Here is a 115,343-nt window from a genome sequence, read left to right as displayed (position 1 = left end):
ACCAGTTTCTTTTAAAGCGGTTGTGAATATGCTGTATTTTGGATTTTGCTCCAGGGTTTTTGCAAGTGTAAGCTCGGCCGGGAACAAAACATTATCAACAACATGAATAAGGCCGTTACCGGTTTTGATATTACCGGTTACAAAATTAGCCTGTTTATTGATCACAACTGAAGTTACACCGTTTACACTGCGTGTACCGGTAATAATGTACTGTCCTGATTGTGTTGGGGTACGCAGCTTTCCGTCTTTAAAAAAGCTTGAGTTCAACGTATCGGCCAGCATACTTACAGCAATTATTTTCTTGGCGGTTGCTTCGTCAAGTGCATCAACACTTGTTTTGTTGTTTGCTTTAAGGTAAGCGTTTACACCAGCGTTGTTTGATACAAACAAGGTGTATGCACCATAAGCATCAAGGTAACCTGCGTAACCTGCCTTATCAATTATTTGCTTAAAAAGTGAATAGTCGGGGTTTTGACCAATGTACGTGTACATATTTACAGTACTGGTTGTAGTGTAGGTAAGCGCTTCGCGTTTACAACTATTTAAACCAATAATCGTCATGAAGCCCAATACCAACAGTATTGCAGGCATTCCATCAAATATTCTTCTCATATCTGCTTTCATTTTTTTAAGTGCAAAAACTATTTATAGAAAGGGTTTTGGATTAGATTAGGATTGGTTTGTAACTCGTACTGGTTAATTGGCAGGTAATGGTTGTTTTTATCACGCAGCTTATTTAACGCAGCCTGCTGAGCGTCAGGAGGTATTACTTTAACAACAGCGCTAAGTAGTACGTCTATGCGGGCGTAGTTGTTACGCTTGGCGTGGCGCAGCAGGTCGTACCAGCGTTTACCTTCGTAGGCAAGCTCCAGGGCACGCTCCTGTAACACATAATCATTAAGGCCGTTAACGTCAGTAGCCGACGGTACTAAAGGAGACGATTTAGTTAAAGCCCGGCCGCGGGTGCGTATCTGGCTAACAATGTCCAGTGTTTCCTGGCCGCGGTTGCTGTTGGCGCACGCTTCTGCTTTCATCAGCAATACATCAGCATAGCGATAAAAAATCCAGTGGGCAAATGAGTTATCAAGTGAACGAACGGTGCTAGGTGAAAGACCTATGTACTTATAGATATACTGGTCGCTCTGGCGTACCGATGCATCAATCCCTCTTACATCTTTAATATTGATTGGGTCCACATCATCCTGTCCCCAAAAGTTCTCAATAATATCCTGCGGTGCTCTAAAACGCAACGGAATATTAAACATAGTGTAAAAAGGATTAAGGAACTGGTTATCAAACTGCAGTTCAAAAATACTCTCGGTTGAGTTACCAGCAACAAACAGGTTGTTGAACCAGGCAACGTCAGGTACCAGCGCAAAGCGGCCTGAGGTAATGATTTTGTCGCAGGCGGTTATACAATCAGCATAACGCTCCATCCACAAATACACATCGGCCTGCAGCGCATTAATGCTGAATTTAGTAACACGGCCTTTGTCAGAAGCCACAACACCATAGCTCGATACGGCGTAGCCTTCGGCGGTTTGCAAATCGGCTACAACACGGTTAAGTACTTCGGCCTGTGTATTTTTAGGCACCTGGGCGATATCGCTGTCAGATGCAGTTGCGCTTAACTTCAGCGGAACATCACCAAAAGTACGGGCCAGATAAAAATACATGATAGAGCGTATGGTAAGCGCCTCGGCCAGGTATGAGTTCAACTGCTCGCGGGTAAGGGTATTATCACGCTCTATAACGGCGGGTGCAAAATCAAGCACCGTATTACACAAGTTAATAACCTGGTAAAACGCAGCCCAGCTGGTTATGCGGTTTGTGGCCAGTATATTGTTGTTTACAACGTTAATATCATCCTGCAAGGAGTTTAAACCCGGTATAACCATATCGGCGCGCAGCTCTCCCCAAATAAAGAAGTTTGCTGTTGTACCGCCCATGCTGGTGTACAAGGCTACCACTGCCGATGAAAGCTGCTCCTTGGTTTGCCAGAACTTATCACGCGTTACCCCATCCTGCGGCCTCAGCTCCAGGAATTTGTTGCAGGAAGTAGTTGTTGCCAACACCACCATTGAGGTAAGTATAATTGCTTTATAAAATGTTTTTTTAAACATCACGGTATAGTTTATAATTAAAATGATGCGGTTAAACCCAAGGTGTATAGTTTAAGTGGCGGCGTAGCACTGTTATCAGTAGCTAACTGGAATATGCCTGTACCCTTCATTGATACTTCCGGATCCTGACCGGTGTAACGGGTGAATGTCAACAGGTTTTCAGCAGTTACATAAGCACTCAGGTTTTTAGCTTTAAGGCGGCTTGCAACCTTTTTGTTAAAGGTGTAGCGCGCAGTAATTGACCTAAAACGCAGGAATGTTCCACTTTCAACATAGCGTGATGAGCCAAGCCAGTTGTAACCGTTATTGTAAAGCGCGCGCGGCATATCGGTTTCATCACCGGCTGTACGCCATCTTCTTAGCGTGGCTGTGCTTTGGTTATTAAATGAGTACATGTTTGTTGTAATCATTTTTGTACCGTTTATAACCTGGCCGCCCGTACGGAACGAGAAGAAAGCATTTAATTTCAAGTTACCTTTAAAAGTTATGCTCGGGCCAAAGCCACCTGTAAACTTAGGATTGCCGTTACCCAGGTATACTACGTCCTGGTAGTTTATGTTACCGTCGTGGTTAACATCTTCATACATGGCATCACCCGGTTGGAAAAGGTAATCGGTTGCAGGATAGTTGAAGCGCATTTGAACCGGCGTGCCCGAAGGGCTTACAATTTGGTTTCCGTTAGCATCGCGGGCAATGGTTGCATCTTTATCTTTATAAACACCGGCAAATTTGTAGCCATAGAATGAACCCAGCGGGTTGTTAACCTGTAACAGCTGCAGGTACTGACCGTTTAATGAAACGTTACCCGAAGATGTTTGGTAGTATGGCGATATAGCCTTAACTGTGTTTAAGTTTTGCGCAATGTTGAAGTTGAATTCAACCATCCAGTTTTTGGTTTTAAGCGGCGTGGCAAATATGCTTAGCTCATAACCTTTGTTTTCAAGCGTTCCAACGTTAAGCAGTACCCTGCTGTAACCGTTAACAGTTGAAATATCAATACCCGGTTGTGCAAGCAAATCGCGGGTGGTGTTTTGATAAAAGCCCAGGTCAATATTTAAACGGTTTTTAAACAAAATGATGTTTAAGCCACCGTCAATACCGGTTAGCTGTTCCCAGCGCAAGTTATCAAGCTGTATGTTGCTCGGAAATAAACCAGCCTGGCCAAGGTAGCTGCTGCCGGTGTTAACGTAAGTGTTGTAAAACAAGTAATCATACCTTGGTACACCACCGCTGCGGCCAATACCCCCCCTAAAGCTCAACTCATCCAAAAAAGTATCAAACTTCTTCATGAATTTTTCGCCAGATAAGCGGTAACGGAACGAGGCCGAAGGAAACAGGCCATACCGTTTGCTTTCGCCAAACCTTGAGTTACCCTCGCCGCGCAGGGCAACGTTAACAATGTATCTATCCAAAAACTTGTACTGTCCGTTAACCAGTGCTGCCACCCAGCGGGTTTGGTTAATACCGGCATCAACACCTAAACCGGCGTTGGTTATACGCCCCGGTACAGAGGGGTCTTGTAAAAAAGGTGAAGCTGTACCTGCAATGGTTTGCGATTGTGTTACCGATTTCTGATCACTGGTTTGAACGGAAAGTAAACCGGTGAAAGAATGCTTTTCGTTAATACGCGGGGTATAAATAAGGTTGGTTTTTGAAACTACCGAATAAGTATCATAATCAGAACTGGCTGCACGGTTAACCGAAGTTTCGGTGAACGGACGCCCTGTTGCTATTTGTGGCAAAAAGCGATCCTGCTTACCGTTGCTTATGTCAAATACAATGTCGCCGTTAAGGTTCAGAACCTCAGGAATAATATTGTAAGTAAGATTAAAGTGCGGGATAATACGATCAGTTACCAGCCTGTTTTTTGCCGATAGTGCCATTGCCAGCGGATTGTAAATTGGCACACCTGCCGCCGGGTTATAAGCGCCCTGAATATTGGCAGCCGGCGAAAAATAGTTTGGTGTTAACACGCCGGCATCATTATACTCATAAATGCTCATGTTAGGCATTTTTATCATGGCTACGTTACGTACACCATCAGCTTCGTTACCATTGTTATCAACAGAGAATGAATAATCGGTAACGTTGTGCGCATAAGATATAAAAGTGGTGAACCTTATTTTACTCGATACTACATAATCAAGGTTTAAGCGGGTATTTAAACGGCTGAAGCCGGTACCTACCGTGGTACCTGTTTGCCCGTTGTAGCCTACCGAGGCAAAGTAACGGGCTTTATCGCCACCGCCCGAAATTGAAAGGTTGTTATCAGTTAAATAACCTGTGCGGGTTATAGCTTTCACCCAATCCGTGTTCTGGCTGTAGTTATTGTAGTAGTAAGGATCAAATGAATCATTGGCAAATTCCTTGATGCTTGACGGCAGCGGTACGCCCGATACGTTCATGTACATTTCGGGAATAAAGGTGGAGTACTGATCACCGGTAAGTAACGGAATAGTTGATGGCTGCTGTGATAGTGTACCTTTAAAGGTATAGCTAATGCTTGGCGCACCTTTTTGACCGCGCTTGGTGTTAATAATTAACACACCGTTGGCAGCCTGCGCACCCCAAACGGCAGTTGCCGCTGCATCTTTTAATATTGATATATCTTTAATGTCTGACGGGGCAATACTTAACAGGTCGGCGTATTGGTTTTGGTCGGCCGTACTAAAGTTAAAGTTGGTTGGCACTGATGTTTGAAAAGGCACGTTATCAACCACAATAAGCGGATTAGTATTACCGTTAAGCGTTGCCGTACCACGAATTCTGATAGACATGCCTGCGCCCGGGTCGCCCGAATTTGATACGATATCTACTCCCGGTAAGCGGCCTTGTATAGCCTGGTCAATACTGGTTGCCTGTAGTTCCTCTACGTCTTTAGCGTTAAGGGTAACTGTTGACGTGGTTTGGTCGCGCTTATCAATAAGCAAACCTGTACCGTTATTAACCGGCGGGCGCGCTGTAACCACAACATCGGTTAAAGCTCGTGCGTTTGACTCAAGCTGAACTACAAAGCTGCGACGTGCACCAATTTCAAGTGTGCGGCTTTTATAGCCAATGGTTGATATTACAATTTTGTGTGTTACATCAGTAACCTTTAATGCAAAGTTACCATCAATATCTGTAGCCTGGCCGCTAATGGTACGGCCATCCTTGTCCTGCTCAACAACGGTTGCACCAATAACCGGCAGCTTATCGCGCAAGTCGGTAACCCGTCCCTTTATTAATATCCTTTCGGCTGTTTGCGCATGTACATTTACAAAAGCAAATACGCATAAGGCAAAAACCGTATAAAAAACAGTAGTATAAATTCTTCTCATGAGTAAGGCCGGTGATTAATAGATATATTTTAGGTAATTATTAATTTGATGGAACAGGGTGCGTGTACCCAGGTAGTTACTTGTTGCCGGAAAGTAACTGCTGTTGTTTGGCGGTAAAACCGTTGCTGTTCTTCCGTAGCTATCCTGCACCCTTAAATTGTTAGGCTGATTGAAAATGTTAATGTTAACTACATCACCGTTGGCGTTTTTAAGCAGTGTTGGCTGTGCCGTTCCGTTTGGCGATTTTTTACCATCAGGCGCAATGGTAATACCCGTTAAAAAGTGATAGTAAATAAACCTGGCCACATTATCTTTTTCAACTGTTGAGGCTGGTGTAAAATTAGGCACACCGGTTGCCACGTTGCCCGGCAATACGCCATCTTTTACAGCCTGCACAATAGCCTCATTAGTTGGTATAAATACGGTATAGTTGGCGCCTAGCGTAAGGCCAGTTAAATCTTGCGTGTTGGCATTGTAAATTGATGAATTTACCAGGTAACGATAAAAATTATAGTATGGAGAAGTAGCAGTTGCAGCATTCACCGCAATTTGCTGAGGCAACGTTTTTTGCGGATAAGTAATAATGCCGTTATTACCTAAATAGTAAACCTTGCCGTTAACATAGTTTTTAGAACCAACAACGTTTAATATGGTATTGCTTTCAACCGTACCACCCGATGATACTGTGTTGTTATTCCAACGAATGTACTCACCGTTGTAAGTTTCAATAATACCACTACCTGATAAGTCATTCAGCTCATTATTAGGCGTTGGCACAACGCTCAGCAATAGTATCCTGGTTAACATTTCACGTACACCAGTGGTTGTGGTGGTACCGTTTACGGTATAAGTAAAGGTGTTGGTAGTTGAATTGTAAGCATAACCTGCTGCGTTAAGGGCCGCATCAGGCATCATAAATATGGTGTATTTGAGGCCCGGGTTAGTGATGGCAATGCGTAGGCTTTGGTTAAGCAGCAACGTCATGATCGAATAATTTTTCGGATCGAGGTATGCCCTTGCATATACGGTACTAAATACGTTTGTTGCCTGTACTTTATTAGTACCGTAAAACACACCATTGCTGCAAAACTGCTTTTGTATAATATCGCCTGTTGAACTGAACCTGGCAGGCTCGTTTAAATAGTTGTTGGTTGATGCAAATTTTGATGGCCAAACGGTAGTTTGAAACATGTGTGCATTCAGCAAATCAGAAATAATCCCAGGCGGAAGCGTGTTTACCAATGCATCAATTTGCGCATCGCTCAATGGAGCATCAGGCGATGATTTGAAATACTCCAATACAACATCATTTAAGTATTTGTAAAGCGAGGTATTATTAGGCGCAAATAAACTGTAACCATCGCTTTGCGCATCATTATCCTGAATTTTGAGGAAGTTCTCGTTATTAGGCGAGTAGGCTAACAGGCTATTATAAAACTTAACAAAAACGCTGTCGGGTTTACCGGTTAATAACCTGTAGCGTGCGTTTAAATCAGTGTTGCTTACATAAGCAACCATAAAACGTTCAAGTATACGTTTGAATAAGCTGTACTGCGTGTTGCTTGCAAGCTGATTTTCAAGACTTGGAAGAGGTAATACAACGCGGTCAATTTCATGAATAACGCCGTTTTCGGCAAGTATGTTACGGTTAACAACCTGTGCATCAACAACGTTAAACCCATTATAGGTTGCATTAGGGAAGAAGTACTTGTAATCGGCTTCGGTTATACCACGTGCAGCCATGTAGGTTGAATAAAAATAAGGTATGTGCTTATTATTATTATCACCAAATACATAAGCGGCGTTACGGTTGCTGCTTACCTGTACCCTTTTACCACCGTTTGGCAGCGTTTCGGTATAAAAACCGTCATAATATGCTGTACGGCGCTTATAAGCCGAATTAGGAACCCAGCCCTGCGGCTGTGAACTTGACTGATAATCAGCAATATGATCAGTTTGGTAAGCGTTGTAAACCAAGCAGTAGGTTACAATTTTTCGCGCTGTAACAGAGTCAATCCTGTCAAGGGATGTATTATTCTCGGTAAAGTATTTTTGAAAGGCAGCATCATTAGGTGCAAAAAACGTCCAGTAGCCTGATGCACTGAGCGTTTTCTTATAGCCCGATATGTCTATTACTGCCAGTAAGCTCTTAAAGTTACCCTTACTTTCGAGGGTTTGATAAATAGGTGGGCCAAGGTTTTCGGGACGGCCGTAATAATTGTCAAGAGCTTCCTTACGGCAGCTTGTAAACAACCCTATTACGCATAAAAAAACGAATAATTTGTTCAATAGCTTATACATCACACTTATATATAAATATGTCAGGTTTAAAAAACGAGAAAACAGTTAAACGCCGCAAAGCTGCCTGAAAAGCAGCTACTTAATTATTAAGTGTCAATTTGACTAAATAAAGTTTGGGGTGCAGAAACCCAAAGGGGGTTAAAATGTAAAAGTTTACTCATACGTTGGTTTTAATTGGTTATTTCTTTATAAAAGGAAGTATACAATATTAGCGGACATGTATACTATTTTATCAGGTAACTAAATTATTGACTTATTATAATCTAACCATCCTGCACTATCCTTATTTATAAATTTTTATTAATTCATATAATAATAAATGCCATAAATTGCAATATCAATAACCAATTAACGGCTTCGTTAACATAAACCAAAACCCTGAGTGAAAACATTAATCCTTGTTGTTGTATGCGCATTTTTGTGCATCACCATCCTGCCTGCGCATGCACAAACGGCACCGGCACAAAAGCCAATCAAATTATTTTTTGAGAAGGTGTATTTGCATACCGACAGGCAAGTTTATACCCAGGGTGACGATGTATGGTTTAAAGCCTATTTGGTTAATGCGCAGGATAATCATCTTATATCAACCAGTAAAAGTCTTTACACCGAATTAATATCCCCCACGGGCAATAAGGTAAACCAGGAAATGGTGTTGATGAAAGATGGACTTGGCATTGCCGATTTCAACCTGTCAGCCAGCCTTGAAGCGGGCACCTACCGCTTACGGGCCTACACCAACTGGATGCGCAACTTTGGTGATAACTTCATCTTTGAAAAGAAACTTACCATTGTTAGTTCGCAGGCGGCCACCGTCTTATCAAAACCTATACCTCCCGCTGTAATCAGGTTTTTTCCTGAAGGCGGTTCATTAGTTACCGGCGTAACCTCAGTAATTGCCGTTAAAGCCGAAACAGCTACAGGCGATGGCGTTGCTGCTAGAGGGGCCGTTTACTCGGCCTCGGGCGATACAGTTGCTCATTACACTACCGATAGTTTGGGTATGGGTATGTTTACGTTACTGCCCGTAGCGGGTCAAACATACCAATCAAAAACAGCATTGAGTGGTGCGCAGCTAGTAACGGCACTGCCACAACCGTTAAATAATGGCCTTAGCCTAAAAATATACCGCCAGGATACATCTGTATATGCCGTAGTTGCATGCAATGATCAATTGGTGAGCCAATTGGCCGGTCAGAACTTATCACTTAAAATCCGCAGTTTTGGCCGGGTTACTTATCAGCAAACGTTTCAACTCAAAAGCAACACGGCTGCGGTGCAAATACCTGTGAGCCAGTTGCCGGGTGGTATTGCTGCCGTAACCTTATATGATGTTACGCAAAAACCAAATTGTGAGAGGCTTTTATACATAGAACCACGCGACAAAACATCTATAGCCATCAGCCTTGATAAAGCTTCATTTGCTCCGCGCGAAAAGGTTACCCTAAATATTTCAGTTACCGGCAATAATGGTCAGCCGGTTAAAGGCAACTTTTCGGTAAGCGCGGTTGACGCCAATCTGTCTCCTGCTGATGACAGCAACATCATGTCATACCTCACGCTGCAATCTGAGTTAAAAGGCAACATCAAAAATGCAGCGAGATATTTTGATAGCAGCAACCCGCAACGTGCAAAGCAGTTGGATTTGCTGTTACTAACGCAGGGCTGGCGTGATTTTATATGGAAGCGCCTGGCCGATACGACCCTGCGTATTGCATACATTCCCGAACAAGGTATTAGCCTTACCGGGTTGGTTAGTGACAGCAAACACGCGCCTATACCCAACGCCAACGTAACCCTAATAGCCAACGCTGCCAACGGCCGGCTTTTTGGAGCACAAACTGATGCAAAGGGCAGGTACTTTTTTGACAATTTACTGCTTACCGGCCGGCAAAGACTAAATCTTACATCAAAAAACTTAAAGGGCAAGGCAACAGGAACGTTAAGTCTTGATTCATTGACTAACAATTACGCACCGGTATCACCAAGTGTACCATATGTTTATGTAACTAAACCGCAATTTAACGAATTAAACACAGCATCGCTTGTAAAGCAGGTTGCAATGGCCAGGCAACGCAGCCTTTCTGATACGCTTATCAGGCTTAAGGATGTGGAGGTGCGCACGCCAGCACGCCGGCAATTTACCGATCGCACGGTAACAACGTTTGGTTATAAAGATGAGGTACTTGACGTAACCCCTGCCGACAGTACTTACAATTCACTAAAGAATTACATCTTAGCCAAATCCAACCAGGCCCGTACCTCAGCAGATGGAAACGGTATTGCATTTGTGTCTGACGGTCGCCTTACTCCTCCACGCATTGTGGTTGATAACCGCGATATTGTTTTTAGTGATAATGATGCCAGCGATGTAATCAATCAAATGTCAAACCATTACTTTGAAATGCCTATGTCGGCCGTTAAGAGGGTTGTGATCAAAAAACTGGTTGGTGGCCCATCATTACTTGTACAAAACAACGAGGGGTTTGCAGCTACAAGCGCTGCCGCCAGCGCCTCAGGCAGGGCGTCGCAATCGCGCAGTGATATGCCTATTATGTATGCCATATACTTAACGCTGAACCCAGACGGCATAAACAAACTTAAGGTTGGTGCTACACAGGCAGAAGTTAATGGGTATTACGAAGCCCGTACGTTTTACAGCCCCTCTTACGAAAAGCCACAACCTGCCGATAAGACCGATGCCCGCCCAACCCTTTACTGGCTGGCCGACGGAAAGACAGACGCTGCCGGGAGATCTACAGTGAGCTATTATAACAGCGATATTAAAACAAAAGTTCGTATTGTAATACAGGGCATTAGTAATAATGGCTTTCCTTTATTTTACACTAAAACTTATAACACAAAGTAAATATTTGTAACAAATTATCAGAATAATTGTAATTTATTATCAATATGACAATTATTTGCAGCCTCGCATGCAAATATTACATGAATGCCTTATACTTGTATAACAATTTAAATTGTTGATTTTTAACGTACATACCTTAAAAACAGCATAAACAACTCTTCCTATGATCATTGATTCAAGGGCCTACGCACGTGCAGGCCTGCTTGGTAACCCAAGCGACGGTTACTTTGGCAAAACCATCAGCGTAAGTATTAAAAACTTCGGCGCACATATCCTATTATTTCAATCGCCCGAGTTGGTTATTGAGCCACAGGAAGCTGATGCCAATTCATTCCGTAACATCTATCACCTGCGCGATACCGTTGCCCTTATAGGTTACAACGGCGGTATTCCAATTATAAAAGCAGCTATTAAAAAGTTTTGTGATTATTGCACGCTTAACGGCATACGCCTGGCTAATAAAAACTTTACTATACGCTATCGCTCAACCATACCAAGGCAGGTGGGCATGGCAGGATCAAGTGCTATTATCATTGCTACCTTAAAGGCTTTGATGCAATTTTACCAGGTTGAGGTTGAACCACATGTTTTACCTAACATTGCCCTCGAAGCTGAAACCCAGGAGATGGGCATTAATGCGGGTTTGCAGGACAGGGTAATACAATGCTATGAAGGCTGTGTGCACATGGACTTTAACAAACAGCAAATGGCACAATATGGCTATGGCGTTTACACACCGCTTGACCCTAATAAACTGCCAAAACTATATCTTGCTTACAAAACCCAGTTAGGCAAAGTATCGGGTAAGGTACTTAACGAAATACGCGCCAAATATGATAAAGGCGATGAATTTACCATTAATACTCTGAATACGATTGCCAGCCTGGCCGATGAAGGTATGAAAGCCATTGAAGCGCAGGACTACGGCCTGCTTGGCGAACTCATTAATGCCAACTTTGACAATCGCTGTAAAATCATGACCATCAGCGATAGCAATATGGAGCTCATTAATACGGCACGTGCCTGCGGAGCATCAGCATCGTTCACCGGGTCGGGTGGTGCAATTATAGGTATTTATCATGATGATGAAATGCTTAAAAAGCTGGTATACAATCTAAAGAAAATCAACGCACGAGTTATAAAACCTTATATTTTATAGAAATTTACAATGGTAAAAAAAGCAGTAATACCGGCAGCTGGGTTAGGCACCCGTTTCTTGCCGGCAACTAAGGCATCACCTAAAGAAATGCTGCCCATAATTGATACGCCAACCATACAATATGTAGTTCAGGAGGCAGTTGATTCGGGTATTGAAGATATTTTAATTATTTCGGGTAAAGGCAAACGTTCAATTGAAGATCATTTTGACCGTCACCCTGAACTGGAAGAACGCTTACTTGAAAAAGAAGACAAGATGTATGATGAGATCATGCACCTGTCAGATATGGCTAACATCCACTTCATCCGCCAAAAAGAAATCAGTGGCTTGGGCGATGCCATTTACTATGCTCGTCATCATACAGGTAATGAGCCGTTTGCAGTTTTATTGGGCGATACCATTATCAACTCGGTAATACCTGTTACCCAGCAGCTTATTGACATTTACGAGCAGTACCAAAGCACCGTAATTGCGGTTGAAACTGTTCCTCATGATAAAGTATCACGTTACGGCATTGTAGGTGGTAGCATGATGTCTGACACGTTGATGAACCTTGATCAGCTGATTGAGAAACCATCAATGGAAAGTGCACCATCAAACCTGGCCATTGCCGGCCGTTACGTTTTAACTCCAGAAATTTATACCGCATTAGAAAAAACCCCTCCGGGCAAAAATAATGAGGTACAATTGACCGATGCTATGGTGAACCTTTTAAAAAGTGAAAGCATGTATGCACACACTATTGAAGGAAAACGCTATGACATAGGCAACAAACTCGATTTCCTTAAAACTAACGTAGAGTTTGCTTTACGTCGTAAAGAATTTGCCGCACCGTTTTACAACTTTCTTAAAGAGATTGTAGAGTCGCATAAGGATCAGTTTTAAAATAAACTATTCTAAATACACTAAAGGCCGCTGTGATGAATAGCGGCCTTTTTTTGTATTAACGCTTAAAAAAAACGAAGTCGTACATCTTCTTAATACTTGGTTACGCAAAGCTTGCAAGCCTGTCGCTTTCCGCTCATTCGCCGCGGGGGCTGTTACTTTGTCATAGCCACAAAGTAACCAAAAGGCCTATTCATCGCAATCCCTCCCCTCACACGGGCCAACTCCGGCCGGGTGCACTGAATGCCCCGCGCTCTTTTAAAAAAATGAACGTTTAATTTTGTAAATCCGAATTCAGACAATCCCCGTCACCTCCCAGCTTTGGGGCGGAAGTGGGGCGGCACTGATGGCCTGTGCGAAGGCAAGGGTCTCTTAGAATTTGCTGAAGCGTACGGACGTGAGAACGAAGTGGTGCAAAAGATAAAAAACCTGTGGTGCTGCCCGGCTTTGCAGCGCGGGGTTTGTGCGACAACGAAGCATTGGAGTTGACTTGATTTTTGGTTCTTTTTATCAAGAAAAAGAACAAAGAGCCTCCGCGGCTCAGAAGCGATAAGTAAGTGATAAGCTCACGAAGATTCATCTTCCCAAACTACTTAACCTTAAATCACCCTTCCATCCTACCCCATCCTGCTCTTAAACAATTAATTTTGATTTAACTGCAAGTTTCGTCACCTTAGCGGCAACCAGTTAAAAATGAATTCGTGGTTATTACATTTATAAAGTAATAACTATACATGTTTTCTTTTGTGATACTTAATAAACAGCTACAACAAACGCTGGCACTAATGCTTGCAACGGGCAGTTTAATCTGTCAGTTTACGCAGGTTAAGTCGCAAACCAGTGCAAAGCCGTGGCATAATATTGAGCGTACCATAAGGTACCAACCCAGCGGACAAGACTTCGTCATAAAAAACGGAACCCGCCGCTTTAACCGCGCCATATACGGCACTAATACTGCCTTTAGGGTAGAGGCCGGAGACTTACCCGAATTTGCTTTGTACCTTCCCGGCATGGGCGGCAACCTCAAATTTGGACTCATTAAAGGCAACGAAAGCAAATGGCTCATCAACGCGCAATACATTGAGGCAAGGTACCGTCCGGGTTCCATGCTTTATACTATCAATGATCCCATGTTGGGCGCAGGCACCATCAACATACAGGTGCTGGCCGGAGCCGATAGCGAAACCCTCATTGTAAAAGCCGAGGTAAAAAACGCAGGTAATGTGCAGCTTTTTTGGGCTTATGGCGGGGCTACCGGCAAAAAATTCTCACGCGATGGCGATATTGGTGCCGACCCGGAATCCTCCTTTTATCTTAAACCCGAATATTGCGTTAATAACCGCTATCAGCTTAAATCAGGAAGCTTTGTGCTTGATTTCACCGCTAAAGCAACCACCGAGGCATCACGCTACGAAAACGAGCAAAGCCCTATTAAGAAAAACAAAGCCGAAGTTTCAAAAAACATCATTACAGGCGTATACCCTGCATCGATAGCTGTAAAGCAAGCGGATGCCGATAAGCAAGCCACGCCTTTAAACTTGTATAACTCCACTGCCACCGGCAAGCCATTAGTATGCGGCTTAATTAAAGAAACTGCCAAACCTTTATATTGGATGATAGGCCGCGGCAGCATTGATAAACCCTACGCCCAACTTGCTATCGAAGCCGATAAAGCCGAAGCTGCGCGTAAAGAGCTAACCTCGCGCGTACAGCTTCATACACCAGATCCATACATTAATACCTTGGGCGGAGCCCTTGCCGTTGCTGCCGATGCCATATGGGAATCACCATCGTACATGCACGGTGCAGTGGCCTGGCGCATGCGTTTACCAGCCTGGCGCGGCGCTTATGTAGCCGATCCGCTGGGTTGGCATGACCGGGCCTCGCAGCATTTCAGCAGCTATGCCCTGTCGCAAATTATTGACCCTGAAAACGGCCCTGTGATTGCCGATACCGCCTTGCACCTGGCACGCCAGCAGGAAAAACTGGGCAACTCCATGTTCAGTAGCGGGTACATATCGCGCAACCCGGGCGGAGATATTCGCCCGCACCATTATGATATGAACCTCGTGTTCATCGACCAGATGCTCACCCACTTTTACTGGACGGGCAACATGGCCAGTGTAAAAAAACTCTGGCCAACCATCAAGAGGCATTTGGTTTGGGAAAAACGAAATTACGACCATGATGGCGATGGCCTTTACGATTCCTATTGCTGTATTTGGGCCAGCGATGCCCTGCAATACAGCGGCGGCGGCGTAACGCATTCCTCAGCCTATAATTACCGTGCTAACCTTGTTGCCGCCCAACTGTCGCAAATAGTGGGCGACGATGCCACACCTTACAAACAAGAAGCCGAAAAGATAAAAACCGCCATTGCTAAAAACCTATGGATGCCGGGCAAAGGCACGTATGCCGAGTTTAAAGACTTGCTGGGCAACAAACTACTGCACTCATCGCCGGGCTTGTGGACTATTTACCATGCCATTGATGAAGGTATACCCGATGCCATGCAAGCCTACCAGAGCTTGCGGTATGTAGATACCGGGATACCGCACATACCCATTATGGCCAAAGGCTTAACCGGCAACAATTACCTGCTGGCTACTACCAACTGGCTGCCGTACACGTGGTCGCTCAATAATGTAGCCATGGCCGAAAACATGCACACCACCCTAGCTTATTGGCAGGGCGGCCGCGCCGAAGAAGCCTATAAGCTATGGAAAAGTACTTTGCTGGAGAGTATGTACTTAGGTGCAAGTCCGGGTAACTTTCAGCAGCTATCATTTTACGATGCCATACGCGGCGAGCTGTACCGAGATTTTGCCGATCCGGTGGGCATAAGCGCCCGCACATTGGTGGAAGGCCTGTTTGGAATCAAACCCGATATGCTTAACAACCGCCTCACCATTAAACCTGGCTTACCCGCCGAATGGGCATATGCATCACTCAAGGTGCCTGATATGAGCTTTAATTTTAGGCGTAGCGGCACTACCGATAGCTACACTATTACCTCATCGTTACCTAAAGCGGTACCATTGAATCTTGAACTGAACGCACGTTCGGCACAGGTGAAACAGGTTACGGTAAATGGCAAGCCGGCTAAATGGACGTGCCAAACATCGGCAGTGGGTAACCCGGTGATACAAATTGCAGCAGGTACACAAAAGCAATATGTTATTAAAATATTTTGGGGTAACGAGGCAATTGTTAATGCAACTGTAGAAACCGAAGGTACAGCCGGGCAGCCTTACAACCAGTCGTTTGATAAAGCAAGTATTTTAAAAGTTAACGACCCGCAGGGTATTTTAAGTAAGCCATTAATTAAAGGCAATCAGCTTAGTTATATGCTCAAGCCGGTAGTTGGTAACCATACCGCGTTTGTTCAACTTAAACAAGGTGCGTTAACCTGGTGGCAACCGCTCAACGTATTGGTTCATGCTTTGCCTGTTGAGCTGAAGTTTGATGTGGAACAAGCTGCTGAGCAAATCAAATTTGCGGTAGTAAATCATGCTGCTAAAGGCGCGGTACAGGTTCAGGTAAATCCTGAATTAAAGTCCGCCTATACACAAACTTTGCACGTTGATGGCAAAAGCCAATCTGCCGAAATAATTGTACCAGCACAGCATTTAATACCAGGTAGTAATCATGTACGGCTGCAATATGGAAGCAAGGTGATTGATACTGCTATCTTGAACTGGCGTGTGAACATTAGCCAAGCTATGCAGCCGGTTGATCTGTCGACACACTTTAATGATGAAGTGACACATATATTCACTAATCAGTACCTTTCGCCACGGCCACAAAGTGTAACGCTTCAACTACCTACGCAGGGCATTGGTAACTGGTGTTACCCGCTCACTAAAGCAGATATTGATGATAGCGGACTGCGTAAAGCAGCAGGCAGTAAAAATATGCTTGAACTTCCGCAGCACATCAACTTTGCCACACCGGGTAGCACAGGTAAAAATATTGCCTTTACCTCAAAATGGGACAATTATCCGCGTAGCGTGAGCATTCCGTTAAACGGTTCGGCATCGCATGCTTATTTGCTCATGGCCGGTTCTACCAACCCTATGCAAACCCGCATGGTAAACGGCACGGTGACCATCACCTATGAAGATGGCAGCACTCAGCTACTCGAATTAAAGAACCCCGAAAACTGGTGGACCATTGAGCAGGATAACGATAACGATGGCTTTGCGTTTAACCCGGGAGCAGCTAAGCCTTTACGCGTTTACCTCAAAACCGGAACAGCTTCGTTAGATTTTAAAGACTTTACATCCATAAAAGGTTTTAGTAATAAAGGTATTGATGGCGGTGCCGCCACGGTACTGGATATGTGGCTCGACCCATCGAAAAAGTTAAAGAGTTTGGAACTGAAAACTATTACCAATGATGTAGTGATTGGCTTGATGGGGATTAGTTTGGTGAGGTAGTAATCACCCATCACGCCGAAGTTTGCGTTAGGGATAGAAGCGTAAAGCCCACAGTGCAGCGGAGCGAAACGAGGACTTGCAGCGGATAGCCCGGGCCGGAGGTAACGCCCAAGTTTTAATGAGTGAATGCGTGATGGACTGAATGAGTGAATATGCACGTGGGATGCTGAAACAAGTTCAGCACGACAGTTAAAATAGAATAAAACAAACACCTGCTCAAAAATGAGCAGCCCAATGAATAAAACCAATATGAAGAACCTAAAAAACATATTACTCACCCTAAGCTGTATAGCGGCGGCCGCATCTACACAGGCGCAGCGTATTAACCGCGAGCAGCTGGTGAAGCGCCATAATGTGGTGGTGAAGGCCATCGACTCGTTGTCGTCGCTATCGGTAGGTAACGGCAAATTTGCGTACACGGTTGATGCTACGGGCATGCAAACATTTCCGCTAAAGTATGAGAGGGGCGTGCCGCTGGGTACACAATCAGAATGGGGCTGGCATAGCTTTAAGGATACGATGAACTTGAAGCCCGAGGAATCGTTAAAGGATTACATGCTTAACGGTCGCAAGGTGAGTTATATGGTTCAACTTAAAACCCCTGAGCGTGCTAAGCTGGCAACAGAATGGTTCAGGCAAAATGTGCACCGTTTGCAGCTAGGTAATTTGGGTTTGCTGCTCACCAAAAAAGATGGCAGTGAAGCTAAACCATCCGACATAAAAAACATAAATCAAACCCTTAATTTATGGACGGGCGAAATTACCAGCTCGTTTACGTTTGATGGCGTGCCGGTTAAGGTAACCACAGTTTCGCACCAGCAGCAGGATTTACTGGCATTTAATATACAGTCGGACCTGGTTAAGCAAGGGCGGCTAAAGGTGCGTTTGCGCTTTCCGTTCCCTACTAATGAATGGGCCGATGTGGCAACTAACTACAAAAACGCAGGTAAGCATACATCATCATTGGTTAAAAATGGCGGGCAAATGGCGGTGATCAAGCACCAGTTAGATACCAATGCTTATTACGCCGAGCTGGCCTGGACCGGCGCGGCAACGGTTAAAAACGTAGCGGCTCATGATTTTGTTTTAACCTCTAAAGGTGGCAACACATTACAGTTTAGCTGTTTGTTCAGCAAAACACAACAAGCTACCCTGCCAGCCTTTGCAGCGGTTGATGCCAACAGCATACAAAACTGGAAAGCCTTTTGGATGAGCGGCGGTGCGGTAGATTTTGCCGGCAGCACTGATAAGCGCGCCAAGGAACTGGAGCGCCGTGTGATACTCTCCCAATATCTTACCAAAATACAGTGTGCAGGGTCGCAACCTCCGCAGGAAACAGGCCTTACCTACAACAGCTGGTACGGCAAACCGCACCTCGAAATGCACTGGTGGCACGGCATTCACTTTGCTCTTTGGGGACGCGAGCAACTGTTGGAAAAAGGCATGAAATGGTACGACCATGTGTACGAGAACGCTGTTAAAATTGCCAAACGCCAGGGTTACGAAGGTGCCCGCTGGCAAAAAATGACCGACCCCGATGGCAACGAAAGTCCATCATCGGTAGGCGCGCTACTAATTTGGCAGCAGCCGCACTATATTTACTTTGCCGAACTGGCGTACCGCGCTCACCCCGATGCCAAAACGCTTGCCACTTATAAAAAGAATGTGTTGGCCACTGCAGATTTCATGGCATCGTTCCCATATTACGAAAAGGATAAAGACCGCTATATTTTAGGCAAAGGCGTTATACCGGCACAGGAGCGTTATAATGCCGAAGATACATTTAACCCAACTTACGAACTGCAATACTGGTACTGGGCGCTCCAAACAGCCCAGCAATGGCGCAAACGCCTGGGTATGCAACCCAATAAAAAGTATGATGCCGTAATGCAAAAATTATCGGCCCTGCCGCAGGCTGATGGCGTTTACCTGGCCACCGAAAGCGCTCCCGACTCGTACACCAACCCTAAATACAAAACCGACCATCCCTCGGTACTGGGTTCACTTGGCATGGTGCCCTACAACAAACGTCTTGACCTGGGCGTAATGAACAAAACCTTCGACCTGGTTTGGAACACTTGGGACTGGCAAGACACCTGGGGCTGGGACTTCCCGATGGTAGCCATGACGGCTGGCCGTTTAGGAAAACCTGATAAAGCGGTTGATGCTTTGTTTATGAATATCCACACTAATATATACCTTGTTAACGGCCACAACTACCAGGACGACCGCCTGCGCCTGTATCTGCCCGGTAACGGTGGGTTATTAACCGCTGTAGCCATGATGTGTGCTGGTTGGGATGGTAGTAAGGGTGAAAATCCGGGGTTCCCTAAGGATGGGAGTTGGAAGGTGAAATGGGAAGGGTTGAAGAAGATGCCGTAATTATCGCGGCGGCGTGATGGTTAGTAAAGTTGGCGAGCCCGTCGCTTTCCGCTCATTCGCCGCGGAGGCTTTGTTCTTTTGTCATAGCCACAAAAGAACCAAAAGGCCTATCCACCACGAACCCTCCCTACGCACAGGCAGCTCCCGGCCGGGCGTTGTGGAAGCCCCGCGCTCCTTTTAAACAGTACAAAGGCCCGAAGTTGCGTCGCAACTTTGGGCCTTTTCTTACGCTTTTCTCTCCCGTGACCTTTCGCCTTTAGCCCTTCTACATTCCTCCCTCTTCGTCACCTACCAGCTTCGGGCCGAAAGCGGGGCAGCACAAGATGGGCTGTGCGGTTGGATAGGGCCTCTTAGATTTTGCTGAAGCGCATGCCTAAGAGCGAGCGAAGCAGGGCAAAAGATAAAAAGCCCGTGGTGCCGCCCCGCTTTGCAGCATGGGGCAGTGCGACAAACGAAGCATCGCAGAGGTGACTTGATTTTTTGTTCTTTTTATCAAGAAAAAGAACAAAGAGCCCCCGCGGCTCAGAAGCGGTAGATGCCATGCTTAACCGCTTTATAATCTACTTCACCTCCATCCCCATATTCACAAACATAAACGCCCACTTATCCGTCTCCTGCCCTATTATTTGTGCTGTTGACCTGCCCGCACCGTGACCGGCATTCGTCTCAATACGAATTAGCGTTGGGGCCGGGCCTTTCTGCATTTCCTGAAGGCGGGCGGCAAATTTGAAGGAGTGTGCGGGTACCACGCGGTCGTCATGATCGGCGGTGGTTACCATGGTTGCCGGGTAGCTGGCCGGTTTAAGTGCGTGGTAGGGCGAATATTGGTACAAGTATTTAAACATGGCTTCGCTTTCCTCAGCTGTGCCGTAATCGTAAGCCCAGCCTGCACCGGCCGTAAATTTATTGTAGCGCAGCATATCCATCACACCAACTGCCGGGAAAGCAACCTGGCATAACTCGGGGCGCTGGGTTATGGTGGCACCTACCAGCAAACCACCGTTCGAGCCGCCAGCAACGGCGAGGTATTCTTTACTGGTGTATTTATGGGCTACCAGGTACTCGGCAGCAGCAATAAAATCGTCGAACACGTTTTGCTTACGCATTTTAGTGCCGGCTTTGTGCCAGGTTTCGCCGTATTCGCCGCCGCCGCGCAGGTTGGGTACGGCGTATATGCCGCCCTGCTCCAGCAGTACAATGTTTGATGTGCTGAACGATGGCGTTAAATTCACTCCAAAACCACCGTAGGCATACAGCAGTGTAGGATTTTTACCGTTCAACACCACCCCTTTTTTGTAGGTAATAATCATGGGCACCTTCGTACCATCCTTCGATTTATAAAACACCTGCTTGCTTTCGTACAACTCGGGGCTAAACTGCACGCCCGACTTTTTATACACGTCCGATTTCCCGGTTTGCACATTGTACTTAAAAATGGTGCTTGGGTACACGTACGAGGTAAACGTGTAATAAATATCCTTATCCTCCTTTTTGGCGCTAAAGCCCGACGCAGTGCCCACACCCGGCAAAGTTACTGCATGTTCCAGCTTGCCATCCATGTTGTATTGCTGAATAAGCGTTGTAGCATCTTTTAAATAATGCGCAAACAGTTTGCCGCCCGCCGTGCTAACCTCCAATACGTTGGCCCCTTTGGCAATCAGGTTTTTCCACTTCCCACTCTGCGGATCGGCCGCATCTACCGTTACCAGTCGGTAGGTTGGCGCGTACAGGTTGGTATGAATGTACAGCTTGCTGCCTACGTTATCAACCACGTAATGCACATTGTCCATATTGTTAACCACGTTTACAATGGCGCTGCCGGGTTTGCTCAGGTCTTGTATGTAAAGCTCGTTGCCGGTGGTAGAGTTGGCCGCCGTAATTACCAAAAAGCGTTCATCCTCGGTTAAGTAGGCGCTAATGTAACGGCGCGGCGTTTCGGCACCGCCAAATATGAGCTTGTCTTGCGCTTGCGGGGTGCCCAGTTTGTGCCAGTAAAGTTTATGCTGGTCGGTCATGCCCGATAGCTGGCTGCCCTCCTTCGGCTTATCGTAAGTGCTGTAGTAAAAGCCCTCGTTACCGCGCCAGGCAATGCCCGAAAACTTCACATCTTTCAGCGTATCGCCTATTACCTGTTTGTTTTGCGCGTTAATCACTACGGCGTTGGTCCAGTCGCTGCCCCCGCCCGATAGCTGGTAGCCCGCCAAACTACCGTCTTTACTAAACGATATTCCGGCCAGCGAGGTAGTGCCATCCTTACTGAATTTATTCGGGTCTAAAAACACTTCGGGCTCACCACCCTCGGTTTGCCTGTACAGCACCGCCTGGGCCTGCAGGCCATCATTTTTGTAAAAATACGTATAAGCACCCTCCTTAAACGGCGCGCTGTACTTGGCGTAGTTCCACAGCGTTTCCAGGCGCTTGCGTATGGTTTCGCGGAAAGGAATTTGACCCAGGTAAGCCTGCGTAACCTTGTTTTGTTCCTGCACCCAGGCCTTGGTATCGTCGGCGCGGTCGTCTTCCAGCCAGCGGTAAGGGTCGGGCACGGTGGTATCAAAATAGGTATCGGTAACGTTTCCCTTTTTGGTTTGCGGGTATGGGGCAGGTTTAATGTTCATGCGTTGAGCGTAGGTGTGGCCGCAAAACAAGGCAGCCGTAAGTAATAAACAATAGTTTTTAACCATAACAACGGGTTTTTGTTGATGTACAGATTAAGGCAGGCAGCTAAATAAATGATTTTGAGGGAAGAAAGCAAATGAGCCACCGGTTGTGTGTGTGTGTGTGTGTGTGTGTGTTAGTGTGAGGCCGGAGGTGTGTAGCAGGTGATCGGATGCCGGGTGCCGTTTCAGGGAGGCGGGGATTGTATGGAACCGGATTTTTAAGTATTTATAGAATGGGCAGAATAATTTGCCTTTGAATTTTTATCCCCATATGTCATTTTCGAACGATAAAGAGAAATCTTGTTCATCATGCAAAGTTAGCAGGGCATGCAAAGGTGCTCGGAGTACCGTCATGCGGAACTTGTTTAGGCAGCCCACAGGCAAGGTTTCTACCCTGTTACCTTATTACGCTTGCCATTTCGACAACGGGAAATCTTTTCAAAGCGTTCAGACTGTCAGTTCAAAAAGATTTCTCTCTACCGTTCGAAATGACGGCAAGCAATAGTAGCACATAACTTCATCAACAATTCATCACAAACCAAGTTGGGCGTTTCCCTCCGGATCGGGCTATCCGCTGCAAGTCCTCGTTTCGCGATGCTACACTGTGGCTTTCCGCTGCTATCCCTAACGCGGGTTGTAAAATTTAACGCATAAGAGCGTCATAATTGTAAAATTATACGGCAATATTTATTTACTATATTTCAATAATATTAATTACTATTGAAATAAACTTATCACGCATTAATGAATAAATTATCGTTTAATCCCATTCAGGAGGTTTTGGATGACGGCCTTGAAATCCCAGAAGTTGGCGAGTGGGGAATCGAAAAATATAAATGCCTTGGTTACTATGCTGAGATTTTTACAAAATCGATGTCTAAAAAATGGAATAATTTAGTTTACATCGATTTGTTTGCATCGAGTGGCTACTGTAAAATAAAAAAGACTAACAGAATTATTAAATCAGGAGCCCTTATTTCATTATCAGTCACCATACCATTTAAAAGATATATCTTTTGTGAAGAAGATGAAAATTTATTAAATTCATTACAGCAACGTGTAAAAAGGGACTACCCGAATGTAGATGCACATTTCATCAGTGGAGATTGTAATCTAAAAATATTAGATATTATAAACTTAATACCAAAATATTCATCGAACAATACTGTTTTAAGTTTTGCTTTTATAGATCCATTTCGTTTAAATATCAATTTCAGAACTGTTCAAATGCTTTGTGCATATAGAATGGATATACTTATGCTCATAGCAACAGGAATGGCAGCTACAAGGAATGCAAAGAGATACCAAAATCCAACAAATGAGACTATAGCTAAATTCTTAGATGATAACAACTGGCGATCAAGCTATCAAGGAGAAGCTGACTTAAATGATCAATCATTCACACAATTTTTAGCAGCCACATATAAAGCCAACTTAGAGAAATTAGGATATACAAAAGCATCGGATTTCCACGCTGTAAGGTATCGACAGAATAATATGAATGTTCTTTTATATCACTTAGCCTTTTTCTCTAAAGACAAACTTGGCAATACATTTTGGGATATTGTTAGAACACAATACTCTGGAGAGCAAACATCAATGTTCTAACTAATAATTTTAGTATCTTTGTATATGGCACAATCTTCAATTGAATGGACAGAATTGACTTGGAATCCTGTGACTGGATGCAAAAAAATTAGCCCAGGATGTAAATTTTGCTATGCAGAAGTAATGTCAAGACGGCTTAAAGCGATGGGACAAGAAAAGTATAGAGATGGATTTAAAATACGTATTCACCCCGAGACGCTAAACATCCCATACACTTGGAAAAAGCCTAAGATTGTGTTTGTAAACTCAATGAGTGACTTATTCCATGATGAAATTCCTTTAGAATTTATCAAAGCCGTATTTGCGGTCATGAATGATACTCCGCAACATATATATCAAGTACTTACAAAACGTTCGGATAGACTTTTTGAGATTGCAGATCAACTAAACTGGACTCCCAATATATGGATGGGCGTGTCAGTAGAAAATGAAAAATATTCCTTTCGAATCAATGATTTAAGCCAAATAAAGGCGAAAACGAAATTTCTTTCAATTGAACCTCTAATTGGCCCTGTTAATAATCTACAATTAAATAATATTGATTGGGTAATTGTTGGTGGTGAGTCAGGACATGGGGCAAGACCAATTAAATATGAGTGGATTGAGAGTATTCGTAAGGAATGTTTGATACACGGTGTACCTTTCTTCTTCAAACAATGGGGTAAACCTAAGTATAACAATAACCCATTAGACCCGACTATTGATAAAGAGCATCCACAACATGCCAAAGGAGGATGTGAACTAAATGGGCAAATTTATAGAGAGCTTCCAACTTTTGCACCTTTTGTTGCTTAAGTAATTCTGTTGGCACATATGTGCTACTAACATTTCTATCAAACATCAAATCCGACCCACAACCACCACCTGTCCCACAAACAACCTCACCGCCTCCAACACATCATCACCCAATCCCCCCACCATCAACCCAAAATTGAGCTACTAACATCACTGTGGAAATATTTAGCTTTAATATTGTCAGTCTAATGCCGTCCCGAGTGTAATATTGCTATCAAATATATTTCGGCAATGCATTTTTTTATCTGTATATTTAATTGTCAATCAGTTCAAAATAAGCAGATGGTATATAGTTATTTTGAATATGTAACTCTCACGATATTGCTAAGCTTACAGTAGCTCAATAATTTCTATATTTAAACAATGAAAGCCTTTCTAACTTTATTTTTAATAGCCAGTTCTTATATAGCTTGTGGTCAAATGAAAGTGAATAAGGATGCGCAAAGCAAACTTAAGGCATTTATAAAAAAGTCAAAATTTGATGCCGAACCAGCAACTTCTTTCAATGGCTTATCTCATGCCAATCTTAAACCCCAATTTAATTCTTTGCTAAATGCCGCCGCAAAAGACTTTTTAGTTACAGCAGCCCATCAGCCCACAGAAGAAAAATTTCAACAAGATATAGGTAAAGGATTATCAAGGTTTAATCCTTTTAACTTGCAGCTTGATTCAGAAGATCAGGATAGAATATGCGGGTATTTTGAAGAGTTAATGGATTGTGTAGGCTTACAAAGCTCCAATGGAAAACTTAATGAATGGCGCTATGGTTTTAATCCACCAAAAAAGCAATAATATCCAACACGTTTGCTAACATCCCCCCTTCTTATAATCTTTTAACATCCCATAGCGTTATTAGCATAACATATGCTGTTCGCCCAAAAAAATAAATATTTCAACTTCCTGTTTGCCACCACACTTTGCCTGCTTACCGCGTGCAAACTGCTACCCTCGTTAGGCAGAAACCCCGAGGGCGAGGCGCTTACCCGGGTGCAGCAGCAGCCCAACTACAAAAACGGGGCGTTTAAAAACCTGCCCTACCCCGATGATACCGTGCAAACGCGCATTAAGGGCGGCAACATGATGAAACTGTTTTTCGGCAAGCCCGATTCGGTGGTGCCGCCGCGGCAACTGCCCTGGGTAAAAACCAACCTTAAAACCCTTTCCAGCGATAAGCCTGTGGTGGTGTGGTTCGGGCATTCGTCGGTACTCATTAAGCACCAGGGCACCAATATATTAATCGACCCGGTTTTTAGCGGCAATGCCGGCCCGGTGCCGGGCATGGTCAAAGCCTTTAAAGGCGCCACGCACTACGGCCTGGATGATATGCCACCTATTGACGTGGTCATCATATCGCACGATCATTATGACCACCTCGATTACCGCACGCTCAAAAAACTGCGCCATCAGGTTAAAAAGGTAATTGTGCCGGTGGGCGCGGGTTCGCACCTGCGATACTGGGGCTACAAACCCGCCCAAATCACAGAACTCAACTGGCATCAAAGCCATACCCTCTCCGGCGGCATCAGCGTTACGGCCACCCCGGCCCGGCACCGCTCAAACCGTACACTGGAGGGTAATAAAACGCTGTGGGCATCGTACGTCATAAAAACCGGCAACTACAAGCTCTTTTTCAGTGGCGACGGTGGTTACGGCCACCATTTTAAAACCATAGGCACGCAATACGGTCCGTTTGATTTGGCTTTGATAGAATGCGGGCAATACAGCCCCAACTGGCCGCACAGCCACATGCACCCTACCCAAACCGCCCAGGCCGCGCACGATTTGCAGGCCCGCACCATGCAACCCGTACACTGGGCTAAATTTGCCGAAAGCTCCCACGTTTGGAACGACCCGGTACGCCAGCTCCTCCCCGCCGCCGCAAAGCTTGGCGTTGAGGTTAGCGTGCCCCGCCTTGGCGAACCGTATGTGGTGGGCAGTCCGGCATTCCAAAAAGTTTGGTGGGAGTTGTAGAGCTTTTCTGAGCGGCTTAAATCATCTGGTCAATCGTTCTAAAAAGGCTTTGATGACGCTTAATATTTGAGGCCAACTAAATTTGAGATGGGCCGGTATATATTTGGGGTAATTTTGGAATTATAAAGGGTAAATAAGGCGGGGATCAGGAGCGGATTTTCACCGTTTTCAGCATTGCCTTTAAAATCCTATTTTTGAAGCCTCTGATGACGGCCCGTACCAAAATATATTTTGCATCTGATATTCATTTAGGCGCCCTGGGCTATACCAGCAGCCGTGAGCGCGAAATCCGCATTGTAAGCTGGCTCGACAGCATTAAGCATGATGCCGCCGAACTGTTCCTGGTAGGTGATGTGTTTGACTTTTGGTTTGAGTACAAAACCGTAGTTCCGCGCGGCTATATACGCTTTTTGGGCAAACTGGCCGAACTGGTTGATTCGGGCATTAAACTCTACCTGTTCAAGGGCAACCACGATATGTGGATGTTTGACTACTTCGTTAAAGAGCTGAATGCCACCATAATAAGTAATGAACTAATTATTGAGCGACAGGGCAAACGCCTGTTCATTCATCACGGCGATGGTCTTGGCCCCGGCGATGGTAAGTATAAGCTGCTTAAAAAGGTGTTTCGTAGCCGTTTATGCCAATGGCTTTTTGAGCGCTTGCACCCCAATTTGGGCGTAGGTGTGGCCAATTACTGGTCGGGCCATAGCCGTTTGGCCAACGCTGCCCCGCAAGAGCAAAAACTTTTTGAAAACGAGTGGCTGGTTACCTTTGCACGCGAGGCACTGCAAACCCAGCATTATGATTATATGATATTCGGGCACCGCCACGTACCTATGGTTATGCAGCTAAACGAGCGCAGCCAATACGTTAACCTGGGCGAATGGATTAATTCCAATTCATACGCGGTTATGGCTAACGGCATAGTTGAGCTACGTTATTTCGAGCAAAACGGCAACTTAACAGCCAACCAGGTACAAGATTAGCCCGCTGGGGCATAGGCAATATTTTATTATTTTAATATATTTATTGCCTCATACATAATCTTATTCACTTGTTAGTAAAAACCTTTGGCAGCGCGGTTTACGGCATTGAAGCCACCACCATTACCGTAGAAGTTAATATTGCTGCCGGTACCAAATATTTTATTGTAGGCCTGCCCGATGTAGCCATTAAAGAGAGCTATTTCCGGATAGAATCGGCCTTGAAAAACTGTAACTATAAAATGCCCCGCCAGCAGGTGGTGGTAAATATGGCCCCTGCCGATATTCGTAAAGAAGGTTCGGCCTATGACCTTACCATTGCTACGGGCATACTGGCGGCCAGCGGCCAAATGGTAGCCGATGATCTGGATAAATACCTCATCATGGGCGAACTATCATTAGATGGCGGCCTGCATCCCATTAAAGGCGCCCTACCTATTGCCATACAGGCCCGCAAAGAAGGTTTTAAAGGCTTCATCTTACCCAAGCAAAACGCCCGCGAAGCAGCCATAGTGAATGATTTGGAAGTTTACGGTGTTGAGTCGATAACGGAAGTATTCAACTTTTTCAACGGTGATACAAAACTCGATAGAACACTTGTAAATACCCGCGAAGAGTTTTATGACAGCTTGTGCAACTATGCCAGCGATTTTAGCGAAGTAAAAGGTCAGGAAAATATTAAACGAGCGCTGGAAATTGCAGCAGCGGGTGGCCATAACGTAATCTTGATTGGTCCGCCGGGAGCGGGTAAAACCATGCTGGCTAAGCGTATGCCGTCTATAATGCCGCCGCTAAGCTTGCACGAATCGCTCGAGACGACTAAAATACACTCTGTAGCGGGTAAAATGGCCGCTGCCGATGCACTGGTTACTACGCGTCCATTCCGTTCGCCGCACCATACTATTAGTGATGTGGCCTTGGTTGGCGGGGGCGGGCATCCACAACCCGGCGAAATATCGCTTGCGCATAATGGTGTGCTGTTTTTAGATGAGTTGCCCGAATTTAAACGCACGGTGCTGGAGGTGATGCGCCAGCCACTAGAGGAACGGCGTGTAACTATATCTCGCGCTAAGTTTACGGTTGATTACCCGGCCAGCTTTATGCTGGTTGCCAGTATGAACCCATGTCCTTGTGGCTATTATAATCATCCTGAAAAGGAATGCGTATGCCCGCCGGGAGTGGTTCAGAAATACCTGAGCAAAGTATCGGGTCCGCTGCTAGATCGTATTGATTTGCATGTGGAAGTTACTCCTGTCAACTTTAGTGAATTGGCATCTGACAGGCTCGCCGAAAAAAGCGAGATCATTCGCGAGCGGGTAATTAAAGCACGCGATATACAAATTGAGCGCTTTGGAAATAAACCCGATTTGCATTGCAATGCCCAAATGACTCCGCAAATGGTGCGCGACATATGCAAGATAAATGATGCCGGACAAAACCTGCTTAAGAGAGCCATGGAAAAGCTAGGCTTATCGGCACGGGCGTACGACCGTATACTTAAAGTTGCCCGTACCATTGCTGATTTAGCCGGAAGCGAAAACATTAATATGGAACACCTGGCCGAGGCCATTCACTTCCGTAGCCTTGACCGTGAAGGTTGGGCAGGATAATACAAGAGTTATAATTTTATGCGCAATACAAACACACCTACATCATTTAAGGCATTACAAATTATAACCTATGCACTATGCATTGGTGTTGTTATGTTTTTAGGGGTGGCTTTCATGCTTAAGCACACAGAACTGGTGTTATGGCCCGGTGAAGGTCAGGATAGATTATTAAACATTATTGCTTTGGTTATGGCCGTTGCTTCGGTGTTATTAAGCAATATTTTATTTCAAAGCCTGCTATCAAAGATAGATACCGGTTTACCGGTAAGTGAAAAGCTTCCGCAGTATGTTACGGCTTATGTAGTGCGTTTTGCGTTAATGGAGGGCATGGGTTTATTTAACGTAGTTGTATTCCTATTAACGGGTTGTTTAATAAACGCTGCAATGGCAATAGCAATTATATTGTTGATGCTAGCTGTTAAACCTACACGTGAAAAAACAATTGACGACCTTAAAGTGTATTATCCTGATACGCTTGATTAAACGTGTTGAAACATCTACCTTGCGCTAATGCTATCAGAAAAACTTAAAACAGAAACGCTATCTAATCATCAGCAGCTCGAAAAAAAATTAGTGGCCCAAATGAAAGCCATTCGTTCAGAAGCTGATTACGCCGCACTGCTACAACTATTTTATACCTACTTTGGTGCACTTGAAAAACGCATTGATCAATACATTACTCCGGCCATTTTAGCCGACTATGCCGATCGCAGAAAAACAGAGGCCCTGGCAAAGGATATTAGCGATTTAGGTGCCGAACCATTATCCTTGGCTCCTGAAACCTCCCTTCCACCCATTAATAATCAACTTGAAGCTTTTGGTGCCCTTTACGTAATTGAAGGCTCAACACTTGGCGGAAAAATCATAAGCAAAATGATGGCACAACAATTGGCATTAGAAAACAACAAAGGCTTGTCTTTCTTTAACGGATATGCTGATAAGTCAAATGAAATGTGGGAAAAATTCAAAGAATCATTGAATTTACAACCTAAAAGCAGCGTTGAGGAGCAAACTGTTATCGATTCCGCTAATGAGACTTTCTTAAAGTTTAAACAGTGGTTTGACCACAATCAAGCGCAACTGTCCTAAAATAAACACGTAGCCTTCAGGCTAACTTATTTATAAATAGTAAAATAAAAATATATCGTAAGTTTGTATACTCACTACTTCATCTATGGATAACAGTACTAACCGCAAAATTGTCATTTTTGATGACGATGAAGATATTCTTTCTATTTGCGCTTACATTTTAGAAGAGCAAGGCTGGGAAGTTCATACCTACACTGATTGTAATAACATCACTGAAAAAGTTACCGGAGTTATGCCTGATGTAATTTTGATGGATAACTGGATACCCGAGGCCGGTGGTATTGTAGCTACACAAACACTTAAAACCAACGATGAGCTAAAGAACATTCCTGTGGTTTATTTTTCGGCCAATAGCGATATACAGTTACTTGCCAGCCATGCCGGTGCAGAAACCTATCTTGCTAAACCATTTGATTTAGATGAGTTGGAGAAGACCATAAGCAACGTTTTACAAAAAGCATCGTAACAACCTGCACTTAATAATTATAAAAGAAAACGCCCGTTATTGCTAACGGGCGTTTTCTTTTTTAGTATTGGAATGAGCCAACGGTTAATCAATGGTTGGTCCGGCACCGCCACCACGATTACCTCCAAAGCCACCACCTTGCCCGCCGCCACCAAAACCACGGCCACGACGCTCGCCATCACCACCCTGCATTGGTGAACGGCCTGCAAATTTCTGCAGCCTGTAAGTAAACGTTAGCAGGAAATAACGTCCTAAACGATTGGTTTGAGTTTGGGTACGTACGTTATTGGCGTTTACAATTGAAAATCCTGTATTTTGATTAAATAAATCGAACCCTTGAACACGAACAGTTGCAGCATTCTGTTTCAGGAAGCGGCGCTCAACGAATAGGTTTAAAATGTTAGGATTTGGAACATCAAAGCTATAGCCGTAGTTAACTGTACGTGTAAAATCATAGCCTAAAGTCCAGTCTTTTAAAACGTAGTTTTTACCGCTTAATGTCAGGTCTAACGTTCGGATGTTGGCGTTACCAATTGCACGCGGAGCATCAATTGTGTTAGTAGTTCTGTTAATGGTGTAACGCGCACCTGTTTCCAGGTCAATCTTATCTAATATATTTACCCTAAACCTTGGGTATGGCGCAAAGGCTAGGTTTTTAGATACGTTTTTTACAAAAGGTGTAGCAACGTTGTTTGAATCAACACTGTTGGTGAACGAAAGGTTATTAGTATAAGTAATGCTACCATTTAATACCAGTGTGAACTTACGATTTTGCCAAGGCTTTGCATAAGTAACATTTGCCTGTCCCTGGTAATAACCGTCAACATTCATATAATTTGAAAACACAGTATTTTTGAACGAATTAAGGCCTGGGTTTGCAGCCAACGCTGCAGGAGTGAATCTTACCGGGTAAACGGTAGATGTAGTTACAATTTTATTATTGGTTTGATTGAAACTCAAACTGCTGAAAAATATGTTACCGGTTTCAAAACTGAATTTATTGTAACGCAAATTAAAGTTATTGGTAAACTCCGGATTTAAAGCCGGGTTACCTTGAACAGGATACAATGCGTTTGAGAAATTAATTACCGGCACCAACTGATTGTAAGTTGGCTGGTTGTTTGAACCATTGTAATTAAAATTAAGCGATTGGCTGCGTGAGAAGTTATAGCTAAAACGCGCTGTTGGAACAAAGTTAAACGTGCGCTTGTCTGTAACTGGCCTAACTACTGATTGAGTTATGGCATCAAAAGATGTTCCTGAACCTTCCAGTGTGCTTGGCAATACACCGGCACCGAGGGTGAGGTTATATTTAGGTTTAATAAACCTGTAATTTAAGCCTACACGGTGTGTGGTGAAGGTATAATTATAATCGCTGGTACCTAATGGATAATTGTTTATTTGATTTCCGGCAGCAACAGTATCAGTACGGTTGTCATTGCGGTTAGTGGTACGGTTATATGCATAATTAAGTTCCAGGAATGAAACCTTGCTTAGTGGCTCTATATACGACAGGCTTATTCCGGATGTTAGCGAACGGTAATAAGTGTTTACCAACTGATTTACCGGCACATTCAACCTGTTTACTGTAGCTTCATCATAAGTATAAACAGGATTATCAAAACTAAAATTACGTGTTGAGTTGAAGTTACCGTTTATACTTAAGTTACGGCCTACGCCATTAAAGCGATGATTATACAGCAATGTAGCTCCATAATTTGGTGCAGCACTGGTGCTGTTGGTTTGGGTATTGTAAACAAGGTTAGGGCTGCCGTTACGTGTTGAATTTAAAAACTCATCAGCAACAGTCCCGGTGCTTGAATAAGAAAAAGTTGGATTTAACTTGAAGTAATTTAACGTATCAGGCCTCCATTCCATATTCCAGGTTAAACGGTGGTTGGTATTGTTATCATTTTGTGTAGTGTTTTGATCGCTCACGGTTGGTACTGTACCTATGTTTTCCTGATAGTTTTTGCTTTGAGTATATATTCCTTTATCCTCAAAGCTATAGCTTCCATAAACCGACATGTTACCCCACTGATCGCGGAAGTTGGTGCCTATGGTTTTTGTGGTGTTAATACCATTTGTGTTACTGGTTTGGCTGCTACCACCACCACGGCCTGCGTTACCACGGCCACCGCCGCCACCGCCAAAGCCCCGACCGCCGCCTCCAAAGCCGCCACCACCGCCGCCGCCGGTAGGACTGCCAAACGAAAAGGTGTTTACGTTAGTGTTATTTAAGTTGCCCAATACAGCAATTTGCTGTTCATTATTAAACTTAAAAACATTTACCAAACCTACATAACGGTTACCATTGCTACCCTCACCTTTTGGCAAGGCATCTGACCCTTCGCCGCCTGTTATTTGGCCAAAATAGCCGTAGTTTTTATCCTTACGTATGGTGATGTTTAATATTTTGTTGGCTTCGCCGGTTTTAATGCCTGTTATATTTGCCTGGTCGCCATAATCGTCAACAATCTGGTAGCTGTCAACCAAGTCGGCAGGTAAGTTCTTGGTGGCTGTTTGCACATCACCTCCAAAAAAGTCTTTACCATTAATACGTACGCGTGTAACCTGCTTACCCTGGGCACTAACATTACCTTGCGCATCTACATCAACTCCCGGTATGCGTTTCAGCTGATCTTCAACTGGCGAGTTTGCACGCACCTTGTAAGCGCTGGCTTTGTACTCAACTGTATCTTCTTTTAATGTTACAGGGTTGGTACCTACAACGGTTACTACACCCAGCTGGCGTGATTCGGCCTTAAGCACAATTGTACCAAAATCGGCCGGCTGGTTGCTCTTGTCTAAAGTAAAGTGCTTAATGAGTCCTTCATACCCAATTGAGGTTAGGGTAAGCGTAACCTTGCTGCCTTTTACGTTATTGAACGAGAATTTACCCTCTCCACTAACAATGGTTGTAACGCTGTCTTTAGCGTCGGTAATAAGTTTTACGGTTGTGCCAGGTAAAGCTTGTTTTGTTGAGTCTATCACCATACCGTGCACCTCGCGGCCGGTTTGTGCTTTTGTAAATGATGCCGCGGCTAAAAAGAGGGCAAAAAAGGCTAAAAAGCGTTTCATAAAATTTTGTCCAGACTGATGATGTTTAATAGTTTTTAATCTTCTACAGAAGAGGAGTGCAAAAGTTCAATTTCTTTATGTTAAATATTTAATAATCATACTATTGTTACATGATTGCGCTATAAACGTTACAAATAATAAATGCTACCGGCTACTAAATAAGCTACTCATTTGCTGGCTATTAATTATTAGTAAAAAGGCCTTCGAGTCTTAGGCTGGCTTATAAGATTTGCAATAAGTCAATTACCTTAACTATTGTTTTTCAATAGCTTATAATTTCATAGTTGCGTTTTACATACACTTTGCAAAATTATGTAGTTTTTTGAAGAGGAATTCATGATTCATTATTACCACAATTATAGCTTATTGATTATCAAACAAATATTAACTTTTGTGGCACGAAATATGAGAGAACAGCGGGCAACTTTGAAGCTAAGAATTAACACCGGCCGCGAGGGTTGGTTAATTTAAGATTAAACACAACTTCACTTATGTGAGGTTCATGAAAATTAACCTTAATAAACCATACTTATGAACTCAATGCGCGCAAACCTGCACTCCAAGGTGCACAATTGGATGGACAGAATGGGCTTTAGGCTTAATTCGGCCAAAACAAGCCCCAAGTCTAAAACAACTACCAAGCACTATTTTTTCGAAACATTTAATTTCTTAGAAAAGACCCGTGCAGGCGAGCCTGAAAAAACAAGTTTCGTTTGTTTTGACACCTACGGAGAAAAGTTAAAAGTACGCTCGTTACTTGACTTACAAACGGCCTTTTACGAAAACATAAGCCAGCTTAAGTAAAACTGCTGCGTGCCTGTATTGAATTACAGGCACGCACAACCAACTTAAATACGGCGTTTAAGGGTTAAAACAAATGTTTCATACTTTTTGCCCCGGCGTATTTCAACAAGTATATTTCTCTTATCTTTTGATTTAAACAGGTTATCTAAATCAACCATGCTCATTTTATCAACCCGTTTAAAATTCACCGTAGTAATTTCATCGTTGGCTACAATGCCCGCTTCATCAGCCGCCGAACCAGGCTCAACTCTGCTCACTACAATTCTGTTTAACTCAGCACCGGCAGCATAATACTCCATTCCGCTCATATCATGCTCAAAAGGCTCATTATATTTATAATTCGGCTTTAAATACATTACGCTATTAGCATAGTCAATAATAACCATAAACCTTTTTAAAATGCCTAAGCCAAGGTTACCATCGCGTGGTACCAGGTAACTTGTTCCTTTAACGTCAGGAAATGATGCGATGACATTAGTAAACTTGTACCTGTCTAAATTGAATTCGTTTACTCTGCTAATAAATCCGCTTATGGGCTGGCCAGTTAAACCTACGCCCAAATTGGCCGTAACCGAGTTACTGAATTGGGCTTCATAAGTGTTCAGCTTCTCGATCGATAAAGGATGCCCTGCCCCTAAATCAACTAAAAATTTATTTATGGTTATTTTTCCGCCAGGCAAAGCTACAGCAGCTTTTATGTAAGGCTTACGCTCTTCAACACTTAAGGGTACACTAACGCCCTTTTTCTTTTTAAACGGTTTGTAATATCCAGAACGGGCAAGGCTTAATGTTGTATCAGTAAAGTTAATTTTCACACTTAAGTGCGAAAAAAATTCGTACCCTAAAATGCCATGGATAGGAATGCCGGCATAGTTTGACAACCCAAAGTTATCTTCTTTAAACACCGCTGCCGATACAAGCGAACTGCTTACGCCACCGGGCAAGACCAAATCAATTGTTGATGTAGCGTAAGCTTCAAAACTTTCGGTATTACCGGCAGCCCCGTAAATTTTGATTACGCGTTTGTTATAGATCTTTGCCGAGTCGAGCAGTTTAGGATCGGTAATGATTACAAGCCCTACCCCGGAGTCTACAATAAAATTAAACGGTCCTTTTTGATTGATGTAAACAGGTACCACAATCATATCCCTTACCAGCTTAAACCGGAGATGTACCTGTTTTTTATGATTGTTGATATAAAATAACTGTGCCTTTACAACAGGCGCAAAGCATACTACAGCAAGGCATAACAACAAGTACCTTTTTATATGGGCAAAAGGGTACATTTAACTTTATATTGGCTGCTTTAATAACTAAAGCCAATATAAAGTTAAGCAAATGCAACAAACGCTACAAGCTGCCGCAATGTTGTTAGCGGGAATTAACTTTGCTGCTTGCCATCGTCAGTTAACTGACCTTTCAGCTCAGGGTTTTGTGGGGGCAGTTTGCTTACTTCACGCTCAACCTCTGTTTGCTCAATGTGTACAGCATAATCAGCCGGTTCAATATGGCTGCAATTAGCCTCGGCATAAACCTGGGTAAATTCGGCACCTATATACAAAATTGCAGCGGTGTAGTAAATCCAAACCAGAATAATAATAACCGAACCTGCAGCACCGTATGCCGAACCTTGTGCCGAATATTTTAAATAAAGGCTGATGGCAAACTGCCCTATCATAAACAATATGGCTGTGAAAAAAGCTCCCGAGCGCACGTCTTTGAATTTAATTTTAACATCGGGCAGGAACTTAAATATAATGCCGAATAAAACGGAGATTACGATAAATGAGACGCCAAGGTTAATTACTTCAATTAAACGTTCGGTAATAGCAGGCAAGAAGCGTGTAAGCTGACTACCAATAGCACTCACAATAAGGTTTACTATAAGCGAAGCCAATAAAAGGAATCCCAAACTTATAATGAGAGAAAACGATAAAAACCTGTTTTGAAGCATTTTTAACCACCCTTTTTTAGGTTTAGCCTTTACACGCCAAATGGTGTTTATTGAATCTTGTATTTCAAGGAAGATACTGCTGGCACCTAGTAGTAAGGTTGCAATGCCTGATATCAAAGCCACGCCCGATTTGCCTGAAAACTGCAGGTTCTTAACAATGTCCTGAATTTGCTTAGCTGCATCGCCACCCACATATTGGTTTATTTGGGCATATAATTTGGAAGATGCTGCATCAGGCCCTAAAAAAATGCCGGCCAGCGACAGGATGAGTATTAGCAAAGGTGCTATAGAGAATATAGTATAGTAGGCCAGTGAGGCACTCAACTTTAAGCCATTATCGTTTGAGAAGCCAGAAAAGGTAGCCAGTAGCACCTTCCATAAACTCTTTAAATATTCTTTGCTAAATACTTTCATAGTTATGATGATGATTCATAAATACCGCATTTACACATAAATTGTTTGCCAAAGTAGCTACCTTAGCCAGTAAAGCTTATAGAAATGTACAAAGGGTTACTTATATTATTCTTGAATTTGGTTGTTGCCGTTAATTGTTTTTCGCAAGAGACTGTGGTGTGGCTTGTAAGGCATGCCGAAAAACAAACAGCTGAAACGATGACGGCCAACCCTGAACTTACGCCCCAGGGATTGAAGCGTGCTGAAGATTTGTCTGCTACTTTAAACAACCGCAAAATTACAGCAATATACAGTACCGCATATAAACGCACTCTGGCAACAGCTAACCCTTTAGCTGTTAAACGCAAACTTGAACCAATGACCTACAGCGTTAAAAATTTAGAGGAAATTGCAAAAAAGGTATTGGCAAACCATAAGGGGCAAGAAGTACTAATTGTTGGCCATTCAAACACCTTACTACCGGTCATGAAGGCACTAGGTGCCGATACACCATTTACTGAACTCACCGACGATGACTATGACATGCTGTTTAAAGTGACAGTGCCTGAAAAGGGAACAGCTAAGCTAAGTATTAGTTATTACGGCGAACCGCATCATACAACGCAAATACCACCTCAATTTACCGGCAAGCCTTAACGATTTGACACAATAAGCAAATCAAGGTCTTTACACGGAATGTTGAAATGCTCTCCCAGGTACTTGTTGGTTAGCTGCCCCTGGTAAATATATACGGCATTACGTACACCGGCCTTTTGCCATATCACATTGTTAATTCCGCCGTTTTCGCCAATGTCTAACAGAATGGGTGTAAAAATATTGGTTAAGGCATAGGTGGCTGTACGTGCAACCCTTGAGGCAATGTTTGGCACACAATAATGAATTACATCATACTTGCGAAACACCGGGTGGGTATGGTTGGTAACCTCTGATGTTTCAAAACAACCACCCTGATCAATACTTACATCAATTATAACCGAATGAGGTTTCATGCGGCTCACTGTGCTTTCGGTAACTATGCACGGGCTACGGCCGTCTTCGGTACGCATGGCTCCAATCACCACATCGCACGTAGTAATTGCCTTTTCAAGTACAATAGGCTGTATTACGGAGGTAAACACCCTGCTGCCAATATTATTTTGCAACCTGCGGAGCTTATAAATTGACGGATCAAACACTTTCACCTCTGCTCCTAATGAAATGGCCGTACGTGCTGCATACTCTCCTACTGTACCTGCGCCAAGTATCACAATTTCGGTAGGTGGCACGCCGGTAATGCCGCCCAGCATTAAACCTTTACCGCCAAAAACGTTACTTAGGTATTCAGCAGCTATAGAGATTGATGTTGCGCCTACAATTTCACTCATTGCACGCACTACGCTGAGCACATTGCCTTCATCGCGCAGTTGTTCAAATGATAGAGCAGTTATTCTTTTAGCCAGCATGGCTTGCAGGCATTCAGCTTTTAAAGTGGGGATTTGCAGCGTAGATATGAGTATCTGCCCCGGCTTCATTAATTCAATTTCGGCCATGGTGGGTGGCGCCACCTTTAGTATAATATCGGCCTCGTAAACCTTTTTATGATCGTAAACAATTTGAGCGCCTTGCTCGCTATAATGGTTATCTAAAAAGTTGGCTGCCTTACCGGCATTGCTTTCGAACAATACATCATGCCCGTTATTTACCAGTAACGCAACCGAAAACGGAGTTAAAGCAATACGGTTTTCCTGAAATGATGTTTCGCGCGGAATACCGATGTAAAGCTTATTCTTCCGGTTTCTTACTTCGAGCATTGACTCCTGCGGTTGCATCATAGCTTGTTTAGCTACGTCCGAAAATCCGCTATATAACCCTGAACTCATAGATACTGTTGCTGCGTAGGAATTTTATATTCGCAGTGTTGAAGATAAATAAAATTAAGAATAACGGCATTAAATACTTTCAAAGTTAAAATACCTCTTTTGACTTGCATCGGCCTGTATGGTTACTTTGATGTAATTGAGCGGAAGCAAATCTGATATTTTTTCAGGCCACTCTATAAGGCAGTAATCACCCGAATAAAAGTATTCTTCATAACCCATATCCAAGGCTTCCTCTTGATTTTTTAGCCGATAAAAATCAAAATGAAAAACCCGTGAGTTACCTGCCTCGTATTCATTTACTATTGAAAATGTTGGGCTGGTAACCGGCTCTTTTACACCTAATTGAGCGCACAGTTCTTTTATGAAAGTAGTTTTACCTGCTCCCATATTTCCATAAAACAAAAATATTTTTTGTTCGCCCGCAAAATTCAATAAAGACCGGGCTGCAGAATCAAGCTGGGTTATTGATTCAATGGTTAAATTAGTTTGTGACCGGGTCATGCAAAATCAGGTATATGCAAGTAATATCAATTGAATATGGTAATACAAACTTTAATTCTAAGTCTCCACTACCATATTCAAATATACAAATTTACTTTACCCCATAAGTAACCACAGGTATAATCATCTCTTCAAGCGAAATACCTCCATGCTGGAACGTTTCATTGTAGAAATTAACAAAGTGATTATAGTTATTAGGGTATACAAAGTAGCTGTCTTCTTTAGCAAAAGCAAAGCTGCTGCTTACGTGCAGCTTTGGTAACATTGCATCATGCGGGTTACGAATATGAAACACTTCTTTTGCGTTAAAATTGAGGTTTTTACCTTGTTTGTAACGCAGGTTAGTATTGGTGTTTTTATCGCCTATTATCTTGCTAGGGTTTTTAACACGTATGGTACCGTGGTCGGTAGTAATAATTACTTTTACTTGTTTGGTTGATAAAAACTTAAGCAAGTCTAACAGTGGGGAATGCTCAAACCATGATAAGGTTAAAGAACGATAAGCCGCATCGTCACTGGCCAGTTCACGTATCATTTGCATATCGGTACGTGCGTGCGACAGCATATCTACAAAGTTATACACCACTACGTTCAAATCGTTGTTCATCAGGTTACTTACCGAATCATTCAATGAGCGGCCTTCGTCAATATTTAATATTTTATGGTACGAAAACTTGCAGTCCTTACGCAGTACACGCTTAATATGATCAGCCAAAAATGCTTCCTCGTGTAAGTTTTTACCGCCTTCGTCTTCATCATTCTGCCACATTCCAGGGAAACGCTTTTCCATATCAAGCGGCATTAAACCGGCAAATATGGCGTTACGTGCATATTGCGTTGCTGTAGGTAAAATGCTGTAATAGGTATCTTCTTCCTCCAGGCGGAAAAACTCAGATATAATAGGATTTATGATTTTAAACTGGTCAAAACGCAGGTTATCAATCAGTATGAAAAACACCGGAACGTTGTCAAGCTTCGGAAATACCTTTTTCTTAAACAGCTGATGAGACATAGTTGGAGCCGTGTCCTGATTTTTTACCCAGTCAAGATAGTTCTTTTCAATAAACTTGCTGAACTGCACGTTGGCTTCGGCCTTTTGCATGGTTAAAATCTCGTGCATGCCGGCATCACTCAACTTCTCCAGTTCCAGCTCCCAGTAAATTAACTTCTTATAAACATCAACCCACTCCTGAAAGTTAAGATTATCGTTTAGTGTCATACCCAGCGTACGAAAATCCATTTGGTAGGCCATGGTTGTTTTTTCGGTAACCAGGCGCTTGTTTTCGGTAAGCTTTTTTATGGTAAGCAATATTTGCTTGGGGTTTACAGGCTTAATGAGGTAATCATCTATTTTCGAACCAATGGCATCTTCCATCATTGGCTCTTCCTCATTTTTGGTAATGAGCACAATAGGCACATCGGCATTAATAGCTTTTATTTGCATAAAAGTTTCAAGCCCCGTTAACCCAGGCATATTTTCATCTAAAAAAACCAAATCATAATAATCATTTCTGAACTCCTCAAGAGCATCAGACCCATTGGTTACAGTTTTAACTTTGTAGCCTTTTTCGTTTAAAAACAACACGTGGGGTTTAAGCAAATCAATCTCGTCGTCGGCCCAAAGTATGGTAGTTTCCTGCATGGTATGTTTAGTGAATGTTGAATTATAACTTCCAAGGTTTGCTTTTGTTGTCAAGACAATAAAAATCTTAACAAAAAATAACAAATTGATTGTTTGTAGATGGGGTTAATTTAACACTTTTGCAAAACTATAAGGCATTAGCTTGAATAAGAAAAAAATAATTAATGATCCGGTATACGGATTTATTACCATACCCACCGATTTGGTTTTTGACCTGATCGAACATCCGTACTTTCAGCGGCTGCGTTACATTAAACAGGTTGGCATGACTCACCTGGTTTATCCGGGCGCTTTACATACACGTTTTCATCATGCCCTGGGTGCTATGCACCTTATGCAACTTGCCGTAAAAACCCTGTGCGATAAAGACCAGGTTATTACCCCGCAGGAAGAAGAATCTGTTGTAATTGCCATTTTGCTTCATGATATAGGGCACGGCCCGTTTTCACACGCGCTGGAAGAGCACATTGTAAAAGGCATCCATCACGAAGATATTTCAACGCTTTTAATGAGCAAGCTTAATGTAGTTTTTGACGGACGGCTAAGCATGGCTATTGAAATATTCAATGATACTTATCCAAAGCGCTTCTTGCATCAGCTGGTATCAAGTCAGTTAGATATGGACAGAATGGACTATCTCAATCGCGATAGTTTTTATACCGGCGTATCAGAAGGTGTTATCAGTTCAGAAAGGATCATCAAAATGCTGAACGTGGTTGATGACTCTATTGTGGTTGAAGAAAAAGGTATTTACTCCATTGAAAAGTTTTTGGTTGCCCGCCGGTTAATGTACTGGCAGGTGTACTTGCACAAAACCGTAACCTCGGGCGAGCAAATGCTGGGTAAAATATTGCAGCGCGCCCGCGAGTTGTCACTTAAAGGACAGCAGTTGTTTTCAACCCCTGCCTTAAATCATTTTCTGCAAAGTACCATTACCAAGGAAGAATTTGTAAGCCACGACCTTCATATTGAAACATTTACGTGTTTGGATGATGCAGATATTATGGCGGCGGTTAAGGTATGGACACGCTGTGATGACACCGTTTTGGCACGCCTTTGCGAAAACTTTATACAGCGCAAGCTATACCACGTTGATATAACAAATTATTTGCCCGATGTAACACAAGTAGAAAACCTGCGTCATAAAGCAATGAAAAAATACGGGGTATGTTACGATGACGCCAAATACTTCGTATTTACAGATATCATAAGCAACAATGCATACCAGGTTGGCAACGCTAACATTAAAATACTAATGAAAGGCGGTGCAATAAAAGATATTACAACTGCAAGTGATAATGCTAACCTCGAAGCTTTAGCTAAAACAGTTGAAAAATATATTTTTTGTTATACGAAAGACCTTATTTAGCTGTTAACAGTATGTTTATAATTTGTTGCTTAACTTTTAACATTTAAATTTGCCCGATGCAATTTACCGCGCAGGAAATAAGCTTGATGCTGAACGGAACTATTGAAGGTAACCCTCAGGTAGCCATCAGTAAACTTGCTAAGATTGAGGAGGCTTCGGCAGGCGCTTTGTCGTTTTTGGCAAACCCCCGGTATGAGCAGTATTTGTATAGCACCAACGCTTCGGTAGTTATTGTAAATAACAGCCTTGCATTAAATGGGCCTGTTAATGCAACACTCATCAGAGTAAACGATGCTTACAACGCATTTTCGGTTTTACTCGAAAAATACAATACATTAAAACTCAATAAGGCGGGCATTGAACAGCCAAGCTTTATAAGCCCAAGCGCAGTTACAGGAAGCAATATTTATGTAGGCGCATTTGCTTACATAGGTGATGGTGCCAAGCTGGGAAATAATTGCAAAATATACCCCAATACATATGTTGGCGATAATGTAACTTTGGGCGATAACGTCACCTTGTTTTCGGGCGTTAAAATATATGCCGATTGTGTTATTGGCAATAATGTTATCATACATTCAGGAGCAGTTATAGGCAGTGATGGTTTTGGGTTTGCTCCAACAGCCGATGGTTCATACAACAAAGTGAACCAGATAGGCAACGTAGTTATAGAAGACAATGTTGAAATTGGTGCCAACACAACAATTGATTGTGCTACCATGGGGTCAACAGTAATACGCAAAGGCGTAAAGCTTGACAACCTTATACAAATTGCTCATAACGTTGAAATTGGCAGCAATACAGTTATTGCTGCACAAAGCGGCATATCAGGCAGTACCAAAATTGGTGAAAACGTTATAATGGGTGGCCAGGTAGGCGTGGTGGGTCATATTAGTATTGCTAAGGGCTCACAAATACAGGCGCAAACAGGCATTAATAAAAGTGTGGACGAAGAGGGTAAGAAATGGGCAGGCATACTTGTTCAACCTTATCAAAGCTTTTTACGCTCACAGCTGGTAGTGCAACAACTGCCAGAATTAAAAAAACGAATAGAAGAGTTAGAAAAAACAATTGCTGAGCTGCGCAATAATACGGTAACAACACCCTGAGCAGCTGAACAACTATATGAACGTAAAGCAAAGAACCATTAAAGCCGCTGTTGCCGTATCGGGCACAGGGCTGCACACCGGCGAGAGTGTTACCATGACCTTCAACCCGGCCCCCGAAAATCACGGTTTTAAATTTCGCCGTGTTGATTTGCCCGGAAGCCCTGTGATAGATGCCGATGTTGATAATGTAACCGATACTTCACGCGGTACAACCATTACGCAAAACGGCGCCAGCGTAAGCACTGTTGAACACGTTTTGGCCGCTTTGGTTGGCCTTGAGTTTGATAACATGCTTATTGACCTTGATGGTCCTGAAACACCAATTATGGATGGCAGCTCAATGCCATTTGTATCAGCCCTGGTTGAGGCCGGCTATATAGAGCAGGATGCCGATAGGGAGTATTACCATATACCATACAACATTCACTACTCTGAAACCGACCGTAAGGTGGAGATGGTAGCAATGCCATTAGATGATGATTACCGCTTTACCTGTATGGTTGATTACAACTCACCTGTACTAGGTACACAGCATGCCACTATTTCTTCTTTATCAGAGTTTAAAAAAGAAGTTGCCAGCAGCCGTACATTCTGTTTTTTACATGAACTGGAAATGCTGTTAAAGCATAACCTTATTAAAGGCGGAGATATTAACAACGCCATTGTAGTGGTTGATAAACACGTGGATAAGGAAGAATTAGCTCACCTTGCTACCCTTTTTAACCGCGAAGACATTGATGTAGCGCCGCAAGGCATTTTAAATAACATCGAGCTACGTCATCAAAACGAGCCTGCACGTCACAAGCTGCTTGACATGATTGGCGATTTGGCTTTGGTAGGTGTTCCTTTACGTGGCCATATTATGGCTGCACGTCCGGGTCATGCTGCTAACGTAGCTTTTGCCAAAAAAATTAAAGCGCTAATTAAAAAAGAACGTAGCCGCAAGCATATTAAGGTATACAACCCTAACATGAAACCGGTATATGATACGGTGCAGATTATGAATATCCTGCCGCATCGTCCGCCAATGTTGCTGGTTGATAAAATTCTGGAGCTTACCAAAACCCACGTTGTAGGTTTGAAGGGTGTTACCATGAATGAACCTTTCTTCCAGGGCCATTTTCCTGGTGCACCGGTAATGCCTGGTGTATTGCAAATTGAAGCCATGGCTCAAACCGGTGGTATATTGGTGCTTAACACCGTACCCGACCCTGAAAACTGGCTTACTTTGTTTTTAAAAATCGAAAATGCTCGCTTTAAAGATAAAGTGTTGCCCGGAGATACGCTTATTTTTAGATGTGACCTTGTTGCCCCTATCCGTCGTGGTATTGCCCAAATGAAGGGCATTGGCATGGTAGGCGAAAAAATTGTTGTAGAAGCCGAACTAATGGCACAAATTGTTAAATATAAGTAAACATGATTCAGCCATTAGCATATATACATCCGCAGGCTAAAATTGCGGATAACGTTGTGATTGAGCCGTTTGTTACCATCCATAAAGATGTTGAAATAGGAGAAGGATCGTGGATTGGCTCAAACGTTACCATTATGGATGGCGCACGTATTGGCAAAAACTGTCGTATTTTTCCAGGTGCTGTTATATCGGCTATTCCGCAAGACCTTAAATTTAAGGGAGAAAATACCCAGGCCGTTATTGGCGATAACACAACTATACGCGAGTGCGTTACCATTAACCGTGGGACAAAAGACCACTGGCGTACCGAGGTTGGCAGCAACTGCTTAATTATGGCCTATTGCCACGTAGCACATGATTGTGTGATTGGCGATAACTGTATTTTCTCAAACAATACTACTATTGCAGGCCACGTAACAGTTGGCAACTATGTAGTGTTGGCAGGCATGGTGGCTATACACCAGTTTTGCAATATTGGCTCACACTCGTTTGTAACCGGTGGTTCATTGGTACGTAAGGATGTTCCTCCGTATGTAAAAGCTGCTCGCGAACCGTTATCATACGCAGGTATCAACTCGGTGGGTATGCGCCGCCGCGGTTTTAGTGAAGATAAGATAAACGAAATACAGGATATTTACCGTACACTTTTTGTACGCAACAGCAACGTTACCAAAGCCATGGAAATCATAGAAGCTGATTTTCGTCCAACGGCCGAACGTGATGAAATACTTAATTTCATACAAAGTTCGCAGCGTGGTATTATGAAAGGCTTTGGAAATTCATAATTAGTTAATGGTTCATAGATGATAGTAGAGGGCAAAGTGGTACCAACAACTATCATCTATGAACCATCATCTATTACCTATGCACCATGGACTTAATATAATCCTTAACCAAACCGGCCGGCGCTTTAATCGCGACTGGATTTTTAATGGTATCGATTATACTTTTTCACAAGGTAACAGTTACGCAGTCTTGGGGCCTAATGGTTCCGGAAAATCAACACTGCTTCAAATTTTAAACGGCAGCCTTTCACCGTCAGCCGGTAACGTAAAATTCAGCTTCAATGGTAATGATTTGCATGCCGAAGATGTGTATCAACACATTAGTATGGCAGCGCCTTACCTTGAGCTTATTGAAGACTTTACACTTACGGAGGTTATTGATTTCCACTTTAAATTTAAGCCCTATAAAAACGGGATGAACAGGGCCGCAATTATTGATTTGCTTGGCATGAAGCAAAGTAAGCATAAACTGGTACGCTACTTTTCGTCAGGCATGAAACAGCGGCTTAAACTTGCGCTGGCCTTTTGCTCACATACAGCTATGCTAATGCTTGATGAGCCAACATCAAACCTTGACGTGCAAGGCATTGATTGGTACTTGCAACTTGTAAAGCAATACGCCGGTAACCGGCTTATAATTGTAGGCTCAAACCAACTGCAGGAATATAGCTTTTGCGCTAACCAGCTGCACATTACCAATTACAAACCGCCGGCAAATAATTAACTGCTTGATAGTTTGCCCTTAAACGGGTAGTTTTGCACCACGAAAATTTATTATGTCTAAAGCATCAGAAGTAAAAAACGGAAATATCCTCCGCTTCAACGGAGATTTAGTGCAGGTAGAAGAATTTATTCACCGTACTCCGGGAAACCTGCGTGCCTTTTACCAGGCCCGCATGCGTAATGTTAAAACAGGAAAACTGGTTGAATACCGTTTCCGTACCGACGAAGAGGTTACTATTGCCCGTGTTGAAACCAGCGACTATCAGTATTTGTACGAAGATGGCAATGACCTTGTTGTAATGGACAATGCCACTTACGAGCAATTCAATATTCCGAAATTTTTATTTGGCAATGCCGTTAAGTTCTTAAAAGAAGGTGTTAACGTAATTATTGCTTTTGAAAGTGATGAGCCTATTATGGCACAGGCACCTGCTTCGGTTGAATTGGAAATTACTTACTCAGAGCCAGCCGTTAAAGGCGATACATCAACTAACGCACTTAAAGCTGCCACCGTTGAAACCGGTGCTGAAATACGTGTGCCGTTATTTATTAACGAAGGTGATAAAGTAAAAGTTGATACTGCTACCGGTGCTTACATGGAGCGTGTTAAGAATTAGTATTTACTTAAAAATATCAAAGGCTTCCATTTTTGGAAGCCTTTTTTGTTGGCATTAAATCTGTTACATTTGAGTATGCAGGATTTAGAAAAATACAAAGCACTTATTGTTCCTATTTTAAAACGTTACGATATAAAACAGGCTGCAATTTTTGGATCACTTGCAAAAGGCACAATGACACGTCAAAGCGATATCGATTTGTTAATTGAGCCATCTACAGGCTTCACACTGCTTACGCTATTAAAACTTGAAGAAGAAATAGCACAGCTCACTAATCATAAAATTGATATTGTTGAGTATGGCGCACTAAAAAACTCTATTAAAAATGAGGTGGAACAAACTTTAGTTCCAATTTTATGAGCCGGTCCGACTTAGTTTACTTCAATGATATAATTGAATCAATCGACTTGATCTTAGAATACTTAGACGTCAAAACTGAATTAGAGTTTAGGTCAAATTTTTTGTTGCAAGATGCTGTTATAAGAAGATTTGAAATTATTGGCGAAGCCTCGTCAAAGGTATCCGAATCTTCAAAGCAATTATATCCTTCAATTCCCTGGAATTTAATGAAAGCCATGCGCAACAAACTCATACATGAGTACTTTGGCGTGTCTGCTCAAACTATTTATGAAACCGCTAAACGAGATTTGCCCGTTCTAAAAGAACAGCTTTTAAAAATCATATAAAGCGTGACCAAAGCACAACTGCGCAAAGTATATATTCAAAAGCGCAACCAACTTTCGCAAGCCGAATACAACGATCTTAACAAGGCACTACTTGCACAATTTCAACAGCTTGACCTATCAGGCGTTGGCTGCATACACTTATTCTTACCTATACATCAACGCAAAGAGCCGGATACTTTTTTAATACGTAATTGGTTACAAGAAACGCATCCGCATATTTTAAGAATATTTCCTAAAGCAAACTTTGCCAATAATACCATGCTAAACTATGCCGACGATGCAGATTTGGAGCTGGCTACAAATGCTTTTGGCATACCCGAGCCCGTAACCGGCAACCTAATTGATGTCAACCAAATTGATCTGATGCTTGTACCCCTGCTTGCTTTTGATATCAAAGGTTACAGAGTAGGATACGGCAAAGGTTTCTACGACCGCTTTATGTCTCAATGCCGTCCGGATACGAAATTCACTGGTCTTTCATTTTTTGATGCTGTAGAATGTATAGACGACATAAATGAATTTGACCGCAAAATACACAACTGTATTACGCCAAAATCTATCGTTTCTATATCATAAATTTAATGTAGCGCTATACCGGCTTCGCTTGCAGCTATAGGTTGTTTTATTGCACGTTTGCCTACCATGTAAGCTACGCCGGCTAATACCGCAGTTGCGGCCATAATACTTGCCAACGGAATAGCTGTTAACGCATGGAAAAACCCAATACCCATTGAGGCTACTGCGCCTAAACCCAATTGCAATGCACCCATTAAGGCCGAAGCGGTGCCTGCATTGTGTGAGAATGGCGCTAGCGAAAGCGCGGAGGCATTTGGGCTAATTATACCAATGCACGACAGGACAACGAACAGCATGATGATAATACCTGTTAAACCCATCCAGCCGCTCATGGCAACTAGTATAAATACTAAACCAGCCACAATTTGCACTGTTAACGCCACCGGAACTATTTGCTGACTGGTGAGTCCGCGTTTAAGCATCCAGCTATTTACCTGGCTCGAACCAATAAATCCAACTGAAAGACCCGCAAATATCCATCCGTAAACATCTTCGCTAACTTTATACATTTGCATAAACACCAACGGCGATCCGGCCACATAAGTGAACAGCCCTGCAAATGACAATGCCCCGGTAAGTACGTAAGTAAAAAACTGCGGATTTTTCAAAACCTGTGCAAAGTTGCTAAGCATTGGCGCCGGCCTGAGCGAAAGTTTCCGGTTAGGTACATATTTATCAGGCAGGGCAAATATTACAGCCAACAGTATGATTACCGCAATGCCAGCCAGTATTAAAAATATGGCATGCCAGCCCAAATGCTTGGTTACGTAACCGCCAACGGCAGGTGCCACCATAGGCGATACACCTACTACCAGCATAAGTAAGGCAAATACCTTGGCGTTCTCCTCTACCGGAAATAAATCGCGCACCATGGCTACAGCAGCCACAGCGGCGGCGCAACTGCCAATAGCTTGTATAAAGCGCAGGCCAATTAGTCCGTCAACCGTGCTTACCATCATACAGCCAAATGAGGCCAGCAGGTATACGGCAAGGCCAATGTACAATGGCTTTTTACGGCCAAACTTGTCCAATAAAGGCCCGTACAGTAACTGCCCTAATGATATGCCCACAAAATAACTTGATAACGATAATGCTACACGTTCAATGGTAGTGTCCAGGTCTTTGGCTATGGCCGGAAAGCTGGGCAAGTACATATCAATAGAAAACGGCCCCAATGCCGTTAACGAACCTAATATTAGTATGAGGAAGAAATGATTTTGCTTAGTAGCCATGTATTTATTGAGTACAAATTAAGGGCGTAAAGATACATAGCCGGTGCTGTACGAGGGTTAAGCTTATTTAAAATGACAACAGCCCGACCTTGTAATAATACCAAATGAAGCTGCGAACAATATTTACTTGTTTAATGTTACTTCCGAAACACTTAAAACACTCACACTATGCAATGGATGGGCAGACGCGAAAGCAGTAACGCCGAAGAAGGTAGCAGCAGCGGCGGTGGCCGTATGGCTTTAGGCGGCGGCGTATTAGGAATTATTGGGGTTATTATATACATGTTTACCGGTGTAAATCCGTCGCAAATTTTACAGGGCGGCGATGGACAAACCGGTGGCAGCCAGCAAAACACAAAACTAACCGAATCAAAGAGCAAAGAGCAAAGCTTTGCCCGTGTTGTACTGGCCGACACCGAAGACACCTGGCACCAGTTGTTTAAGCAAATGGGCGGAACTTACCAGGAACCTACTATCCACTTTTTTGAAGGACAGGTAGAAACCAGTGGCTGTGGTTTTGCCGGTGAAGCATCGGGCCCATTCTATTGCCCGGCCGACCGTAAGGTATACATTGACTTAACCTTTTTTAATGAACTGGAGCAACGCTTTGGCGCCGCAGGTGATTTTGCCCGGGCTTATGTAATTGCACATGAGGTAGGCCATCACGTACAAAAGCTTTTAGGCGTGTCTGACAAAATGCAGCAGGCGCGTGAGCAGCTGAGCGAAGAAGAATACAACAAATTATCAGTAAAACTTGAACTCCAGGCCGATTTTTACGCAGGAGTTTGGGCACATTATCAGCAAAAACGCGGTTTCTTAGAGACTGGTGATATTGAAGAAGCCCTGAATGCCGCCAACGCCATAGGAGATGACCGCCTCACCCAAGGCCGTGTATCGCCCGACTCATTTACCCACGGCACCAGCGTACAACGCATGCACTGGTTCAAAAAGGGCTACGAAACGGGAGATGTAAGACAGGGCGATACTTTTAGGAGCGAGGAGTTGTAGGGATTAAAGCTCCTTCACTCCACATTCTACTAAATAATTAGCAATATCGTTATAAACTTGAGGGTTTCGAGTAGGGTCTTCGTTGTCACCTTGCGGAACAAAGATAACCATGCCTTCTCGAGCCCTTGTTAATAATACTCGATATTTGTTTATGATATACGTTTGATTTTCCTTTTTGCTGACACTTAACCACTTTGAACCCTTAAAAGATTTGAACTCCCAAACACCTTTTTGCCTTCTCAAATCTCCATCCCAGCATACGCCAGTCCAATCTAACTCCAAACCTTGTACTCCAAATTCTGTGGCTGGAATTTCTAAATAATATGAAGACCTTATATCATCTCGTGGATTAAGAAACCATTCTGGTTCCTCAAACTCAGTACGAACCTCAAGCCCGTAAGGCCGCAATCTTCGTGCGCCAGAACTGGCTACTAATCCCATCCTTCTTGAACCTAAGCAATTGTCTTTTAGCCATTGCTTGGCTTTGTTTAGGTCTCTTGTTATAATAATGTTATAGTCTATTAAATCCGTTTTGTAAGTATCACTAGCAGCTATTGGGTTGTTGGTTAAAACCTGATTTACCCATCTTGATAAACCCTCTGCTTTGTAAGAGCGGATTGAAACACTCAAATGCAATTCGGGAGCTTCTATAATATTCACGTTGCTTGGCTGCTGCTCAAATAATGTTAAGTTTCCTGTACTATGGTCTCCAACCTTTAACTCAGGTGATATGTAAGCGGTCCAGTTGTTAAATCTTTGCGCAATTACACGACCCCATTCTGGCAAACCAGCCTCTCCTGTATTTATCTCTTGTCCTCCACCAACCAATGCAACAATTACAGCCCAATCTTCATGTCGATTCATTACCTCAAACATCATCTCGGGTTCCGAATGATTTCTGTTAAATTTTCGCAAAGAATGCTCAGCGTTCCAAGCCCTTTGAGCTTCATCAAAAATCACAATTTGGGTATTTGGAATTTTCGATTTATCAAAGAAGTATGCGTCGATGAATCGATGTACATTTTCTATAAATGCAATTATTCTTTCTTGTTCTCGTGCTTTTACGCTTTTGTCTTCTTGCTTTAACCTTTTGGTGGAATCTCGTTTTAGAGCTTCCCTCAACACTTTTATTAACGGACCATTACCTGACAAAAATGTAGCCGAGGCATTCTCGGATGTTTGAAATTCACTGTGGTGGGCTATATCCAATCCAGCAAGTGTTTTACCTGCCCCTGGAACGCCTGTAATAAAGCAAATAATCTTTTTATTATTCCCTTTTGCGTGCTTTATAGCATTGATAACAGCCGTCGTAGTTTTAGTAAGATTGGTTGCTTCAGCATGAGAGCGCGATATTTCTATCACCGACTTACCCGAATACAAAGTTTGGGCTGCCTCTATAATAGTAGGTGTGGGCGAATAATTACTTCGGTCCCATTCTTCAAAATCTTGCGTTTTACATTTACCATCTAAAGTCTTAATAGTCGCTAATAAGGTTGGGGCTAAATTTGAAGAATTAGCAAAAATCATTGATTGAACTAAATGCTCTGATTTGAAGATAGCATTTTCAATGTCTTTAGCATTCGTGGCTAATAATAGTGGAACAATTGTTCGGCCTCTTGATTGAAAGTGAAAATCTCGAAGATCTAAACAGTAATCTAATAATTGCTCTTGGTCGGCAACTGTATATTCGTTTCGCCCTGCTTTAAACTCAATAACTACAATTATCTCGTTGCAAATTAAAACAACATCAATTCGTTTACTACGCCGAGCGATAGGATATTCTAATAAAATACCCCATGAAGTAGCATCAACAAAAGCTGATATTACTTGAGTTAAGACATCTTGTAATAACGATATTTCTTCTTCCCACGAAGCAGTTTGGGAATGCATCTGCTGGTAAAAACCAGCTTTGCCAGATGCACGAGTAAGTTTACCCGTTATTGAATCAACCGTTTCATTAATAAACTGGGAGATTGCATTTATGTAGAATGCTCCCATTATTTATTAAAGTTTGAAGAGTTGAAAAAATCGGTAAATGATATATTTAAAGCGTCAACGAGCTTCTCTAAATTCTCAATTGAGATGTTTCGACGCCCATTTTCAACATCGGTAACGTAAGTTCTATCTATTTCTGCCTTGTTAGCTAACGCCTCCTGAGATATACCAATTTGCTTACGCAATTCTCTAATTCTTAGTCCAACATTCTCTTTAATGCCCATTAAGGCAATTTGAATTTTTGTTGACTATAAGCCAACGGACTATAAGTGTCATTTTATTATATTTGGAATATGCCCAACATTAAATTCTCCTATCTCTATCGCGATGGTGCCAACTATAAAAATTATAGCTACGTAGTTTTCAAAGGTGAGCAAACTTTCGATGTAGACAAATTACAAACGCTCATCCAATCAAAACTCATTAGCGGCGAGTTCTTTTATGCAACCAATGGCACCTACCCGATTTACATTTCGACCAGTGGAATGATGAATTTGACCACACATTTCACGAATTTGAATGTATTGAAAACACAGATGAAGCTCCTAATACTTTACTTAATTTAGCAGAGTTCTGTAAACTGATAAAACTCACTGATTGGCAATGAACTTAAAATCCTACGCATACTATTTTCTTGCACTTACTATAATTTCTTCCTGCAAAACCAAAAAGCCGGCTACTATTGTAAATAACAGCCCAAAGGTTTATAAAACACAAATAGACAGCTTGCTGGATATCGTAAAAATTAAAGACACCGTGAGGCTGGCTGATAGTGCAGGTACGGCTATTCCTTCGGAATTTGTAGCTACTGTAAACTTCAATTTACGTAAGCCCAACTATGTTATTATTCATCATACTGCGCAAGATTCGGCAAAGCAAACGCTTAATACTTTCACCCTTACCCGCACGCAAGTGAGCGCTCACTATGTAGTAAGCCGCGACGGAAAAGTTTACCATATGCTTAATGATTATCTCCGCTCATGGCATGCCGGAGTGAGCAAGTGGGGCAGCGTTACTGATATGAACAGTTGCTCAATAGGTATTGAACTGGATAACAACGGCGTACAACCCTTTCAGGAGGCACAGGTAAAAAGTCTGATATTGCTATTGGCAAAACTAAAAAAGGCTTATAACATTCCTACAGCAAATTTTATTGGCCACAGTGATATTGCCCCTGGCCGTAAAACCGATCCCAGTGCATATTTTCCATGGAAGACGTTGGCTAAAAGCGGCTTTGGATACTGGAGCGATGATGTTTTAGAACTGGCTCCCGAAACTTTCGATTATGTGGCCGCCTTGCGCATCATTGGGTATGATACCACTAATTTACCTGCCGCCATTAAAGCCTTTAAACTTCACTTTGTACAAACAGACGTAAGCCCTCAGCTTACACAGTTAGATTTGAATGTGCTGTATAACGTAGCTAAAAAGTATTGATTGCGTTTTGTGTTAGGGATAGCAGCCTAAAGATTAAAACGTAGCATAGCAAAGTGAGGACTTGCAGGTATATCCCGGGCCGCAGGCAACGCCCTAACAATAAAAAGCAGGCTTAAATATCAAGCCTGCTTCTGTAAACCATCTATTAAGGTTACTTGGCTATCTCAAATACTGCACGTACCTGGTAGTTCAATTTGATCTTCTTAAAGTCAACATTACTTTCTTGCGGAGCAGCAGCATCATATCCCATCGATGATTTAAGCATCATATTAGCATATACCGGGCGTCCCATAGGCTCGTTATCAATTTCCTGAATTTCAATAGCGCCGCCTAATTTTTCGCCAATGCTGGTTAATAAGTAACCGGCTTTTTCGCGGGCAGCTTGCAGGGCTTTGATTTTGAGCTCCTTGCGTAGTTCTGCTTGTTTGGAGTACTCGTAGCTTTCAACACCGGTTGATTGGATGCCTTTATCGTCAACCTTACTCAAGATAACGTTAATGGCATTCAGGTCGCGCACTTTAATGCGGTATTGCTTGCTGGCCATAAAGTCAGGATCTTTTTTCTTTTTATCGATGATGTAGTTGTACGACGATATATTGTTGATCATAAAGTCTTCTTTAGCAACTCCCGCCTCGGTAACGGCCTTTTGCAGTTGACGCTCCAGGGTGCTGATTTCTACCTTGTTTTTGCCATTCATGTATTCTTTCAATGATATGGCTACATAAATAACATCGGGCGTAACCTCTTGCTCGGCGCTGCCGGTAACTTCAATTTTGCGACGCTGATCAGTAGTTTGTGCAAAGCCGGCAATGGTAACAGTTATAAGAGCGGCTAATAAAAATAATTTTCTCATGGTGAACATTTGTATAGTGTTTGATAAATAGACGAGGCCATGTTGCAAAATGTAACAGCCCCCTGCTATTTAAAGCTATGGACAACAAAGCAGGCAAATAGTTTAAATATTGTCTGAACCGGAATTTTTAAGAACGTTTCCAACTCACAGAATTAAACCCTCTGAACAGAGTTTAAGAATTGGTGGGATTTGCATTATCTAAATATCGGTTGTTGAAACTTACGCCGCCGCACATTATATAAGCTTATCTATCCTTACCCAGCGCATACCGGCTTCATCGGCTGCTTGTGTACCGGCGTTGCCATCTTCAAATACCAGGCAACGTTCTGGAGCTACGCCTAATAGTTCGGCCGCTTTCAAAAATGGGTCGGGAAAAGGTTTGCCGTTAGGGGTTTCACCTGCGCAAACCAGCACTTCAACTAAATGATCAATACCCAAAATTTGCAGTGTTTTTTCGACTGCAATACGGCTGCTGCCGCTTACTACGGCAATGCGCACCTGCCCTGCATGATTTTTTAAATGGTTTACCACGTAATCAATAGGCTGTGTTTGCTGAATATATTCTTCTAAAAACAGCTTGTACTTCGCCGCTTTAAACTCCTCGGGTATAAAAGCACTTTGGTAGCGTTCGTTAATTTTTTCAACCACATTGATGATGGGTAGTCCGGCAAATTCATCTATAATGGCACCGTCAATTATCACACCCTGTTCGGCAGCTACTTTAATATAAGTTTCGGTATGGGCAGGCATATTGTCGGCAAGGGTGCCGTCGCAGTCGTATAAGAATGCGTCAAAGTCGTTTTGGCTTAATTTTACCAGGGCATCGTAATTGGCTTGAGATGTTTCATTCATAGTGATGGCAAAGGTAACAAAAGAGCCCCACCGTGGCCCTCCTCAGGATGGAGAGAATTCATGTTTCAAGTCCTTCCTTTTAGGAGAATTTAGATGGGGCTGTTAGAGGGTCGGTGTGGGGCAACATTTTTATACCCATTTTCTTTTAAATCCTCTAAATTCTTTATACGTTTGAAATTTTTGTTGATGTAGCTTCCACAAATTTTTTGAACGGACCATATGCTACGTGTTGACAGCAGTAAACCTTGCCAGCTAATTTATTCCATTGCCCGCCACGAATACCTCGGGTGGTTGATAGAACCGCATATTGTTCAGCTTAACCCTAACGGCGAGTTTTCGCTTACACATCAGCGCCTGTTCTCTAACACTGCGCAAGAATTTAGCTCATGTATAGACGAAACCGACCATAAGCTCATTAAGCTTTTGGAGGAGATGGAGCAGGGGCATCTCATTAAAAAGTATTACAAAAAGCCCATCCGCCCGTACGAGTTTTTCAGCAAGGTATTTAATGATCAGTTGCATGATGTGATTCGCCCTAAAATTGAAAAGAAAATGGCGGAGGCGTTTACTATGCTTCATGATAAAAAGCTGTTTGCAATGAGTAAGGAAGGCTACCCGGCCGAAAGACAACTGCATATTGCCACCGAAGCTACTACTGTACTGTTTCACTTTAAGCGCGACGATACCGAAATACGCTACTACCCTACCATCAAATACCAGGGCATGAAAATTGAATTCATGTTCAAGAACGCCGAAATTATATGTAATCACCCCGGCTGGCTCATGCTTGATGATATCCTGTATTATTTCGATAAAGATGTGGAGGGCCGTAAACTGCAACCATTTTTACAAAAACGTTTCATAGCCATTCCGCGGAGTGCCGAGCAATCTTATTTTGAAAAGTTTGTAGCACCGCTTATTGAGAAGCACCACGTACACGCCGAAGGCTTTACCATCAATACCGAAAAGTATGACGCCCGGCCTGTGGTTAAACCCATATATGTAGCCGGCGGCATATCACAAATACAGTTGTATTTTAAGTATGCCGGCTACGTTTTCCCTTATGGAGATGGCAGGCATATTTCAGTCAAGATTGATCGAGAAGGCGACAATTACACCTTCCACCGCATAAAACGTTCGGTAACCTGGGAAAAAAATAAGCTGCAACTGTTGGAGAATATGGGGCTTACTACCTCATCATCCCTTTTTCAAAACCTGGAGGTGAAACATGATGGTGACGATGCCGACCGCTCTTTTTCGGTATTCGACTGGCTTAATCAAAACCACGACAAGTTGATTGCCGCAGGCTTTGAAATTGAACAGCCCGAAGGGCAAAAGCGCTATCTCTTTGGCAGCAGCAAAATTGATTTGCAGGTAAACGAGAACAACGACTGGTTTGACATACATGCCATTGTGCACTTTGGCCCATACCAAATTCCTTTTATGGATTTGCGTAATCACATCCTTAACCGTAAAAAAGAGTTTACCCTGCCCAGCGGCGAAATTGCAGTTATACCCGAAGAATGGTTTGCACAATATGGTAACCTGCTCAACTTTACTGAAGGTAATAAAGACCTTAAGCTGCGCAAGCACCACATTGGCCTTATCAATGATTTGGCCGAAGGCGATTTAGCCAGCATAACCATTAACCGTAAGCTGCAAAAGCTGACTGATTTTGAAGAATTGGAAGATGTAGCCCCTCCGGTAAACTTTGCAGGTAGTTTGCGCCCTTACCAACAGGCGGGTTACAACTGGTTCCATTTTTTAAAAGATTACCACTTTGGCGGATGCCTGGCTGATGATATGGGTTTGGGTAAAACCATACAAACACTGGCTTTGCTGCAAAAGAACAAGGAGGATGCAGCAGCTATTGGCGCAACATGCACTTCGTTGCTTATTATGCCTACCTCACTTATATACAATTGGGTAAATGAGGCTGCCAGATTTACGCCCACCTTACGCATGATGGTGCATACAGGTGCGTTTCGCTATAAATCACCCGATGTATTTGGCAAGTATGATGTAGTGGTGACTACTTACGGCATAAGCCGTATTGATGTAGAATTGTTTAAGGCTTTCTTTTTCGATTACATTATTTTGGATGAAAGCCAGAACATCAAAAATCCATCGTCCAAATCATACCAGGCTGTTAAGCAGCTTAAATCGCGCCATAAGTTGATATTGAGTGGTACTCCCGTTGAAAATACCGTGAATGATTTATGGACACAGATGTCGTTTATTAATCCCGGATTACTGGGCAACCAGCAGTTTTTTTTAAATGAGTTCGTAACACCCATTGAAAAGAAAAAGGACGAAGAAAAGGCGCACCGCTTACAAGCATTGATTAAGCCATTTGTGCTTCGCCGTACCAAGGAACAGGTAGCTACTGAGCTTCCGCCCAAAACCGAGCAGTTATTTTATTGCAAAATGACCGATGAGCAAAGCACGGTTTACGAAAAAATAAAATCAGAATACCGCAACGAGTTACTGCAAAGCCTTGAAGATGGAACCTTTGCACAAACGCAAATACAGGTTTTACAAGGCCTTATAAAGCTGCGCCAGATAGCTAACCATCCATCAATGATAGATGAAAGTTATGAGGGCGATTCGGGCAAGTTTGAGGATGTGGTGCATACCTTATCAAACGTGCTGGACGGCGGACATAAGGTGCTGATATTTTCGCAATTTGTTAAGCAACTAAATATTTACCGGCAATACTTCGATCAGAAAAACATTAAGTATACCTACCTTGACGGAAGCACTCAAAACCGTGGCGAAGTAGTTAAAAAGTTTCAGCAGGATGCCAAAACTCAAATATTTTTGATATCCATAAAAGCCGGCGGCGTGGGCCTCAATCTTACCGAGGCCGACTATGTTTTCATCCTTGATCCATGGTGGAACCCGGCCGTTGAGCAACAGGCTATTGACCGCACACACCGCATTGGGCAAACCAAAAACGTGTTTATTTATAAGTTCATCACTAAAGATACTGTTGAAGAAAAGATACTTGCCTTGCAACAACGCAAACTCACCGTTGCCCGTTCGTTAATCACTACAGAAGAAAGTTTCATTAAGTCGCTTTCTGCTGATGATATAAGGGAAATTTTAGGGTAAGTGATGCTGTGAAATCAGGCTACTATATTATTTTCACCTGCATTTCCTTTAGCTTAGGCAGCAAGCGTCTTAAAAATTCATTTTTAAAACCTGCTTCACTATAAATATCTGTTATCCAAACAATTACCTTTAGTTCAACGCTATCGGCTGCTATGGTATTAATAAGTATTTCGGGTGGTAAGTTCTTTAAAATGTTTGCTGACTTACTAACTTCTTCCTCAATTACTTTGTTCAAGGCATCTAAATCGGTATCAGCAGGTACTTTAAACAAAACCTCGGTCTTTAAAAAATCGTTGCTGAGGGTCCAGTTCACTAGCCGGCCCGATAGTAAATCACCGTTTGGAATAATCACCTCCGACCCTTGTGGCGTTAGCATCTTGCTTGAACGTATACCTATATCCTGCACCTTACCCTTTTTATCTGCAAGTTCAACATAATCGCCAATGCGAAAAGGCTTTTCGAAAATGAGAATGATGCCCGATACAAAGTTATTAACAATGTTTTGCATACCTAAACCTATACCCACACTTAGCGCACCCAACACTACGGTAAGCTTATCAAGCGGTATGCCCGATGCCGTAACGGCCAGTAAAACTCCAATAACAACTATAATAAGGCGAATAAGAGCCAGTTTTGAGCCCTTATGCTCCGTTTTATCTTCAAACTTTACGGCACTCTCGCCAAATAGTATACCTACATGCTTTTGCAGCATATTGGCCAGGTAAATAATTACAGCAAAAAACAGTACATTATTGAGCGAAAAATGCACGCTACCGAACGTGCGTTCTTTTGACAGCACTTGTTGAACCAAAGCAAATACACCACCAGCAATGCTCAGGTTTATCATAAATACCAGCAACCATAAAATTACGGCCACGACAGATAAGATGCGCCTGAATGAAGCACGTGTAGATGCAATGTTTAGCCGTGCAAATAACCCGTTTGAGCACGAACTTACTTTAATTTGCAGTTCAAGCGCATCACTTATTACCTGTATAAAGGCTGCCAAACCTATTACCTGCGTAAGACCTATAATTGCTGTGGCACTAAATACCTTGGCCAGGCTTATGCGCCCGAAAACATTAAAGAGAATTGAAAATATATTTAACGCTAAAAATATAAGCAGAATAGGTTTCGCCAAGCGTTTGGCAACATTGGCCTTGAGCAGCTTTTTATAAAAATAATACCCAATGTATAATGATGCCGCGTTTAAGAAAATAAGCCATAAACGCATCCAAATGGCATCATGTACCACCGCGTTGGTAATAATGATGGTGATGTACAGGCCTACAATCATCAGCCAGTAATTCATGTCGCTTTTAGATAGCGTTTTCCAAAAGTGCACGGTTACGGCAAACAGCAACATGAGTTGCGTAAGCTCAATGTACATTGATGGCGAATCGGGCTCAAAAAGCGGCGTAAGGTTCAGCATTATAATAATAGTTGCCAAAACCGGGTACGGACGTATATAATTAAAAGTAAGTTGCCCTAGCACCTGCCGCAAATCGGGCTTTTGAGCCTTTTTAAAATTGCGGTAAACCCAAACGTAAAACCCTATACCAATAAGCAGTAAAAGAATGCGGTTATCCCAGGTACTGCTTATAAAATAACCTAGTATTTTGCCTTGTCCATCAATAGCCGAACCAATTAAATCGCTTATACTGCTACCCGGCTCGCTACTTACCGGTGCAGCCCATATATAAGGCGATTCGCGCCCTAACGCACTCTTGCCCGATTGCTGTAACCGCTCGGCTATAGCTGTTTGCAAATCGGTAACGGTGAGGTAGGTTGCAGATACATCTGCCAGTAAGCGGCTTACCGTATCAAGCCTTGCCGTTGTTACTTTACCTGCAGTTTGCAGCCGCACTTTTATTTCATTTAGTTGGGCAGTGTACAACCTTTTTTCGGTAGTATCTTTTGCCTTAACCATTAGCACCGAATCGTTGCCCAGCTCAATCACCTGGTCAGACAGGCCTTGCAAATTTGCATTATACTTGCTTAATGTATTACGCCAGCCGGTAAGGCGGGTAAGTGCATCTTTTAAAATAAGGTTGTAGCTTAACAGGCTTTTGGTATCTAATACCTTTCGGGCCACATCAATATCTTTTTTTACCGGTGCAACATCGGCACGTACCTCTTTTAAACCATTTTGAATATTTTCAATGCCATAGCCGCGTTTGTTGGTGGCATTAATTTCGGTGATGGCAGCCTGTGCTTTCTGTATTTTAAATAGCAGCGTATCAGGTATGGTTAACGCCGAATCTGTTTTAACAGCGGCACTATCTTGCGCTATTGCCGGCATTGCCATAAACAAACAGTTTAAGGCTGTGAAGAGGATAACTCTAATATTAAGGGACGGTATTTTTTTTGACATCATGCGTACAAGCTTGTGATAGTATGCTTGTTTTTATACAACTACAAGGTGAAAGGGTTTGAAAAAGAAAGTTGACTATAAAGTTTTAATGATCTTTTGGTGGTATCCAAACTATCGCCGAGCGGCAATTTAACCACAAATAAAACCATTGCCTTACAGCCGGGTTACTGTACATATGCCCTTTAATCAGCAAAAATATACTCCACCCGTTAATCTTACCGGACGCCTGAAATGGGTGGAGCGCATATCACATTTGCTTGATGACCAGTTTCGCGTGCCGGGCACTAAATTCCGTTTCGGGCTCGATCCTATTATAAACTTGCTACCCATAGCAGGTGATGCTGCGGGGTTTGTTTTGAGTGCCGCACTGGTTTTAACCATGGCTAAACACGGTGTAAGCCGTAAAGTACTCATACTAATGGTGCTTAATGTATTAATAGACGGGCTGATTGGGGTTATACCGTTTGTTGGGCAGGTTTTTGATTTTTATTACAAAGCCAATACGCGCAATATTAAATTACTTAAAGAGCATTATGAAGAAGGCAGGCATCAGGGTAGCGGCACCGGTATTTTGATAACCATTGCGGTTGTTTTGCTCATAGCCTTTGCAGCGTTTGTATACCTGAGTTACAAATTACTCGCATTTCTTATCAGTCTTTTCTAACTTCTTATCATAGCCCTACAGCTAGTATGAGTTTAGCAATCGTTTGCGTAATTTTTTGCAAGCATAATGCGCATTAAACGGCAAAATCTTTCAGATACTCAATAATTATTGTTTAGTTTGTGCTGCGAGGGCTTAGTGTATACATTCAACTTTAAAGCTCTGCAATAAACGCATATAAACCAACTGCTAACACCAGTTACCTTTTGAAAAACCGGTTGCTTTAACGAGTTGCCAACATTTGTTATGAAAAAGTTTTTAGACGAGAATTTTTTGCTGCAAACCGAAACTGCGCAGCGCCTGTACCATGAGTACGCCAAAGATCTTCCAATTATTGACTATCATTGCCACCTGCCTCCTGATCAGATTGCTGCCGACTTAAATTTCAGCAACCTATCTCACATATGGCTTCACGGCGATCATTACAAATGGCGTGCAATGCGTACCAACGGTATTGACGAAAGCTATGTAACCGGTAATAAAAGCGATTTTGAAAAGTTTGAGCAATGGGCGGCTACCGTACCTTACACCCTGCGCAACCCTTTGTACCACTGGACTCATTTAGAGTTACAGCGTTACTTTGGTATCCATGACATCCTGTCGCCAAAAACGGCAAAGGAAATTTATGACAAGTGTACCGAAATGCTGCAAGGTTCGGAGTTTTCAACTCAAAGCCTTATTAAAAAAATGAAGGTTGAGGCAATTGGTACCACCGATGACCCATTGGATAATCTGGAATTTCACAAGCAACTGGCGGGCAACAACGTAACTAAAGTATTGCCGTCTTTCCGCCCCGATAAGGCTATGAACGCTGATGATGCAGTTGCCTTAAACGCCTACATTGATAAGCTGGAAGCCCTGACCGATTTAAGCATTGGTGATTATGATACTTACCTAACTGCATTAAAAAAACGTCATGATTACTTTGCTGAGCATGGCTGTAAAGTGTCTGACCATGGTTTAGAACAAATTTATGCTGAAGAATATACCGAAGACGAAATTCGCAGCATATTCATTAAAATTCGTACAGGCGTAGCTTTGATGCCGGGCGAGATTCTGAAAATAAAATCGGCATTATTATTTCAATTTGCCATTTGGGATCATGAAAAAGGCTGGGTTCAGCAATATCACCTGGGTGCTTTGCGTAACAACAATACCCGTTTGTTAACCAAATTAGGTCCTGATACAGGATTTGATTCAATTGGCGATTTTAGCCAGGGCCGTGCCCTTTCAACTTTCTTAAATAAGTTGGATACTGAAGATAAACTGGCTAAAACCATTATTTATAACCTTAACCCAACCCAAAACGAATTATTTGCTACCATGATTGGTAACTTTAATGACGGTACAGTTGCAGGCAAAGTTCAGTTTGGCTCAGGCTGGTGGTTCCTTGACCAAAAAGATGGTATGATTAAACAAATGAACGCACTTTCAAACATGGGCTTGCTAAGCCGCTTTATTGGTATGCTTACCGATTCACGCAGCTTCCTATCGTTCCCGCGTCATGAGTATTTCCGTCGTATACTGTGTAACTTACTGGGTGACGATATTGAAAATGGTGAATTGCCAAACGATATTGAGTGGACCGGTAAAGTGGTACAGGACATTTGTTACTATAACGCTAAAAACTATTTTCCTTTTTAAGGTAAGATAATGAGCGAAATTTTGAATAAAGATTACAGCAGCGGTTCGGTATTAAACTTTGGCGAACTGCTGCTTCGCATAACCCCCGATGCTACCGGCGAATGGCTGCAGGAGAACAGCCTGCCCGTATTTGTAGGCGGTGCCGAACTTAACGTGGCTACAGCGCTTGCCCTTTGGGATGTACCATCGCGCTATTTTACGGCATTGCCTAAAAATGGCATGTCTGATCAGCTGATTTCTTTTTTAAATGAAAAGAGCATTGACACATCAACCATTGTTTATCATGGTAAACGTGTAGGCCTGTACTTTTTAACCAAAGGGCAGGACTTAAAGCACGATGCCCTTATTTATGATCGTGCGCATTCAGCATTTGCCGATTTAACCACCGGCTTAATTGACTGGGACAAGGTGTTAGACGGCGTTACCTGGTTTCACTTCAGCGCTATTTGCCCGGCCATAAGCCAAAACGTGGCAGACGTATGTAAAGAAGCTTTAGAAGCTGCTTCACGCAAAGGCATCACTATTTCGGTTGATTTGAATTACCGCGCCAAGTTATGGCAATACGGTAAGCAACCTATTGATGTAATGCCCGAACTGGCGCAGTACTGTGACCTCATTATGGGTAACATTTGGGCTGCCGAGCGTATGTTAGGCGTAGCGGTTGATGAACTGGTTACCGAATCGGGGCAGAAAAGCCTTTACGTTAAAGAAGCTCAAAAAAGCTCAGAGGAAATTATCAAGCAATTTCCAAAATGCAAGGCGGTAGCCAATACATTCAGGTTTACCACTGAGGACAACACCAATATTGATTATTATACCGTGTTATATACTGATGGCAAGCCACACGTATCAGGCGAGTACTTTGCCGAAACCATTGTTGATAAGGTAGGTAGTGGCGATTGCTACATGGCCGGCCTTATTTACGGTTTTTATAACAACTATGAACCACAGGAAACGGTTGATTTTGCAACCGCTGCCGCATTTACCAAACTGTTTGTAAACAGCGATGCCACTAACCGCAGCGTTGATTTTATACAGCAAGCTATTATTAAATGAAAGCCAAACAGCAAGTATTAGACAGCATTATTACGCAGGGCATGTTGCCGCTGTTTTTTTATGCTGATGCCGATGTAAGCGTTGAAATTACACGCACCCTGTACAAAGCAGGTGTACGTGTTTTTGAATATACCAACCGTGGTGCCGCTGCGCTCGAAAACTTTAAAAAATTAAAGGAACTGCAACAGGCCGAAATGCCTGACCTTAACCTGGGTATAGGCACAATAAAATCGGTTCATGAGGCTGATGCCTTTATCAATGCCGGCGCCGACTTCCTGGTATCACCTATAGTGAACCCAGAAGTAGCTAAAATGGCTAATGATTTAAACATGCTGTGGATTCCGGGTTGTATGACGCCAACTGAAATTTACACTGCACAATCATCAAACGCAGCCTTAATTAAACTTTTCCCGGCTAATATTTTAGGTCCTGAGTTTTTAACATCTATTAAAGAGCTTTTCCGCGACCAGTTATTTATGCCAACCGGTGGCGTTGAATTAGATGCAGGAAATATATCAACATGGTTTAAAGCCGGTGTATGTGCAGTGGGTATGGGCAGCAAGCTCATCAGCAAAAAAGTACTGGAAGAGAAACTATACGACGAATTATTTACCAATACCCAAAAAGCTATTGAACTGGTACAAACCAGCCGATAAACATCAACATAAACCCAATTATGAACAATATTAAGATGAGCAATTACCGCTGGACCATTTGCGCCTTGCTGTTTTTTGCCACAACTATTAATTACCTCGACCGCCAGGTACTCAGCTTACTTAAGCCATTACTATCAAAAGAGTTTGGCTGGAGTGATAGCGACTACGGTACCATTGTAGGCGTGTTTTCACTGGCTTACGCATTTTCCATGCTGTTTGCCGGTCGTGTAATTGATTATTTGGGAACCAAGGCAGGTTACGCCTGGTCCATCATCTTATGGTCGGTTGGTGCTATTGTACATGCGTTTGCACATTTCGTACCCAGCAGTATATTAGGTTTCTCGTTAGGTCGTACGGTGCTGGCCGTGGGCGAGTCAGGTAACTTTCCTGCCGCTATTAAAACCACTGCCGAGTACTTTCCTAAAAAAGACCGAGCCTTAGCTACAGGTATTTTTAACTCTGGTGCTAACGTAGGCGCAATTTTAGCCCCTATTGTGGTGCCTTGGATAGCCGAGCAATGGGGCTGGCAATGGGCGTTTATTGGCATTGGAGCTATTGGCTTTATATGGTTAATATTTTGGTTGTTTTTGTATGAAATTCCTTCAAAAAACAAAAATGTAAGCCAGGCCGAATATGAATATATTCATAGTGATGAAATACAACAGCATGAACCAATTGAAGTAGAAAAAGTTGACGAGGGCCGTAAATTCACCTATCTGGAGTGTTTTCAATTTAAGCAAACCTGGGCTTTTGCCTTTGGCAAGTTCATGACCGATGGAGTTTGGTGGTTCTTCCTGTTTTGGTTGCCGGCTTATTTTAAAGCGCAATATAACATGGAGGGTACCGCTATTTCGTTACCAATTGCTGTTTTATACACCATAACCATGGTTGGCTCAATTGGTGGCGGTGCATTTCCTACCTATTTTATTAATAAAGGATATGATGCGTACACAGGCCGTATGAAGGCCATGTTTGTAATTGCTCTTTTTCCTCTAGTAGTTTTACTTACACCTTACCTAAGCCAGTTTAGCTACTGGTGGGCAGTGGCTCTTATTGCCATTGGTGCATCAGCTCACCAGGCATGGAGTGCCAACATATTTACTACCGTTGGCGATATGTTCCCTAAAAAAGCTATTGCAACTATTACCGGTATTGGCGGTATGGCAGGCGGCATTGGCTCTTTTTTGCTAAGCAAGGGTGCCGGTATGCTGTTTGACCATTATAGCGCCGAGGGCCATATTCAAACCGGCTATTCAATTATGTTCATACTTTGTGCTTTAGCTTACATTATTGCCTGGGTGGTAATGAAGGCACTAGTGCCAAAGATGAAGCCAATCGAGCTGTAAAGTTATCGCAATGTCATTAATGGTTTTATGACGAATGCGCATGAAACCATTTACGCTGCGCACGTATTTTTACGAAACAAACAACCAAACATAAAGATTAATTAAAATCAATTATCATGAGTTTCAACGACGAGCTTAACAGCTTATTTGTTGAGGAGAGCCAGATACCGGCCGAGTACCGGATCGAAGAGCTTCATCAACGGGAGTACCTGGTAAACGGGGAAATGAAACAGTGGGACGGCGAGGTTAGCGAGGTGTATTCACCTATTTGCATACCCGGTCCTGATGGTTTACAACGCAAGCTTATTGGCAGCTATCCGCTGGGCACCGAGAAGGAAGCCATGGAAGCACTTGAAGCCGCAGAAGCAGCCTACAACAACGGTCGCGGCGAATGGCCAACCATGAGCGTAGCCGACCGTATTAAGTGCCTTGAGAAGTTTGTGTACAAGATGGTGGAGCAGCGCGATCTGGTTATCAAGCTTATTGTATGGGAAATTGGTAAATCACTGGCCGACTCAACCAAAGAGTTTGACCGTACAGTTGATTATATAAACCTGACTATTGATGCCCTTAAAGACATCGACCGTCAATCATCGCGCTTTGAAATTGCCGAAGGTGTGGTTGCGCAAACCCGCCGCTCGCCGCTTGGTGTGGTATTGTGTATGGGTCCGTTTAACTACCCGTTAAACGAAACCTTTACTACGCTTATCCCGGCCATTATTATGGGCAACACCATACTTTTCAAACCACCAAAACATGGTACTTTAGTTCACTACCCATTACTGCGTGCCTTCCAGGAATCTTTCCCTAAAGGTGTGGTAAATACAGTTTATGGCCGTGGTGCAAACGTTACCCCGGGCTTAATGGCTACCGGTAAAATAAACGTATTGGCTTTCATTGGCTCAAGCAAGGTGGCTAATGATTTAAAGAAACGTCACCCTAAAATTAACCGCTTACGTGCTGTGTTAAGTTTGGATGCTAAAAACGCAGCCATCGTAACTAAAAGCGCCGACCTGCAAATTGCGGTTAACGAGTGTATCCTGGGTTCGTTATCATACAATGGTCAGCGTTGTACGGCTATCAAAATCATCCACGTACACAAAGACGTTGCTGATGAGTTTTTAAAATTGCTTAGCGAAGGCATTGCCAAATTGAAATATGGTATGCCATGGGAAAAAGGTGTCAACCTTACTCCTGTTGCTGAACCTGGTAAGCCCGCCTACCTTAAAGAGTGTATTGACGATGCCATTGCTAACGGCGCCAAGGTGGTTAACGAAAACGGTGGCGCTACTGTTGCATCATTTGTATACCCGGCGGTAGTTTACCCGGTTAACGAAAACATGAAACTGTACCGCGAGGAGCAATTTGGTCCGGTTATACCTGTAATGCCTTTTGACAGCATTGAGGAGCCGATTCAGTACCAGATAGATTCGCCGCACGGTATGCAGGTGAGTATATTTAGTACGGATGCGCAGGAAACTGCCGATTTGATTGATCCGTTTGTGAACCTGGTAAGCCGCGTTAACATCAACGCACAATGCCAGCGCGGACCAGACGTATTCCCTTTCACCGGCCGTAAAGACAGTGCCGAGGGAACCCTATCAGTGCATGATGCATTACGTTCGTTCTCTATCCGTTCGTTGGTTGCTACCAAAATGAACGATTCGAACAAGCAATTGTTAAACGACATCATAAACGAGCACGATAGCAATTTCTTGAGTACTAATTATATATTTTAAATTATAATAAGGTACTATCTATACAAAAACGGGCAGCTATTTAGCTGCCCGTTTTTGTATAGATATTTTTAGAATGAATTTTGAATAGTAATATGCAAGCCGTCCTCAGGGCTGTCGGATAAATCACCAATGTAAACATCATTCAGTAATTCAAAATAGTTTAAGTTATCCCACAACTGGTTGTAAGCAGACTGACCTCTGGCGTACCAATTATAATATCCGTTAGCTGAGTAACTCGACCTTAAAATGTATACGGTGTAATTTCCAGCAGGCACCGTACCACATCTGTAAGTTTGATCAACTTTACTATGCTCATACGCAAAAAGAAAGTAATCTTCATCAATATCATTGTTGTGGCAATAAACTTCCCATTGTGCGTTAGGAGTATTAGCAGTATAAGTTAAATAGATTGGCACCATGTTTTGGGCCTTAGCACTCAGGCTAAATGAAAGCGCAGCAAATACCATTGCAAGCGCAAGCAGCAATTTTGTTTTTCTCATAATAAGTTAAAGATTATAAAAGGATTATGCATCAAAGATACCGGCAATTTAACCCACACTTTATAGCATATTTTCCAGTTACTATAAAATATTAACAGCACTTGTGAGAATTCAATAAGAGCATATAAACCGTAAATGCAATTCTGTTATAAATTGCTGCAAGTTAATAGCACCCACTTTGTTTTATATGCCTTAGTCATTATAAAACAGCCTGCTTGCAAACTTTAATAAAAGCTTTTATACCAAATCTTTTACCATAATCAAACTAAATTATTACTTTAAAAATCCGTATTTTTGCACCTCTTAATTTTTGTGGAAACCACTGATGTACAAGGAATATAAACAGTTAAATTTATCACAGATAGGCAAGGATGTACTCGAGTTTTGGAAACAAAACAGCATTTTCGAAAAAAGCATCAGCAGTCGTCCGGCCAGTAATCCATATACTTTCTATGAAGGTCCGCCATCGGCTAATGGTATGCCCGGCATTCACCATGCTATGGCGCGGTCAATTAAAGATATTTTTTGCCGTTACAAAACTCTTAAGGGATACCAGGTAAAGCGTAAAGGCGGCTGGGACACCCACGGCCTTCCTATTGAGCTGGCTGTAGAAAAATCATTAGGTATTACTAAAGATGATATTGGCAAAACCATTTCGGTAGATGATTATAACCAGGCCTGCCGTAAGGAGGTAATGCGTTATACTGACGTATGGAACGACCTTACCCTTAAAATGGGCTACTGGGTTGATTTAGAGAAACCTTACATCACCTACGAAAACGACTATATTGAAACCCTTTGGTGGATTTTAAAACAACTGTACAATAAAGGTTGGTTGTATAAGGGTTATACGGTACAGCCGTACTCGCCAAAATCGGGCACGGGTTTAAGCTCACATGAACTTAATCAGCCGGGTACCTATAAAATGGTGAAGGATACCACCATTACGGCGCAGTTCCACTTAAAAAACGACCAGCAGCATCCGCTGATTTCAACCCTGTTCAGCGAAGCCGACGAAGATACTGTTATACTCGCCTGGACAACTACCCCATGGACACTACCATCAAACTGCGCACTGGCCGTAGGCGAAGATATTGACTATGTTAAAATAGCCACCTTTAACCCGTATACCTACAAACCGGTAAGCGTGGTTTTAGCAAAAGCACTTGTAGGCAAGTACTTTAAAGCCGAGGGCGAGAATGCTTCGTTTGAAGAATATAAAGAAGGTGATAAAGTTATTCCGTGGACGGTAAAGGCTGAATTTAAAGGTTCGGAGCTGGTTGGCCTGCGTTATCATCAACTAATGCCGTATGTAAGCAATGAGGACTTGGAGAAAAATGCATTCCGCGTTATCCCGGCCGATTTTGTGACTACCGGCGATGGTACCGGCATTGTACATACGGCATCTGTTTTTGGTGCGGATGACTTTAGGGCCTGTAAAGAAAACAACGTGCCATCGGTAATGGTGCTGGATGAAACCGGCAAGGAAGTTCCGTTGGTTAACAAACAAGGCCGTTTTGTTGACGAGGTGATTGATTACGCCGGCCGTTACGTAAAAGAAGAATACTACAGCAAAGAAGAGCGCGAAGAGCCCGGCTTTAAGCCAACTGACGTGCTTATTTCTATTAAGCTGAAAGAAGATAACAAAGCATTTAACGTACAAAAGTACGAGCACAGCTACCCGCACTCTTGGCGTACCGATGAGCCAATTTTGTACTACCCGCTTGATAGCTGGTTTATTAAAACCACTGCCGTTAAGGATAAGCTCATCGAACTTAATAAAACCATCAACTGGAAACCTGAAGCTACCGGTACCGGTCGTTTTGGTAACTGGTTGGAAAACCTGGTTGACTGGAACCTATCGCGCTCACGTTACTGGGGTACTCCGCTGCCTATCTGGCGCGAGGAGAACGGCACCGAGGAGAAATGTATTGGTTCGGTTGAAGAACTGAATAAAGAAATTGACGCTTCGATAGCCGCAGGGTTTATGCCCGAAGGCTTCCGTTTGGCCGATATGCACCGCCCTTATGTGGACGATGTGATATTGGTATCGGCCAATGGCAAAAAAATGCTGCGCGAGCCCGATTTGATCGATGTTTGGTTTGATTCGGGTGCTATGCCTTATGCGCAATGGCACTTCCCGTTCGAAAACAAAGAGCAGTTTGCTGATGCCTACCCGGCAGATTTTATTGCCGAGGGTGTTGACCAAACCCGTGGGTGGTTCTTTACCCTGCATGCCATTGCGGTGATGCTGAGCGAAGCCAGCGACGAAGTAAAAGCCGTGAACGAAAAAGTTGGCAATCGTGGTATTGCGTTTAAAAATGTGGTATCAAACGGTTTGGTACTTGATAAAAACGGCAACAAAATGTCGAAACGTTTAGGCAATGCTGTCGATCCGTTTGAAACTATTGAGCAATACGGTGCCGATGCAGCCCGCTGGTACATGATCAGCAATGCATCGCCATGGGATAATCTTAAATTTAATATTGAAGGATTGGACGAGGTTCGTCGTAAATTCTTTGGTACATTATATAATACTTACTCGTTCTTTTCGCTGTACGCTAACATCGATAAATTTGATTATAGCGCGCCAGAAATTGAACTAAGCCAACGTCCTGAAATTGACCGCTGGATATTATCATTATTAAACACCTTAACCCAGGAGGTTGACGGTTTTTATGCCGATTTTGAGCCAACCAAAGCAGCCCGTGCCATACAGGAGTACGTTGACGCACACCTGAGCAACTGGTACGTACGCTTAAGCCGTCGCCGTTTCTGGAAATCTGATGATTCGGAAGATAAAACATCGGCATACCAAACGCTTTATACCTGTTTGGTGACCGTTGCCAAGCTAATGTCGCCTATTGCGCCGTTCTTTGCCGAGCGTTTGTACAACGATTTAAATACTGCTACCGGTAAAGAAAAATTCGAGTCGGTACATTTAACTAATTTCCCTGCCTACCAGGCTGAATTGGTTGACAAGGAGCTGGAAGAGCGTATGCAACTGGCACAGGATATTTCATCGTTAACGCTTTCATTACGTAAAAAGGTAGGCATTAATGTACGCCAGCCTTTGAGCAAAATATTACTGCCCATACTCAATAAAAACTTTGAAGATCAGGTTGAGGCCATTAAGGAGCTGATTCTTTCGGAAACCAACATTAAAGCTATTGAGTACATAACCGATACTGCAGGCTTTATAACCCGTAAAATTAAGCCAAACTTTAAGGCTTTGGGCCAAAAGGTAGGTAAGGATATGAAAGCCGTTGCCGAAGCCATTACCGGTTTTAACCAAGAGGATATCGCCAAACTGGAAAATGAAGGACAGATTACTGTATTAGATAACAAATACACCATACTTGCCACCGAGGTTGAAATTACTGCTGAAGACGTTCCGGGATGGCAGGTTGCAAATTTGGGAAAACTAACGGTGGCTTTAGATGTTACCCTAACCAACGAACTTAAACAGGAAGGTATATCGCGCGAACTCATCAACCGTATACAAAACCTGCGCAAGGGTAATAATTTTGAAGTTACTGATAAGATAAATGTACGCCTGAGTGATCACCCGCTAATCAGCGAGGCTGTAAATAAAAATTTATCATATATATGTGCCGAAACGTTAGCTGAAGACATTAAGCTGGATAGCCAACTTACTGAGGGTGAAAAAACTGTTATTGACGAAACTGAAGTAATTATTTCTATAACTAAAATATAATGAGCACACCACAAACTGAAAAAACAAGATATTCAGACGCTGAGTTACTAGAGTTTAAAGAATTAATTTTAGACAAAATACGTATTGCACGCGAAGAACTGAACGCCCTTGCATCATCATTAAGCAACCCAAACCTTAATGGTACTGATGATACTGCAGGTACTTATAAAACATTGGAAGACGGATCAGCTACTTTGGAAAAAGAGCAGATAAACCAACTGGCTGCCCGCCAAAAAAAGTTTATTGAGCAATTAGAGGCTGCCCTGGTACGCATTGAAACCAAAAGTTACGGTATTTGCCGCGAAACCGGTAAACTGATACAAAAGGAACGCCTGCGTGCCGTACCGCACACTACCCTGAGCATGGAAGCTAAATTGAAGCAGTAATTTTACATGAAGGCATCGTACTTAAAACCTTTCCTTTTAGCTTTCGTAGTTGTACTAGCCGATCAGCTTATTAAAATATGGGTGCGCAACAACATGTACATGGGCCAGGAAATTCATTTCCTGGGAGATAGGGGCATGTTACTTTATACCGAAAATAATGGTATGGCCTTTGGCTGGGAACTTGGTGGCGTAGCCGGTAAACTTGCACTTACCTTGTTCCGCATTTTTGCAGTAGGTGGTATTGGCTACGGTTTATATTACCTTATAAAACACAAGCACCACCGCGGACTAATACTTTGCGTGGCTTTAATTTTTGCAGGTGCCTTGGGTAACATCATTGATTCTACCTTTTACGGAATGATATACGGATACGCCCCCATTTTTCAGGGACGCGTAGTGGATATGTTCTATTTTCCGTTGATAAGAGGCCATTATCCAACTTGGGTTCCCTCTGTAGGCGGCGATCCATTTATATTTTTCCAACCTATATTTAACCTGGCCGATTCGGCAATATCTGTAGGTGTTATCCTGATACTTATTTTTCAGAACAAGTATTTCAAAAAGGAAGAAGAAGTACCAAGTAGTCCACATAGCGAAGTTGTTGAAGAATAAAATTTCAACTCTTTATAGATTTTAAACAGAAAAAGCCGCTCTATTTAGAGCGGCTTTTTTGTTTAACAACGCGCTGATAGTGCAAGCTTTATCTAAATTTACTTATAAGGTACTGATAAACAGGTGATTAAAATAAATTTGCAATTAACTGATAAGCACCGTTAAACCATTTATGGCTTAAGTGCTCTATAAAGTGCTTTTGATGATAAAGCAAAGCGAACAAGTTAAGCCTGAAAAAATTACAGGCTTTGTAACAAATAAGTTAAATGGTTTGTCTTGGCTATATTATAAAAGTACTCAACCAAATCACAGTTCACAATGTCACTAAATCTAACACCTATATCAACAGTTACAGCGCCGGCTTGTACCGGCGCCCTAACAACACAATTGAGTAAGCTGTAGCTTCTCTTTACTAATCAAACTTTTTTACTGACAGAATTTACTTAATAAGGCTATGCTGATGCATAACCCGGGAACAGCTTGGCTTGAAAAGCAAATATCCGTTAGTCCTTACATTTTATTAACACTTAAAAATCAAACAATGAAACCAATCACAATTTTCAATCGCTTATTAAGCTTATCACTATTAGCTACTACCCTGTTTTCAACCTCTTGTAAAAAGGATAATAATGACAGGCCCAAAAACGACATGAAGCTCGTAAAGTTAGAAGAGTCGGCCACGAGCTATACTACATTTGATTACAACTCAAAAAATCAGGTGGTTAAAATGACTTCAAATGAGGGCACAATTGCCCAAACGTTTAATGTATTATACGAAAACAACCAACCAAGCCTGATTAAGTCAAGTGAAGGTTCAATGAAGTTTATTTACATAAACAAAAAACTTGACGCCACCAAATTATTTGCAGACGATGCTCAAACACAACTGGTAGGGCAGATTAAACTTAACTACCTGAACGAACGAATAGATAATATGGTAATTTCTCACCTGCTGGAAGGAGCTCAGGAACCAACGCCGATTGTAAAATCAGTTTATGAATACTATGCGAACGGCGATGTTAAAAAGCAGGTTGATTACGTTTGGAATCCTTTAAATGGTCAATTCAAATTAAGCGCATCAACTGTTTATGAATACGATGATAAGGTTAACCCTTTAATTGCTTTGGGCGATGCTTATACCATATCATTTAAAGCAGTATCAAAACATAACCCGGTCAAAGAAACTGAGTATGACGAGAACAACGAATTAAGCTTTACCACAACCTACACTTACACCTATAACAGCAATGCATATCCGGTTACTGCCCAAAGGAAAATTACTGCTGCGGGCAAGGCTAACTCAACTGTTAGCAACTTTAAATACACATACCAATAAAATTTGCTACTATTTACTTGTAGCAAGTTAATAATTACTAATATTGGCCGCGCCACAACTAAAGTGGCGCCGCATTTTTTACCTATGGCTATAAATACAATTATATTTGATTTGGGAGCAGTATTAATTGATTGGCACCCACACCACCTTTACAATAAAATTTTTACTGATAGCGCACAGCGCGATTGGTTCTTAGAAAACATTTGCACTAACGACTGGAACGAGGAGCAAGACGGTGGCCGCACCCTGGCCGAGGGTACTGAATTACTGGTTAAACAACACCCCGAGCATGAGGTTAACATACGCGCTTACTACGGCCGTTGGGCCGAAATGCTTAACGGACCAATTACAGGTACAGTAGAAATTTTCAAAGCATTAAAAGACAGCGGGAACTACAAAATATATGCGCTGAGTAACTGGTCGGCCGAAACCATGGAAATTGCTTTCAGTCAGTTTGAGTTTCTTGACTGGTTTGACGGTATGGTAGTTTCGGGTATTGAGAAAATGCGCAAGCCCGAGCCAGCATTTTACCAGTTGTTATTAAACCGATACAACGTTGAACCCGGGCAGGCACTTTTTATTGATGATAATATGCGTAATATTATTGCCGCAAAAAAACTGGGCATTAACAGCATACATTTTACCACAGCTACAGAATTAGCCCAAGAGCTGAAGATGCAGAATATACTTTAAGTTACTTACCCAAACGGTAATTAACACTCAAGCCATAAAGGGTACTTCCCAAATCAAATGCAACGTAATTGGTAAAGGGCGCACGTCTGATGTATGTTGCGCTTATATCTAATTTTTTGTTAAGAATAACGCCTGCCTTTAATGGTGTGGTTACATAGTAATTCGTCAACGAATAGTAACTTTCTTCGGCAAGCTGAATGTTGGTTGCAGCTGTTCTCAGCTCATCATTAGCATAAGCAGCAAGGTTAACACTTGCCCCTACGCCTAAGTAAAATTTAAATTTATCTGAGTTGTAGATGTTGTAAAGTACTTGCGGACCTATGCTGGCTGAATACTGGTTAAATTTATAAGTATAGAAGTCATTGTACCTGTTTGCACTACTGAAGGAAGCGTTAAGGTATGCCAGCGTAAGCTCCATACGTAAAACAATCTTTTGCGTGTACTTATTAGTATAAAAGTCAAATCCTGCAGCAACACGTGGCACATAGCTTACAGATTGTTTACCATCAAACACGTTTTGGCCTTCAAAACTTGTAACAGTTCGGTTTAGCATCAAGCCAACATAAAAGTCAGAACCAATAGTACCAGATTGCTCTTTGCTCTTATCATTATTGATACTTTTTACAATCCGTAATATATCAGATTCGTTAAATTTAGAACGCTCAATTTGTATTTGTGCATTTTTGAACTCGGGATTGTACTTGCCTGCCAAATTAAAAAGCTGCTGGCCATAAGGCGCAAAGGTTGATATTTGTTGAGTTTGAGCATAATACTGATGATATTTAAGCTCTGCAGGCTGCTGTGCATTCTCTTGCACAAAGTATCTTATCTTTTTACTGTCCCGGTGTGAATACAAGCTTAACGGACTTCCCTGATAAAGCAATTGAAGAAAAATGGTATCTCTAACCGTAGTAGTATCCAGTTGGCTTGGCAGGTTTGGAAACACGTTATCGTCAGCGCTGATGTTTCCGGTATAACTTACATACTTATCCATGTTTGTTATACCAAAGGAACTTATTTGAGCAGGTTCATATTTAGTTGCCTGTTTTTCGGCAACATTATTTTTAAACTCAATTACCTCAGGCAAAAGTTCCCATTCGCGGTAATTGATATAACCCTTAAGCGTATCGCCATTAAGTTTAACAATATAAGCAGGCTTAAAATTAGATTGAGCAAGTAAGCTCAAAGGACAAAGAGCCGCAATAAGCAGCAGGCGTAGAAATTTCATGATAAAGGAAAAGGTTATCTTTAATATTTCAAAGATAACCTTTTTGCAAACTTATAAAGCAGCGATTAAAAAATGGCCTGTGCTATGCGTTTGGTTGGCTCAGGATTACCCATGGTATAAAAATGTAATACCGGCACACCAAAATCAACCAGCTCTTTACACTGATTAATCATCCACTCAATACCAACTTCTTTTACCTCCTTGTCATTTTTACAATCATGTATGGCATCACATAAATCTTCCGGTATATCAATATGGAATATTTTGGGGAGGTTAATAAGCTGCTTTGCAGTGGTAATTGGCTTCAGGCCAGGAATGATAGGCACGTTAATTCCATTTTCGCGGCACTGATTTACAAATGCCTTAAACTTAGTGTTATCAAAAAACATTTGGGTAACAATGAAATTAGCACCACCGTCAACTTTTTGCCTTAAATATTTAAAGTCTGTTTTTAGGTTTGGAGCCTCAAAGTGCTTCTCAGGGTAGGCCGCTACGCCTATACAGAAATCAGTTTTGTATGAAGTATCCTGGTACTCATGCAGGTAAACACCATTATTCATATTAGTTACCTGTTCAAGCAGTTCGGTTGCATAGCAGTGTCCGCCGGGGGTTGGTATAAAACCCGAATCGGTTTTACGGGCATCACCGCGCAGCACTAGTACATTATCAATTCCTAAAAACTGTAAATCAATCAAGGCATATTCGGTCTCCTCTTTGGTAAAGCCGCCACAAATTAAGTGCGGAACGGTATCAACCTTGTACTTATGCTGAATTGCCGCACAAACAGCAACCGTACCCGGGCGTTTGCGGTAAGTTGCCTTTTGTATACTACCGTCGGCAGTTTCTTTGTAAAACAAATCCTCACGGGATGATGTCACGTCAATAAATGGCGGATTAAATTCCATCAACGGGTCAATGGCTTTATAAATACCATCCATGCTCTGCCCCTTTATTGGCGGTAGTAGTTCGAAAGAAAATAGTGTTTTGCCGTTAGCGTTGGCTATGTGGTCTGTAATCTTCATTTTAGTATCAAGTAGTTAGTATCAAGTAGCAAGAATTTTTTGAAGACCATAAATCATCTTTTGTATCTCTGTTATTTGAGTACATAGTATTTGTAATTTTTCTTTGGAAATATAATCGAATTCTTTTGCAATAATGATTGTGTTTCTAACTCAAATGAGGACCCTAAGGCGATACTTAAAAATTGGTGAAACTTTTTATTTGACTTGCGACCGCAACCTTCGGCTATGTTTGATGGGATTGATACGGCTGCACGTGTGATTTGCGAGATTACCATAACGTTCAGATGGTGGGAAATTAAGGGTCGAGGCAAATATGGATTTGCAAAGTTCAATCCATGCTTTCCATACTTTAAGTTCTTTAAAGTTATGCATCTCTTGTCTTGATACCTGATACTAAATACTTACTACTAACTATCAATAATTCAAATTAGGCCCTAACCATCGTTCAGCCGTTTCAACCGACATACTTTTGCGCTGTGCGTAATCCTCTATCTGGTCTTTGCCTATTTTACCTAAACCAAAATAACGGCTGTCGGGATGCGAAAAATAGAAGCCGCTTACAGACGCCGTTGGTAGCATGGCCATACTTTCGGTTAAATGAATATGCGCATTGTCTTCAGCTTTAAGTAAATCAAATAAGGTCACTTTCTCGGTATGTTCAGGACAAGCCGGATAACCAGGTGCCGGACGGATACCCTGATATTGTTCCTTAATCAAATCTTCATTGCTCAATTGTTCATCTTTAGCGTATCCCCAATATTCACGGCGTACTAACTCATGCATTTTTTCGGCAAAAGCTTCGGCAAGGCGGTCGGCAATGGCCTTGATCATGATGCTGTTATAATCGTCATGGTCGGCTTCATATTGGGCAACCAGTTCATCGCAGCCAATACCGGTAGTTACGGCAAAACCGCCAAAGTAGTCGGGTACGCTGCTTTCTTTAGGGGCAATAAAATCTGACAGAGCGTAGTAAGGCTCACCTTTGGCTTTTTCGGCTTGCTGGCGCAGGGTGTGTATTCGGGTAAGCAGTTGTGTCCGACTTTCATCAGCATACAACTCAATATCGTCTCCCACGCTATTAGCCGGCCAAAAACCAATTACGCCGTTAGCTTGCAAGAGGTTTTCGTTAATAACCTTGTTTAGCATGGCCTGCGCGTCGTCAAACAGTTTGGTAGCTTCTACACCAACGTTTTTATCAGTTAATATTTTTGGATAGCTGCCGCGTAATTCCCAAGTATGAAAAAACGGTGTCCAGTCAATATAAGGTACCAGCTCTTTTAATGGAAATGCCTCGAAAACCCTGGTGCCGGTAAACGATGGTTTACAGGCTACGGCTTCATCTAAATTTAGCTGAAACTTATTAGCTCGGGCATCTTGTAAAGACAAGAAACGCTTATCTGAACGTTTGTTCAAGTGTGCTTCGCGTGCTTTTTCGTATTCTGCTTTAATACCATTGATGTAATCATCGCGGTTATCCTTATTCATTAGGGTGCTGCAAACCGTTACACTGCGCGATGCATCTAGCACATGTATAGCAGGCCCTGAATAATTAGGTGCAATTTTTACTGCCGCATGTATACGAGAGGTAGTAGCTCCACCCACAATCAACGGAATAGTGAAGCCCTCACGCTCCATTTCCTTTGCAAAATGTACCATTTCATCTAATGATGGAGTGATAAGTCCGCTCAGGCCTATTATATCAACGTTTTGCTTTTTAGCTTCCTCAATTATTTTTTGCGCCGGAACCATCACCCCAAGATCGATAATCTCAAAGTTGTTACAGGCTAGCACTACACCAACTATATTTTTACCAATGTCGTGAACATCGCCTTTTACGGTGGCCATTAAAATTTTGCCGGCGCTCGAACGTTCATTTCCATTGGCGTTTTTTGCTTTTTCGGCCTCAATATAAGGCAGCAAATAAGCAACAGCCTTTTTCATTACCCGGGCCGATTTTACTACCTGTGGCAAAAACATCTTTCCGGCACCAAACAAATCACCCACAATGTTCATCCCATCCATTAGCGGGCCTTCAATTACTTCCAACGGGCGGGCGTACTGTTGCCTTGCCTCTTCCACATCGGCGTCAATATATTCTACAATACCTTTTACCAATGCGTGCGATAAGCGCTTTTGCACAGGCTCATTGCGCCAGGCTTCGTCTTTCACCAATGCTTTGCCTTTACTTTTTACAGTATCGGCATATTCAACCAAACGCTCGGTAGCATCTGGCCGGCGGTTAAGCAACACATCTTCTACCAGTTCCAGCAGTTCTTTGGGTATTTCCTCGTAAACCTCCAGCATACCTGCATTTACAATACCCATATCCATACCGGCCTTAATGGCGTGGTACAAAAATGCCGAGTGCATAGCCTCACGCACCACATTATTACCGCGGAAAGAGAACGATATGTTACTCACACCTCCGCTCACTTTGGCATGAGGCAGATTTTGTTTAATCCAACGGGTAGCTTCAATAAAGTCTACTGCATAGTTGTTGTGTTCTTCCAAACCGGTTGCCACGGTAAGGATATTAGGATCAAAAATAATATCTTCAGGCGGAAAGCCAATTTCATTAACCAGTATGTTATAGGAGCGTGAGCAGATTTCTACCCTGCGTTCATAATTATCAGCCTGGCCTTGCTCATCAAAAGCCATTACTACGGTGGCTGCACCATAGCTTAATATCTTACGCGCCTGCTCTTTAAACTTTCCTTCACCCTCTTTGAGTGATATAGAGTTGACAATGCCTTTGCCCTGCAAGCATTTTAAGCCCGCCTCAATCACCGACCATTTGGACGAATCAATCATGATAGGCAGCTTGGCAATATCAGGTTCGGAAGCCACGAGGTTTAAAAACTTTACCATTACCGCTTCCGAGTCAATCATACCCTCGTCCATGTTAATATCAATAACCTGGGCACCACCTTCAACCTGTTGGCGGGCAACGGTAAGGGCTTCCTCATAGTTTTCCGCCAATATGAGTTTCGAAAACTTAGGCGATCCGGTGATGTTGGTACGCTCACCCACGTTTACAAAATTGGTAAGCGGCGTAACGGTAACAGCTTCCAGGCCGCTAAGGCGCATGTAGGTTTCCACCTCAGCTTTTTTGCGTGGCTGATATTTGGCTGCACGTTCGGCAATACATTTAATATGATCGGGAGTGGTACCGCAGCAGCCGCCAACAATATTCACCAGCCCGGCCTGCATAAAATCATCAACCTGATGTGCCGTTTCATGCGGAGTTTCGTCATAAGCACCAAACTCGTTTGGCAAACCGGCATTGGGGTAAGCCGATATAAATACATTTGCCTTTTCAGAAAGTTCTTCTAAATAAGGCCGCATTTCGCGCGCTCCCAAGGCACAGTTCAAACCTACCGATAACAAGTTGGCATGGCGTACCGAATTCCAGAATGCCTCAACCGTTTGCCCGGAAAGGGTACGGCCCGATGCATCGGTAATGGTACCCGAAATCATGATAGGCAAATTTTTGCCGCTTTCTTCGGCGTAACGTTGTGCAGCAAAAAGGGCGGCTTTGGCGTTAAGCGTATCAAATATGGTTTCAATGAGTAACAGGTGTGAGCCTCCGTCAACCAAGCCGCGTATTTGCTCATAATAAGCTTCGGCCAGGTCGTCAAAAGTAACGGCTCGGTAACCCGGGTCATTTACATCAGGCGATAGTGAAGCCGTACGATTAGTTGGACCAACAGCACCGGCTACGTAACGGGGTTTATCAGGGTTGTTTTTGGTATAAACATCGGCAACTTCCCGGGCTAAACGTGCGCCCTCAAAGCTTAGTTCATAACCCAGCTCCTCCATATGATAATCGGCCAGTGATATACGCTGGGTGCTGAAAGTATTGGTTTCAATAATGTCGGCACCTGCATCAAGGTACTCGGCATGTATAGCTTTTATCACATCCGGGCGGGTGAGATTTAAAAGGTCATTATTGCCTTTCAAATCACTCGGGTGATTTTTAAAACGCTCTCCGCGAAAATCCTCTTCCGTTAACTGATAGCGCTGAATCATGGTTCCCATGGCGCCGTCAATAATCAATATGCGTTTTTGTAGTTGTTCTCTAATGTCCATTTGATAGTATCAAGTAGTTAGTATCAAGTATCAAGACAATGTCTCATACTAAACGACTTCAAATAACAAGCATCAAACTCTTGATACTAATTACCTGATACCTGATACTAAAACAGCTTATATCGAAAAGTCGGCGTATTGGATTTAGACTTTCGCTTATCCGTCTTAAAACCTTATGGCTAGCGGTTTTAAGTAGAATGTAGCACCTTGTAAGCACAGGTTGCTAAGACTTCGCAGGGTCCAGTCCCTCCATCTTTCTCTATAAGCGGTACAAATTTGCAAAATAACGCTGTGAAATACAATACCGTTTTGTATAATCAGCGCTGATATTTCACACCAATTTAATGTCTGATACCAGCATGCCCCAAGCTTATGAAGTGTTCAAGGGTTTACCAAAAGCACCTGACTGATAGCACATTCACGCATCTCGCGTCAATCATCCCTTATCAATTCACATAAAAACCCTATCTTTGCACATGATAAAATCAATGACAGGGTACGGAATTGCCTCTCACGACTCTGGGAGCACCAAGTACACCGTTGAGATCAAATCCCTTAACAGCAAGTTTCTCGAGCTTTCGCTGCGTATACCAAAAGCTTTTTCTGAAAAAGAGTTTCAGCTTCGCACAGAGTGCAACAAGCAAATTGAGCGTGGCAAAGTTAACCTTAGCATTAACGTTGAACAAAGCGGCTCAACAGTGAAAGCTGCCGGCATTGACGCTAATTTGCTGAAACACTATTACCAACAACTTAAAGCTGTTAGTGCAGAGTTAGGTGAAGATAGCGGCAACCTTATGCAGTTGGCTTTAGGACTGCCCGAAGTTGTGAAATACACCGAAGACACCATAACCGATGAAGAATGGAAAATGGTTGAAGGAACCTTTAAGCAGGCTCTTGCTAACTTCCAACAATTCAGGCTTGATGAGGGCAACGTTTTACAACAGGAGGTTACCAACCGTATTGGCGTAATATTAAACAACCTTGAGCAGGTTGAGCTGGAAGACCCTAAACGCATACCTGCTATACGCGAACGCTTGAACCTGTTTTTGGCCGAAGCTGTAGGCGGTGAAAACGTTGACCATAACCGTTTTGAACAAGAGCTGATTTATTATATTGATAAGCTTGACGTTACCGAAGAAAAAGTACGCCTTAAAACCCACTGCCAGTATTTTTTAGAAACACTGGAAAGCCCTGACGCCAATGGCAAAAAGCTTGGCTTTATATCACAGGAAATAGGCCGCGAAATAAATACCCTTGGCTCAAAAGCCAATGATGCCAACATGCAAAAACTGGTAGTAGGCATGAAGGAAGAACTTGAAAAAATTAAAGAACAATTATTGAACGTATTATAGTTGAATGGCGAATGGTGAATAATGCAATTGGGTAGCAACCAACAAGCATAATTTATAATCGCCTTTACAACACTTGCTAAGCCATGGGTAAACTGCTTATTTTCTCAGCACCGTCAGGAGCCGGTAAAACTACAATTGTACACCACCTGCTAACCAAATTTCCCGAACTTGAATTTTCAATTTCGGCTACCACGCGTGAGCGCCGTGGCGATGAGGTTGACGCGCAGGATTATTATTTTATAAGCAAAGAAGAATTTTTGCACCGTATTGCCAAAAAGCAGTTTGTTGAATTTGAAGAAGTGTACTCGGGAACATTTTACGGCACGCTTCGCCAGGAAATAGAGCGCATATGGGAAACCGGCAAAACCGTAATTTTTGATATTGACGTAGAGGGTGGTTTACACTTAAAACGAAAATATCAGGAACAAGCCCTTGCAATATTCGTTCAACCCCCATCTTTAGAGGTTTTGAAGCAACGGTTAACCGGCCGCGGTACTGATAGTGAAGAAAAGCTCAAAGAACGCTTCGCAAAAGCTGAAAAAGAGTTGAATTACGCACCGAAATTTGATATTATTCTTAAAAATTTCGATTTAGCTACTGCATGTAATGAGGCTGAGCAGTTAGTTAGTAATTTTTTAAACGATAAGGCGTAATTTTTATGTCATCTGAGCAAATTCATGCAAATTATTATTAATTTGACATGAATTTAAAGCTAAACTGATATGAAGATAGGATTACTGTTTGGGTCGTTTAACCCCATTCATATCGGGCATTTAATTATTGCCAACTACATGGCTCACTACACCGATCTGGATAAGGTTTGGTTAGTTGTAACGCCTCAAAACCCCTTTAAAAAGTACGGGGGACTAATAAATACTTACGACCGTTTGGAAATGGCTCGTTTAGCTACCGATTATGCCGATAAACTGGATGTTAGCGACGTTGAGCTCAAACTGCCGCAACCCTCTTACACCATTGATACTTTAACACACTTAAAGGAGCAATATCCTCAACATGAGTTTGCCATTATTATGGGATCTGATAATTTAGCCAGTTTGCATAAATGGAAGAATTATAAACTCATTTTGCGTGATTATAAGGTATTTGTTTACCCAAGGCCGGGTTATGAAAATGCGGAGTTAGCCTCGCACCCATCGGTTACCATAACCATGACGCCACAAATGGAACTTTCTGCTACGTTTATTCGCCAGGCTATTGCCGACAAGAAAAACGTTCAGTTCTTTTTACCCGAAGAAGTATTGAAGTTCATCGAAAGTAAAAACTTATATCGTTAAATTGTAGCACCAATGTTTTAAGCGTAAACTGTTTTACGGCAAAATAATGTTATAAGTATCGGCTATGGCTAAGGCTATAATCTTATGCCGGGCTTATATATGATTCCCAGCCTTGCCTACATGTTTAATTTCGGATGAGGAATTTAGCTTGCTTACAAAGTCTGGTAACCGGTTCACATTGTTGCTATTGCCTCTTGGCATTAAACCCGTTATCTTTGTAAGGTGAGCGAAAAAACCATTTTAAAACTACAATTGCCTACTGATCCGCGCTGGGTTACCAACGTGGTTGAAAGCAACATTGAAGAAATTTTAACTGATCATGCCTTTTGTGAGCAAAAAGCAGCCAGCAATGCTATTACACTTATAGTGCAAAATCCTAACTTAAGTGATTTGGTGCAGGAGATGGCGTTACTGGTGCAGGAGGAAATGGATCATTTTAAACGCGTACATGATATTATTTTGGCCCGTGGCTATGTTTTAGGTCGCGAGCGTAAGGATGACTATGTGAATGAATTACTCAAATTCATGAAAAAAGGCGGCACGCGCGAAGAGCAATTAATAGACAGGCTGTTATTTGCTGCCATGATTGAAGCACGAAGCTGCGAGCGCTTCAAAGTACTATCTGAAAACATTAATGATCCAGAACTTGCTGCTTTTTATCATGAGTTGATGATAAGCGAAGCAACTCATTATACTACTTTTTTAAGACTGGCGCGCAAATACGCCGGCAAGATTGATGTTGAAACCCGCTGGAAAGACTACCTAGCCTACGAAGCGCAGGTTATACAAAACTACGGCAAACGCGAAACTATACACGGATAAATACTTATAGCGTGTTAGCTTACCCCTCCGCCTGTGTTGTTAGCTATACAACCCGCCACATTTTCGAGATAGTTTTTCATCATCTCTAAGTCCACAATATCATTTATAAGCCCGATATGCATATCCGGTCTCACTATTATGGTTTTATTTTGATGTTCTTTAATATCAAAGTAATCGTAAACGTGCTGGTTTTTTACAGATGTTGGCAGATGGAAAAAATTTAGCCAGCCATTGTAATTTTGAGTAATCCATTTTGCAAGGCTAAACAAATACAATTCTTGTAACGGCCCCATGGTAATTAGGGTAAAGCCCGGCTTGCTGCACCAAGCGTGCAAATCCGTTTCCTGCATTTTCTTTTCATCAAATATTTTCAGGAACGGCAACCTATCGCCGGCCTTTACTGTTTGCAGTTGGCTAAGGTGCAAACTTAATTCGCTATTCTGATAGCTTATACCAGTTTGTGATAATGTTTTGAACGCCTCGAATTTAAATTTCTCTCTTTTCCATACCCAGTTCATTAGTGCAGGTAATGCAAAGCGCTTAATTAATCTGGCAACTACCCCGCGCGACATTATAACTTTAAATGCCCTGTCAGTTGTTTTGAGCAAGCGCGATGCTACAGGCATACGTTCAGCAGCGTAAGAGTTAAGAACATCGGCCTTTAAATGCCCTTTAATAACCCCGGCAAGTTTCCAGGCCAGGTTATAAGCATCCTGTATTCCGGTATTCATTCCTTGCCCGCCAACAGGCGAATGAATGTGTGCAGCATCGCCAATTAAAAAGCAACGGCCAATTTTAAATTTATCGGCCATGCGATGGTGCAGGCCGTAAGTTGTAAACCAGCGACACTCCTTAATTACCAGCTGCTTCCGCAACTTTTCGCGCAGGGCCGGAAGCACATGATCTATTGTTAAATTATCTGTATTAATGAGCTTATCAGGCAAATTACCTACAATACGCCATGCACCCGTACCAGGCATCGGGAAGAATGCAGCAAAGCCCTGAGCGGTAAGGTACATGTTCATGTCATCACCACTGTTTTCAAGAACAACATCGGCAAGATAATATCTACTGTTATAAGTATCGCCGTTGAAGTGAACGTGTTGCCATCGGCGCACTGCACTATGTGCACCATCGGCACCTATTAAGTAATCGGCAACAATGCTGTACTCTTCAGTTTGGTTGGTGAGCCTTGCACTAACAACGCCGGTACCCTGCTGTAATGCTGTTAAAGTTGTGTTCCAGTAAACCGGGCAACTATTAAGGGTTAAGTAATCAAGCAATACACGTTCGTTTTTGTGCTGCTCGTAAATGTGTATGAATGGATACGGCGTTTGCCCCACTCCTGATTCCGCAACTTTGAATGTCCCTTTAGGCTTTCCCAAATAATGAAAGTTAAAGCCTTCTGCACGCTTGCCTCCTTTTAAAACAGCATCTACAATGCCCAGCTGACGATAAATTTCAAGTGAACGAGCCTGCACAGCAAGCGCTTTGGAGTATTGCGTTGGACCTTGCCTGCTATCAACTATTACCGGTTGAATTCCGTACCGCAATAGCTGCGCAGCCATCATCAATCCTGATGGCCCAGCGCCAATGATGAGTACTTTAACCGGACTTGGTGGTATAGGTGCCATACCCAAATATGATTAAAATAACCGGAAATTTTAACTTATAATCAACACCGACAGCAGGACAATAACTTTTACGGTTTGTAAAGAAGAAATATTGCTGGCTTTTTATGCAAATCGGGCAACTGATTTTTCCACTGGCCAACAGTTTTGGTTGCTATAAATTCATCGGCCGCGGTAACGTTACATGCAATACATAGCCGACTTGATGCCTTACAAGATTTAATTACTTCTTCGAGCAACTGGTTGTTGCGGAATGGCGTTTCTATAAAAAGCTGGGTTTGATTAAATCGCTCGGCCTGTAACTCAATTTCTTTAATGCGTTTACTGCGCTGTACTTTATCAATAGGCAAATAACCATGAAACGTAAAGCTTTGCCCGTTAAAGCCTGAGGCCATAAGCGCAAGCAGTATTGAGCTTGGCCCTACCAATGGCACAACTTTAATACCACGCCGGTGTGCCTCAGCTACAATGTTAGCCCCTGGATCGGCCACTCCCGGGCAACCCGCTTCGCTCATCAGCCCGGCATCTTTACCAGCAAGTAACCCACTCAAAAATTCCTTTAAGTCCGTATCACGATTGTGCTTACCGTAATCATGAATTATAAGTTCGCTTTGAGGTATGGTAAGGCCGGCTTGCTTAAGAAATTTACGTGCGGTTTTCTCGTTCTCAACTATGTACTCATTAATTTGATTAATGGTTTGAACAAGATATGGCGTATTTGAACGTACCGCTGCATCGTCAGCAAGCGGAACAGGTATCAGATATAGAGTTCCGGTGGGCATATTGCAAAAGTGGGCTTTTATTTTAATGATTGCTCAAATAATTAATATTACATAGGCAATGACTTCTTTAAAACATTAGAATTTTAATATTATCAGACGATATTATTTAACAATCAAGAAATAAGGCAAAAGGTTATTATATTTATAAAAATTTAATTAATGACTTCTACAGAAGTAAATAACGACTTAAATATAACTACTGAAAGACCGCCTTTTTTTGCAGAGGTTGATGAACTCCCACCATTTTTGAAGCAAAAGTATGTTCCCTCACTTGACGGTTTCAGAGCTTTCTCAATTATACTGGTTTTAATTGCGCACATATCATACAACTATAATAATGATACGCTAGCCAAGTACGGCACTTTCGGTGTAAATGTATTTTTTGTTATAAGCGGCTTTTTAATCACCTCGTTACTTATAAAGGAAAAGGTAACTTACAAAAGCGTTTCATTAAGAAATTTTTACATCCGCCGTTTTTTAAGAATTTTACCTGTAGCCTATTTATTTTTGGCTGTACTCTTTGCATTAAATTTTATTTTCAAATTAAATTTAAGTGCAGCAAGCTTTTTGAGGCCACTTTTCTTTGTGGAAAATTTTGGAGATCACTCAACCTATACGTTGGCAGGTCACTTTTGGAGCTTAAGTGTAGAAGAGCAATTTTATCTTATTTTTCCATTTTTGATTGCCCGAAGTCTTAAAAACTACATTATAACGGCTATTGCCTTAATACCCGGCATATTGGTAATAACGTATGTATACTTCCACTTACACACTCAATTATTACTTGTAGATTTTGTATTAAACGTTATTTACCACTTATTAGGTAACGGCATAAGTATCATACTTATTGGGAGTTTGGCCGCCATATTTTTGTGTAAGTATGAGCATTTGTTCATTTTGAAATCAAAGTATATTGCCTTGTTTCAAATTTTGCTGATGGCATTAAGCTTTTTCTTTTTTAACCACAGGTTATTCATGAATATAAATAGTACTATATCTGCTTTATTTATAGCATTAACTATTATTTATACTATTGTTAACAAAGATGGTTTTATATTTCAAATTCTGAACAATAAGTACGTTCGCTACCTAGGCACCTTATCCTATAGCATTTACATTTGGCAGGAGTTATTTACCTTTAAGCAGCCCTGGGCTAATTTGCCGTATGGCAATTCAGTAGTTTTAAACTTAATATTACTGGCAGTAACTGCAGTAGCATCGTATCACCTATACGAGAAATACTTCTTAAAACTTAAAGCGAGATTCAGTACAGTAAAGTGATTTTGTAAAATCGCCTATTTTAGTGGAAGGTTGTAAATTCATTAAAAAGAGCAGGTAGTAAAATATTATTGCATTTACTACCTGTCCTTAAAATTTCTTATATCAATAAGCTTAGCGCTTCCTTAATACGTGGTATCATACCCTGTATATCCTCAAGTGTTGATGTACCAACCGACGCACGGAACCATGCTACATCGTCACCTGTACCAAATGCCGAGAATGGAACCAATGCAACGCGTGCTGCTTTGATTAAATAAAAATTAATGTCTGCAGGGGTGCTTATAATATCACCTTCAGGTGTGGTTTTGCCTACATAATCAACCTTTATAGTCAAATATATTGCACCCATAGGTTGAATAGCATCAACAGCAAAGCCCTCGCTTTTCAATTGCTGGAAGCCGTTATATAAAGTATTTAAGCTGTCTTGAATTCGAGACTTAAACGTATCAAGATAGTTGTGCAACTGCTCGTCTGCCTGTATATACTTAGCTGCTGCAACCTGTTCGGCTTTAGGTGCCCAGGCGCCCATGTGCCCAACAATAGATTTCATTTTGGAAATTACGCTTTCAGGCCCAAAACCCCAGCCTACCCTTACTCCGGTTGCCGCCAAACATTTCGATAAGCCGTCTATGTAAACTACGTAATCTTTTAATTCGGGGCGCAATGTAACCGGGTCAAAGTGTTTTTTACCAAAGGTAAGCATAGCGTAAATCTGGTCGTACATAATGTACAGTGGCTTCTCACCTTCGGCGCGGGTGGCGTTCTCGGCAATAACCAGATCACATATTTCCTCCAAATCGGCCTTTTCAAACATGGTGCCGGTTGGGTTTTGTGGCGAGCATAGGCAAAGTAGCGTAGCTCCTTTAAGATGCGGAGCTAAATCGGCAGCTTTAGGTAAAAAGTTATTCTCGGGCGTAGTTGGTATCTGAACTTCTGATGCCCCCGTAATATGGCAATAGTGATTGTTATTCCATGATGGAGACGGATAGATCACTTTATCACCCGGATCAACCAGCGCTAAAAAAATAGAGTAGATAATAGGGCGTGAACCGCTTGATATCAGCACTTCATTAGCCGAAACCTGTATATTGTGGTGCTTAGCTAAAAATGCAGCTACCTGCTTGCGTAGGTCAAGTATACCATCGGCAGGCGGATAATTGGTTTGATTGTCTTGGTACGCTTCAATTATTCCATCACGCAGTTCATCAGGAATAGGATAAATAGCAGGATCAAAATCGCCGATGGTTAAGTTGGCTATTTGCTGTCCCTGGCGTTTAAGTTCATTTATTTCGTTACCTATTTTAATAATCTCAGAACCCTTTAGGGTTTGAGCCAATACCGATACGCTCATAGTAGTTTGTTAATGAGCCGCAAAGATAAGGCTTTAGATGCAAGAGCCAAGAAACAAGAGCCAAGAGATTCATCACAAAACTATGGGCACAAAAAAGTCGTTACTATGAACGACTTATATCTTGTTTCATGGCTCTCGCCTCTTGTTTCTTAAGTTACGCTGCTACCGGTTTTCTCAGCTTAATGATGCGCATCCAGTGCATCATTTTCATAACAGGGTAAACCGGGTCAATTTCAAACCAACGGGCACCAAAGTTAGGGCTGTTAGGGCGCTTATGGTGATTGTTTTGAAACAATTCGCCAAGCATCAAAAAGTCAAACGGTGTTGTATTTTTTGATTTATCGCCGTTATCAAAATTAGAGTAGCCGTACTTGTGACCGCACCAGTTTACAATAGCACCGTGTAAAGGCCCCATTATAAATTGCAACGGAAGTAAAAGCCACTGCCACCATGCTGTAGCAAATGCGGCGTAAAAAGCAGCGTATAATAAACCAAAGCCTATACGGGTTATCATGTGCGAGCCGTAGTAGTCAATAAGACGCCACTCTGGGTAATTACCTTTAAACTGAGCATCAGGTTCTTTTACACGTTTTTCGTAAAGCCTGAAACTAATGGCAGTACGGTACATCATTTGAAATACATCGGTAAAAAAGTGAGGCGAGTGCGGATCTTTTTCAGTATCACTGTAAGCATGGTGCTCACGGTGCATTATAGCATAAGCACGCGGATTTAAAAAAGATGAGCCTTGAGTTACGAACGTTAAGAAATGAAAAACACGTTCGGTAAATTTTGGTGTACTGTACATTTTATGAGCAGCATAGCGGTGCAGATAAAACGTTTGAAAGAACAAAGATAAGAACCAGTGGGCAACAAAAAAAATGACAATTATCACGATTATACAAGTGTGTGTTATAGTGTATTATATAAAATAATGCACCTTAAAATTGTTTGCGCAAAGGTAACATTAATAATTCAAGATGTTAGTAGTTTTCCACAATAAAAAACCGGCCTTACGCGGGGCCGGTCAGGAATATTTTAAACGCTGTAAATGTTAAATTATTGCATGAGCGGCATCTTGCTGTTGCTGGGGCAAACTAAATTGCTCGGCAAGTAATTCATATGATTTCAGCCTGTCGTTAAAGTCTTCGGCTATAGTAACAAGCATTACCTCATCAACATTATATGTGTCAGCCAACCTGGTGATAATGTCTTTCATTTGCGTAGGTGTGCCTGCTATTATACGCCTACGGTTCATGCGAATACGCTCCATATCCTGCGCGGTGTATTCAGCATCCTTTACATCATCATATGATAATGGGTTAATGCCTCCACCCTTTTCAAATTGCAAAAACCTATAATCCATCACAGCTTGGTGTTGCCTTATCTTCTCTTCATCCTCCGAGCAAAAGGCAAAAATTGCAACATTGGCTTCAGGCTGCGCTAAATCTATCGAAGGCTGAAAGCGGGCGCGATACATTTCAACAGCTTGCGCTCCACCTACGGGGTTTATGAAATGAGCAAATGAAAACCCCATCCCAAAATGAGCAGCAAATAAACTGCTTTGCCCGCTTGAGCTAAGCAACCACATACCAGGCACGGTATCAACCTGCGGAATAGCACGAATTTTTGCGGCTACCGGTCCTTCCTCTGCTGTGTCATGAAAATAATTTTGCAAATCAAGCAATTGTTCAACAAAATCCTGTTCGCTGAATTTATTTGATGGATTAAGTACAGACGCTGTAAGCCTGTCTGTACCGGGTGCCCTGCCCATACCCAGGTCAATACGGCCCGGATACATAGCTTCAAGCATTCTGAAGTTTTCAGACACCTTTAATGCGCTATGGTTAGGCAACATAATACCGCCCGAGCCTAAACGTATATTTCGGGTTTGCGTACCTAAGTGGGCAATTAAAACTTCGGGGGTGGAACCGGCCAAACTACCGGTGTTATGATGTTCAGATACCCAAAAACGGGTATATCCTAATAAATCTGTCAGTTTAGCAAGTTCAACAGTCTCCTGCACTGAGCGTGCAGGTGTAACGCCCTTACGCACGGGCGACTGATCGAGCACGCTTAATCGTATACTTTTCATATAAGAACCTTTTTATACAAAGGTGAGGCAATTGCACTTACTAAACACCATACTTGCTATTTTATGGCGCAAGGGTTACAATTGAACATCAAATTGCGCTTCAACATAAATCAATCGATATTAATTTTAGAGAAACATTTAATTAACCAATCTATTAATAATCCATTAAATGAGTTTATTTTAATAACCATTTATAACAACAACTGCATTTTTCCCCTACATTCAACAAAACCGGTAACCCCTGCCTGTTTAATAATTATACCACCACCTTGTTTTTAGTAAGATGAATGAGAACGCGAAACACCTCCGCATACTCAACATGATAGAGGAAATTGAAGACTACGCAATAATTGTACTTGACAGTAACGGCAACATTGAAAACTGGAACAAAGGTGCGCAGCGCATTAAAGGCTATAATCCCAATGAAGTAATAGGCCAACATTTCCGCATGTTTTATACAGATGCCGATAAAGCCATTAAAAAACCCGAAACCCTCATAAACCTGGCCCGCACTAAAGGCCGTTCCATTGATGAAGGGTGGCGGGTGCGTAAAGATGGCACCCGATTTTGGGGAAGTATTACCATAACGGCCATACATGATAACGAACGAAATGTAATTGGCTACACCAAAGTAACCCGCGATTTAACGGATAAAATGACGGCTGCCGAAGCGGCAAGCCTGCACCTGGCACAACTGCAGGTTCAAAACCAGGAACTGGAACAGTTTGTGTACATAGCCTCGCATGATTTACAGGAACCGTTGCTTACAATAAGCAATTTTATTGACATGCTGAAGGTTGATTATGGGCACGCCCTGCAGGATGACGATGCACAGCTTTACATGGGCTTTATTGAAGATGCCGCATCGCGCATGCGCAATCTCATTAAAGATTTGCTTGATTATTCGAGGCTGGGTAAAACCAAACAAACCGAACAAGTTGATGTGAATGAGCTGCTGCAGCATATAATAAGTGATTTAGATACCCGCATTGCTGCCACACAAACGAAAATTATATTTAACAACCTACCTGTGGTTACCGGCTACCGTACCGAGTTACGACAGCTTTTTCAAAACTTAATAACCAATGCCATTAAGTTTTCAAAAAAAGACGAACCACCGGTTATAAAAATTACGGCAACCCCGAACAATGTTACCGGTTGGGAGTTTACCGTGCAAGACAATGGCATTGGCGTTGACGCCAAATACCACGAAAAGATATTCCTCATTTTTCAGCGGTTGCATAACCGCGATGAGTATCCGGGTAATGGTATTGGTTTAGCCAACTGCAAAAAAATTGTTAGCATGCACAACGGCAACATCAGCGTACAATCAGAAGAAGGTGCAGGAAGCAGATTTTATTTTACTTTAAATATAGATGGCCAGAAACGAAATGATGAAAATTAATGATTTGGGATGTGTGTTGCTGATTGATGATGACAGGCCAACAAACTTTCTGCACAAAAGGGTTATTGAAAAAGCCGGACTTGAAGTTGAGGTACAGGCGCTGACTTCAGCAGCCGAAGCACTTGACTTTTTAAAATGTTCAGGCAAATATGCCGATACAAATCATGTTAGCCGTCCAGGTATAATATTTTTAGACATCAACATGCCGGGCATGAACGGTTGGGAGTTTATGGAAGAGTACAGGCAACTATCGGCCAGCCAAAAAGCAAAAATAGTGGTAATAATGCTTACAACCTCTCTAAATGCCGATGACCGCGAGCGCGCCCTTAACGATGATCACATTGCTACCTTTTATCACAAGCCCCTACGTACCGAAATGGTAATGGAGCTGGTAAATAAGCACTTTGCGCTTGGAGAAAACGGAACCGTCCCCGAGCTTAACTAAAAAAGAAACGCCCCTGATTGTAAATTAAGGGGCGTTCTTTTCATGCTATTTGATTTTGTATTCCGTAATTTTTGACGAGGACATCACCGTTCCTCCTGAGGTGCTTTTAATTTCAATAATACCAACACCTTTGGCAACGTAAAACTCATAGGTCATAACAGTTGAAAAGCCCGATATATTATATTGAAGATCGAGCGAGGTATGTATCACATTGGCAAAGCTTTTACCATTAACTGTACGCTTTGAGTCTTTCTCCAATACCTTACCAATAATACGGGCAGGTATACCGTTCAGTTGTCCGTTATCTGTAATGTTGGCTGTCCAGGTTGAGCCAACTTCAAGGTTAGTTTTTAAATACTGAAGTTCAACCGTTATGCCGTTTATATAAGTGCTTGCGCGTTGGGCATAGCTTCCATCGCCTATATAGAAGTAACCGGTTTGGTTTCCAAAGTTTTGAGAAGCCTGTGTTACTTCAACATAAGTTTTGTTATTAAACACTTTGGTTTTCCCGGTAACTGTGAAAGTACTGGTTTCGGCAACACCGGCCGCAGTGCCCGAATACTTCCAGTATGAGCCTGCAGTTGCAGGTTGGTACGAGTCCGAACCCTTTACAGTTTCTTCTTCAGCGGCATCGCTTTCCTTTTTGCAAGAGTTAGCGGTAAATAACAAGGTTGTACAAAAAAGAACAAGTAAATATTTTTTCATGCAATAAGATTTTTGATTGCCTAAATATATAAATACAGCACTTGTTTCACAACCCGGCTTTATATCAAATAAACACGTGCTATTCCATCAACAATTTATTATAAACCACTTGTAAATTAAACATATACTCGTATCTTTGCAGTCCCGAAATTACGGGGTATAGTAAACTGTTTAATATAATTTAATTTAAAGCAAGTGAATACGTTAAGTTACAAAACTGTCTCAGCCAACAAAAAGACCGTTAACAAACAATGGGTTGTTGTTGACGCGGAAGGCGAGATTTTGGGGCGCTTGACCTCTAAGATTGCTGCAATCATCAGAGGAAAACACAAACCAGGCTTCACTCCAAACGTAGACTGTGGTGATAACGTTATTGTTATCAACGCAGACAAGGTAAAACTGACCGGAAACAAATTTGCCGCTAAGCAATACGTTTCTTACACTGGTTACCCAGGTGGTCAGCGTTTTATTTCTCCTAAGGAGTTAATGGCTAAATTCCCTGAGCGCGTTATTGAGAAAGCCGTTCGTGGTATGTTACCTAAAAATCGTTTGGGCCGTGCAATTTATGGCAACCTGCATGTATATGCCGGTGCAGAGCATCCTCATGCCGCACAAAACCCAACAACCATTAACTTTTAATTTTTAAGGAGAAAAACAAATGCCAACAACTAACACTTCAGGCAGAAGAAAAACAGCTGTTGCCCGCGTTTACTTAAACGAAGGTGCCGGCGCCCTTACCGTTAACGGTAAAGATTACAAAGAATACTTCCCTACTTTACCTTTACAATACGTTGCAACTCAATCGTTATTAGTATCTGGTAGCGAAGGTAAATTTGACATTATTGCAAACGTTGCAGGCGGTGGTGTAAAAGGACAGGCAGAAGCCGTTCGTTTAGCTATTGCTAAAGCTATTGTTGAACTTGATGCTGAAAAGAAACCAGCATTGCGTGCTAAAGGTTTAATGACCCGTGATGACCGTATGGTTGAGCGTAAAAAACCAGGACGCCGCAAAGCTCGTAGAAGATTCCAATTCAGTAAACGTTAATTTTTTAAGGAGGACACAACAATGGCAAGAACAACATATCAGGATTTACTGGATGCAGGTGTACACTTTGGTCACCTTACCCGCAAATGGGATCCGAAAATGGCTCAGTACATTTTCATGGAGCGCAACGGTATCCACATTATCGATTTAAATAAAACCTTAACTAAGGTTGAAGAAGCTGCTTCAGCTATAAAACAAATTGTAAAATCAGGCCGTAAAGTATTATTTGTTGCTACTAAAAAGCAAGCAAAAGATATCGTGGCTGATTACGCAAAATCTGTAAACATGCCTTACGTAACCGAGCGTTGGTTAGGTGGTATGTTAACTAACTTTGCTACCGTACGCAAGTCAATCAAAAAAATGTCAAACATTGATAAATTGACTAAAGACGGTACTTACAGCAATCTTTCTAAAAAAGAGCGTTTGATGATTCAGCGTGAGCGTGTAAAACTGGAAAGCTTATTAGGTGGTATATCTGACCTTAACCGCTTACCGGCTGCGCTTTTCCTTATCGACGTTAAAAAAGAGCACATTGCAGTATCTGAGGCATTAAAGTTAAACATCCCAACCTTTGCAATGGTTGATACTAACTCTGATCCTTCAAACATCGACTTCCCTATCCCGGCTAACGATGACGCTACTAAATCAATCTCTTTGGTTACAGGTGTTATCATTCAGGCTATTCAGGAAGGTTTAGATGAGCGTAAACGCGAGAAAGATGACGAAGCGGAAAAAGAAGGTGCAGCTGCTAAAGCGAAAGCTGATGGTGGCGACGCTGAAGGCGGTCGTAAAAGAAGAGGCGCGGTAACTGCCGAGGCTGAAACTGAAGCTCCTGCTGCTGAAGCTGCTGAATCTACAGAAGAGTAATATTATTTGTTGCGAGTTGCCGGTTGTGGGCTGCGTGTACTTGGTGCAACAGTTTACAATTGGCAACTTTCAATTTAACAATAAATCATTCATCTTTGCTGTGAACATCCTATTAAAGGTAAATCACAACAGATAACAAACAAAAACAATGTCTACAGTACAAATTTCTGCATCAGACGTAAATAAACTGCGCCAACAAACAGGTGCCGGTATGATGGACTGCAAAAAAGCTTTAACCGAAACTAATGGTGACTTTGAAGCAGCTATTGACTATTTAAGAAAAAAAGGCGCTAAAGTAGCTGCAAGCCGTCAAGACAGAGAATCAAACGAAGGTGTGGTTATTGCACGCACTTCAGAAGATGGCAAAAAAGGTGTAATTGTTGAGCTTAACTGCGAAACCGACTTCGTAGCTAAAAATGCTGAATTTATTGCATTTGCTAACGCTATTGCTAACGAGGCTGTACAAAACCTTCCTGCTGACGTTGACGGAGTTAACGCTTTGGAAATTGATACCGAAACCGGTCGTACTACTATTGGTGAGGCTATCACTGCCATGACTGGTAAAATCGGCGAAAAAATCGGTGTATCAAAATATGCTGTTTTAGAAGGCGAAAAAATTGTAGCTTACATTCACGGTAACTTCCGTTTAGGTGTATTGGTTGGCTTAAACGCTAACCCTGCAGGTGCTGAAGAAGCTGGTAAAGACGTAGCTATGCAAATTGCTGCAATGAACCCTGTTGCTTTAGATAAAGACGGTGTTGATGCTACTACTATTGAGCGTGAATTAGCTATTGCTAAAGAGCAAATTCGTGCTGAAGGTAAACCGGAAGAAATGGTAGAAAAAATTGCTGCCGGTAAACTAAACAAATTCTACAAAGACTCTACCCTGGTAAACCAGGAGTTTGTGAAAGACTCTTCTAAGAGTGTTGCTCAATTCCTTACCGGTGTTGATAAAGACTTAAAGGTAACTGCTTTCAAGCGAGTTGCTTTAGGAGCTTAATTATATTATCCCCGCCTTTTTTAAAGGCGGGGATTTTTTTTGCCTATACATTTTTATAACCTATGTTAACAGCACTTTACAATACTCAAATTGTATCTGCCGGGGCAGTTTGCCGGGGCCATGCTGTTATTGTTTTAGGTGATCAAATAGTTGAGATAGTTTCAGAAAGCAATATTCCGGCCGGCGCGCAAAAAATCGATCTTAATGGTGCGTATGTAGCGCCGGGACTTATTGATTTGCAAATTTACGGGGCGGGAAACAGCCTGTTTGGCAGCTTTCCATCTGTAGCCGCTTTGCAGGATATGGAAAACACCCTGCTTAATGAAGGTTGTACCGGTTTTTTTGCAACAGTAGCTACCAACAGTACCAATGTTGTTCTTGATGCAATTGAGGCCGCAAAACAATGGCGCCCGCAAAGCAATGGTAACTTTTTAGGCTTGCACCTCGAAGGACCGTACATTAACCCTAAGCGTAAAGGTGCACACCCCGAAGAATATATAAAAAAATCAACTCTGGCAGAAATTGAAGGTTGGGTTAACCTGGCCGAGGGCGAAATAAAAATGATAACCCTGGCACCTGAACTGCAGGATGAAGAGGTAATTAATTACCTTAATGCACAAGGCATTATTCTTTCCTCCGGACATAGTAATGCTACTTACCGGCAGGCCAAACGGTTTTTAAACAAAACTATAAACGCGGTTACACATTTATATAATGCCATGCCGCCTATACATCACCGTGAACCGGGCATAATACCCGCTATTTTTGAAGAGCGCCCCTACACCAGCATTGTGGCCGACGGTATACATGTTGATTACGCCATGATACGGCTGGCAAAGCGCGAATTAGGTGATAAGTTATTTTTTATAACTGATGCAGTAACCGAAGCTAAAACAGGCACCTATCAGCACATACGCCAGGGCAACAAATACACTATGCCCGATGGAACACTTTCCGGCTCGGCATTAACCATGCTTAAAGCCGTACAAAACGGTGTTGAGCATGCGGGTTTTGAACTGGCCGAAGCGGTGAACATGGCGTCGCTTTACCCGGCGCAGTTAGCAGGCCTGGCAACTAAAGGAAAAGTTGAAGCCGGATATGACGCAGATTTAATTATTTTTGACGCAGAATTTAATACGGCGTTTACAATTTATAAAGGTAAAGTACACCAAAAAAACAATCAACCACTCATATAAAAAACCAATCATCTGCATGAAATACGACAGAATTTTGCTGAAGCTTAGTGGCGAATCATTAATGGGTGAGCGCCAGTATGGTATTGACAATAACCGCGTGCTGCAATATGCGCATGACATAAAAAGCGTGGTTGATGCCGGCATACAGGTAGCCATAGTAGTAGGCGGAGGCAACATTTTCAGAGGCTTAAGTGCCGAAAAATCGGGCATGGAGCGTGCTCAGGCCGATTACATGGGCATGTTAGCCACCGTAATTAATTGTATGGCTCTACAAAGTGCGCTTGAAGGCATTGGTGTTGATACCCGCCTTCAATCGGCCATTAAAATGGAGCAAATATGCGAGCCTTACATTCGCCGCAGAGCAATGGCGCATTTAGAAAGTGGTAAAGTGGTAATTTTTGGTGCCGGTACAGGTAATCCTTATTTTACAACTGATACTGCAGCATCATTGCGTGCAATTGAAATTAAAGCTGATGTAGTACTGAAAGGCACACGTGTTGACGGTATTTATACCGCTGATCCGGAAAAAGACCCTTCAGCAACACGTTATGATGAGGTTACTTTTCAGGAAGTATATGCAAAAGGCCTTAACGTAATGGACATGACTGCATTTACCCTGTGCCAGGAAAACAACTTGCCAATTATTGTATTTGACATGAACCGTGAAGGCAATTTTATGAAAATTGCACAAGGCGAACCGGTAGGAACTATAGTAAAATAACATCAGAGACAGAAACCTGTAGGTAAAAGCTAAGAAGGAATATATGAATTTAAGACTTAAAAAGTCTTGACTCTTGGTTCTTGGCTCTTGACTCTAATTTTCTACCTTTGCATACTTAAAAAATTCAACAATGAGCGAACTCATTAAAAAACAACTGAATGATGCAAAAGCTTTAATGGAAAAAGCTATTGTGCATGCAGATAGCGAGTTATCAAAAATACGTGCCGGAAAAGCTAATCCTGCAATGTTAGACGGCATTACCGTTGATTACTATGGCACTCCAACCCCTTTAGCACAGGTAGGCAGCGTTAATACGCCTGATGCCCGTACTTTGGTTATACAGCCATGGGAAAAAACTTTGTTAGTGCCAATTGAAAAAGCTATCAAAGAATCTTCGTTAGGCCTTAACCCGCAAAACGATGGTACCATTATCCGCATTAATGTACCTCCTTTAACAGAAGAGCGTCGTCGTGATTTGGTTAAAAAGTTAAAAGGCGAAGCTGAAAACGGAAAAGTTGCAATTCGTAACATTCGTAAAGACATCAATGATAAAATCAAAAAATTGAAATCAGACGGTGTATCGGAAGATGAAATCAAGACTGGCGAAGGCGAAGTACAAAAATTGGTTGACAGCTACATTATAAAAGTAGATCAGTTAGCTGACGCTAAAGAAAAAGATATTATGACCGTTTAAAACACGAATTTTTTGTGCGTAGCATTAAAAGTTTGCTGTACAGAAAATAATACCTTGCCCTTGGCAAACGAGGCTGGAAAATACGGTTGTTAAACCAAAGTCAAATTAAAGGGAATGGCCTAACGGCATCATTCCCTTTTCTATTTTTGCAGCATATCATGAAATTGCTGTTATCCTATCTTTCCAAATATCGCGGGGTGGTATTTGTAGCTTTGCTGCTTGCCGCCTTTAACATTGGTTTTTCACTTCTCGATCCGCTTATTACCGGCCGCATTGTAGATAATTTTATTGAAAAGCGCAAAACACTTACCGAGCATGATTTTACCTGGGGAGTGCTTGGTGCTGTAGGTTTGGCAGTAGGTGCGGCAATGGTATCGCGCATTGCAAAAAATTTTCAGGATTACTTTACCAGTATCATTGTGCAAAAAGTTGGTGCCGATATGTATGCCGACGGGTTAAAACACTCGCTTGAACTACCCTACCAGGTATTTGAAGACCAGCGTAGCGGCGAAACGTTAGGCATATTACAAAAGGTACGCCTTGATAGCGAAAAATTCATCACCTCTTTCATCAGCGTATTATTTGTGAGCTTGGTGGGTATGGTGTTTGTAATTGTGTACTCGGTTAGTGTGAGCTACAAAGTTACACTGGTTTATTTTGCGGCTATACCTATTATAGCATTTATGAGTACCGCACTCAGCAAACGAATTAAGAATATACAACGTACCATCGTAGCCGAAACCACGGCCCTGGCAGGTTCAACAACCGAATCGTTACGCAATATTGAACTGGTAAAAAGTCTTGGACTGGTAAACCAGGAAATTGAACGCTTGAATAAAACCACTTACAAAATATTGGATCTGGAGCTGAAAAAAGTTAAGTATGTACGCAGTATGAGCTTTGTGCAGGGCACTACAGTTAACCTGGTACGTAGCGTAATGGTAGTAATACTGCTATTGCTTATTTTTAAAGGAAATATATCTCCCGGCAATTACTTCACTTTCCTTTTTTATTCATTTTTCCTGTTCAATCCTTTGCAGGAATTGGGAAATGTTATACTGGCATGGCGCGAGTCACAAATATCTCTGGGCAATTTTGAACGCATCCTTAATACTCCGGTCGATATCAAACCCGAAAAGCCGGTAATGCTTGAAAAAATTAAAGATCTTGAATTTAGTAACGTGAGCTTTAAGCATTTGACGGCTAACCGTAACGCGCTTAATCATATTGGCTTCGATGTTAAAACAGGTAATACCATTGCATTTGTAGGTCCATCGGGCTCGGGTAAAACAACGCTGGTGAAACTACTTGTTGGGTTGTACCAACCTTTGGAAGGTGATGTGCTATATAACGGCGTGCCAAGTAAAGAGATAGACCTTGACCGTTTGCGGGAAAAAATTGGCTTCGTTACACAAGACACACAACTCTTTTCAGGAACAATAAGAGAGAACCTGCAGTTTGTTCGCCCGGGAGCAACGGATGAGGAATGTATGCATGTGCTACACCGGGCAGCCTGCCAGGGATTGCTTGCCCGGGCCGATAAAGGCTTGGATACCGTTATTGGCGAAGGTGGGGTGAAAGTATCAGGCGGAGAAAAACAGCGTCTTTCAATAGCTCGTGCTTTACTACGCCGCCCGGATATTTTGGTATTTGATGAGGCTACATCGGCGCTTGATTCTCTTACCGAAGAGGAAATCACGGAAACTATTAAAGATGTTTCCGAGCACCAGGACCATATAACTATATTAATTGCACACCGCTTGAGCACAATTATGCACGCTGATAGAATTTATGTGCTCGAGAAAGGTAACATCATTGAACAGGGGAAACACATGGAGCTGTTAACGCAAAAGGGGTTGTACTATGCCATGTGGAGACAGCAGATAGGCGAAAAGTTTAATAATGATAATGCTTGATACTGTAAGAATTTTCAAACACCTGTAGTCAAATTCTTACAACTATAGTGTTTCTTATTAAATTTTAATTTTTACGGATACTCAAACAATGACACAACATAGTTGTGTATAATTTTCATTTTTTGAATTATTGGAAGCCATTTTTTAATTATTTCAAAAAATAGGTTTAATTATAAGTATATCCTCATTAAGGGCGTTGTTATTGTTATATATTTTGCAATAACACTCAGCCTTATATGAAAATTCTGCTCTCGTATCTAAAAAAACATAAAGGGGCAGTGGCCATGGCGTTACTCATGACGGCATTGAACCAGTGCTTTGCGTTGGTTGAGCCATTGATTACCGGAAAACTCTTTGACGACTATATAAGCAAAAAAGACCTCTACACTCGCCACGATTTCATTGCCGGCGTTTTATGGCTTATAACCCTGGCTGCTATTGCAGCCTTGTTTTCACGCATAGCTAATAACTTTCAGGACTACTACACGGTAACAATAGCTCAAAAATCTGCTGCTGAGGTTTATGCCGATGGTATGAAGCATGCATTGGCTATGCCCTACCATGAGCATCAGGATCAGCGCAGCGGCGAAAAGCTGGGCATGCTGCAACGTATACGCAGTGACATTGAGAATCTTATAAAGGCAAGTATCAATGTATCATTCATGACCTTGTTTGGTATCATATTCATTGCGGTATACTCGTTTACCATAAGCTACAAGGTTACGCTGGTATTTTTTATTGCTGTACCCATTATTACATGGTTAAGCTGGACACTGTCGCGCAAAATAAAGGTTATACACCGCGCCATTGTGCTTAAAACATCGGTATTGGCAGGTCGTACCACAGAATCACTACGTAACATTGAACTGGTAAAAAGCCATGGTTTAGCAAACGAGGAAATTGAACGCCTCAATAAAACCACATTTAAGATTTTAACACTCGAAATTGCAAAAACTAAATTGCTACGTGTATTAAGCTTTGTGCAAGGCACAACGGTTAACGTTGTACGCAGTAGTATGGTAGTTGTATTATTGGTACTTATTTTTGATAAAGAAATAACCGGTGGCCAGTACTTCAGCTTTTTGTTGTATGCTTATTTCCTGTTTGGACCACTGCAGGAGTTTGGTCATATGTCACTAACGTGGCGCGAGGCACAAATATCGTTATCAAACTTTGAACGCATTATGAGCCGCCCGCTTGAAACCATACCCGAAGACCCGGCAGATATAACGCATATTAACCAGGTAGCTTTCAATCAGGTTAAATTCAAGTATAATGGCACTAAGCGTTATGCACTCAATGATGTATCTTTTTATGCTAATAAAGGCGAAACGGTGGCATTTGTTGGACCATCGGGTTCGGGCAAGTCAACGCTTATTAAACTCCTTATAGGCTTATATAAGCCGGTTAGCGGCGATATTTTGTACAATGGCACCGAAAGCGACCGCTTCCACCTGGATGCACTGCGTCGCAGGCTGGGCTTTGTAACGCAAGACACTCAGCTATTTTCAGGAACCATAAAGGACAACTTGACTTTTGTAAAGCCCGATGCAACTGATGAAGAATGTTTAGCTGCATTAAACAAAGCTGCCTGCCAAGCTATGCTTGCCCGGGCCGATAATGGCATTCATACACTTATTGGCGAAAGTGGAGTTAAAATATCGGGCGGTGAAAAGCAGCGCTTATCTATTGCCCGCGCACTGTTGCGCCATCCGGACATTTTATTATTTGATGAGGCTACATCTGCGCTTGACTCCATTACTGAAGAAGAAATAAGTAAAACAGTACAGCATATATCATCACTTAAAAGCCGTATAACACTTATTATAGCCCACAGGTTGAGCACCATTATGCATGCCGACCGAATTTACGTGCTTGAAAATGGTAATGTGGTTGAAATTGGAAACCATCAGCAATTGGTAACCGAGAAAGGATTGTATTGGGCTATGTGGCGGCAGCAATCGGGCGAGCGCCGCTTACAGGAAGAACTTGATGCTTATACTGAAAGCGAAGAGGTTTAATTAAATACAACGAGCACGGGTTGATTTACTCGTGCTCGTTACCTTCAAAAATATAGCCTTCCACATCGCTTGCTAACACATAGTCATTATCATCGGCCGATATACCGTCATATCCATCCTCACTTTCATCCGGATCGAGCGATAAATATACCTTGCTTCCAATGTGATAAAACTTGCATGAATCAACCTCATAAGGTTCTGCAGCCGGGTTACCATCAAAGCCGTTTTTAAATACGTTGCGAAATACCAGCATCACATCGGCATCAGTAAAGGCTAACTCAAACATTAAACTTACTGCAGGCTCGCCGTCAACCTCATGCTCTTTAAACTGTTTTAAAGTCGAATTGAGTAAGGTAAGATCATTAACAAGATAATTGATAATATCTGAGTTATGGCCAATGAATTTCATATGTATAATATTTATGATGCTGAGTAAACTCATTTATACAGTTTGCTCAGCAGCTTTGTATTCTGCCAAATCGCCAACTTCTACCTCGCCTTCAAACACTTTAACCGCAGGACCTTCTAAAAAAATGTTGGTAAACCTAATGCCGTCATAATTAAAATGCAGGTTCAGGTTTCCGCCTAATACTTTAATAGGTGTGCTGATGGTGCCGGTTTGCTTATTTTCTTTTGCCATGGCCAGTGCAACAGCAGTTACCCCGGTACCGCAAGCATAAGTTTCATCTTCAACTCCACGCTCATACGTGCGTACAAAGTACCCTTCATCCAGGGGTTGCACAAAATTTACGTTAATCCCCTTTGATAAATACGTTGGATTGTTGCGTATAGCACGGCCTTCAGTAAACACGTCTTTATATTCCAAATCATTCACCAACTGTACATAATGCGGCGACCCGGTGTTCATTACGTATGCTTCATTGTCGCGGGTTACATGTTCTACATCAATCATTTGCAAACTAACCCAATCGCCGGATGCTGAAATTTTGGCATAATGCGGGCCATCAACTGCCAAAAAGTTGGTTTCATTTTCTATTACACCTAAAAACTTGGCAAAAGCTACTATACAACGTCCTCCGTTGCCGCACATGCTACTTGGCTGACCGTCGGCATTATAGTAAACCATTTCAAAATCGTAACCTTCCTGCTTTTGCAAAAACATCATCCCATCACCGCCGATACCGAACCTCCTGTCACATAAGGTACTGATTAACTTTGGATTGCGATGATTTACCCGACCTTCACGGTTATCGACTAAAATAAAATCGTTACCGGCACCTTGATATTTATAAAAATTAAGCTTCATTTACGTTTATTATTAAACAGGCCAACAAACCTAAACACCGTAAAACCTGCGCCAGCCCGACTTTAACATTTTTTAACAAAAATGGCAATAACTTCTTATTGTTCCTATCGTCTTAATGGTATTAAATTTGAACGGTGTTGATAAACCCAATCAACAATAAAGAATTAAAACATAAAAAGAAATATGAGAAAAGTTGGTTTAACCCTATTGACCGCATTTGTTGGCGGTGCAATGGCGCTGGGTACCTACAAGGTATTCGAAAAAGACCCTCAGGAAGGATTAACTTTTGAGGAACGCCAGAAAGTATATTTTGCAAATAACCGTCCTGCATCAAACGTAGTATCATCTGCAGGCGATGTTGATTTTACCCAGGCTGCAGCCGCAGTAACGCCGGCAGTGGTTTACATACGTACCACTTACTCGCCGCAACAGGGCCGCAGTGGTGGCGGTAATGATCCGTTTGAGGACATGTTTGGTGATTTTTTTGGTCAGCGTGTTCAACCGCAACGCGCTCAGCCGCAACGTGCATCAGGTTCGGGAGTAATTATTAGTACCGATGGCTACATTGTTACTAATAACCACGTAGTAGCAAATGCCAGCAAGGTTGAGGTAACTACTAATGACCACCGTACGTTACAAGCAAAAGTAATTGGTACTGACCCTAACACCGATTTGGCACTTATAAAAGTAACTGGCACAAACCTGCCTATTGTTAAATTAGGTAATTCAGATGATGTACGTGTTGGCGAATGGGTTTTAGCTGTAGGCAACCCGTTTAACCTTAACTCTACCGTTACAGCCGGTATTGTTAGTGCCAAAGGCCGTAACATAGGCATACTTGGCCGCGAAGAAGAGGAGCAAAATCCGTTTGGACGCAGCCGTTACCAGCAACAGCCTCAACAGCCACGTTTAAACAAGGCAATTGAGTCATTTATTCAAACTGATGCGGCAATTAACCCGGGTAACAGTGGCGGTGCGTTGGTAAACACTAAAGGCGAACTTATTGGCATCAACTCGGCCATCGCATCACACACCGGCTCATACGAAGGCTACGGCTTTGCTGTACCGGTTAACTTAGCTAAAAAGGTATTAAATGACCTTGAAAAATATGGCTCGGTTAAACGTGGTTATATTGGCGTAAGCTTTACAGAGCTTAACCCTGATGTTGCCACCGAACTTAAAACTAAAACCACAAACGGTTTATATGTAAATGAACTGGTTGATGGTGGCGCAGCAGAGGCAGCAGGCCTGCAAAAAGGTGACATCATTACCAAAGTTGAAGGTAACACTGTTTACGAATCATCAGACTTGCAGGAACGTGTTGGCCGCTTACAACCTGGTGATAAAATACGTATAACTGTATTGCGTGCAGGTGCCGAAAAGAACTTTACAATTACTTTGAAAGGCGAGCCTACTGCTAACACCAATAAAACGGCAATGAGCAAATCGGCCGAGGAGCTTTACAACAAATTAGGTGCAAGCTTCCAGCCATTAACATCAGCTCAAAAATCTAAGTTCCGCTTAAATTCGGGCGTTGTAGTAACACAGGTACGTCGCGGTGGTTTCTTTGAAAATTATGATATTCCTGTTGGTTCAATCATCACCGGTATAAACGGTATGGCTATTAACAGTGTTCAGGATATTGACAAAGCCATCACTAACCTTAAAAACGGACAAATGGTTATTGAAGGTTATTCTTCAGATGGATCACGTTTCCGTAACAGCTTTGATGTAAGATAATTAAGCTATATCAAAAGTAAAGCCCGGCAAAATGCCGGGCTTTTTTTATTTTTTTAAAACACAAATCAAACGTTTGTGTTTAAGCATTTTGGTTATTCAATTTAAGGCTTCACTTATTATAACCATAGCTAATCCACATTATTAACATAAATTTAAAGGGCGGGCGTAATGCTTGCCCTTTTTTAATAACATTGTACAAAATTGTTAAGCGTTCAAATTGTGACGGGGCAAACCAAAAAGTGGATTTCATGGGCAATTAAGGCCATACTAGTGGCACTTACCTTTGTATTTATTTACAGAAGGTTAAGTAACAGCGAAGGACTCAAGCACTTTACCGATATTATTACACAGGTTAACCGCTCGGCAGCCATAACTGTAGTTGGCGTAATAGCGGCACTTATGCTGTTAAATTACCTGTTGGAAGCCATGAAGTGGAAATACTTAACGCATAAGTGGGCGCCAATATCTTTGTGGCAATCTATCGAATCTATCTTCTGCGGACTATCACTAGCCATATTTACGCCTAACAGGTGGGGCGAATTTGGCGGACGCGTGATGTTTTTACCACCACGCAGGCGTGTACACGGTGTATTTGCAATGGCTGTAGGCACGTTTGGGCAATTAGTGGTAACGTGCGTAGCTGGTTCGGCGGCTTTACTTTGGTTTGTATATTACTTTTTACACATAAACCAATGGGTATACATTGCTATGCTCACTACGGGTATTGGCTTCATTGTACTCATGTTAATTTTCTATTTCAATGTGCGTTGGGTGGTGTTCTTACTTAACAGCATTCCATTCCTAAAAAAGTACCACCGCTTTTTTGATGTGATGAAACGCTACCGTTTTAATGAGCTTATGCACGTTATGGGTTATTGCGTGGCCAGGTTTGCAACCTATTCGTTTCAGTATTATCTCATCATGCACTTGTTACTGCCCGAGATTCCGATGTTCAAAATATTATTGCTTACGTTTGTGTTCTTCTTTATCCAGTCGGTTTTACCAACTATTGATATTGTTGACATTGGTGTGCGCAGCGCAACCGCCGATAAATTATTTGAATACGTAACCCAGCAGCATATTGCTGTAATGGCAGCAGTAGCATTAATTTGGTTTACCAACCTCATTGTTCCGGCTATACTAGGGTCTGTATTTGTTTTAAAATTGAAGTTTTTTGATAACAACTTATAACATCATCATTTTACTGCTTACAGGTTTATACCTTGTAGTACTTGTTTATTTAATGAAAGGCTGGGCTGCTTTACGCAAACCCAAAAAGCTAATACCCGCAAATCAATTAAGCACCAAAGTTAGTTTGCTTATTGCCGCCCGTAACGAAGAAGCAAACATACGGGCTACCATTGAAGATGTATTAGCCCAGGATTATCCTAAACATCTGCTCGAGATAATTATTATTGATGATCACTCTACAGACAGCACTGCAGATATTATCAAAAGCTATGCTCCGCAAGGCATTAAGCTTTTACAGCTCAACGAAACCGAAAAACTTAACTCATACAAGAAAAAAGCTATAGCAACGGCCATAAGCCAGTCAACCGGTGATTTGATTGTAGCAACTGATGCTGATTGCAGTATGGGCAACAAGTGGCTAAGCAGCGTTGTATCATATTACGAAAGCTATGATTGGGTGATGATATCATCACCGGTAACTTACTTTAAAGAAAAGAGCCTTTTTGAGCGCCTGCAAACGCTTGAATTTTCATATCTTATTGGTATTGGGGCTGCCTTCATTGGTAACGGCAGAGCATCAACCTGTAATGGGGCCAATTTCGCTTACCGTAAAGATGTATTTTACGAGGTGGGCGGCTTCAGGGGTATTGATGACCTGGCCTCGGGCGATGACGAACTTTTACTTCAAAAAGTTGCTGAACGTTACCCTGGCCGTATAGGCTTTTTAAAGCAACCGGATGCCATTGTATATACTGAAGCTAAGCCCACCCTCACCGAATTTATGCAACAACGGCGCAGATGGGCTTCAAAGTCAACACGTTATAAAGATAAAAATGTTGTAGCCTTAGCCGTTGGTATATGGCTGTTTAACCTTAGCTTACTGATTAACGCTGTAGGTGGCTTTTTTAACTTTTACCTTTGGCAGGTTTTTGTCTCTCAAATGCTTTTTAAGTATACGTTTGAAGCTGCTTTTCTTTTACCTATCATGTCGTTCTTTAAGCGCCAAAATCTTATGCTTTTGCTAATTATGCTTTCGCCTGTACACATACTTTACTTTGTGTACGTTGGGCTAATGGGCAACACAAGTAAATACCGCTGGAAAGACCGTATAGTTAAATAAAAGCCAGTACATTTTATATTGCAACCTGCCCCGGTTGTGCCTTACGCTTAAGCAAAAGTGCAGTAGCAACGGTCACTACAAATGCTACAGGCAAAGGTTCAAGATAGGTCATGAGCATTAAACCAAGCGGATTACTGTAAATCTTTTTCCAGTCTTCCATCTCCGCTATTTTTTTATTCAATTCAACCTGGGTTAACCCACTTTCTCGCGCTTGCTTCAGTTCATGCGCTGTAAACTTCTCCATAAAGTCGGGCACAAAAACGTAGTATTCAATCATCCAAACAACTACGTAAAAGGTACAGCCAATTAGGGTAATAAGGCCGGCAATTTTAAAGGCCTGTAAGAAGGTGATGGTGCCATTGTTAAATTTATCCCTGTAGTTTCTAACGCCTACATAAGCAAATGAAAAGGCAATAAGCATACCTGTGTAGCCAAGCAGCATGCTGCTTTCAAACTTAGCGCTCCTGTAGCAAGCAATGGTAGATGCTACCATAAACGAGGCTGCAATAATGCCGGCAATTACACCAAAGGTCCAGATGGTTTTTTTCATGATTATATTATTTGAATGCCCGAAATTCAATCAAAAGCGGCTAACAGGCTTCATACTTTAGGGTGATTTTGAAATTTGTGCCGTTATATCATCCTTTACAAGTACAATTTAATTGTTAATATTCAGTGCAGGCACCAGGCAAATGATACCAATTATCTATTTGAGAATCCCCATGCGCTTTGCCTTGTCAACCGCCTGGGTACGACGCTTAACATCCAGCTTTTCAAACAACCGTGCCGAATGCGTTTTTACGGTGTTGAGTGATACAAATAACCTGCCCGCAATTTCAAGGTTGCTTAGTCCCTCTGCCATCAATTCCAATACTTCAAGTTCGCGACGGCTCATATTTGTTTGCTGTAATGCTTCATAGTTGACTACAAAGTTTTCATTGCTGACATATATTGGCTTTTCAACAATAACGGTTTTCTCTTTGGGCTGGGCCAGCTTAAGAGCAAGCCAAATACCTAAACCGGTAAATATAACGGCTATTAAACCGGCATAAATTTCAAACGAATGCCCGATGATGATGAATTTTAACTCAAGCCACTTGAGTACAAAAAGCATTACGGCCATGGCCAGGCCGTAAACAATACTTTGCTTGTGTGTTTTAATAAACTTGCTTATCATCAGTTAGGGTTGATTAGTTATTTAAAATTATAAAGTTTTAAGCTTGAAAGGAAAAGAAAATAGCACCAAACTTAAGTCGTAATTATATTTGCCAAACATGTCAACAGCTGCTCCATCATACCGTAAAATTATCCATATTGATATGGATGCATTTTACGCATCGGTTGAACAGCGCGATAACCTTGAATATCGTAACAAGCCAATTGCCGTTGGCGGTATGCCCCAAGGGCGGGGCGGTGTGGTGGCAACGGCAAGTTACGAGGCACGTAAGTTTGGTGTCAAGTCGGCCATGCCGTCCAAAAAAGCCATACAATTATGCCCTGATGTAATCTTTGTACGTCCACGTTTTAATGTTTACAAGGAAGTATCAAGGCAGATACGTGAGATATTTTCGCGGTATACGGATTTGATCGAACCTTTGTCGCTAGATGAGGCTTACCTCGATGTAACTGAAGACAAATTGGGCATTGGTTCGGCCATTGAGGTAGCAACCCAAATTAAGCAGTCTATTTTTGAGGAATTACAGCTTACAGCATCGGCAGGCGTATCAATAAATAAGTTTGTGGCTAAAATAGCTTCTGACATTAATAAGCCAAACGGCTTAAAGTTTATAGGCCCATCGTCAATTGAAGCTTTTATGGAACAGCTGCCGGTTGAAAAGTTTTTCGGGGTGGGTAAGGTAACTGCTCAAAAAATGAAAAACATGGGCCTGCACACCGGCGCCGATTTAAAAAAACTGACCGAAGCGGAAATGACCAAAAGGTTTGGAAAGCCCGGTAAGTTTTATTACCAAATTGTTAGGGGTATTGATGACCGGCCCGTACAACCCCACCGTGAAACAAAATCAATGGGTGCCGAAGATACTTTTGCTTATGACCTTACAGCATTGGATGAAATGGAGACGGAGTTAGACAAGATTGCGCAAACCGTTGCCGACCGGCTTGAAAAGTATGGGCTTAAAGGCCGAACCGTAACACTTAAAGTTAAATACAGCAGCTTTAAACAAATCACCCGCAATCAATCATTCGTTCAACCTGTGGGCGATGCCGGTATACTTGCGCAAACAGCCAAACAGTTACTTGCCGCAACAGATATTAACGATGTAAAGATACGCTTGTTGGGTATTTCGGTATCAAACTTTGGTCCTTTAGTTACAAAAACCAAGGTTGAAGAATCAACAGATCAGTTAAAGTTGTTTTAAAATGTGGAATGGCTGCTTTAAACTATTCAATGAAAGCAATGTTAGCTACTCAATGCGCTCATCTATTCTTTTTTGGCTGCTCACAGTTTGGTTTAGCTTCATTTACACGTTTACGTTTGCTCAGGCCCGAAACAGTATTGGTATTGGTGCCGGGCTAAGTCAACCCTTGGCACATGGCTATAAACCCGGGCGCGACCGCATTTTGCAAGTTAATTTTTTTGCCCGTAATAAAATTGCGGCGATGACGGTAGTTGGCCTTGAAGGAATTAAAAAAAGCGGCGAGCCGGAAACCAATACGGCATTTGTAAATGTTTCGGCAAAATACTATTTAGGCTATTCAATAGCGGCTTTTGCCGGGCCATCTTTATATGTTAAAGGAAATGACAAAGGTGTAGTTGGCCCGGGTGCAAGCCTTGGTTTAGCTTATGACTGGCCGTTTGACACTTACAGCAGTGTTGAGTTTTCATTACGTACAGATGTGCTGCCCAAGTACCTTGAAACTCCAGCCTTAGTTGGGTTAAGAGTAGCTTATAAGTTTAGTTTCAAGAAAAGACGAGGCAAATACCGTGTGCCCGAAGACGATGATTTATTAAGATAAATTCAGTTTATATCTTTATAAATGCAGCATAGATAAAAGCTATAAGCCATAAATTATTAGAATAAAATGAACTGCTAATTTGATGTATATTTGTGAACATTATAACAAAACATACATTATGATAACAGTTGGTGAAAAATTTCCTTCGTTCAATAAAAAAGCAGTAGTTAGCATTGAAAAAGGCAAAGAGTTTGAAGAAATCACTTCAGATTTTCTTGTTAACGATGATAACGTTTGGACAGTAATGTTTTGGTGGCCAAAAGACTTTACTTTTGTATGTCCTACCGAAATTGCTGAATTTAACAAAGCATACGGTGAGTTCCGTGATCGTGATGCACGTTTAATTGGCGCTTCTACTGATTCTGAATTTGTTCACGCTGCATGGAGAAGAGATCACGAAGATTTACGTGACCTTAAATTCCCTATGTTAGCTGATACTTCAAAATCTTTAGCTGAAGACTTAGGCATTTTAGAACCTACAGAAAAAATTGCTTACCGTGCTACTTTTATCGTTGATCCAACCGGCGTTGTACGTTGGGTATGTGTTAACGACCTGAACGTTGGCCGTAATGTTAAAGAAGTATTGCGCGTACTTGATGGTTTACAAACTGACGAACTTTGCCCATGTAACTGGGAAAAAGGTCAGGAAACTTTAACTGTATAAATTACCACATAATACAATCCCCGTGACTTAACTTTTACGGGGATTGTTGTTTTTGGTCGGGAGCAAATGTACTCCCACTTGTCATTTCGACCATCGGAAGAAATCCTGCTAGAGCGGACCTGTTTTGCATAATGAACAAGATTTCTCTCTATCGTCCGAAATGACATGTTTTATTAATGGGAATGGATTAACTATTCCTTACATCACCTAAAAAAATAATACCATGAGCGAAAGCACCGAAGTAATACAAGAACTACTGCAAAGCGTTGCAGTTGATAAAGACTACCGTACCGAAAGTTTAACCCTGCTGGAGAAAGGCGAATCACGCTACCTGCGCGATTTAAAGCTGAACTTAAGCAGTACACTTACCTCTGAGCATTTAAGCACCAAAGAATGTGCTTTAATTGCTTTAAGCACTGCTATTAACAATAACAACAAGCCACTTACCATTTACTTTACTAAGTATGCTGAAGAGCAGGGTGCTACCGCTGCTGAAACAGGAGAGGCTGCAGGCTGTGCATCATTATTGGCATCAAACAATATATTTTACCGTTTCCGTCATTTTACGCAAAAGGAAAAGTATACCCAGATACCTGCACGTATACGTATGCAGCTAATGATGAAGCCCGTGACCGGTAAAGAGTTTTTCGAGTTGATGAGCTTAGCCATTTCGGCTGTTAATGGTTGTGAAATGTGTGTAAATGCCCATGAAGACTCATTAATTAAATTAGGAACTACCGAAGAGCGTATTTTTGACGCTGTACGTATATCCTCATTAGTAACCTCAGCAGGCAAAATAATTTTCTAACAAAAATGTTACGTAATAAAAAGGGGTGGTTCACACAGTGAAACCACCCCTTCTTTAATTCTATCGTTAAATACGCTTGTTTTTAATTAAAAGTAAAGCTATATTTATAACCAAGATTAAACGTTCTTTTAGCGGGCTATCTGCTTCAACCAGGTTAGCAAGCTTTGAGAATAAACAAACAACAATTTAATTGTTTTTTTAAGCCGTTCTGCATGACTCCAGAACGGCTTTTATTTTTCCTCTTAGTGAGCGTCGGCAACCGGCTTTAAGTTCTTTTTAAACGGCTGCAAATACAGTAACGGTATTGAAAACAGCATCACCAGCCCGGTAAGCCAATAGGCGTCATCATACGTAAGCAACATAGCCTGTTTAGTTATTGTGCCTTCCATAGCCGCATAAGCCATTTTAGTAGCATCTAACATACTTTTGCCATGTGCCATAAAGTTATGAATCATACCCTGCAGGCGTTCGTTAAAAGCTGGGTTATATTCGTTTATGTTAACCAAAAGATTGTTGCGGTGCCCTTGCTGCCTTATGTGTATAATAGTTGTTAAGGCTGCAATACCAAACGAACCGCCTAACTGACGCATCATATTATTCAAACCTGCACCCTGCCCAATCTCAGCACCTTTAAGGTCTGATATTGCCAGTGTAGTTAACGGTACAAATAGTAACGCCATACCTACACCGCGGATAGCCAACGGTATAAAAAAGTCGCCCTCACCGGTTTGCAGGGTAGAGTTGCTTAGCATATGCGTAAACACAAAGAACAGGAACATACCTACAGTAGCCATAAATTGCGCCGGCACACCTTTATTAAGCATTTTACCCACAAATGGCATCATTACAATGGTAAATAATCCACCTGGGAATAAAAGCTCACCGGTTTGCTGTGCTGAAAAGCCTAGCAACGCCTGACAAAATATAGGGAACACAAACACAGATCCGTATAAACCAAAGCCTAAAATAAAGGAGGTAAACATACCTATGGCAAAGCTACGGTGCCGCATGATGCCAAAATTTACTATAGGGTGGTCGGTTGTGAGCTCGCGCCATATGAATAGTAACACACCTACTACTGATGTTGCAGTTAATGCGGTTATGTATGGTGTTGCAAACCAATCTTCTGATTCACCTTTTTCCAAAATGGTTTGCAAACTACCCACAGCAACGGCAAGTAATAAAATACCCCACCAGTCAATAGGCTTATC

General features: G+C 42.2%; 96 protein-coding genes, 1 pseudogene and 1 riboswitch (2 of these 98 running past the window's edge). Of the genes and pseudogenes, 63 read left to right on the top strand and 34 right to left on the bottom strand.

The genetic code is table 11. The features are described from left to right. The 4 genes in view from QZ407_RS09475 to QZ407_RS09460 are tightly spaced (at most 29 nt apart) and all read right to left on the bottom strand, a layout consistent with a single transcriptional unit that may run on beyond the window. Positions 1-612, bottom strand: partial view of a fasciclin domain-containing protein gene (locus QZ407_RS09475; RefSeq protein ID WP_295770172.1) — the 5' end (the start) only. Its footprint begins 1,107 nt before the window's first position; the window shows 612 of its 1,719 coding nt (coding positions 1-612); its start codon is at positions 610-612; the stop codon falls past the left edge of the window. A 29-nt stretch (positions 613-641) separates the two neighbouring features. After that, positions 642-2,123, bottom strand: a complete 1,482-nt coding sequence (locus QZ407_RS09470) for a RagB/SusD family nutrient uptake outer membrane protein (RefSeq protein WP_295770170.1) — start codon at positions 2,121-2,123, stop codon at positions 642-644. 17 nt (positions 2,124-2,140) lie between these two features. Next, positions 2,141-5,443 (bottom strand): SusC/RagA family TonB-linked outer membrane protein, encoded by a 3,303-nt coding sequence (locus QZ407_RS09465; protein ID WP_295770168.1) that lies wholly within the window; start codon positions 5,441-5,443, stop codon positions 2,141-2,143. Between the two features lie 15 nt (positions 5,444-5,458). After that, positions 5,459-7,744, bottom strand: coding sequence for a fasciclin domain-containing protein (locus tag QZ407_RS09460; protein ID WP_295770166.1), 2,286 nt, complete (start codon positions 7,742-7,744; stop codon positions 5,459-5,461). 382 nt (positions 7,745-8,126) lie between these two features. Here QZ407_RS09460 and QZ407_RS09455 point away from each other — a divergent pair, with 382 nt between their 5' ends. The 5 genes from QZ407_RS09455 (at position 8,127) to QZ407_RS09435 (ending at position 19,478) form a co-directional block, all read left to right on the top strand. Continuing rightward, a complete protein-coding gene (locus tag QZ407_RS09455; protein ID WP_295770164.1) occupies positions 8,127-10,613 on the top strand; it encodes an MG2 domain-containing protein in 2,487 nt (828 codons plus the stop codon). Between the two features lie 163 nt (positions 10,614-10,776). Then, entirely contained in the window at positions 10,777-11,772 is a 996-nt protein-coding gene (locus tag QZ407_RS09450; RefSeq protein WP_295770161.1) for a hypothetical protein, read from the top strand. A 9-nt stretch (positions 11,773-11,781) separates the two neighbouring features. After that, positions 11,782-12,657: a UTP--glucose-1-phosphate uridylyltransferase GalU gene (galU, locus tag QZ407_RS09445; RefSeq protein ID WP_157542346.1), complete on the top strand. Its 876-nt coding sequence runs from the start codon at positions 11,782-11,784 to the stop codon at positions 12,655-12,657. 734 nt (positions 12,658-13,391) lie between these two features. Further along, positions 13,392-17,096 carry a DUF4450 domain-containing protein gene (locus tag QZ407_RS09440; protein ID WP_295770158.1) on the top strand — a complete coding sequence of 1,235 codons (3,705 nt, stop codon included), beginning with the start codon at positions 13,392-13,394 and terminating at the stop codon, positions 17,094-17,096. Between the two features lie 249 nt (positions 17,097-17,345). Further along, positions 17,346-19,478, top strand: a complete 2,133-nt coding sequence (locus QZ407_RS09435; RefSeq protein WP_295770155.1) for a hypothetical protein — start codon at positions 17,346-17,348, stop codon at positions 19,476-19,478. Positions 19,479-19,828: 350 nt separating this feature from the next. Here QZ407_RS09435 and QZ407_RS09430 read toward each other — a convergent pair whose 3' ends face one another. Continuing rightward, complete coding sequence (locus QZ407_RS09430; RefSeq protein ID WP_295770153.1) at positions 19,829-20,020, bottom strand: hypothetical protein; 192 nt, start codon at positions 20,018-20,020, stop codon at positions 19,829-19,831. A gap of 18 nt (positions 20,021-20,038) precedes the next feature. Beyond that, entirely contained in the window at positions 20,039-22,093 is a 2,055-nt protein-coding gene (locus QZ407_RS09425) for a prolyl oligopeptidase family serine peptidase (RefSeq protein ID WP_295770151.1), read from the bottom strand. Between the two features lie 786 nt (positions 22,094-22,879). Between QZ407_RS09425 and tcmP the strand changes: the two genes are divergently transcribed. From tcmP to QZ407_RS09380, 9 genes are all read left to right on the top strand, one after another. Continuing rightward, on the top strand, positions 22,880-23,743 hold the full coding sequence (tcmP, locus tag QZ407_RS09420; protein WP_295770148.1) for a three-Cys-motif partner protein TcmP: 864 nt from the start codon (positions 22,880-22,882) through the stop codon (positions 23,741-23,743). A gap of 24 nt (positions 23,744-23,767) precedes the next feature. Next, positions 23,768-24,538, top strand: coding sequence for a phage Gp37/Gp68 family protein (locus QZ407_RS09415; protein ID WP_295770146.1), 771 nt, complete (start codon positions 23,768-23,770; stop codon positions 24,536-24,538). Between the two features lie 363 nt (positions 24,539-24,901). Further along, positions 24,902-25,330, top strand: coding sequence for a DUF4844 domain-containing protein (locus QZ407_RS09410; protein ID WP_295770144.1), 429 nt, complete (start codon positions 24,902-24,904; stop codon positions 25,328-25,330). Between the two features lie 72 nt (positions 25,331-25,402). Continuing rightward, a complete protein-coding gene (locus QZ407_RS09405; protein WP_295770142.1) occupies positions 25,403-26,509 on the top strand; it encodes an MBL fold metallo-hydrolase in 1,107 nt (368 codons plus the stop codon). A 206-nt stretch (positions 26,510-26,715) separates the two neighbouring features. Beyond that, positions 26,716-27,498, top strand: coding sequence for a UDP-2,3-diacylglucosamine diphosphatase (locus QZ407_RS09400; protein ID WP_295770141.1), 783 nt, complete (start codon positions 26,716-26,718; stop codon positions 27,496-27,498). Between the two features lie 68 nt (positions 27,499-27,566). Then, on the top strand, positions 27,567-29,105 hold the full coding sequence (locus QZ407_RS09395) for a YifB family Mg chelatase-like AAA ATPase (RefSeq protein WP_295770139.1): 1,539 nt from the start codon (positions 27,567-27,569) through the stop codon (positions 29,103-29,105). An 18-nt stretch (positions 29,106-29,123) separates the two neighbouring features. Next, on the top strand, positions 29,124-29,588 hold the full coding sequence (locus QZ407_RS09390) for a hypothetical protein (protein WP_295770137.1): 465 nt from the start codon (positions 29,124-29,126) through the stop codon (positions 29,586-29,588). A gap of 27 nt (positions 29,589-29,615) precedes the next feature. After that, a complete protein-coding gene (locus QZ407_RS09385; protein WP_295770135.1) occupies positions 29,616-30,194 on the top strand; it encodes a biliverdin-producing heme oxygenase in 579 nt (192 codons plus the stop codon). An 85-nt stretch (positions 30,195-30,279) separates the two neighbouring features. Continuing rightward, positions 30,280-30,660: a response regulator gene (locus QZ407_RS09380; protein WP_295770131.1), complete on the top strand. Its 381-nt coding sequence runs from the start codon at positions 30,280-30,282 to the stop codon at positions 30,658-30,660. 84 nt (positions 30,661-30,744) lie between these two features. Here the strand turns inward: QZ407_RS09380 and QZ407_RS09375 are convergent, their stop codons facing one another. Next, positions 30,745-33,741, bottom strand: coding sequence for an outer membrane beta-barrel protein (locus QZ407_RS09375; RefSeq protein ID WP_295770128.1), 2,997 nt, complete (start codon positions 33,739-33,741; stop codon positions 30,745-30,747). Positions 33,742-34,272: 531 nt separating this feature from the next. Here QZ407_RS09375 and QZ407_RS09370 point away from each other — a divergent pair. Beyond that, positions 34,273-34,545: a hypothetical protein gene (locus QZ407_RS09370; RefSeq protein ID WP_295770126.1), complete on the top strand. Its 273-nt coding sequence runs from the start codon at positions 34,273-34,275 to the stop codon at positions 34,543-34,545. Positions 34,546-34,589: 44 nt separating this feature from the next. On the opposite strand, the gene QZ407_RS09365 is transcribed toward QZ407_RS09370, so the two are convergent. Continuing rightward, positions 34,590-35,831, bottom strand: coding sequence for a PDZ domain-containing protein (locus tag QZ407_RS09365; RefSeq protein ID WP_295770122.1), 1,242 nt, complete (start codon positions 35,829-35,831; stop codon positions 34,590-34,592). A gap of 95 nt (positions 35,832-35,926) precedes the next feature. After that, positions 35,927-36,913 (bottom strand): YihY/virulence factor BrkB family protein, encoded by a 987-nt coding sequence (locus QZ407_RS09360; protein ID WP_295770120.1) that lies wholly within the window; start codon positions 36,911-36,913, stop codon positions 35,927-35,929. Positions 36,914-36,997: 84 nt separating this feature from the next. On the opposite strand from QZ407_RS09360, the gene QZ407_RS09355 reads away from it, so the two are divergent. Then, the gene (locus QZ407_RS09355; RefSeq protein WP_295770118.1) at positions 36,998-37,549 is read left to right on the top strand and encodes a histidine phosphatase family protein; all 552 of its coding nucleotides are present in this window, start codon (positions 36,998-37,000) and stop codon (positions 37,547-37,549) included. On the opposite strand, the gene QZ407_RS09350 is transcribed toward QZ407_RS09355, so the two are convergent. The 3 genes from QZ407_RS09350 to QZ407_RS09340 form a co-directional block, all read right to left on the bottom strand. Further along, a complete protein-coding gene (locus QZ407_RS09350) occupies positions 37,546-38,772 on the bottom strand; it encodes an alanine dehydrogenase (protein ID WP_295770116.1) in 1,227 nt (408 codons plus the stop codon). The two genes, QZ407_RS09355 and QZ407_RS09350, sit on opposite strands and share 4 nt — an antisense overlap. 69 nt (positions 38,773-38,841) lie before the next feature. After that, positions 38,842-39,273: a tRNA (adenosine(37)-N6)-threonylcarbamoyltransferase complex ATPase subunit type 1 TsaE gene (gene tsaE / locus QZ407_RS09345; protein WP_295770114.1), complete on the bottom strand. Its 432-nt coding sequence runs from the start codon at positions 39,271-39,273 to the stop codon at positions 38,842-38,844. A 91-nt stretch (positions 39,274-39,364) separates the two neighbouring features. After that, positions 39,365-40,915 carry a PglZ domain-containing protein gene (locus QZ407_RS09340; protein ID WP_295770205.1) on the bottom strand — a complete coding sequence of 517 codons (1,551 nt, stop codon included), beginning with the start codon at positions 40,913-40,915 and terminating at the stop codon, positions 39,365-39,367. A gap of 142 nt (positions 40,916-41,057) precedes the next feature. Between QZ407_RS09340 and QZ407_RS09335 the strand changes: the two genes are divergently transcribed. The 9 genes from QZ407_RS09335 (at position 41,058) to QZ407_RS09295 (ending at position 48,194) form a co-directional block, all read left to right on the top strand. Continuing rightward, complete coding sequence (locus QZ407_RS09335; RefSeq protein WP_295770112.1) at positions 41,058-42,284, top strand: HD domain-containing protein; 1,227 nt, start codon at positions 41,058-41,060, stop codon at positions 42,282-42,284. Positions 42,285-42,340: 56 nt separating this feature from the next. Then, a complete protein-coding gene (lpxD, locus tag QZ407_RS09330) occupies positions 42,341-43,393 on the top strand; it encodes a UDP-3-O-(3-hydroxymyristoyl)glucosamine N-acyltransferase (RefSeq protein WP_295770110.1) in 1,053 nt (350 codons plus the stop codon). Positions 43,394-43,409: 16 nt separating this feature from the next. Next, a complete protein-coding gene (locus tag QZ407_RS09325; protein WP_295770108.1) occupies positions 43,410-44,807 on the top strand; it encodes a bifunctional UDP-3-O-[3-hydroxymyristoyl] N-acetylglucosamine deacetylase/3-hydroxyacyl-ACP dehydratase in 1,398 nt (465 codons plus the stop codon). A gap of 2 nt (positions 44,808-44,809) precedes the next feature. Next, positions 44,810-45,592 (top strand): acyl-ACP--UDP-N-acetylglucosamine O-acyltransferase, encoded by a 783-nt coding sequence (gene lpxA / locus QZ407_RS09320; RefSeq protein WP_157542381.1) that lies wholly within the window; start codon positions 44,810-44,812, stop codon positions 45,590-45,592. A 58-nt stretch (positions 45,593-45,650) separates the two neighbouring features. Further along, positions 45,651-46,316, top strand: coding sequence for an ABC transporter ATP-binding protein (locus tag QZ407_RS09315; protein ID WP_295770105.1), 666 nt, complete (start codon positions 45,651-45,653; stop codon positions 46,314-46,316). A gap of 52 nt (positions 46,317-46,368) precedes the next feature. Beyond that, positions 46,369-46,932 (top strand): elongation factor P, encoded by a 564-nt coding sequence (gene efp, locus QZ407_RS09310; RefSeq protein WP_295770103.1) that lies wholly within the window; start codon positions 46,369-46,371, stop codon positions 46,930-46,932. A 75-nt stretch (positions 46,933-47,007) separates the two neighbouring features. After that, positions 47,008-47,292 carry a nucleotidyltransferase domain-containing protein gene (locus QZ407_RS09305; RefSeq protein ID WP_295770101.1) on the top strand — a complete coding sequence of 95 codons (285 nt, stop codon included), beginning with the start codon at positions 47,008-47,010 and terminating at the stop codon, positions 47,290-47,292. Beyond that, positions 47,289-47,618: a DUF86 domain-containing protein gene (locus tag QZ407_RS09300; RefSeq protein ID WP_295770100.1), complete on the top strand. Its 330-nt coding sequence runs from the start codon at positions 47,289-47,291 to the stop codon at positions 47,616-47,618. Before QZ407_RS09305 ends, QZ407_RS09300 begins: the two co-directional genes overlap by 4 nt. Positions 47,619-47,621: 3 nt before the next feature. Continuing rightward, positions 47,622-48,194: a 5-formyltetrahydrofolate cyclo-ligase gene (locus QZ407_RS09295; protein WP_295770098.1), complete on the top strand. Its 573-nt coding sequence runs from the start codon at positions 47,622-47,624 to the stop codon at positions 48,192-48,194. Positions 48,195-48,196: 2 nt separating this feature from the next. On the opposite strand, the gene QZ407_RS09290 is transcribed toward QZ407_RS09295, so the two are convergent. Further along, positions 48,197-49,426, bottom strand: a complete 1,230-nt coding sequence (locus QZ407_RS09290; protein WP_295770096.1) for a Bcr/CflA family multidrug efflux MFS transporter — start codon at positions 49,424-49,426, stop codon at positions 48,197-48,199. Positions 49,427-49,594: 168 nt separating this feature from the next. Here QZ407_RS09290 and QZ407_RS09285 point away from each other — a divergent pair, with 168 nt between their 5' ends. Next, positions 49,595-50,434 carry a neutral zinc metallopeptidase gene (locus QZ407_RS09285; RefSeq protein WP_295770094.1) on the top strand — a complete coding sequence of 280 codons (840 nt, stop codon included), beginning with the start codon at positions 49,595-49,597 and terminating at the stop codon, positions 50,432-50,434. Between the two features lie 3 nt (positions 50,435-50,437). Here QZ407_RS09285 and QZ407_RS09280 read toward each other — a convergent pair whose 3' ends face one another. Both QZ407_RS09280 and QZ407_RS09275 read right to left on the bottom strand, forming a co-directional pair. Beyond that, entirely contained in the window at positions 50,438-52,432 is a 1,995-nt protein-coding gene (locus QZ407_RS09280) for a DUF2075 domain-containing protein (protein ID WP_295770091.1), read from the bottom strand. Beyond that, complete coding sequence (locus QZ407_RS09275) at positions 52,432-52,653, bottom strand: helix-turn-helix transcriptional regulator (protein ID WP_295770089.1); 222 nt, start codon at positions 52,651-52,653, stop codon at positions 52,432-52,434. The genes QZ407_RS09280 and QZ407_RS09275 overlap by 1 nt, the downstream gene beginning before the upstream one ends. A gap of 69 nt (positions 52,654-52,722) precedes the next feature. Between QZ407_RS09275 and QZ407_RS09270 the strand changes: the two genes are divergently transcribed. Beyond that, positions 52,723-52,995, top strand: a complete 273-nt coding sequence (locus QZ407_RS09270; protein ID WP_295770086.1) for a hypothetical protein — start codon at positions 52,723-52,725, stop codon at positions 52,993-52,995. Positions 52,996-53,032: 37 nt separating this feature from the next. Beyond that, complete coding sequence (locus QZ407_RS09265) at positions 53,033-53,866, top strand: N-acetylmuramoyl-L-alanine amidase (RefSeq protein ID WP_295770084.1); 834 nt, start codon at positions 53,033-53,035, stop codon at positions 53,864-53,866. A 151-nt stretch (positions 53,867-54,017) separates the two neighbouring features. On the opposite strand, the gene QZ407_RS09260 is transcribed toward QZ407_RS09265, so the two are convergent. Together QZ407_RS09260 and QZ407_RS09255 are read right to left on the bottom strand one after the other, a co-directional pair. Next, positions 54,018-54,719, bottom strand: coding sequence for an SIMPL domain-containing protein (locus QZ407_RS09260; RefSeq protein WP_295770082.1), 702 nt, complete (start codon positions 54,717-54,719; stop codon positions 54,018-54,020). Between the two features lie 234 nt (positions 54,720-54,953). After that, positions 54,954-55,571: an HAD family phosphatase gene (locus QZ407_RS09255; protein WP_295770079.1), complete on the bottom strand. Its 618-nt coding sequence runs from the start codon at positions 55,569-55,571 to the stop codon at positions 54,954-54,956. Between the two features lie 219 nt (positions 55,572-55,790). On the opposite strand from QZ407_RS09255, the gene QZ407_RS09250 reads away from it, so the two are divergent. Further along, a complete protein-coding gene (locus tag QZ407_RS09250; protein ID WP_295770077.1) occupies positions 55,791-58,685 on the top strand; it encodes a DEAD/DEAH box helicase in 2,895 nt (964 codons plus the stop codon). 22 nt (positions 58,686-58,707) lie between these two features. On the opposite strand, the gene QZ407_RS09245 is transcribed toward QZ407_RS09250, so the two are convergent. After that, complete coding sequence (locus QZ407_RS09245; protein WP_295770074.1) at positions 58,708-60,993, bottom strand: mechanosensitive ion channel domain-containing protein; 2,286 nt, start codon at positions 60,991-60,993, stop codon at positions 58,708-58,710. Positions 60,994-61,234: 241 nt separating this feature from the next. Between QZ407_RS09245 and QZ407_RS09240 the strand changes: the two genes are divergently transcribed. The 6 genes from QZ407_RS09240 to QZ407_RS09215 all read left to right on the top strand — a co-directional run bounded on the left by QZ407_RS09240 (position 61,235) and on the right by QZ407_RS09215 (position 68,161). Continuing rightward, positions 61,235-61,723: a DUF4112 domain-containing protein gene (locus tag QZ407_RS09240; RefSeq protein ID WP_295770071.1), complete on the top strand. Its 489-nt coding sequence runs from the start codon at positions 61,235-61,237 to the stop codon at positions 61,721-61,723. Between the two features lie 243 nt (positions 61,724-61,966). Beyond that, positions 61,967-63,364, top strand: a complete 1,398-nt coding sequence (gene uxaC / locus QZ407_RS09235) for a glucuronate isomerase (RefSeq protein WP_295770069.1) — start codon at positions 61,967-61,969, stop codon at positions 63,362-63,364. A gap of 9 nt (positions 63,365-63,373) precedes the next feature. Further along, on the top strand, positions 63,374-64,420 hold the full coding sequence (locus QZ407_RS09230; protein ID WP_295770067.1) for a sugar kinase: 1,047 nt from the start codon (positions 63,374-63,376) through the stop codon (positions 64,418-64,420). Beyond that, on the top strand, positions 64,417-65,076 hold the full coding sequence (locus tag QZ407_RS09225) for a bifunctional 4-hydroxy-2-oxoglutarate aldolase/2-dehydro-3-deoxy-phosphogluconate aldolase (RefSeq protein ID WP_295770065.1): 660 nt from the start codon (positions 64,417-64,419) through the stop codon (positions 65,074-65,076). The genes QZ407_RS09230 and QZ407_RS09225 overlap by 4 nt, the downstream gene beginning before the upstream one ends. Positions 65,077-65,096: 20 nt before the next feature. Then, positions 65,097-66,422, top strand: coding sequence for an MFS transporter (locus QZ407_RS09220; protein WP_295770063.1), 1,326 nt, complete (start codon positions 65,097-65,099; stop codon positions 66,420-66,422). A gap of 116 nt (positions 66,423-66,538) precedes the next feature. Then, the gene (locus tag QZ407_RS09215; protein ID WP_157542397.1) at positions 66,539-68,161 is read left to right on the top strand and encodes an NADP-dependent glyceraldehyde-3-phosphate dehydrogenase; all 1,623 of its coding nucleotides are present in this window, start codon (positions 66,539-66,541) and stop codon (positions 68,159-68,161) included. 68 nt (positions 68,162-68,229) lie between these two features. Here the strand turns inward: QZ407_RS09215 and QZ407_RS09210 are convergent, their stop codons facing one another. After that, positions 68,230-68,661, bottom strand: coding sequence for a hypothetical protein (locus tag QZ407_RS09210; RefSeq protein WP_295770061.1), 432 nt, complete (start codon positions 68,659-68,661; stop codon positions 68,230-68,232). A 325-nt stretch (positions 68,662-68,986) separates the two neighbouring features. On the opposite strand from QZ407_RS09210, the gene ileS reads away from it, so the two are divergent. From ileS to QZ407_RS09185, 5 genes are all read left to right on the top strand, one after another. Continuing rightward, positions 68,987-72,379 (top strand): isoleucine--tRNA ligase, encoded by a 3,393-nt coding sequence (gene ileS, locus QZ407_RS09205; RefSeq protein ID WP_295770058.1) that lies wholly within the window; start codon positions 68,987-68,989, stop codon positions 72,377-72,379. After that, positions 72,379-72,765, top strand: a complete 387-nt coding sequence (locus QZ407_RS09200) for a TraR/DksA C4-type zinc finger protein (RefSeq protein WP_157542400.1) — start codon at positions 72,379-72,381, stop codon at positions 72,763-72,765. Before ileS ends, QZ407_RS09200 begins: the two co-directional genes overlap by 1 nt. A 6-nt stretch (positions 72,766-72,771) precedes the next feature. Next, on the top strand, positions 72,772-73,377 hold the full coding sequence (locus tag QZ407_RS09195) for a lipoprotein signal peptidase (protein ID WP_295770053.1): 606 nt from the start codon (positions 72,772-72,774) through the stop codon (positions 73,375-73,377). A gap of 541 nt (positions 73,378-73,918) precedes the next feature. Then, the gene (locus QZ407_RS09190; protein ID WP_295770050.1) at positions 73,919-74,713 is read left to right on the top strand and encodes a hypothetical protein; all 795 of its coding nucleotides are present in this window, start codon (positions 73,919-73,921) and stop codon (positions 74,711-74,713) included. A gap of 84 nt (positions 74,714-74,797) precedes the next feature. After that, positions 74,798-75,406 carry an HAD family phosphatase gene (locus tag QZ407_RS09185; protein WP_295770047.1) on the top strand — a complete coding sequence of 203 codons (609 nt, stop codon included), beginning with the start codon at positions 74,798-74,800 and terminating at the stop codon, positions 75,404-75,406. 1 nt (position 75,407) lies between these two features. Here the strand turns inward: QZ407_RS09185 and QZ407_RS09180 are convergent, their stop codons facing one another. The 4 genes and pseudogenes from QZ407_RS09180 to metH form a co-directional block, all read right to left on the bottom strand. After that, positions 75,408-76,634 carry a hypothetical protein gene (locus QZ407_RS09180; RefSeq protein ID WP_295770044.1) on the bottom strand — a complete coding sequence of 409 codons (1,227 nt, stop codon included), beginning with the start codon at positions 76,632-76,634 and terminating at the stop codon, positions 75,408-75,410. A gap of 65 nt (positions 76,635-76,699) precedes the next feature. Beyond that, entirely contained in the window at positions 76,700-77,656 is a 957-nt protein-coding gene (metF, locus tag QZ407_RS09175; protein ID WP_295770041.1) for a methylenetetrahydrofolate reductase [NAD(P)H], read from the bottom strand. A gap of 21 nt (positions 77,657-77,677) precedes the next feature. Further along, positions 77,678-77,931: pseudogene (locus QZ407_RS09170) on the bottom strand (four helix bundle protein). A 139-nt stretch (positions 77,932-78,070) separates the two neighbouring features. Then, a complete protein-coding gene (gene metH / locus QZ407_RS09165; RefSeq protein ID WP_295770037.1) occupies positions 78,071-81,745 on the bottom strand; it encodes a methionine synthase in 3,675 nt (1,224 codons plus the stop codon). Positions 81,746-81,898: 153 nt separating this feature from the next. After that, positions 81,899-82,013, bottom strand: a riboswitch (SAM riboswitch). A 208-nt stretch (positions 82,014-82,221) separates the two neighbouring features. Here metH and QZ407_RS09160 point away from each other — a divergent pair. The 4 genes from QZ407_RS09160 (at position 82,222) to QZ407_RS09145 (ending at position 85,214) form a co-directional block, all read left to right on the top strand. Then, positions 82,222-83,097 (top strand): YicC/YloC family endoribonuclease, encoded by an 876-nt coding sequence (locus tag QZ407_RS09160; protein WP_295770035.1) that lies wholly within the window; start codon positions 82,222-82,224, stop codon positions 83,095-83,097. Between the two features lie 83 nt (positions 83,098-83,180). Next, a complete protein-coding gene (gene gmk, locus QZ407_RS09155; RefSeq protein ID WP_295770033.1) occupies positions 83,181-83,750 on the top strand; it encodes a guanylate kinase in 570 nt (189 codons plus the stop codon). A gap of 69 nt (positions 83,751-83,819) precedes the next feature. After that, positions 83,820-84,392 (top strand): nicotinate (nicotinamide) nucleotide adenylyltransferase, encoded by a 573-nt coding sequence (nadD, locus tag QZ407_RS09150; RefSeq protein WP_295770030.1) that lies wholly within the window; start codon positions 83,820-83,822, stop codon positions 84,390-84,392. Positions 84,393-84,614: 222 nt separating this feature from the next. After that, a complete protein-coding gene (locus tag QZ407_RS09145) occupies positions 84,615-85,214 on the top strand; it encodes a tRNA-(ms[2]io[6]A)-hydroxylase (protein ID WP_295770028.1) in 600 nt (199 codons plus the stop codon). Between the two features lie 14 nt (positions 85,215-85,228). Here the strand turns inward: QZ407_RS09145 and QZ407_RS09140 are convergent, their stop codons facing one another. Together QZ407_RS09140 and QZ407_RS09135 are read right to left on the bottom strand one after the other, a co-directional pair. After that, entirely contained in the window at positions 85,229-86,848 is a 1,620-nt protein-coding gene (locus QZ407_RS09140; protein WP_295770025.1) for an FAD-dependent monooxygenase, read from the bottom strand. A gap of 68 nt (positions 86,849-86,916) precedes the next feature. Then, complete coding sequence (locus tag QZ407_RS09135) at positions 86,917-87,627, bottom strand: SAM-dependent methyltransferase (RefSeq protein ID WP_295770022.1); 711 nt, start codon at positions 87,625-87,627, stop codon at positions 86,917-86,919. 159 nt (positions 87,628-87,786) lie between these two features. On the opposite strand from QZ407_RS09135, the gene QZ407_RS09130 reads away from it, so the two are divergent. After that, positions 87,787-88,908, top strand: coding sequence for an acyltransferase (locus tag QZ407_RS09130; protein WP_295770021.1), 1,122 nt, complete (start codon positions 87,787-87,789; stop codon positions 88,906-88,908). Positions 88,909-89,005: 97 nt separating this feature from the next. Here the strand turns inward: QZ407_RS09130 and QZ407_RS09125 are convergent, their stop codons facing one another. From QZ407_RS09125 to QZ407_RS09115, 3 genes are all read right to left on the bottom strand, one after another. Then, positions 89,006-90,259, bottom strand: coding sequence for an aminotransferase class I/II-fold pyridoxal phosphate-dependent enzyme (locus QZ407_RS09125; RefSeq protein ID WP_295770018.1), 1,254 nt, complete (start codon positions 90,257-90,259; stop codon positions 89,006-89,008). Positions 90,260-90,413: 154 nt separating this feature from the next. Next, entirely contained in the window at positions 90,414-91,151 is a 738-nt protein-coding gene (locus tag QZ407_RS09120; RefSeq protein WP_295770015.1) for an acyl-CoA desaturase, read from the bottom strand. Positions 91,152-91,310: 159 nt separating this feature from the next. Beyond that, positions 91,311-92,351: an LLM class flavin-dependent oxidoreductase gene (locus tag QZ407_RS09115; protein ID WP_295770012.1), complete on the bottom strand. Its 1,041-nt coding sequence runs from the start codon at positions 92,349-92,351 to the stop codon at positions 91,311-91,313. A 283-nt stretch (positions 92,352-92,634) separates the two neighbouring features. On the opposite strand from QZ407_RS09115, the gene QZ407_RS09110 reads away from it, so the two are divergent. Together QZ407_RS09110 and QZ407_RS09105 are read left to right on the top strand one after the other, a co-directional pair. Beyond that, positions 92,635-93,756, top strand: a complete 1,122-nt coding sequence (locus QZ407_RS09110) for an ATP-binding protein (protein ID WP_295770009.1) — start codon at positions 92,635-92,637, stop codon at positions 93,754-93,756. Continuing rightward, on the top strand, positions 93,728-94,201 hold the full coding sequence (locus QZ407_RS09105; RefSeq protein ID WP_295770006.1) for a response regulator: 474 nt from the start codon (positions 93,728-93,730) through the stop codon (positions 94,199-94,201). The genes QZ407_RS09110 and QZ407_RS09105 overlap by 29 nt, the downstream gene beginning before the upstream one ends. Before the next feature lie 45 nt (positions 94,202-94,246). Here the strand turns inward: QZ407_RS09105 and QZ407_RS09100 are convergent, their stop codons facing one another. Then, complete coding sequence (locus QZ407_RS09100) at positions 94,247-94,906, bottom strand: hypothetical protein (RefSeq protein ID WP_295770004.1); 660 nt, start codon at positions 94,904-94,906, stop codon at positions 94,247-94,249. A gap of 195 nt (positions 94,907-95,101) precedes the next feature. Here QZ407_RS09100 and rplM point away from each other — a divergent pair, with 195 nt between their 5' ends. The 9 genes from rplM to QZ407_RS09055 all read left to right on the top strand — a co-directional run bounded on the left by rplM (position 95,102) and on the right by QZ407_RS09055 (position 104,366). Further along, entirely contained in the window at positions 95,102-95,545 is a 444-nt protein-coding gene (gene rplM / locus QZ407_RS09095; protein WP_295770001.1) for a 50S ribosomal protein L13, read from the top strand. Between the two features lie 19 nt (positions 95,546-95,564). Beyond that, positions 95,565-95,951 (top strand): 30S ribosomal protein S9, encoded by a 387-nt coding sequence (rpsI, locus tag QZ407_RS09090; RefSeq protein WP_157542416.1) that lies wholly within the window; start codon positions 95,565-95,567, stop codon positions 95,949-95,951. Between the two features lie 21 nt (positions 95,952-95,972). Next, positions 95,973-96,818: a 30S ribosomal protein S2 gene (gene rpsB / locus QZ407_RS09085; protein WP_295769998.1), complete on the top strand. Its 846-nt coding sequence runs from the start codon at positions 95,973-95,975 to the stop codon at positions 96,816-96,818. Positions 96,819-96,966: 148 nt separating this feature from the next. Continuing rightward, positions 96,967-97,818 carry a translation elongation factor Ts gene (gene tsf, locus QZ407_RS09080; protein WP_295769995.1) on the top strand — a complete coding sequence of 284 codons (852 nt, stop codon included), beginning with the start codon at positions 96,967-96,969 and terminating at the stop codon, positions 97,816-97,818. A gap of 62 nt (positions 97,819-97,880) precedes the next feature. After that, positions 97,881-99,014: an N-acetylglucosamine-6-phosphate deacetylase gene (nagA, locus tag QZ407_RS09075; protein WP_295769994.1), complete on the top strand. Its 1,134-nt coding sequence runs from the start codon at positions 97,881-97,883 to the stop codon at positions 99,012-99,014. Between the two features lie 16 nt (positions 99,015-99,030). After that, complete coding sequence (pyrH, locus tag QZ407_RS09070) at positions 99,031-99,735, top strand: UMP kinase (RefSeq protein ID WP_157542420.1); 705 nt, start codon at positions 99,031-99,033, stop codon at positions 99,733-99,735. A gap of 130 nt (positions 99,736-99,865) precedes the next feature. After that, positions 99,866-100,429, top strand: a complete 564-nt coding sequence (gene frr / locus QZ407_RS09065) for a ribosome recycling factor (RefSeq protein WP_295769989.1) — start codon at positions 99,866-99,868, stop codon at positions 100,427-100,429. A 158-nt stretch (positions 100,430-100,587) separates the two neighbouring features. Further along, entirely contained in the window at positions 100,588-102,345 is a 1,758-nt protein-coding gene (locus tag QZ407_RS09060; RefSeq protein WP_295769987.1) for an ABC transporter ATP-binding protein, read from the top strand. A gap of 236 nt (positions 102,346-102,581) precedes the next feature. Continuing rightward, positions 102,582-104,366, top strand: a complete 1,785-nt coding sequence (locus QZ407_RS09055) for an ABC transporter ATP-binding protein (RefSeq protein ID WP_295769985.1) — start codon at positions 102,582-102,584, stop codon at positions 104,364-104,366. A gap of 25 nt (positions 104,367-104,391) precedes the next feature. Here QZ407_RS09055 and QZ407_RS09050 read toward each other — a convergent pair whose 3' ends face one another. Together QZ407_RS09050 and dapF are read right to left on the bottom strand one after the other, a co-directional pair. Then, positions 104,392-104,775 (bottom strand): hypothetical protein, encoded by a 384-nt coding sequence (locus tag QZ407_RS09050; RefSeq protein ID WP_295769983.1) that lies wholly within the window; start codon positions 104,773-104,775, stop codon positions 104,392-104,394. A gap of 33 nt (positions 104,776-104,808) precedes the next feature. Then, positions 104,809-105,633 carry a diaminopimelate epimerase gene (gene dapF / locus QZ407_RS09045; protein ID WP_295769980.1) on the bottom strand — a complete coding sequence of 275 codons (825 nt, stop codon included), beginning with the start codon at positions 105,631-105,633 and terminating at the stop codon, positions 104,809-104,811. Positions 105,634-105,816: 183 nt separating this feature from the next. On the opposite strand from dapF, the gene QZ407_RS09040 reads away from it, so the two are divergent. The 3 genes from QZ407_RS09040 to QZ407_RS09030 all read left to right on the top strand — a co-directional run bounded on the left by QZ407_RS09040 (position 105,817) and on the right by QZ407_RS09030 (position 109,684). Beyond that, positions 105,817-107,373, top strand: a complete 1,557-nt coding sequence (locus tag QZ407_RS09040; protein WP_295769978.1) for a Do family serine endopeptidase — start codon at positions 105,817-105,819, stop codon at positions 107,371-107,373. Positions 107,374-107,574: 201 nt separating this feature from the next. Next, positions 107,575-108,564, top strand: coding sequence for a lysylphosphatidylglycerol synthase domain-containing protein (locus QZ407_RS09035; RefSeq protein WP_295769975.1), 990 nt, complete (start codon positions 107,575-107,577; stop codon positions 108,562-108,564). Further along, complete coding sequence (locus QZ407_RS09030; protein ID WP_295769973.1) at positions 108,548-109,684, top strand: glycosyltransferase; 1,137 nt, start codon at positions 108,548-108,550, stop codon at positions 109,682-109,684. The genes QZ407_RS09035 and QZ407_RS09030 overlap by 17 nt, the downstream gene beginning before the upstream one ends. Positions 109,685-109,697: 13 nt before the next feature. On the opposite strand, the gene QZ407_RS09025 is transcribed toward QZ407_RS09030, so the two are convergent. Both QZ407_RS09025 and QZ407_RS09020 read right to left on the bottom strand, forming a co-directional pair. Further along, positions 109,698-110,234 (bottom strand): DUF4199 domain-containing protein, encoded by a 537-nt coding sequence (locus tag QZ407_RS09025; RefSeq protein ID WP_295769970.1) that lies wholly within the window; start codon positions 110,232-110,234, stop codon positions 109,698-109,700. 156 nt (positions 110,235-110,390) lie between these two features. Then, positions 110,391-110,861 (bottom strand): LuxR C-terminal-related transcriptional regulator, encoded by a 471-nt coding sequence (locus tag QZ407_RS09020; RefSeq protein WP_295769968.1) that lies wholly within the window; start codon positions 110,859-110,861, stop codon positions 110,391-110,393. Between the two features lie 97 nt (positions 110,862-110,958). On the opposite strand from QZ407_RS09020, the gene dinB reads away from it, so the two are divergent. From dinB to QZ407_RS09000, 4 genes are all read left to right on the top strand, one after another. Continuing rightward, complete coding sequence (gene dinB, locus QZ407_RS09015; RefSeq protein ID WP_295769966.1) at positions 110,959-112,062, top strand: DNA polymerase IV; 1,104 nt, start codon at positions 110,959-110,961, stop codon at positions 112,060-112,062. A 52-nt stretch (positions 112,063-112,114) separates the two neighbouring features. Then, positions 112,115-112,660 (top strand): hypothetical protein, encoded by a 546-nt coding sequence (locus QZ407_RS09010; protein ID WP_295769964.1) that lies wholly within the window; start codon positions 112,115-112,117, stop codon positions 112,658-112,660. Between the two features lie 118 nt (positions 112,661-112,778). Beyond that, positions 112,779-113,324, top strand: a complete 546-nt coding sequence (locus QZ407_RS09005; RefSeq protein WP_295769962.1) for a peroxiredoxin — start codon at positions 112,779-112,781, stop codon at positions 113,322-113,324. A 223-nt stretch (positions 113,325-113,547) separates the two neighbouring features. Further along, a complete protein-coding gene (locus QZ407_RS09000; protein ID WP_157542433.1) occupies positions 113,548-114,132 on the top strand; it encodes a carboxymuconolactone decarboxylase family protein in 585 nt (194 codons plus the stop codon). A 242-nt stretch (positions 114,133-114,374) separates the two neighbouring features. Here QZ407_RS09000 and QZ407_RS08995 read toward each other — a convergent pair whose 3' ends face one another. Next, positions 114,375-115,343: the 3' portion of a DHA2 family efflux MFS transporter permease subunit gene (locus tag QZ407_RS08995; RefSeq protein ID WP_295769960.1), read on the bottom strand. It continues 579 nt past the right edge of the window; only the last 969 of its 1,548 coding nucleotides appear in the window; its start codon lies off the right edge, out of view; the stop codon is at positions 114,375-114,377.

This window comes from uncultured Mucilaginibacter sp. (genome assembly GCF_913773635.1).
Lineage (GTDB): Bacteria > Bacteroidota > Bacteroidia > Sphingobacteriales > Sphingobacteriaceae > Mucilaginibacter.
The sequence above is the reverse complement of the archived record's forward strand: the minus strand, read 5'-3'. Positions and strand labels throughout refer to the sequence as shown.

What these genes read in the sequence shown, in the direction of transcription:
- QZ407_RS09470 (WP_295770170.1), bottom strand. Translation starts at nt 2,123, where the DNA reads ATGTTTAAAAAAACATTTTATAAAGCAATTATACTTACCTCAATGGTG.
- QZ407_RS09465 (WP_295770168.1), bottom strand. Translation starts at nt 5,443, where the DNA reads ATGAGAAGAATTTATACTACTGTTTTTTATACGGTTTTTGCCTTATGC.
- QZ407_RS09460 (WP_295770166.1), bottom strand. Translation starts at nt 7,744, where the DNA reads ATGTATAAGCTATTGAACAAATTATTCGTTTTTTTATGCGTAATAGGG.
- QZ407_RS09450 (WP_295770161.1), top strand. Translation starts at nt 10,777, where the DNA reads ATGATCATTGATTCAAGGGCCTACGCACGTGCAGGCCTGCTTGGTAAC.
- galU (WP_157542346.1), top strand. Translation starts at nt 11,782, where the DNA reads ATGGTAAAAAAAGCAGTAATACCGGCAGCTGGGTTAGGCACCCGTTTC.
- QZ407_RS09440 (WP_295770158.1), top strand. Translation starts at nt 13,392, where the DNA reads ATGTTTTCTTTTGTGATACTTAATAAACAGCTACAACAAACGCTGGCA.
- QZ407_RS09435 (WP_295770155.1), top strand. Translation starts at nt 17,346, where the DNA reads ATGAAGAACCTAAAAAACATATTACTCACCCTAAGCTGTATAGCGGCG.
- QZ407_RS09430 (WP_295770153.1), bottom strand. Translation starts at nt 20,020, where the DNA reads ATGGCATCTACCGCTTCTGAGCCGCGGGGGCTCTTTGTTCTTTTTCTT.
- QZ407_RS09425 (WP_295770151.1), bottom strand. Translation starts at nt 22,093, where the DNA reads ATGAACATTAAACCTGCCCCATACCCGCAAACCAAAAAGGGAAACGTT.
- tcmP (WP_295770148.1), top strand. Translation starts at nt 22,880, where the DNA reads ATGAATAAATTATCGTTTAATCCCATTCAGGAGGTTTTGGATGACGGC.
- QZ407_RS09415 (WP_295770146.1), top strand. Translation starts at nt 23,768, where the DNA reads ATGGCACAATCTTCAATTGAATGGACAGAATTGACTTGGAATCCTGTG.
- QZ407_RS09410 (WP_295770144.1), top strand. Translation starts at nt 24,902, where the DNA reads ATGAAAGCCTTTCTAACTTTATTTTTAATAGCCAGTTCTTATATAGCT.
- QZ407_RS09405 (WP_295770142.1), top strand. Translation starts at nt 25,403, where the DNA reads ATGCTGTTCGCCCAAAAAAATAAATATTTCAACTTCCTGTTTGCCACC.
- QZ407_RS09400 (WP_295770141.1), top strand. Translation starts at nt 26,716, where the DNA reads ATGACGGCCCGTACCAAAATATATTTTGCATCTGATATTCATTTAGGC.
- QZ407_RS09390 (WP_295770137.1), top strand. Translation starts at nt 29,124, where the DNA reads ATGCGCAATACAAACACACCTACATCATTTAAGGCATTACAAATTATA.
- QZ407_RS09385 (WP_295770135.1), top strand. Translation starts at nt 29,616, where the DNA reads ATGCTATCAGAAAAACTTAAAACAGAAACGCTATCTAATCATCAGCAG.
- QZ407_RS09380 (WP_295770131.1), top strand. Translation starts at nt 30,280, where the DNA reads ATGGATAACAGTACTAACCGCAAAATTGTCATTTTTGATGACGATGAA.
- QZ407_RS09375 (WP_295770128.1), bottom strand. Translation starts at nt 33,741, where the DNA reads ATGAAACGCTTTTTAGCCTTTTTTGCCCTCTTTTTAGCCGCGGCATCA.
- QZ407_RS09370 (WP_295770126.1), top strand. Translation starts at nt 34,273, where the DNA reads ATGAACTCAATGCGCGCAAACCTGCACTCCAAGGTGCACAATTGGATG.
- QZ407_RS09365 (WP_295770122.1), bottom strand. Translation starts at nt 35,831, where the DNA reads ATGTACCCTTTTGCCCATATAAAAAGGTACTTGTTGTTATGCCTTGCT.
- QZ407_RS09360 (WP_295770120.1), bottom strand. Translation starts at nt 36,913, where the DNA reads ATGAAAGTATTTAGCAAAGAATATTTAAAGAGTTTATGGAAGGTGCTA.
- QZ407_RS09355 (WP_295770118.1), top strand. Translation starts at nt 36,998, where the DNA reads ATGTACAAAGGGTTACTTATATTATTCTTGAATTTGGTTGTTGCCGTT.
- QZ407_RS09350 (WP_295770116.1), bottom strand. Translation starts at nt 38,772, where the DNA reads ATGAGTTCAGGGTTATATAGCGGATTTTCGGACGTAGCTAAACAAGCT.
- tsaE (WP_295770114.1), bottom strand. Translation starts at nt 39,273, where the DNA reads ATGACCCGGTCACAAACTAATTTAACCATTGAATCAATAACCCAGCTT.
- QZ407_RS09340 (WP_295770205.1), bottom strand. Translation starts at nt 40,915, where the DNA reads ATGCAGGAAACTACCATACTTTGGGCCGACGACGAGATTGATTTGCTT.
- lpxD (WP_295770110.1), top strand. Translation starts at nt 42,341, where the DNA reads ATGCAATTTACCGCGCAGGAAATAAGCTTGATGCTGAACGGAACTATT.
- QZ407_RS09325 (WP_295770108.1), top strand. Translation starts at nt 43,410, where the DNA reads ATGAACGTAAAGCAAAGAACCATTAAAGCCGCTGTTGCCGTATCGGGC.
- lpxA (WP_157542381.1), top strand. Translation starts at nt 44,810, where the DNA reads ATGATTCAGCCATTAGCATATATACATCCGCAGGCTAAAATTGCGGAT.
- QZ407_RS09315 (WP_295770105.1), top strand. Translation starts at nt 45,651, where the DNA reads ATGAACCATCATCTATTACCTATGCACCATGGACTTAATATAATCCTT.
- efp (WP_295770103.1), top strand. Translation starts at nt 46,369, where the DNA reads ATGTCTAAAGCATCAGAAGTAAAAAACGGAAATATCCTCCGCTTCAAC.
- QZ407_RS09305 (WP_295770101.1), top strand. Translation starts at nt 47,008, where the DNA reads ATGCAGGATTTAGAAAAATACAAAGCACTTATTGTTCCTATTTTAAAA.
- QZ407_RS09300 (WP_295770100.1), top strand. Translation starts at nt 47,289, where the DNA reads ATGAGCCGGTCCGACTTAGTTTACTTCAATGATATAATTGAATCAATC.
- QZ407_RS09290 (WP_295770096.1), bottom strand. Translation starts at nt 49,426, where the DNA reads ATGGCTACTAAGCAAAATCATTTCTTCCTCATACTAATATTAGGTTCG.
- QZ407_RS09285 (WP_295770094.1), top strand. Translation starts at nt 49,595, where the DNA reads ATGCAATGGATGGGCAGACGCGAAAGCAGTAACGCCGAAGAAGGTAGC.
- QZ407_RS09280 (WP_295770091.1), bottom strand. Translation starts at nt 52,432, where the DNA reads ATGGGAGCATTCTACATAAATGCAATCTCCCAGTTTATTAATGAAACG.
- QZ407_RS09275 (WP_295770089.1), bottom strand. Translation starts at nt 52,653, where the DNA reads ATGGGCATTAAAGAGAATGTTGGACTAAGAATTAGAGAATTGCGTAAG.
- QZ407_RS09270 (WP_295770086.1), top strand. Translation starts at nt 52,723, where the DNA reads ATGCCCAACATTAAATTCTCCTATCTCTATCGCGATGGTGCCAACTAT.
- QZ407_RS09265 (WP_295770084.1), top strand. Translation starts at nt 53,033, where the DNA reads ATGAACTTAAAATCCTACGCATACTATTTTCTTGCACTTACTATAATT.
- QZ407_RS09260 (WP_295770082.1), bottom strand. Translation starts at nt 54,719, where the DNA reads ATGAGAAAATTATTTTTATTAGCCGCTCTTATAACTGTTACCATTGCC.
- QZ407_RS09255 (WP_295770079.1), bottom strand. Translation starts at nt 55,571, where the DNA reads ATGAATGAAACATCTCAAGCCAATTACGATGCCCTGGTAAAATTAAGC.
- QZ407_RS09250 (WP_295770077.1), top strand. Translation starts at nt 55,791, where the DNA reads ATGCTACGTGTTGACAGCAGTAAACCTTGCCAGCTAATTTATTCCATT.
- QZ407_RS09245 (WP_295770074.1), bottom strand. Translation starts at nt 60,993, where the DNA reads ATGGCAATGCCGGCAATAGCGCAAGATAGTGCCGCTGTTAAAACAGAT.
- QZ407_RS09240 (WP_295770071.1), top strand. Translation starts at nt 61,235, where the DNA reads ATGCCCTTTAATCAGCAAAAATATACTCCACCCGTTAATCTTACCGGA.
- uxaC (WP_295770069.1), top strand. Translation starts at nt 61,967, where the DNA reads ATGAAAAAGTTTTTAGACGAGAATTTTTTGCTGCAAACCGAAACTGCG.
- QZ407_RS09230 (WP_295770067.1), top strand. Translation starts at nt 63,374, where the DNA reads ATGAGCGAAATTTTGAATAAAGATTACAGCAGCGGTTCGGTATTAAAC.
- QZ407_RS09225 (WP_295770065.1), top strand. Translation starts at nt 64,417, where the DNA reads ATGAAAGCCAAACAGCAAGTATTAGACAGCATTATTACGCAGGGCATG.
- QZ407_RS09220 (WP_295770063.1), top strand. Translation starts at nt 65,097, where the DNA reads ATGAACAATATTAAGATGAGCAATTACCGCTGGACCATTTGCGCCTTG.
- QZ407_RS09215 (WP_157542397.1), top strand. Translation starts at nt 66,539, where the DNA reads ATGAGTTTCAACGACGAGCTTAACAGCTTATTTGTTGAGGAGAGCCAG.
- QZ407_RS09210 (WP_295770061.1), bottom strand. Translation starts at nt 68,661, where the DNA reads ATGAGAAAAACAAAATTGCTGCTTGCGCTTGCAATGGTATTTGCTGCG.
- ileS (WP_295770058.1), top strand. Translation starts at nt 68,987, where the DNA reads ATGTACAAGGAATATAAACAGTTAAATTTATCACAGATAGGCAAGGAT.
- QZ407_RS09200 (WP_157542400.1), top strand. Translation starts at nt 72,379, where the DNA reads ATGAGCACACCACAAACTGAAAAAACAAGATATTCAGACGCTGAGTTA.
- QZ407_RS09195 (WP_295770053.1), top strand. Translation starts at nt 72,772, where the DNA reads ATGAAGGCATCGTACTTAAAACCTTTCCTTTTAGCTTTCGTAGTTGTA.
- QZ407_RS09190 (WP_295770050.1), top strand. Translation starts at nt 73,919, where the DNA reads ATGAAACCAATCACAATTTTCAATCGCTTATTAAGCTTATCACTATTA.
- QZ407_RS09185 (WP_295770047.1), top strand. Translation starts at nt 74,798, where the DNA reads ATGGCTATAAATACAATTATATTTGATTTGGGAGCAGTATTAATTGAT.
- QZ407_RS09180 (WP_295770044.1), bottom strand. Translation starts at nt 76,634, where the DNA reads ATGAAATTTCTACGCCTGCTGCTTATTGCGGCTCTTTGTCCTTTGAGC.
- metF (WP_295770041.1), bottom strand. Translation starts at nt 77,656, where the DNA reads ATGAAGATTACAGACCACATAGCCAACGCTAACGGCAAAACACTATTT.
- metH (WP_295770037.1), bottom strand. Translation starts at nt 81,745, where the DNA reads ATGGACATTAGAGAACAACTACAAAAACGCATATTGATTATTGACGGC.
- QZ407_RS09160 (WP_295770035.1), top strand. Translation starts at nt 82,222, where the DNA reads ATGATAAAATCAATGACAGGGTACGGAATTGCCTCTCACGACTCTGGG.
- gmk (WP_295770033.1), top strand. Translation starts at nt 83,181, where the DNA reads ATGGGTAAACTGCTTATTTTCTCAGCACCGTCAGGAGCCGGTAAAACT.
- nadD (WP_295770030.1), top strand. Translation starts at nt 83,820, where the DNA reads ATGAAGATAGGATTACTGTTTGGGTCGTTTAACCCCATTCATATCGGG.
- QZ407_RS09140 (WP_295770025.1), bottom strand. Translation starts at nt 86,848, where the DNA reads ATGGCACCTATACCACCAAGTCCGGTTAAAGTACTCATCATTGGCGCT.
- QZ407_RS09135 (WP_295770022.1), bottom strand. Translation starts at nt 87,627, where the DNA reads ATGCCCACCGGAACTCTATATCTGATACCTGTTCCGCTTGCTGACGAT.
- QZ407_RS09130 (WP_295770021.1), top strand. Translation starts at nt 87,787, where the DNA reads ATGACTTCTACAGAAGTAAATAACGACTTAAATATAACTACTGAAAGA.
- QZ407_RS09125 (WP_295770018.1), bottom strand. Translation starts at nt 90,259, where the DNA reads ATGAGCGTATCGGTATTGGCTCAAACCCTAAAGGGTTCTGAGATTATT.
- QZ407_RS09115 (WP_295770012.1), bottom strand. Translation starts at nt 92,351, where the DNA reads ATGAAAAGTATACGATTAAGCGTGCTCGATCAGTCGCCCGTGCGTAAG.
- QZ407_RS09110 (WP_295770009.1), top strand. Translation starts at nt 92,635, where the DNA reads ATGAATGAGAACGCGAAACACCTCCGCATACTCAACATGATAGAGGAA.
- QZ407_RS09105 (WP_295770006.1), top strand. Translation starts at nt 93,728, where the DNA reads ATGGCCAGAAACGAAATGATGAAAATTAATGATTTGGGATGTGTGTTG.
- QZ407_RS09100 (WP_295770004.1), bottom strand. Translation starts at nt 94,906, where the DNA reads ATGAAAAAATATTTACTTGTTCTTTTTTGTACAACCTTGTTATTTACC.
- rpsI (WP_157542416.1), top strand. Translation starts at nt 95,565, where the DNA reads ATGCCAACAACTAACACTTCAGGCAGAAGAAAAACAGCTGTTGCCCGC.
- rpsB (WP_295769998.1), top strand. Translation starts at nt 95,973, where the DNA reads ATGGCAAGAACAACATATCAGGATTTACTGGATGCAGGTGTACACTTT.
- tsf (WP_295769995.1), top strand. Translation starts at nt 96,967, where the DNA reads ATGTCTACAGTACAAATTTCTGCATCAGACGTAAATAAACTGCGCCAA.
- nagA (WP_295769994.1), top strand. Translation starts at nt 97,881, where the DNA reads ATGTTAACAGCACTTTACAATACTCAAATTGTATCTGCCGGGGCAGTT.
- pyrH (WP_157542420.1), top strand. Translation starts at nt 99,031, where the DNA reads ATGAAATACGACAGAATTTTGCTGAAGCTTAGTGGCGAATCATTAATG.
- frr (WP_295769989.1), top strand. Translation starts at nt 99,866, where the DNA reads ATGAGCGAACTCATTAAAAAACAACTGAATGATGCAAAAGCTTTAATG.
- QZ407_RS09060 (WP_295769987.1), top strand. Translation starts at nt 100,588, where the DNA reads ATGAAATTGCTGTTATCCTATCTTTCCAAATATCGCGGGGTGGTATTT.
- QZ407_RS09055 (WP_295769985.1), top strand. Translation starts at nt 102,582, where the DNA reads ATGAAAATTCTGCTCTCGTATCTAAAAAAACATAAAGGGGCAGTGGCC.
- QZ407_RS09050 (WP_295769983.1), bottom strand. Translation starts at nt 104,775, where the DNA reads ATGAAATTCATTGGCCATAACTCAGATATTATCAATTATCTTGTTAAT.
- dapF (WP_295769980.1), bottom strand. Translation starts at nt 105,633, where the DNA reads ATGAAGCTTAATTTTTATAAATATCAAGGTGCCGGTAACGATTTTATT.
- QZ407_RS09040 (WP_295769978.1), top strand. Translation starts at nt 105,817, where the DNA reads ATGAGAAAAGTTGGTTTAACCCTATTGACCGCATTTGTTGGCGGTGCA.
- QZ407_RS09025 (WP_295769970.1), bottom strand. Translation starts at nt 110,234, where the DNA reads ATGAAAAAAACCATCTGGACCTTTGGTGTAATTGCCGGCATTATTGCA.
- QZ407_RS09020 (WP_295769968.1), bottom strand. Translation starts at nt 110,861, where the DNA reads ATGATAAGCAAGTTTATTAAAACACACAAGCAAAGTATTGTTTACGGC.
- dinB (WP_295769966.1), top strand. Translation starts at nt 110,959, where the DNA reads ATGTCAACAGCTGCTCCATCATACCGTAAAATTATCCATATTGATATG.
- QZ407_RS09010 (WP_295769964.1), top strand. Translation starts at nt 112,115, where the DNA reads ATGCGCTCATCTATTCTTTTTTGGCTGCTCACAGTTTGGTTTAGCTTC.
- QZ407_RS09005 (WP_295769962.1), top strand. Translation starts at nt 112,779, where the DNA reads ATGATAACAGTTGGTGAAAAATTTCCTTCGTTCAATAAAAAAGCAGTA.
- QZ407_RS09000 (WP_157542433.1), top strand. Translation starts at nt 113,548, where the DNA reads ATGAGCGAAAGCACCGAAGTAATACAAGAACTACTGCAAAGCGTTGCA.